The organism is Bradyrhizobium sp. WYCCWR 12699 (assembly GCF_032144035.1).
Classification (GTDB): Bacteria; Pseudomonadota; Alphaproteobacteria; order Rhizobiales; family Xanthobacteraceae; genus Bradyrhizobium.
Genome location: NZ_JAVTJN010000001.1, coordinates 224,305 through 339,647 on the forward strand (window position 1 = coordinate 224,305; position 115,343 = coordinate 339,647).

General features: G+C 65.0%; 101 protein-coding genes and 2 pseudogenes (1 of these 103 running past the window's edge). 68 read left to right on the top strand and 35 right to left on the bottom strand.

The window, feature by feature from the left end:
• Positions 1-271: 271 nt before the first annotated feature.
• From fliF to RPS27_RS01205, 19 genes are all read left to right on the top strand, one after another.
• A complete protein-coding gene (fliF, locus tag RPS27_RS01115) occupies positions 272-1,897 on the top strand; it encodes a flagellar basal-body MS-ring/collar protein FliF (protein WP_212067303.1) in 1,626 nt (541 codons plus the stop codon).
• Positions 1,894-2,586, top strand: a complete 693-nt coding sequence (locus RPS27_RS01120; RefSeq protein ID WP_212067302.1) for a hypothetical protein — start codon at positions 1,894-1,896, stop codon at positions 2,584-2,586. The genes fliF and RPS27_RS01120 overlap by 4 nt, the downstream gene beginning before the upstream one ends.
• A gap of 6 nt (positions 2,587-2,592) precedes the next feature.
• Positions 2,593-3,900, top strand: coding sequence for a MotB family protein (locus RPS27_RS01125; RefSeq protein WP_212067301.1), 1,308 nt, complete (start codon positions 2,593-2,595; stop codon positions 3,898-3,900).
• Entirely contained in the window at positions 3,897-5,075 is a 1,179-nt protein-coding gene (locus RPS27_RS01130) for a chemotaxis protein (protein WP_212067300.1), read from the top strand. Before RPS27_RS01125 ends, RPS27_RS01130 begins: the two co-directional genes overlap by 4 nt.
• Entirely contained in the window at positions 5,072-6,406 is a 1,335-nt protein-coding gene (locus RPS27_RS01135) for a flagellar hook-length control protein FliK (RefSeq protein ID WP_313753845.1), read from the top strand. Before RPS27_RS01130 ends, RPS27_RS01135 begins: the two co-directional genes overlap by 4 nt.
• On the top strand, positions 6,357-6,938 hold the full coding sequence (locus tag RPS27_RS01140) for a transglycosylase SLT domain-containing protein (RefSeq protein ID WP_212067298.1): 582 nt from the start codon (positions 6,357-6,359) through the stop codon (positions 6,936-6,938). Before RPS27_RS01135 ends, RPS27_RS01140 begins: the two co-directional genes overlap by 50 nt.
• Positions 6,939-7,058: 120 nt before the next feature.
• Positions 7,059-8,288: a flagellar hook protein FlgE gene (locus tag RPS27_RS01145; RefSeq protein WP_212067297.1), complete on the top strand. Its 1,230-nt coding sequence runs from the start codon at positions 7,059-7,061 to the stop codon at positions 8,286-8,288.
• A 34-nt stretch (positions 8,289-8,322) separates the two neighbouring features.
• On the top strand, positions 8,323-9,801 hold the full coding sequence (gene flgK / locus RPS27_RS01150; protein ID WP_212067296.1) for a flagellar hook-associated protein FlgK: 1,479 nt from the start codon (positions 8,323-8,325) through the stop codon (positions 9,799-9,801).
• A gap of 3 nt (positions 9,802-9,804) precedes the next feature.
• Complete coding sequence (locus tag RPS27_RS01155; protein WP_194404166.1) at positions 9,805-10,851, top strand: flagellar hook-associated family protein; 1,047 nt, start codon at positions 9,805-9,807, stop codon at positions 10,849-10,851.
• A gap of 54 nt (positions 10,852-10,905) precedes the next feature.
• A complete protein-coding gene (gene flaF, locus RPS27_RS01160) occupies positions 10,906-11,250 on the top strand; it encodes a flagellar biosynthesis regulator FlaF (protein WP_167767411.1) in 345 nt (114 codons plus the stop codon).
• On the top strand, positions 11,250-11,660 hold the full coding sequence (flbT, locus tag RPS27_RS01165) for a flagellar biosynthesis repressor FlbT (protein WP_194404164.1): 411 nt from the start codon (positions 11,250-11,252) through the stop codon (positions 11,658-11,660). The genes flaF and flbT overlap by 1 nt, the downstream gene beginning before the upstream one ends.
• Positions 11,661-11,674: 14 nt before the next feature.
• Positions 11,675-12,094: a flagellar hook assembly protein FlgD gene (gene flgD, locus RPS27_RS01170; protein WP_194404163.1), complete on the top strand. Its 420-nt coding sequence runs from the start codon at positions 11,675-11,677 to the stop codon at positions 12,092-12,094.
• On the top strand, positions 12,091-12,357 hold the full coding sequence (gene fliQ / locus RPS27_RS01175; protein WP_027572776.1) for a flagellar biosynthesis protein FliQ: 267 nt from the start codon (positions 12,091-12,093) through the stop codon (positions 12,355-12,357). The genes flgD and fliQ overlap by 4 nt, the downstream gene beginning before the upstream one ends.
• Before the next feature lie 77 nt (positions 12,358-12,434).
• Positions 12,435-14,516: a flagellar biosynthesis protein FlhA gene (flhA, locus tag RPS27_RS01180; protein ID WP_212067295.1), complete on the top strand. Its 2,082-nt coding sequence runs from the start codon at positions 12,435-12,437 to the stop codon at positions 14,514-14,516.
• Positions 14,513-15,265 carry a flagellar biosynthesis protein FliR gene (gene fliR, locus RPS27_RS01185; RefSeq protein WP_212067294.1) on the top strand — a complete coding sequence of 251 codons (753 nt, stop codon included), beginning with the start codon at positions 14,513-14,515 and terminating at the stop codon, positions 15,263-15,265. Before flhA ends, fliR begins: the two co-directional genes overlap by 4 nt.
• 6 nt (positions 15,266-15,271) lie before the next feature.
• Positions 15,272-15,691, top strand: a complete 420-nt coding sequence (locus tag RPS27_RS01190; RefSeq protein WP_211416103.1) for a hypothetical protein — start codon at positions 15,272-15,274, stop codon at positions 15,689-15,691.
• The gene (locus tag RPS27_RS01195; RefSeq protein WP_212067293.1) at positions 15,688-16,167 is read left to right on the top strand and encodes a rod-binding protein; all 480 of its coding nucleotides are present in this window, start codon (positions 15,688-15,690) and stop codon (positions 16,165-16,167) included. Before RPS27_RS01190 ends, RPS27_RS01195 begins: the two co-directional genes overlap by 4 nt.
• Before the next feature lie 41 nt (positions 16,168-16,208).
• Complete coding sequence (locus RPS27_RS01200; protein WP_212067292.1) at positions 16,209-16,721, top strand: flagellar biosynthesis protein FlgN; 513 nt, start codon at positions 16,209-16,211, stop codon at positions 16,719-16,721.
• Positions 16,718-17,176 carry a hypothetical protein gene (locus RPS27_RS01205; protein WP_211416106.1) on the top strand — a complete coding sequence of 153 codons (459 nt, stop codon included), beginning with the start codon at positions 16,718-16,720 and terminating at the stop codon, positions 17,174-17,176. The genes RPS27_RS01200 and RPS27_RS01205 overlap by 4 nt, the downstream gene beginning before the upstream one ends.
• A gap of 275 nt (positions 17,177-17,451) precedes the next feature.
• On the opposite strand, the gene RPS27_RS01210 is transcribed toward RPS27_RS01205, so the two are convergent.
• Entirely contained in the window at positions 17,452-18,225 is a 774-nt protein-coding gene (locus tag RPS27_RS01210; RefSeq protein WP_211416107.1) for a winged-helix domain-containing protein, read from the bottom strand.
• An 820-nt stretch (positions 18,226-19,045) separates the two neighbouring features.
• Between RPS27_RS01210 and RPS27_RS01215 the strand changes: the two genes are divergently transcribed.
• The gene (locus RPS27_RS01215; RefSeq protein ID WP_212067291.1) at positions 19,046-20,002 is read left to right on the top strand and encodes a hypothetical protein; all 957 of its coding nucleotides are present in this window, start codon (positions 19,046-19,048) and stop codon (positions 20,000-20,002) included.
• Positions 20,003-20,016: 14 nt separating this feature from the next.
• On the opposite strand, the gene RPS27_RS01220 is transcribed toward RPS27_RS01215, so the two are convergent.
• On the bottom strand, positions 20,017-20,595 hold the full coding sequence (locus RPS27_RS01220; RefSeq protein ID WP_194404154.1) for a MarR family winged helix-turn-helix transcriptional regulator: 579 nt from the start codon (positions 20,593-20,595) through the stop codon (positions 20,017-20,019).
• 695 nt (positions 20,596-21,290) lie between these two features.
• Here RPS27_RS01220 and RPS27_RS01225 point away from each other — a divergent pair.
• Complete coding sequence (locus tag RPS27_RS01225; RefSeq protein ID WP_313753846.1) at positions 21,291-22,178, top strand: dienelactone hydrolase family protein; 888 nt, start codon at positions 21,291-21,293, stop codon at positions 22,176-22,178.
• Between the two features lie 58 nt (positions 22,179-22,236).
• On the opposite strand, the pseudogene RPS27_RS01230 reads toward RPS27_RS01225, so the two are convergent.
• Positions 22,237-22,488: pseudogene (locus RPS27_RS01230) on the bottom strand (penicillin-binding protein); the annotation flags it as partial.
• A gap of 75 nt (positions 22,489-22,563) precedes the next feature.
• Positions 22,564-23,412, bottom strand: a complete 849-nt coding sequence (locus tag RPS27_RS01235) for an NAD-dependent epimerase/dehydratase family protein (protein WP_212067289.1) — start codon at positions 23,410-23,412, stop codon at positions 22,564-22,566.
• A gap of 142 nt (positions 23,413-23,554) precedes the next feature.
• Here RPS27_RS01235 and RPS27_RS01240 point away from each other — a divergent pair, with 142 nt between their 5' ends.
• Together RPS27_RS01240 and RPS27_RS01245 are read left to right on the top strand one after the other, a co-directional pair.
• Positions 23,555-24,355, top strand: coding sequence for an HAD family hydrolase (locus tag RPS27_RS01240; RefSeq protein WP_212067288.1), 801 nt, complete (start codon positions 23,555-23,557; stop codon positions 24,353-24,355).
• An 82-nt stretch (positions 24,356-24,437) separates the two neighbouring features.
• The gene (locus tag RPS27_RS01245) at positions 24,438-25,502 is read left to right on the top strand and encodes a transglycosylase (RefSeq protein WP_212067287.1); all 1,065 of its coding nucleotides are present in this window, start codon (positions 24,438-24,440) and stop codon (positions 25,500-25,502) included.
• A 136-nt stretch (positions 25,503-25,638) separates the two neighbouring features.
• Here the strand turns inward: RPS27_RS01245 and RPS27_RS01250 are convergent, their stop codons facing one another.
• From RPS27_RS01250 to RPS27_RS01260, 3 genes are all read right to left on the bottom strand, one after another.
• On the bottom strand, positions 25,639-27,573 hold the full coding sequence (locus tag RPS27_RS01250; protein WP_313753847.1) for an adenylate/guanylate cyclase domain-containing protein: 1,935 nt from the start codon (positions 27,571-27,573) through the stop codon (positions 25,639-25,641).
• Positions 27,574-27,671: 98 nt separating this feature from the next.
• Positions 27,672-28,079, bottom strand: a complete 408-nt coding sequence (locus tag RPS27_RS01255; RefSeq protein ID WP_212067286.1) for a nuclear transport factor 2 family protein — start codon at positions 28,077-28,079, stop codon at positions 27,672-27,674.
• A gap of 98 nt (positions 28,080-28,177) precedes the next feature.
• The gene (locus tag RPS27_RS01260; RefSeq protein WP_212067285.1) at positions 28,178-29,662 is read right to left on the bottom strand and encodes a mannitol dehydrogenase family protein; all 1,485 of its coding nucleotides are present in this window, start codon (positions 29,660-29,662) and stop codon (positions 28,178-28,180) included.
• A gap of 141 nt (positions 29,663-29,803) precedes the next feature.
• Between RPS27_RS01260 and RPS27_RS01265 the strand changes: the two genes are divergently transcribed.
• The 6 genes from RPS27_RS01265 to uxuA all read left to right on the top strand — a co-directional run bounded on the left by RPS27_RS01265 (position 29,804) and on the right by uxuA (position 36,013).
• Positions 29,804-30,616 carry a FadR/GntR family transcriptional regulator gene (locus RPS27_RS01265; RefSeq protein WP_212067284.1) on the top strand — a complete coding sequence of 271 codons (813 nt, stop codon included), beginning with the start codon at positions 29,804-29,806 and terminating at the stop codon, positions 30,614-30,616.
• A gap of 81 nt (positions 30,617-30,697) precedes the next feature.
• Positions 30,698-31,663 carry a sialic acid TRAP transporter substrate-binding protein SiaP gene (locus RPS27_RS01270; RefSeq protein ID WP_371746369.1) on the top strand — a complete coding sequence of 322 codons (966 nt, stop codon included), beginning with the start codon at positions 30,698-30,700 and terminating at the stop codon, positions 31,661-31,663.
• A gap of 111 nt (positions 31,664-31,774) precedes the next feature.
• The gene (locus RPS27_RS01275; RefSeq protein WP_212067283.1) at positions 31,775-32,353 is read left to right on the top strand and encodes a TRAP transporter small permease; all 579 of its coding nucleotides are present in this window, start codon (positions 31,775-31,777) and stop codon (positions 32,351-32,353) included.
• 4 nt (positions 32,354-32,357) lie between these two features.
• Positions 32,358-33,764 (top strand): TRAP transporter large permease, encoded by a 1,407-nt coding sequence (locus RPS27_RS01280; protein WP_212067282.1) that lies wholly within the window; start codon positions 32,358-32,360, stop codon positions 33,762-33,764.
• Positions 33,761-34,810: an L-idonate 5-dehydrogenase gene (locus tag RPS27_RS01285; RefSeq protein ID WP_285807751.1), complete on the top strand. Its 1,050-nt coding sequence runs from the start codon at positions 33,761-33,763 to the stop codon at positions 34,808-34,810. The genes RPS27_RS01280 and RPS27_RS01285 overlap by 4 nt, the downstream gene beginning before the upstream one ends.
• Positions 34,811-34,822: 12 nt before the next feature.
• Positions 34,823-36,013, top strand: a complete 1,191-nt coding sequence (uxuA, locus tag RPS27_RS01290; protein ID WP_212067426.1) for a mannonate dehydratase — start codon at positions 34,823-34,825, stop codon at positions 36,011-36,013.
• Positions 36,014-36,122: 109 nt separating this feature from the next.
• Here uxuA and RPS27_RS01295 read toward each other — a convergent pair whose 3' ends face one another.
• Positions 36,123-36,773, bottom strand: a complete 651-nt coding sequence (locus RPS27_RS01295) for a TetR/AcrR family transcriptional regulator (RefSeq protein ID WP_194404138.1) — start codon at positions 36,771-36,773, stop codon at positions 36,123-36,125.
• Positions 36,774-36,980: 207 nt separating this feature from the next.
• Here RPS27_RS01295 and RPS27_RS01300 point away from each other — a divergent pair, with 207 nt between their 5' ends.
• A complete protein-coding gene (locus tag RPS27_RS01300) occupies positions 36,981-38,321 on the top strand; it encodes an MFS transporter (RefSeq protein ID WP_212067280.1) in 1,341 nt (446 codons plus the stop codon).
• A 23-nt stretch (positions 38,322-38,344) separates the two neighbouring features.
• Complete coding sequence (locus RPS27_RS01305) at positions 38,345-39,841, top strand: carboxylesterase/lipase family protein (protein ID WP_212067279.1); 1,497 nt, start codon at positions 38,345-38,347, stop codon at positions 39,839-39,841.
• Here the strand turns inward: RPS27_RS01305 and RPS27_RS01310 are convergent.
• The gene (locus RPS27_RS01310; protein ID WP_212067278.1) at positions 39,838-40,533 is read right to left on the bottom strand and encodes an aspartate/glutamate racemase family protein; all 696 of its coding nucleotides are present in this window, start codon (positions 40,531-40,533) and stop codon (positions 39,838-39,840) included. The two genes, RPS27_RS01305 and RPS27_RS01310, sit on opposite strands and share 4 nt — an antisense overlap.
• Before the next feature lie 866 nt (positions 40,534-41,399).
• Between RPS27_RS01310 and RPS27_RS01315 the strand changes: the two genes are divergently transcribed.
• The 4 genes from RPS27_RS01315 to RPS27_RS01330 are packed head-to-tail and all read left to right on the top strand — an operon-like array spanning position 41,400 to position 45,903.
• Positions 41,400-43,061: a thiamine pyrophosphate-binding protein gene (locus tag RPS27_RS01315; protein ID WP_212067277.1), complete on the top strand. Its 1,662-nt coding sequence runs from the start codon at positions 41,400-41,402 to the stop codon at positions 43,059-43,061.
• A gap of 4 nt (positions 43,062-43,065) precedes the next feature.
• Entirely contained in the window at positions 43,066-44,331 is a 1,266-nt protein-coding gene (locus RPS27_RS01320) for an FAD-binding oxidoreductase (protein ID WP_212067276.1), read from the top strand.
• A 9-nt stretch (positions 44,332-44,340) separates the two neighbouring features.
• Entirely contained in the window at positions 44,341-45,084 is a 744-nt protein-coding gene (locus RPS27_RS01325) for an aspartate/glutamate racemase family protein (protein ID WP_194404132.1), read from the top strand.
• Positions 45,085-45,123: 39 nt separating this feature from the next.
• Complete coding sequence (locus RPS27_RS01330; protein ID WP_211416126.1) at positions 45,124-45,903, top strand: SDR family NAD(P)-dependent oxidoreductase; 780 nt, start codon at positions 45,124-45,126, stop codon at positions 45,901-45,903.
• Between the two features lie 6 nt (positions 45,904-45,909).
• On the opposite strand, the gene RPS27_RS01335 is transcribed toward RPS27_RS01330, so the two are convergent.
• The 3 genes from RPS27_RS01335 to RPS27_RS01345 are packed head-to-tail and all read right to left on the bottom strand — an operon-like array spanning position 45,910 to position 49,681.
• Positions 45,910-46,704, bottom strand: a complete 795-nt coding sequence (locus tag RPS27_RS01335; RefSeq protein ID WP_212067274.1) for an IclR family transcriptional regulator — start codon at positions 46,702-46,704, stop codon at positions 45,910-45,912.
• Between the two features lie 21 nt (positions 46,705-46,725).
• Positions 46,726-48,459, bottom strand: a complete 1,734-nt coding sequence (locus RPS27_RS01340; protein WP_212067273.1) for an FAD-dependent oxidoreductase — start codon at positions 48,457-48,459, stop codon at positions 46,726-46,728.
• 7 nt (positions 48,460-48,466) lie between these two features.
• Entirely contained in the window at positions 48,467-49,681 is a 1,215-nt protein-coding gene (locus RPS27_RS01345) for an ABC transporter substrate-binding protein (protein ID WP_211416129.1), read from the bottom strand.
• Positions 49,682-49,975: 294 nt separating this feature from the next.
• Here RPS27_RS01345 and RPS27_RS01350 point away from each other — a divergent pair, with 294 nt between their 5' ends.
• The 3 genes from RPS27_RS01350 to RPS27_RS01360 all read left to right on the top strand — a co-directional run bounded on the left by RPS27_RS01350 (position 49,976) and on the right by RPS27_RS01360 (position 52,147).
• Complete coding sequence (locus RPS27_RS01350; RefSeq protein ID WP_212067272.1) at positions 49,976-50,437, top strand: Hsp20 family protein; 462 nt, start codon at positions 49,976-49,978, stop codon at positions 50,435-50,437.
• A 110-nt stretch (positions 50,438-50,547) separates the two neighbouring features.
• Complete coding sequence (locus RPS27_RS01355) at positions 50,548-50,883, top strand: hypothetical protein (protein ID WP_212067271.1); 336 nt, start codon at positions 50,548-50,550, stop codon at positions 50,881-50,883.
• 157 nt (positions 50,884-51,040) lie between these two features.
• Entirely contained in the window at positions 51,041-52,147 is a 1,107-nt protein-coding gene (locus RPS27_RS01360) for a trypsin-like peptidase domain-containing protein (RefSeq protein ID WP_212067270.1), read from the top strand.
• Positions 52,148-52,264: 117 nt separating this feature from the next.
• Here the strand turns inward: RPS27_RS01360 and RPS27_RS01365 are convergent, their stop codons facing one another.
• Both RPS27_RS01365 and RPS27_RS01370 read right to left on the bottom strand, forming a co-directional pair.
• Positions 52,265-52,441 carry a hypothetical protein gene (locus RPS27_RS01365; protein WP_194404124.1) on the bottom strand — a complete coding sequence of 59 codons (177 nt, stop codon included), beginning with the start codon at positions 52,439-52,441 and terminating at the stop codon, positions 52,265-52,267.
• A complete protein-coding gene (locus tag RPS27_RS01370; protein WP_212067269.1) occupies positions 52,438-52,656 on the bottom strand; it encodes a hypothetical protein in 219 nt (72 codons plus the stop codon). Before RPS27_RS01370 ends, RPS27_RS01365 begins: the two co-directional genes overlap by 4 nt.
• 207 nt (positions 52,657-52,863) lie before the next feature.
• Between RPS27_RS01370 and RPS27_RS01375 the strand changes: the two genes are divergently transcribed.
• The gene (locus RPS27_RS01375) at positions 52,864-53,661 is read left to right on the top strand and encodes a fumarylacetoacetate hydrolase family protein (protein WP_194404123.1); all 798 of its coding nucleotides are present in this window, start codon (positions 52,864-52,866) and stop codon (positions 53,659-53,661) included.
• 238 nt (positions 53,662-53,899) lie between these two features.
• Positions 53,900-54,286, top strand: coding sequence for a hypothetical protein (locus tag RPS27_RS01380; RefSeq protein WP_212067268.1), 387 nt, complete (start codon positions 53,900-53,902; stop codon positions 54,284-54,286).
• Positions 54,287-54,296: 10 nt separating this feature from the next.
• Here the strand turns inward: RPS27_RS01380 and RPS27_RS01385 are convergent, their stop codons facing one another.
• From RPS27_RS01385 to RPS27_RS01400, 4 genes and pseudogenes are all read right to left on the bottom strand, one after another.
• The gene (locus RPS27_RS01385) at positions 54,297-55,037 is read right to left on the bottom strand and encodes an IclR family transcriptional regulator (RefSeq protein WP_211416134.1); all 741 of its coding nucleotides are present in this window, start codon (positions 55,035-55,037) and stop codon (positions 54,297-54,299) included.
• 65 nt (positions 55,038-55,102) lie between these two features.
• The gene (locus tag RPS27_RS01390; protein WP_212067267.1) at positions 55,103-55,954 is read right to left on the bottom strand and encodes an HpcH/HpaI aldolase/citrate lyase family protein; all 852 of its coding nucleotides are present in this window, start codon (positions 55,952-55,954) and stop codon (positions 55,103-55,105) included.
• Positions 55,954-56,421: pseudogene (locus RPS27_RS01395) on the bottom strand (MaoC family dehydratase); the annotation flags it as partial. The gene RPS27_RS01390 and the pseudogene RPS27_RS01395, both read right to left, overlap by 1 nt.
• A 36-nt stretch (positions 56,422-56,457) precedes the next feature.
• Entirely contained in the window at positions 56,458-57,660 is a 1,203-nt protein-coding gene (locus RPS27_RS01400; protein ID WP_313753849.1) for a CoA transferase, read from the bottom strand.
• A gap of 223 nt (positions 57,661-57,883) precedes the next feature.
• On the opposite strand from RPS27_RS01400, the gene dctP reads away from it, so the two are divergent.
• Genes dctP through RPS27_RS01430 form a run of 6 tightly spaced genes read left to right on the top strand, consistent with a single transcriptional unit; the run spans position 57,884 to position 64,838 of the window.
• Positions 57,884-58,912 carry a TRAP transporter substrate-binding protein DctP gene (gene dctP, locus RPS27_RS01405; protein WP_212067265.1) on the top strand — a complete coding sequence of 343 codons (1,029 nt, stop codon included), beginning with the start codon at positions 57,884-57,886 and terminating at the stop codon, positions 58,910-58,912.
• Positions 58,913-58,946: 34 nt separating this feature from the next.
• The gene (locus tag RPS27_RS01410) at positions 58,947-59,501 is read left to right on the top strand and encodes a TRAP transporter small permease subunit (RefSeq protein WP_212067264.1); all 555 of its coding nucleotides are present in this window, start codon (positions 58,947-58,949) and stop codon (positions 59,499-59,501) included.
• An 11-nt stretch (positions 59,502-59,512) separates the two neighbouring features.
• Entirely contained in the window at positions 59,513-60,802 is a 1,290-nt protein-coding gene (locus tag RPS27_RS01415) for a TRAP transporter large permease (RefSeq protein ID WP_211416140.1), read from the top strand.
• A 39-nt stretch (positions 60,803-60,841) separates the two neighbouring features.
• Positions 60,842-62,008: an acyl-CoA dehydrogenase family protein gene (locus RPS27_RS01420; RefSeq protein ID WP_080134126.1), complete on the top strand. Its 1,167-nt coding sequence runs from the start codon at positions 60,842-60,844 to the stop codon at positions 62,006-62,008.
• 24 nt (positions 62,009-62,032) lie between these two features.
• Entirely contained in the window at positions 62,033-63,580 is a 1,548-nt protein-coding gene (locus tag RPS27_RS01425; RefSeq protein ID WP_212067263.1) for an AMP-binding protein, read from the top strand.
• A gap of 1 nt (position 63,581) precedes the next feature.
• Positions 63,582-64,838 carry an acetyl-CoA hydrolase/transferase family protein gene (locus tag RPS27_RS01430; RefSeq protein WP_212067262.1) on the top strand — a complete coding sequence of 419 codons (1,257 nt, stop codon included), beginning with the start codon at positions 63,582-63,584 and terminating at the stop codon, positions 64,836-64,838.
• A 1-nt stretch (position 64,839) separates the two neighbouring features.
• Here RPS27_RS01430 and RPS27_RS01435 read toward each other — a convergent pair whose 3' ends face one another.
• Genes RPS27_RS01435 through RPS27_RS01445 form a run of 3 tightly spaced genes read right to left on the bottom strand, consistent with a single transcriptional unit; the run spans position 64,840 to position 69,183 of the window.
• Positions 64,840-65,376: a hypothetical protein gene (locus tag RPS27_RS01435; RefSeq protein WP_313753850.1), complete on the bottom strand. Its 537-nt coding sequence runs from the start codon at positions 65,374-65,376 to the stop codon at positions 64,840-64,842.
• 12 nt (positions 65,377-65,388) lie between these two features.
• Positions 65,389-66,708, bottom strand: coding sequence for a hypothetical protein (locus RPS27_RS01440; protein WP_212067261.1), 1,320 nt, complete (start codon positions 66,706-66,708; stop codon positions 65,389-65,391).
• A gap of 60 nt (positions 66,709-66,768) precedes the next feature.
• Positions 66,769-69,183, bottom strand: coding sequence for a hypothetical protein (locus tag RPS27_RS01445; protein WP_313753851.1), 2,415 nt, complete (start codon positions 69,181-69,183; stop codon positions 66,769-66,771).
• 512 nt (positions 69,184-69,695) lie between these two features.
• On the opposite strand from RPS27_RS01445, the gene RPS27_RS01450 reads away from it, so the two are divergent.
• From RPS27_RS01450 to RPS27_RS01500, 11 genes are all read left to right on the top strand, one after another.
• Positions 69,696-70,394, top strand: coding sequence for an RNA polymerase sigma factor (locus RPS27_RS01450; protein ID WP_212067259.1), 699 nt, complete (start codon positions 69,696-69,698; stop codon positions 70,392-70,394).
• A gap of 144 nt (positions 70,395-70,538) precedes the next feature.
• Entirely contained in the window at positions 70,539-71,363 is an 825-nt protein-coding gene (locus tag RPS27_RS01455) for a flagellin (protein WP_194404108.1), read from the top strand.
• Positions 71,364-71,424: 61 nt separating this feature from the next.
• Positions 71,425-73,107 carry a flagellar filament capping protein FliD gene (fliD, locus tag RPS27_RS01460; protein ID WP_212067258.1) on the top strand — a complete coding sequence of 561 codons (1,683 nt, stop codon included), beginning with the start codon at positions 71,425-71,427 and terminating at the stop codon, positions 73,105-73,107.
• A gap of 21 nt (positions 73,108-73,128) precedes the next feature.
• Positions 73,129-73,557, top strand: coding sequence for a flagellar export chaperone FliS (gene fliS / locus RPS27_RS01465; protein WP_212067257.1), 429 nt, complete (start codon positions 73,129-73,131; stop codon positions 73,555-73,557).
• A 166-nt stretch (positions 73,558-73,723) separates the two neighbouring features.
• Complete coding sequence (locus tag RPS27_RS01470) at positions 73,724-73,996, top strand: hypothetical protein (RefSeq protein WP_212067256.1); 273 nt, start codon at positions 73,724-73,726, stop codon at positions 73,994-73,996.
• 367 nt (positions 73,997-74,363) lie between these two features.
• Entirely contained in the window at positions 74,364-75,029 is a 666-nt protein-coding gene (locus RPS27_RS01475; protein ID WP_212067255.1) for a flagellar hook assembly protein FlgD, read from the top strand.
• 46 nt (positions 75,030-75,075) lie between these two features.
• Positions 75,076-76,341, top strand: coding sequence for a flagellar hook protein FlgE (gene flgE, locus RPS27_RS01480; RefSeq protein ID WP_194404102.1), 1,266 nt, complete (start codon positions 75,076-75,078; stop codon positions 76,339-76,341).
• Between the two features lie 3 nt (positions 76,342-76,344).
• Positions 76,345-76,605 carry a hypothetical protein gene (locus RPS27_RS01485; protein ID WP_194404101.1) on the top strand — a complete coding sequence of 87 codons (261 nt, stop codon included), beginning with the start codon at positions 76,345-76,347 and terminating at the stop codon, positions 76,603-76,605.
• Positions 76,606-76,677: 72 nt separating this feature from the next.
• On the top strand, positions 76,678-77,097 hold the full coding sequence (locus RPS27_RS01490; RefSeq protein WP_212067425.1) for a flagellar protein FlgN: 420 nt from the start codon (positions 76,678-76,680) through the stop codon (positions 77,095-77,097).
• A gap of 18 nt (positions 77,098-77,115) precedes the next feature.
• Positions 77,116-78,888 carry a flagellar hook-associated protein FlgK gene (gene flgK / locus RPS27_RS01495; RefSeq protein ID WP_313753852.1) on the top strand — a complete coding sequence of 591 codons (1,773 nt, stop codon included), beginning with the start codon at positions 77,116-77,118 and terminating at the stop codon, positions 78,886-78,888.
• A gap of 17 nt (positions 78,889-78,905) precedes the next feature.
• Positions 78,906-79,817, top strand: coding sequence for a flagellin (locus RPS27_RS01500; protein ID WP_212067253.1), 912 nt, complete (start codon positions 78,906-78,908; stop codon positions 79,815-79,817).
• A 5-nt stretch (positions 79,818-79,822) separates the two neighbouring features.
• Here RPS27_RS01500 and RPS27_RS01505 read toward each other — a convergent pair whose 3' ends face one another.
• The 3 genes from RPS27_RS01505 to RPS27_RS01515 form a co-directional block, all read right to left on the bottom strand.
• A complete protein-coding gene (locus RPS27_RS01505; RefSeq protein ID WP_212067252.1) occupies positions 79,823-81,391 on the bottom strand; it encodes an AMP-binding protein in 1,569 nt (522 codons plus the stop codon).
• A gap of 33 nt (positions 81,392-81,424) precedes the next feature.
• Positions 81,425-82,060, bottom strand: coding sequence for a uracil phosphoribosyltransferase (gene upp, locus RPS27_RS01510; RefSeq protein ID WP_106948511.1), 636 nt, complete (start codon positions 82,058-82,060; stop codon positions 81,425-81,427).
• A 69-nt stretch (positions 82,061-82,129) separates the two neighbouring features.
• Entirely contained in the window at positions 82,130-82,870 is a 741-nt protein-coding gene (locus RPS27_RS01515; RefSeq protein ID WP_313753853.1) for a crotonase/enoyl-CoA hydratase family protein, read from the bottom strand.
• 85 nt (positions 82,871-82,955) lie between these two features.
• On the opposite strand from RPS27_RS01515, the gene RPS27_RS01520 reads away from it, so the two are divergent.
• On the top strand, positions 82,956-83,537 hold the full coding sequence (locus RPS27_RS01520; RefSeq protein ID WP_211416157.1) for a TetR/AcrR family transcriptional regulator: 582 nt from the start codon (positions 82,956-82,958) through the stop codon (positions 83,535-83,537).
• Here the strand turns inward: RPS27_RS01520 and RPS27_RS01525 are convergent.
• Genes RPS27_RS01525 through RPS27_RS01535 form a run of 3 tightly spaced genes read right to left on the bottom strand, consistent with a single transcriptional unit; the run spans position 83,534 to position 84,361 of the window.
• Positions 83,534-83,662 (bottom strand): hypothetical protein, encoded by a 129-nt coding sequence (locus tag RPS27_RS01525; protein ID WP_256438865.1) that lies wholly within the window; start codon positions 83,660-83,662, stop codon positions 83,534-83,536. The two genes, RPS27_RS01520 and RPS27_RS01525, sit on opposite strands and share 4 nt — an antisense overlap.
• Positions 83,663-83,677: 15 nt before the next feature.
• The gene (locus RPS27_RS01530; RefSeq protein ID WP_211416158.1) at positions 83,678-83,869 is read right to left on the bottom strand and encodes a hypothetical protein; all 192 of its coding nucleotides are present in this window, start codon (positions 83,867-83,869) and stop codon (positions 83,678-83,680) included.
• Positions 83,870-83,893: 24 nt separating this feature from the next.
• Positions 83,894-84,361, bottom strand: a complete 468-nt coding sequence (locus RPS27_RS01535; RefSeq protein WP_211416159.1) for a hypothetical protein — start codon at positions 84,359-84,361, stop codon at positions 83,894-83,896.
• A 653-nt stretch (positions 84,362-85,014) separates the two neighbouring features.
• Between RPS27_RS01535 and RPS27_RS01540 the strand changes: the two genes are divergently transcribed.
• The 6 genes from RPS27_RS01540 to RPS27_RS01565 all read left to right on the top strand — a co-directional run bounded on the left by RPS27_RS01540 (position 85,015) and on the right by RPS27_RS01565 (position 93,122).
• The gene (locus RPS27_RS01540; RefSeq protein WP_018641117.1) at positions 85,015-85,104 is read left to right on the top strand and encodes a K(+)-transporting ATPase subunit F; all 90 of its coding nucleotides are present in this window, start codon (positions 85,015-85,017) and stop codon (positions 85,102-85,104) included.
• Between the two features lie 112 nt (positions 85,105-85,216).
• Positions 85,217-86,920: a potassium-transporting ATPase subunit KdpA gene (gene kdpA / locus RPS27_RS01545; protein ID WP_211416160.1), complete on the top strand. Its 1,704-nt coding sequence runs from the start codon at positions 85,217-85,219 to the stop codon at positions 86,918-86,920.
• Positions 86,921-86,942: 22 nt separating this feature from the next.
• Positions 86,943-89,060 carry a potassium-transporting ATPase subunit KdpB gene (gene kdpB, locus RPS27_RS01550; RefSeq protein WP_212067251.1) on the top strand — a complete coding sequence of 706 codons (2,118 nt, stop codon included), beginning with the start codon at positions 86,943-86,945 and terminating at the stop codon, positions 89,058-89,060.
• A gap of 12 nt (positions 89,061-89,072) precedes the next feature.
• Entirely contained in the window at positions 89,073-89,678 is a 606-nt protein-coding gene (locus RPS27_RS01555) for a K(+)-transporting ATPase subunit C (protein ID WP_212067250.1), read from the top strand.
• Positions 89,679-89,718: 40 nt separating this feature from the next.
• The gene (locus tag RPS27_RS01560; protein WP_212067249.1) at positions 89,719-92,436 is read left to right on the top strand and encodes a sensor histidine kinase; all 2,718 of its coding nucleotides are present in this window, start codon (positions 89,719-89,721) and stop codon (positions 92,434-92,436) included.
• A complete protein-coding gene (locus tag RPS27_RS01565) occupies positions 92,433-93,122 on the top strand; it encodes a response regulator (RefSeq protein ID WP_211416164.1) in 690 nt (229 codons plus the stop codon). Before RPS27_RS01560 ends, RPS27_RS01565 begins: the two co-directional genes overlap by 4 nt.
• A 115-nt stretch (positions 93,123-93,237) precedes the next feature.
• Here the strand turns inward: RPS27_RS01565 and RPS27_RS01570 are convergent, their stop codons facing one another.
• Complete coding sequence (locus RPS27_RS01570; RefSeq protein WP_212067248.1) at positions 93,238-94,122, bottom strand: Ku protein; 885 nt, start codon at positions 94,120-94,122, stop codon at positions 93,238-93,240.
• Positions 94,123-94,241: 119 nt separating this feature from the next.
• On the opposite strand from RPS27_RS01570, the gene ligD reads away from it, so the two are divergent.
• The gene (gene ligD, locus RPS27_RS01575; protein ID WP_212067247.1) at positions 94,242-96,941 is read left to right on the top strand and encodes a DNA ligase D; all 2,700 of its coding nucleotides are present in this window, start codon (positions 94,242-94,244) and stop codon (positions 96,939-96,941) included.
• A 127-nt stretch (positions 96,942-97,068) separates the two neighbouring features.
• On the opposite strand, the gene RPS27_RS01580 is transcribed toward ligD, so the two are convergent.
• Complete coding sequence (locus RPS27_RS01580) at positions 97,069-97,233, bottom strand: DUF3309 family protein (RefSeq protein WP_007595743.1); 165 nt, start codon at positions 97,231-97,233, stop codon at positions 97,069-97,071.
• Positions 97,234-97,414: 181 nt separating this feature from the next.
• On the opposite strand from RPS27_RS01580, the gene RPS27_RS01585 reads away from it, so the two are divergent.
• Positions 97,415-97,732 carry a polyhydroxyalkanoic acid system family protein gene (locus RPS27_RS01585; RefSeq protein ID WP_194404086.1) on the top strand — a complete coding sequence of 106 codons (318 nt, stop codon included), beginning with the start codon at positions 97,415-97,417 and terminating at the stop codon, positions 97,730-97,732.
• 1 nt (position 97,733) lies between these two features.
• On the opposite strand, the gene treY is transcribed toward RPS27_RS01585, so the two are convergent.
• Genes treY through RPS27_RS01615 form a run of 6 tightly spaced genes read right to left on the bottom strand, consistent with a single transcriptional unit; the run spans position 97,734 to position 111,734 of the window.
• Positions 97,734-100,520, bottom strand: coding sequence for a malto-oligosyltrehalose synthase (treY, locus tag RPS27_RS01590; RefSeq protein WP_313753854.1), 2,787 nt, complete (start codon positions 100,518-100,520; stop codon positions 97,734-97,736).
• A 1-nt stretch (position 100,521) separates the two neighbouring features.
• Positions 100,522-102,276: a malto-oligosyltrehalose trehalohydrolase gene (gene treZ, locus RPS27_RS01595; RefSeq protein WP_212067245.1), complete on the bottom strand. Its 1,755-nt coding sequence runs from the start codon at positions 102,274-102,276 to the stop codon at positions 100,522-100,524.
• Complete coding sequence (gene glgX / locus RPS27_RS01600) at positions 102,273-104,351, bottom strand: glycogen debranching protein GlgX (RefSeq protein WP_212067244.1); 2,079 nt, start codon at positions 104,349-104,351, stop codon at positions 102,273-102,275. Before glgX ends, treZ begins: the two co-directional genes overlap by 4 nt.
• Before the next feature lie 3 nt (positions 104,352-104,354).
• Positions 104,355-106,493, bottom strand: a complete 2,139-nt coding sequence (gene glgB / locus RPS27_RS01605) for a 1,4-alpha-glucan branching protein GlgB (RefSeq protein ID WP_212067243.1) — start codon at positions 106,491-106,493, stop codon at positions 104,355-104,357.
• Positions 106,486-109,776: a maltose alpha-D-glucosyltransferase gene (treS, locus tag RPS27_RS01610; RefSeq protein WP_212067242.1), complete on the bottom strand. Its 3,291-nt coding sequence runs from the start codon at positions 109,774-109,776 to the stop codon at positions 106,486-106,488. Before treS ends, glgB begins: the two co-directional genes overlap by 8 nt.
• An 11-nt stretch (positions 109,777-109,787) precedes the next feature.
• The gene (locus RPS27_RS01615) at positions 109,788-111,734 is read right to left on the bottom strand and encodes a maltotransferase domain-containing protein (RefSeq protein WP_313753855.1); all 1,947 of its coding nucleotides are present in this window, start codon (positions 111,732-111,734) and stop codon (positions 109,788-109,790) included.
• A 204-nt stretch (positions 111,735-111,938) separates the two neighbouring features.
• Here RPS27_RS01615 and malQ point away from each other — a divergent pair, with 204 nt between their 5' ends.
• A complete protein-coding gene (malQ, locus tag RPS27_RS01620) occupies positions 111,939-113,900 on the top strand; it encodes a 4-alpha-glucanotransferase (RefSeq protein WP_313753856.1) in 1,962 nt (653 codons plus the stop codon).
• Positions 113,901-113,931: 31 nt separating this feature from the next.
• Positions 113,932-115,343: the 5' portion of a glycoside hydrolase family 15 protein gene (locus tag RPS27_RS01625; RefSeq protein WP_212067240.1), read on the top strand. The gene runs 391 nt beyond the window's last position; 1,412 of the gene's 1,803 nt are visible here — the first part of the coding sequence; it begins with the start codon at positions 113,932-113,934; its stop codon lies beyond the right edge, outside the window.

Sequence of the window (115,343 nt, forward strand, 5' to 3'; positions counted from 1 at the left end):
AGGGGAGCACGGTCCCCGCCGTGACCGGCGGATGCGGCGGCACATGACGTGCCTGCAATCGACCCCGATGCCAGATCTCATACGGCCCGCCGCAACCGATCGCACGATGATGCGCCCGGAGCGTTCGCGCGCTTCCGGAAAGCCGGCGTCTCCAGGTTTCTTGTAAAATTGCAACGCCGTGCCTGCGAACTGACACAATGCTGTCCTCGCGCAACCTTCAGACAAGGTTGGCAGCGGAGTGTCCTCACCGTTCGCATTGGTACGAGGTCATATGCTCAGTCGTGCGCAGATACAGCAACTGCTCAATAATCTGCTGGAGCTTGGGCCGCGACGCCTGATGGCCTTGGGATTGATCGGCTTTGCCGTTCTCGTCACCGTCGTCGGCGGCGCGTATTATCTCAGCCGTCCCGAGTTCGAAACGCTCTATACCGGCCTCACCCGCGAGGACGTGACGCGCATGGGCGCGGCGCTGCGCGAGCAGAACATCACGTTCGACGTCAATACGGCCGGCGACGCGCTCTCGGTGCGCCCGAGCCAGACCATGCAGGCGCGGATGCTGCTGGCCGAGAAGGGGCTGCCGACCAGCGCCAATTCCGGCTACGAGCTGTTCGACAAGATCGGCTCGCTCGGCCTCACCTCGTTCATGCAGGAGGTCACCAAGCTCCGGGCGCTGGAAGGCGAGATCGCGCGCACGGTGCAGCTGATGAAGGGCGTCAAGGCGGCGCGGGTGCATATCGTGATGCCGGTCCGCGGTTCGTTCCGCGCGACGCAGCAGCCGCCTTCGGCCTCGGTCGTGCTGCGCACCGACGGCGCGATCGAGGCGCGCACGGCGCAGTCGATCCGTCATCTCGTCGCCGCCGCGATTCCCGGCATGAGCCGCGACAAGGTGACGGTGCTGGATGCCGACGGCTCGATGCTGCTCGCCGAGGAGGACGAGGCGAGCGCCGCCCCGACCAAAATGGCGAGCCTGCAGAAGACGGTCGGCGGCATGGTGCAGGAGAACATCCGCAAGGCGCTGACGCCGTATCTCGGCCTCGACAATTTCGAGGTCAGCGTCGCCCCGCAGCTCTCCACCGACAAGAAGCAGATCAACGAGACCGTCTACGATCCCGAGAGTCGCGCCGAGCGTTCGGTGCGCAACGTGCGCGAGAAGGAATCGTCGCAGAACGCCGACCGTTCGACCCCGACGACGGTGCAGCAGAACCTTCCCGATCAGCAGGTGAACGCCGGCGGCGGCAAGAACTCCAGCGAGGACAAGACCCGCCGCGAGGACGTCACCAATTTCGAAGTCTCGTCCAAGACCACGACGACGGTGAGCGACGGCTACGCCGTGAAGAAGCTGTTCATCGCCGTCCTTGTCAACCGCGCGCGGCTGGTCGCCGATCTCGGCGACAAGACCAACCAGGCCATCGTCGACAGCAAGCTCGCCGAGATCAGCCAGCTCGCGGCGACGGCTGGCGGACTGGACAAGACGCGCGGCGACCAGATCCAGGTGACGGCCGTCGACTTCATCGAGGGCTCGCGCGAACTGGCGCCGGTGCCTCCGATCAGCTTCGTCGAGATGATCAACAAGCAGCTTGGCAGCGTCATCAACGCGGTGACGATCCTGGCCGTTGCGTCGATGCTGGTCTGGTTCGGATTGCGGCCGGCGGTCAACGGCATCCTGACCCATCGCGCCGAGCAGGAGCAGGTGGAGGCGGCCGAGGCCGCCGAGCTCGAAGCGTCTGCCGCCCTCGCGCTGGCCGAAAGTCAGGACTCCGAGCTCAACCTTGTCGAGGACCTCGAAGGCAAGATGCAGCGTACGCCGCAGAAGCGGCTGGAGCAGATCGTTCGGCTCGATCAGGCGCAGGCGGCAGCGATCCTTAAAGACTGGATGCGACGCGAGGAGGCGGCATGAACGCGGCAATCGGAAAGTTCCTGACGCAGTTCGACGCGAACGGCCGGGCCAAGTCACCACCGGCTCCGCCGCCCAGGGTCCAGGACCTGCTGACCCGGCCGAAGGAGGTGGTGCGCGAACCTCAGCCGCAACTTCAGGCTCAGCCGCAGCCGTTGCCACACTCGCCGCCTCCGGCGCCGAAGGCCGAGGCTCCCCCTACCAATCTGCTGGACGACGCCTACCGCCGCGGTCTTGCGGCCGGGGTTGCGGAAGGCGACGCCAAGCTCGCCGAAGAGCGCGTCCGCAGCGCGATCCGGCTCGGCGAGGAGCGCGCCAAATGGTCCGACCAGCAGGCGGTCGCCATCGTCGGCGGCTTCGAGGCGGCCTGCCGGGAGATCGAGACCAACATCGCGAGCTCCGTCGCGCGGATCTTGCTGCCGTTCCTCGCCGACGCGGTCCGCGACAAGGCGATCGGATCGTTGGTCGAGCAGATTGCGGCGCTGACCGGCAACTCGTCGGCGCCGGCGTTCAAGGTCACCGGTCCGAGCGAACTGCTCGACCTCGTGAAGACGCAGCTCGAAACGTCCAGGCGGATCGGTATCGAGTACGAGACGGCGGAGGCGCTCGAGGTTCGTGTCGTTGCGGACCAGACCGTGATCGAGACGCAGATCTCGGCCTGGAGCGAACGCCTTAAGGAAGCGCGCCGGTAATCCGCCATGGAAGAGGTCAAGCATGAGCTCGTGATCGTCCGCCGGCGCAGCGCCTTCGCCGAGGAGGCGCATCATGGCGGCGTCTGGAAGATCGCCTACGCGGACTTCATGACCGCGATGATGGCCTTCTTCCTGGTCATGTGGCTGCTCAACGCGCTCAACCAGGACCAGAAGCAGGTGGTCGCGAGCTATTTCAACCCGATCCAGCTCGCGGAAAATGCCCCCGCGCCGAAGGGCCTGAAGAATCTCTCCAAGAAGGAGCCGACGTCGTTCGAAGGCCAGGACGGCAAGCGTCAGCCGGCCGGCTCGAACGAAGAACGTCGCGGTGACTCGCCGACGATCGAGAAGCCGGCCTCCTTTGAAGAGAAGGTCCTGTTCCGTGATCCCTATGCGACGCTCGCGGAGATCGCGAACAGCGCGAACCAGTCCTCGGGACAGCGGCGCGTCGGTGCGCTGACGTCCGCCGAAGAGGAAGGCCTCAAGGGCGGCGACGCCTACCGTGACCCTTTTGACCCCGGTTATTGGAAGCTGGCGCCGCAAGCGTCCAAGGACGCCGATCGCATGATAGAGAGCGAGCCCAGGCCGAATGCGGCGCGCGACGCCGTGCCCGCGACCAATCAGGGCGAGCAGGCACGTCGTGCCAAGACCGACGATGCCGGCGGAAGCGTTGCACCGAGCGCGGATGCGCCGTCCGCAAACCTGTCGCCCCTGCTGCCGCCGGGGCCCGCGCCGGCGCAATCGCCCCGCGAAGGCAGCGCCCAAACCACCGTTCAACCCAACGCCACTGCACAGGCGCGCCAGAGCGATGCGGCGAAGGAGAGCGAACCGCGCGATGCGGCCCAGACTCAGCAGCCGACCATCAAGCAGTTGCAGTCCGCGATCGCGGACGCGCTGTCGGACGTCAAGGCGGGCGCAGGACCGGCGGCCGAGGTGCGTCAGGTCGAGGAGGGTCTCCTGATCAGCCTGACCGACGATGCAAGCTTCGGCATGTTCGCGGTCGGCTCGGCCGAGCCGCGGCCCGAGCTGATCCGCGTGATCGACAAGATCGGGCCGCTGCTGACGAAACGCCAGGGCGTGATCATCGTCCGCGGCCATACCGACAATCGGCCGTATCGTTCGGACACTTACGACAATTGGCGGCTGTCGACTGCGCGCGCCCAGATGGCCTATTACATGCTGGTTCGCTCCGGCGTCGACGCGCAGCGGATCGAGCATGTCGAAGGCTACGCCGATCGGCGGCCGAAGCTTCCGAACGATCCGGCGGCCGCGCAGAACCGCCGGATCGAGATCCTGCTCCGAGAGAAGCGCCCTTGATCAGGCCGTTGCTCTGCGCCGCTCTGCTGCTCCTGCCGTTCACGGCGGCGAACGTGCTGGCCCAGTCCGCGCGCCAGCCGGGCGAGCCCTATGAACTCGTCCGCGCATTGCAGGCGGTGCAGGACGGCATCGCCAACGGCGACACAGCCGCGCATGGCAGCCACATCGCGCTGATCCGGCAGGTCGGTGAGAAATTTCTCGCCGCCGATCCTGCCGTGTGGAGCAATCCGCAGAACAGCCAGGCTGTCGTCATCTACCTGCTCAGCGGCGGCGCGCCGCAAATCGTCCGCAAGCTGCCGCGCGACAAGATGAGCGTGGACGAGCGGCTGTTCAACGGCGCGCTCGCCTATGTCGAGGGGCGTCAGGAGGAAGCGCGGGAGCTGCTCAAGGACGTCAAGCCGCGGACGCTGTCCTCGGGCCTCGGCGGACAGGTCGCGCTGGTGCAGGGCGCGTTGTTCGCGCGTTCCGAAGCATCGCTCGCGATCGAGCGGCTGGATGACGCGCGCCTGCTGCTGCCCGGAACGCTGGTGGAGGAGGCGGCGCTGCGGCGCGAGATCCTGCTGGTCGGGCAGGCGGAGGACTTCGACAAGTTCGAGTTCCTGACGCTGGCCTATCTGCGCCACTACCGCAACTCGATCTATGCCGGCGATTTCTGGCAGCGCTTCTCCAGTGGCCTGACGCAATCGAGCCTGGCGCTCGACGAGCGCCGCTTCGCGCGGATCGCCGCCATGCTGGAGCAGATCGATCGCGCGAGCCGCCTCAAGCTCTATCTCGTGATAGCGCGCGCCGCGATGGTGCGCGGGCAGCTCGGCGTGACGCGGCTTGCCGGCGAGCGGGCGCTGGCGCTCAGCGCCGACGCGTCCGCGGAGCGCGAGCGGGCGCATTTCTTCCGCGGCGCCGCGCGGGCGCTCACCGACGAATATGACGGCGGTCTCGCTGAGCTGAAGGCACTCGACCGGTCGAAGCTGCCCGAGCGCGACGTTCCGCTTCTGAACGCCACGCTGCAGCTCGCGCTCGACATGCGCAAGCCGTTCCCCAGCGGATCCGCCACTGCCGCCGACAAGCCTCCGGCAACGCCGGCGCGTCTCGATCTGGCGTCGTCGACCGTGATGCTTGCGCGCGCGAAGAAGCAGCTGGGCGAACTCGAACTCCTTACCAGGGACCGCCGTCCATGACCAAGCTCAATGGAACATCCGGACAGCTCTTTTCGAGCCTCGCCGAGAGCCTCAACATCCGTGGGTCGTCACGCGGGACGAAGAGCGCGGGGGCCAAGTCCCAGGCGGGCTCCTCGTTCAACGATCTGCTCCATACCGTCTCGAACCTTGCCAAGCAGGCCCTGAAAGACGACGGCAGCGATACGACCGCGAAGGCCGCAACGCTGCGCCCGCATCTGGCGCATCCGACCTCGAAGGAAAAGAAGGACGCCTCGGTGCACGAGCTCACGGTGGCGTCGGAGCGACCAGAGCCCACGGAGGATGCTTCCGACGAGAAGGTCGACAGGCTAACGGAGAAACACCGTCCGATCGATCATGCCGCCAAGGCGGATGTTCAGGACCCATCGGGCACTGCCGTGGTGGTCGGGCAGGAAATCGCAGCCGCGCCTGCCGTGAAGCCGCAGATGCAATCGCAGGCCGCGGAGAAGGACGCGCCGGCGCGCGAGGAGCGGTCCTCCACGACGAAGCGTGAGGTTCAGGGCGCGGGGAAGGCGGCGGCAGCCGATACCGCCCCATCCAATGTCACCCCGGCCGCCGCGCGCGCGCAGGCCGCGGCACCACAAGCGGCGGCCGCGCCGCAATCCTTGCCTGCACAGGACAGTGAGCCGTCAGGCGCGATGCCCGCGACGCCGGGCTTCGAGGCGGTCTCGGCCAATGTCGAGCGCGCCGCCAAGGCCGCGGGGCGTGATGCATTGCCCGAGACGACCAAGGTCACCGTGGTTCAGCAGGAGACCCATCTGCCACCCGCGCAGTTCAATGCCCCGCAGCAGGTCGCCAATGCGGTCGTCACTGAGCTGAAGGACTCCGCCGGCCCCGCAGCGCCCGATCTCGCGGCGTCCCAGACCAGTGCGCCGGATCAGCCGCTCAAGATCCTGACGATCAATCTCGAGCCGCCAGCGCTCGGCAACGTCACCATGCGCCTTCGCCTCGTCGGCACCGAAGTGTCCATCCATCTTGCGGCCGAGCGCAGGGACACCAGCCAGATGCTCGACCAGCAGCGCGACCAGATCCGCGATCTCATGCAGTCGGCGGGCTACGTCGCCGATGTCGCGCCGGTCCAGCACGGCTCGCTGGACGGATTCCAGAGCGGCTCCGGCCAGTCGCAGCCGCAGCTCCCAAGCCAGCAACAGCCCTCGTCGCAGTCGCAAGGCACGTTCGACAGTGGCGGCACGTCGTCGGGGCAGTCCGACGGCGGCGCGAGACAGGCCCGGCAGGAGCGCCAGTCCAATCAGGAGACGCGTCATGATCAGGAATTGGGCCAGCCGAATCGTCGCGGCCCTGTTTATCTGTAACGTCGGTGCTGCGGCGGCGGCGACCGACAACGCGCGCCCCTGCGAGCGCGAGATGGCGCGCGCGGCCCAGCAGCACGGGATTCCGCTCGGCATTCTCTATGCGGTCGGCCTCACCGAGACCGGACGGCGCGGCGCGCTCCATCCCTACGCGCTCGGCGCCGACGGCCAGACGGTGTTCGCCAAGGACATGAACGATGCGATGGCGAATTTCGAGGCGATGCGGGGCAAGGGGATCAAGTTGATCGACCTCGGCTGCATGCAGATCAACCACTATTATCACGGCGACAAGTTCGCTTCGGTGCGGGCGATGTTCGACCCCGCCAGAAACGTCGATTATGCCGCGCGTTTCCTCAAGGAGCTGAAGCAGCGCGAGGGCAGCTGGACCATGGCGGTCGCGCGCTACAATGCCGGCCCCAACAATCAGCTCGCGCAGAAGCGCTACGTCTGTCACATCGTCGCTCATCTCGTCTCGAGCGGCTTCGGCGCCTGGACCGACAAGGCGCGCACCTTCTGTCAGCCGAAAGCAACCTGACGTGAGGGCTTGAGGCAACAAGCGTCGGCACGACGACAAGTTGTGCATCGTTCCCAATCATCAGCCCCGCGCAAGCAAGAACCCGCATTGTAGCTGCAACCTACCAAAGGAGCCCCCTTCATGAGCCTGTATGGTGTTATGCGGACCGGCGTTTCCGGAATGAACGCGCAGTCCAACAAGCTGTCGACGGTCTCGGACAACATCGCCAACGTCAACACGACCGGCTACAAGCGGGCTTCCACCGAATTCTCCTCGCTGATCCTGAAGAGCGGATCCGGCAATTACGATTCGGGCGCGGTCGAGACCTCGGTCCGCTATGCCATCTCCGACGCCGGCAACTACCATTTCACGACCTCGACGACGGATCTCGCGGTCCAGGGCAACGGCTTCTTCGTCGTACAGGATGCGAACGGAAATAACTTCCTCACCCGCGCCGGCGCCTTCGTGCCCGACAACACCGGCAACCTCGTCGACACCGCCGGCTTCCAGCTGATGGGCTACAACATCGCGAACGGTGCCGTCCCTAACGTCGCTGCCAACGGCTTCGGCGGTCTCCAGGTCATCAACGTCAACCAGATGGCGCTGCAGGCCGCGCCGTCGACCAAGGCGACCGTGGCCGCCAATCTCGATCCGAGCGCAACCGCGATCGCAGCGCCGGCAGGGCCCGCCAACTACACGTCGAAGACGTCGATGGTGACCTACGACAACATCGGCAACGCCGTGACGCTCGACGTCTACGCCGCCAAGACCGGCGCCAACACCTGGGACATCCAGGTCTACAACGGCGCGACGGCACTGACGACAGCCGGCCCCGCGACCACCTTCACCTTCGACGTCACCGCCACCGGTAAAGGCAAGCTGGCCGCGGCGAGCCCAACGGCGCTCTCGGTCGCCATCCCCGGCGGTTCCGCGGCCTTCAATATCGACCTGTCGGCGATGACCCAGGTCGCCGCCGCCTTCGACTTCAAGGCGACGGTCGACGGCAACGCTCCGTCCTCGGTCGAGAAGGTCAACATCGACGACAAGGGCATCGTCACCGCCGTGCTCAAGAACGGCACCACGCTGCCGAGCTTCCAGATCGCGCTCGCTACCGTGCCGAGCCCGGACCATCTGACGCCCGAGGTCGGCAACGTCTATTCGCCGAACCTGGAGTCAGGAAACGTGCAGGTCGGCCTCGCCGGCCAGGGCGGTCTCGGCACCGTCAAGTCCGGTGCGCTGGAAGATTCAAACGTCGATCTCGCGGACGAGCTGACCTCGATGATCGAGGCCCAGCGCGGCTTCACCGCGAACTCGAAATCGTTCCAGACCGGCGCCGACCTGCTGGACGTCGTCGTCAACCTGAAGCGCTGAACTCTTCAGCGCTCGTTTCGGGCAAGGGCACGTCATGTCCATTACCGCCGCTCTCAACTCCGCCCGCTCCTCGCTCATGGCGTCGGGCATCCAGTCGGCGACGATCTCGCGCAACATCGCCGGGGCCAGCGCCCCCGGCTATTCGCGCAAGCTCACCATGCTGGACAATCTGCCCGGCACCGGTGTCTATGTCGCGGCGATCCAGCGCGCGGCGTCTTCGGGCCTCTATTCCAACGTCCTCACCGCGACGTCATCGTCCGCCAAGCAGAGCGTGATCTATGACGGCCTGCAGAAGATCGCGGCCGCGACGGTGGACGATCCCGAGCTCGAACAGTCGCCGACCGCCCAGCTCAACAAGCTGAAACAGGCGCTGCAGCAATACGCCAACTCGACCGACAATGCGACCCTGGCGCAATCCGCCGTGACCTCGGCCAAGGACATGGTGACCGCGCTCAACCAGGCCACCAAGACGGTGCAGTCGGTCCGCGAGGGAGCGGACGTCGACATGGCGACGTCGGTCGCCAACATCAATCAGCTGCTGACCCAGTTCCAGACGGTCAACACCACGATCGTGAAGGGCACGATCACCGGCGACGACGTCACCGACTATCTCGACCAGCGCGACAGCATCGTCTCGAAGCTGTCGCAGGAGGTCGGCGTCACCATGTCGCTCCGTCCCAATGGCGACGCGGCGCTCTACACCGACAGTGGCGTCGTGCTGTTCGACAAGTCGGCGCGCACCGTGAGCTTTGCGCCGACCAACGCCTACACAGCCGGCACCACCGGCAACGCCGTCTTCATCGACGGTGTGCCCGTGACCGGTGCCAATTCCGTCATGCCGCTCAAGTCCGGCAAGCTCGCCGGCTTGGCCCAGCTGCGCGACCAGGACACGGTCACGTACCAGAGCCAGCTCGACGAAATCGCGCGCGGCCTGATCGACACCTTCAAGGAAAGCGATCAATCGGCCGTTCCGACGCTGGCAGACAGGCCCGGCCTCTTCACCTATCCCGGCGCGCCCGCGATGCCCGCGAGCGCCACGATCTCGGTCGGCCTCGCCGGCTTGATCTCGGTCGCCGCGTCGGTCGACCCGGCCGCGGGCGGCAATCCCAACCTTCTGCGCGACGGCGCGATCAGCGGCAACCCTGCCTTCAACTACAACACGACCGGCAACGCCGGCTTCTCGACCCGCCTGCATCAGCTCATCGACAACATGAACGCGTCGCAGCCCTTCGACGTCACGGCCCAGGGCAAGCCGAGCGGCAGCGTGATCGAGTTCGCGTCGTCATCGGCGAGCTGGATCGAAAGCCATCGCAAGACCGCTGACGACAACGTCAAGTACCAGAACACGCTGCTCGACCGCAGCACCGCGGCGTTGTCCAACGTCGCCGGTGTCAACATGGACGACGAGATGTCGTTGATGCTCCAGGTCGAGCGCACCTATTCGGCGTCGTCGAAGATCATTTCGACCGTCGACGAGATGTTGCAGAGCCTGCTGGCCGCCGTGGGGAACTAAGTCATGATGAGCGCGAACTACATCTCGACCCTGATGCTGTCGTCGTCGTTGAGGTCGTCGATCACGAACAACCAGAGCGCGCTGACCAAGGCCTCGAAGGAGGCGACTACCGGCCGTTTCGCCGATGTCGGCCTCGAGCTCGGCACGGGAACGGGCCGCGACGTGGCGCTGCGGGCCGATTTCAACTTCGCCGATCAGCTGGTCGACACCAACGAGCTGGTGGCGGGGCGGCTCGATGTGACCCAGAACCGGATCACGCAGCTCGGCAAGACCGCGTCGGACTTCCTCAAGAATTTGATCGCGGCCCGCGACGCCGACAGCGGCGCGAAAATCATCCTGCCGAGCGCGTCCGCGAACCTTCAGGACCTCATTGGCGCGCTCAACGTCTCCTACAACGGGTCGTACCTGTTCGGCGGCATCAACACGCAGACCGTGCCGGTCACGAGCTACACGGCCGGCTCGGCCAGCAAGAACCAGGTCGACGCGGACTTCCTGGCGACGTTCGGCTTCTCGCAGTCCGCACCGGGCGTGAGCACGATCACGCCGGCGCAGATGCAGAATTTCCTCGACAACGTCCTCGATCCCGAGTTTGCAAGCCCGGCCTGGAACACCAATTGGTCGGCGGCCACGGACCAGACGCTGTCGAGCCGCATCTCCACGACCGAGGTCGTCGACAGCTCGGTCAGCGCCAACCAGCCCGGCTTCCGCAAGCTGGCCGAGGCCTACACCATGCTCACCGACCTCGGCAACACCAGCCTGAGCAAGGACACGTTCCAGGTCGTCGTCGACAAGGCCATCAGTCTCGTCAGCGGCGCGATCAATGATCTCGCCGTGCTCGGCGGCACCGTCGGCTCGATCCAGCAGCGGGTCACCGGTGCATCCGAGAAGCTGAAGATCCAGAAGGACATCCTCAACAACCAGATCGTCCAGATGGAGGCTGTCGATCCGACCGAGGCCTCGGTCCGGGTCAATACCCTGCAGACCCAGATCAAGACGGCGCTCGCGCTGACCTCGCAGCTCCAGCAGATCAGCCTCATCAACTATCTCTGAGTTGGGCTCGCGACCTTTGTCCTGTTTTTCGATCTCCTGCGCAGAGTGGTTCTGATGACGTTTGAAGCCTATGAAGCGGTCGTCGACGAGAGTGGCTTTGAAGCACGCGGCCGCGAACGGCAGGCGCTCAGCCTCGGCATCGACCGGCTCGAACGACTCCAGAAGGGGCGCTTCAGCCTCGAGGATCTGGTCGAGAGCCTGCTCTACGTCCGGCGCTTGTGGACGATCTTCATCGAGGACCTCTCGCACCCGGAAAACGGGCTGCCGGACAAGCTGCGCGCCGACATCATCTCGATCGGCCTCTGGGTGGTCAAGGAAGCCGATCGCCTTCGCGAGGAGCGATCGAACGACGTGATGCAGCTCATCGAAATCAACCGCCTGATCCGAGACGCCCTTTGATGAAAGTCTCCTTGCGGGCGGGCGAACGCATCTACATCAACGGCGCGGTGCTGCGCGTGGACCGCAAGGTCTCCGTCGAGCTCGTCAACGACGTGATGTTCCTGCTGGAAGGGCAGGTCATGCAGGCCTCCGACGCCACCACGGCGTTGCGGCAGCTCTATTTCATCGTCCAGCTCATGCTGATGAACCCGACCGACATCCGTGACGCCGCGGCGCTCTATGCGCAGCATCATGCGGCCCTACGTGCCGTGTGCGAGAGCCGCGAGATGCTGGAGGGGCTTGGTGCGGTCGACGAGCTGGTCGAGGCGACCCGTTACTTCGAAGCGCTCAAGCGGATCCGGGCCCTGTTCCCGGTCGAGCAGGCCATCCTGGCCGGCGCCGTACCCATTTCCCCCGTCGAAGCTGCCTGACAGCGGAGAGACACATGAACGTCACAGGCGTGACCGACACGACCGGCAAGTCCAATGCGACCGACCAGACCACGACGACGTCCAGCAACAGCGTCGACTACAATACGTTTCTTCAGCTCCTCATCGCCGAGATGAAGAACCAGGATCCGACCAATCCGATGGATACCTCGCAATATATGAGCCAGTTCGCCCAGCTCTCGACGGTCGAGCAGGCGATGCAGACCAATTCGAAGCTGGACGCGCTGCTGTCGTCGCAGTCGTTGTCGCAGGCCAACGGCCTGATCGGGAAGACCGTCAGCTTCACCGACTCGACCGGCGCCAGCTTCAGCGGCAAGGTCGTTTCGGTCGCCATCAACAGTGACGGCTCCATCGCGACCCTCCAGGACGGCACCAAGGTCGCGGTCGGGCCCGGCCTCACGATCAGCCAGTCATGAACGAACGCGACGCTCTCGACATCGTCCAGGCGGCGATCTGGACCATCATCGTCGCCTCCGGGCCAGCGGTCGGCGCCGCGATGCTGGTCGGCACCGTGATCGCGCTGATCCAGGCCCTGACCCAGATCCAGGAGGTGACGCTGACCTTCGTTCCGAAGATCATCGTCATCCTGCTGGTCGTCGCCGTCTCCGGCTCCTTCATCGGCGCGCATCTCTCGACCTTCACCGAGATGGTCTATTCGCGGATCGAGCACGGCTTCTGATCCGCGAGGCGTCTGCCACCACCCTCGCGTAAGCTTTGCACGGCAGATTGCGAACCGGACTCCTCTGCCGGTGACCCATGGCCGATACGTTAGCTGCTAGCCTGCCGACCCCACGAAGATTGGGGGCCGACGCCTTTTTTGCCGGCGGCATCGTGGCCATGCTCACGATTCTGTTCCTGCCGATCCCACCGATCCTGATCGACCTTGGCCTGGCGTTCTCGATCGCGCTGTCGGCACTGATCCTGATGGTCGCGCTGTGGATCCAGCGACCGCTCGATTTCTCCGCCTTTCCGACCGTGCTGCTGATCGCGACGATCCTGCGCCTCGCGCTGAACGTCGCGACCACCCGCCTGATCCTGTCGCGCGGCGGCGAGGGCGAGCAGGCCGCCGGCCACGTCGTCGCCGGCTTCTCCAAGTTCGTGATGGGCGGCGATTTCGTTATCGGCCTGATCATCTTCGCCATCCTGGTCACGGTGAACTTCGTCGTGATCACCAAGGGCGCGACGCGTATCGCCGAAGTCGGCGCGCGTTTCACCCTCGATGCCATCCCCGGCAAGCAGATGGCGATCGACGCCGATCTGTCGGCGGGCCTGATCGACGACAAGGAAGCCCAACGCCGGCGCCGCGAGCTCGAGGAGGAAAGCGCGTTCTTCGGCGCCATGGACGGCGCCTCGAAATTCGTCCGCGGCGACGCCATCGCCGGTCTGATCATCACGGCGATCAACATTTTCGGCGGCATCATCATCGGCGTCACCCATCACGGGCTGACCCTGTCGCGTGCCGCCGACGTCTATACCAAACTCTCCGTCGGCGACGGTCTGGTGTCGCAGATGCCGGCACTGATCGTGTCGCTGTCCGCGGGCCTGCTGGTCTCCAAGGGCGGCACCAGGGGGTCGGCGGAGCAGGCCGTGCTGCGGCAGCTCAGCGGCTACCCGCGCGCGGTATCGGCTGCCGCGCTGATGATGTTCGTGCTCGCGTTGATGCCGGGGCTGCCGTTGGCGCCTTTCGTTGCGCTGGGCGGCGTCATGGCCTTCGTCGGCTACTCGCTGCCGAGGCGGCAGGCGGCGCAGGAGCGCAAGGAGGCGGCCCTCAAGGCCGACGAGCGCGCCCAGGCCGAGGCCAAGGAATCCGTCAAGGAGCAGCTCAAGACCGCCGAAATCGAACTGGCGCTCGGCGGTCACCTTTCGGTTCATCTCCTGGGCTCGCGCACCGAGCTTGCGCATCGTGTGGCCAAGATACGCAAGAAGTTCGCCAAGCAGTACGGCTTCGTCATTCCCGAGATCAAGCTCACCGACAATCTCTCGATCGATCCCAAGAGCTACCAGATCCGGATCCACGACACGCGCGTCGCCCATGGCGAGCTCAGGCTCGGCGAAGTGCTCGTGCTGGTCGACAAGGACGGCAAGCCAGACGTGCCCGGCGAGGAGGTGATCGAGCCCGCTTTCGGCATGAAGGCGCTCTGGGTCACGGAGGCCTTCACCGACGAGGTCAAGCGGCAGGGCTGCAAGCCGGTCGACAACCTGTCGGTGCTGCTCACGCATTTGAGCGAAGTGCTCAGGGCGAACCTCGCCCAGCTCCTGTCCTACAAGGACATGCGTGCGCTGCTCGACCGGCTCGATCCCGAGTACAAGCGCCTGGTCGAGGATCTCTGCCCCTCGCAAATCTCCTATTCGGGCCTGCTGGCGATCCTGAAGATCCTGCTGGCCGAGCGGGTCTCCATTCGCAACCTCCACCTCATCCTGGAGGCGATCGCGGAGATCGCGCCCCATGTGCGGCGCTCCGAGCAGGTCGCCGAGCATGTGCGCACGCGGCTGGCCCAGCAGATCTGCGGCGACCTCTCCGACAACGGCGTGCTCAACGTCGTCCGTCTCGGCAACCGCTGGGATCTCGCGTTCCACCAGAGCCTGAAGCGCGACGCCAAGGGCGACGTCGTCGAGTTCGACGCCGATCCGCGCCTGATCGAGCAATTCGCGGCCGAAGCCAGCGCCGCGATCCGCAAGTTCACCGAGAACGGTACCAGCGTGGTGCTGGCAGTGACGCCCGAAGCGCGCCCCTATGTCCGGATGATCCTGGAACGGGTGTTCCCGACGCTGCCAATCCTGTCGCATGTCGAGGTCGCGCGCAGCGCGGAGATCAGGGCACTCGGAGCCATCTCGTGATCTCAGGCCTGGCCGACAACGTGCTGGTGACGTTCATCGTATTCTGCCGCATCGGCGCCTGCCTGATGCTGGTGCCCGGCTATTCCAGCGTCAACGTTCCGGCCCAGGTTCGCCTGTTCGTCGCGCTGGTCACGACCTTCGCGCTGGCGCCGATCCTGATCGCGGTCCTGAAGCCCCTCACGGACAACGCGGCGCCGCTGACGCTGGCGCTCCTGATCAGTTCGGAGCTCCTGGTCGGCAGCGTCATCGGGCTCGGCGGGCGGGTATTCTTCCTCGCGCTGCAGACCATGGCGACCGTGATGGCGAGCGCGATCGGCCTCAGCAACATCCCGGGCACGCCGGTTGCCGACAGCGATCCGGCGCCGGCGCTGGTGCCGCTGATCATGGTGTCCGTCACCACGCTGTTCTTCATGACCGACCAGCATTGGCAGGTCCTGCGCGGGCTGATGAATTCCTACGATGTCTGGCATCCCGGCGACCGGCTCGGCGGCGGCATGCCGCTCGACCAGCTGGTCGGGCGCTTGTCCGGAGCGTTCGTGCTGACGCTGCGGATCACCAGCCCCTTCATCGTCTATTCGGTGATCGTCAACCTGGCGGTCGGCCTGATCAACAAGCTGACGCCGGCCATTCCGGTCTATTTCATCTCCGTGCCCTTCGTGCTGTTCGGCGGCTTCCTGCTGCTCTACCTCACCAGCGACGAGCTGCTGACGCAATTCATGCTCGGCGTTTCGTCCTGGTTGGCGGAGTGAGCAGTGATGGCCTCGCGCGCGGACAAGCTCGGCCGGATGGTCTCGCTCGTGAAGCTGCAGCTCCGGCTGTCCGAATGGCAGCTTGCGCAGTTGCGACAGCAGGAGCGAGGCCTGCAGGACGAGCAGGAATGGCTGGTGGGCGCCTTGAACGACGGCAAGCCGCCGGCGGGCTCGTCGAGCGAATCGATCGCGCGGCGCCTGAACAGGACGAGCGTCGGTGCGCGCGCGGTTCAGGCGCAGGCCGCACAGCAGCTCGACCAGGTTCGCGCCGAGAACCGCCGCGTGAAGCAGCTCGAGGAAGTCGCGAAGGCGGCGCTGGCCGACAAGCTCCGAGACGCCGAGAAACGGGATCTCGAGGAGATGACGGGACTTAGCCCTGCCGTGCGCGCCTGGACGCCACGGCCAGCCAACCGGAACAAGACATGATCGTGACAGCGACACCCGACCTCGTCCTCGACGTCCTCGAGGCCGCCGATCCCGTGACGCAGCGCGCCGCGACCGCGAAGCTTGATGCGCTGAAATCTTCCAGTGCCGATTTCGCCACAACGATGGACGCGGAGGCCGGCAAGGCCGCGGCGGTAGCCGCCGATCAACCCGCGGCGAAGGTGGCCGCGGCGCAGTCGGACGCGGTGAACGGCGCGCCGGTTCGGGTGATCAAGGCGCCGGCATCCGGCGAGGTCTACCGGAAGTTCGAAGCCTTCATCCTCCAGACCTTCGTCGAGACGATGCTGCCGAAGGAATCGGAGGAGGTCTTCGGCAAGGGCACGGCCGGCGGCGTCTGGAAGTCGATGCTGGCGGAGCAGCTCGGCAACCAGCTGGCAAAGGGTAAGGGCATCGGCATCGCCGAGCGGCTCGCTGCCGCGCATCCGCCGGCACAGGACAATGCGGGCAAGGCGGGATGATGATCCGCGAATGGGGACAGAAGTTGAGGGGTGAAATTTCCATGCAGGTACAAGACAGCGCGGCGGCCATGGTGATCGAGCAGCCGGTCGCGGACATCGAGATGGTCACGACGGAAGGCGCAGCAGGCGATGCGCTGCTGCCCGTGCTGCTGCCGGTCGTGAGCAGCGAGCCCGCGGTCGACGGCGCCGATGTTGCGAGATCGGACGAGGTGCGCGGCCTCTTGGCTGCGATCCGCCGTCTCGAGAGCATCGTCGAGGAAGAGACGGTGGCGCTCACCACGGGGCAGAAGATCGATTTCGACGATTTCAGCGCGCGCAAGAGCCGCAGCATGCTCGAATTCGTCCGCCTGATGCGGGCGCGGATGCATCTCGGCGGCGAAGTCGAGGTCACCGAGGAGATTCAGCGGCTACGCGAAAAACTCGAGCGCAATCGGTCGGTCCTCGAAATGCACTATGACGCGGTGCGCGAGGTCGCTGGCATCATCGTCAAGGCGATCAAGGAGGCCGAGTCGGACGGCACCTATACCGGTCGCGCAGCGCAGGACGGAAAATGATCAGACTGGTGCTGGCCGGGCTCTGGGTATGCATCCTCACAGCGGGCACGAGCTATGCCGTGGCCTATTGGAAGGAAAACGGCAGCCTTCTGCCGGCCAAGGACGAATATCTCGACGGGCTGCAATACCAGAAGACGCGGGCCCTGAGCGTGCCCATGGTCGAGAACGGCAATGTGCAGGGCTATATCGTCGCGCGCTTCGTCTACACCATGGAGGCGCGGACCATGCACCAGCTCAACGTCCCGCCGGAGCCGTTCGTCGTCGACGAGGCCTTCCGCAGGATCTATGCCGATGACCGTCTCGACTTCAGGAAGCTCGCCCGTTACGACCTCTCCATTCTGACGACGGCCATCAAGCAGCGCGTCAACGAGCGGATGCAGGCTGACATCGTCCAGGACGTCCTTGTCGAGGACTTCAACTACGTCTCCAGGGAAGAATTCCAGCAGAAGCCGTAGCGCGCGCCGACTTGATGCCGGGTTGAGAGCATTTCCGTGCGGCCATCCTTCGAGACGCCCGCCGTTGGCGGGCCCTCAGGATGAGGGCCGGGTGCGTGGGGCGAGTTTCAACGAGCACTGCTGCTAGCCTCATCCTGGGGAGACCGCCAAGCGGTCGTCTCGAAGGACGAGGCGCGCTCGACTGCTTGCCGCCTCTACCCCCCCAAACGTGCAACGGCCTCCGCGAAGCTGCTTCGCGGAGGCCGTTGTCGGTTCTACAGCAGGCTTCTGCCGGATCAGTTGCCGGCCGGATACGCGGCCGGGACGGCATGCGCGCGGTTCAGGAGGATGCCGACCTCGTCGTCGAGCTCCTGCATCGGCTCGTCCAGGGTTTCGCCGGCGGGGATGTCGAGGCGGTATCCGACGTAGCGCCGGGCCACGATCGCGTCGAAGCCGAGACGGTCGCGGAGCTTCTTGCGCAGCTTGCTGACGTGACTCTCGATCACGCTCTCGTCGAACGTGGACTCGAAGATGCCGTAGACCGCGTTGAAGATCTGCGTCTTGGTGATCCACTTGCCGTGGTTGCTGACCATATATTCGAGAATGCGCAGCTCGCGGCGGGGCAGGGTGAGGGCGTGGCCCGCGATCTCGGGGTCACGGCCGTTGAAGAAGACCTGGATCCTGGTCTCGCAGGGCCTTGGCAGTTCGCCCACCCGGCGGCGCGCGATCGCGGCCGTTCGAGCGAGGATTTCGCGGAGATGCACCGGCACGTGCACGACATCGTCGACGCCCGATTCGAACAGCTCGAGCGTGTTCTTGAGCATCTTCTGGCCGCTCACGGCGATGATGGGAGCCGAGGAACGCTTGCGCATCGCCCGCGGCAGGCTTCCGCGGGCATCGCAATCCCCGAGGAGGAAGGCGTCGACCGCTGCCAGGTCCGATTCACTCGCGGATTGCAGCCAGTCCCAGAATTCCCCGGAGGAGAATCCGATCGACGATACGCCTTCGCGAACGAGCCCTCCGACGTAGCTGTTCGCGACGCTCTCGCGATCATCAACGATAATATACATCAGTCTTTCGCCCCTGTTTCGCACTTGTTGCGGCCGGCTGGTTGTTGTGATGCTCCGGCTCGGCAACGATGCTGTTTGACGACATTCCTTCCCGCGAACCGTTGTTATGGTTTCGATATTCGCGGGCAGCCCTACGCATTCAGTGCCTGCGTCTCGCAGGCCTGGTACTTCCACTCGATACTGAACGCTTACTGCGTGAGGCCCGGCGGGTGTCGTACGGATCACCTCGCGGGGCAGATTGAGAAACGACCTAGAACAGTTGCGCCAAGTTGCTCATCGCGTCCGAACACACCTGAAACTTGTGTCGATCTCCTCGCCACTGGCGAGAATCACTTGACTAGGACCGTAGCGATTGCCGATTTCCGATCAAGCGTGCGCCACAAAGTGTTTGCTACGTGTGCTTGATGCTGTTGGTTTGTTTCGGGTTGTTTCTTGGTGTGTTCAATCGCATCAGTTGCTTTGGAAACCAAACTAGTTCTGCACCACGGAGGGCCTATGGTTCCGCATCCCCGTACAACTACAGCTATTTTGAGTGATGCCGGCGCTCACGCATAGGAGGGGGTTTTCAACCCGCGATTGACGCGCTCGCGCGGTTTTCCACATGCGACAATTCGACTCACGCGCGGTGCCGCGACTCCAGCTTGGCGAAATCTTGGCGAGTGTGTGTCTTTCGAGTCGCACTCTCGCCACGCGAACGACGCGTTTAAGCCACGGCGCGTCGCCTCGCGCGTGTTGAGAATCTTTCGATGCGCACGTTTCGGACAAGCTTCGGCAAATAACGTCACCGTTCGACAGATCGAACCGCACGGAGCATTCTCACATGTTGTCCGATGGACAAGCTCGTCCCAACGCGACCGCTGATGTTTCCGCGACGGTAAAGCCGGCTCCCGCGCCGCGCGATATGAAGGATGATACGGCGCGAGCGACCAAGCCTGCTGCGGCTGCAAAGCGTGCGTCGGCCGCGGCGAGCGACGAAGCTCTCGCGAAGGAGGCGCTCGAAGGGCTCAAGCGTATTCGCGCCAAAGCGCGTCTCGACAAGATGGCGATCCCCAAGCCTGCGCCGACCGTGATCAAGCCGGCGGTGATCGTGGCCAAGCCGCCGCCGCCCCGTCCGACATGGGTTGCGCCGCTCGCGACATTGGCGGTCGCCGCCATACTCGTGGTCTGCGCCTGCACCGGCGTGATCGCCTATCTCACCACGCAGCCGGCGCAGAACAACGTTGCGGCCAATACGGAGATCAGGATCCTGCGCGAGACCGTCGCACAGCTGCGCAAGCAGGTGTCTGGCGTGTCGGAAAATCTCGACGGCCTGCGCACCGCGGTCGATCAATCGAGCAAGGCGACCAACGACCGGTTCGGCCGGTTCGCCGAGAATCTGGATCGCATCGAACGGGTGAGCTCGTCCTCGACGATCAAGCTCGACAGGCTGGCTCAGGCGCAGGTCCAGGCTCCGGCCCCCGCTCCGGCAACGGTGCAATCGCAGCCGCCGTCACAGCAAGGGCCGATGATGGCCGCGGTCGCAGCGCCGGAGTTCACGGGCTCGGTGTCGCCGCCCGAGCGCGCATCAGTGCCGCGGAAGGTGATTAAGGGCTGGTCGGTCCGCCAGGCCTATGAGGGCATCGCCATCCTGCAGAGTCCGAACGGCGTCATCGAAGCCGTGCTGGGCCAGCAGGTGCCCAGCCTCGGCCGCATCGAGGAGATCAGGAGCGAGAACGGGCGCCTCGTGGTGGAGACGAGCGGGGGCGTCGTCTATTCGTCACGCAAGGCGACGCCCTGATCGAACGCCGCCTTCTATTGGCGGTGATGCTCGAAGCTGGTGCATAGCAGGTCGACCTCCGCCTCCGCGATCGGCGAGCGAAACAGGCGGCAGCTGAATTCGGCCGGCGCCTTGCTGTCCGTGGTCATGCGCTCTTCCCGGAGGAAGATGCATCGCTTGCAAACGTCGGTGTGGTGCCGCTGCTCGGCCGCGTCCGACTGATCCAGCACGTGCCGGAACGTGTCGCGGAAGCGCATCTTGACCTCGTCGTCGAGCCCGGCAATCGCCTCGATGAGGACGTTGACGGGGTCGCGCACCAGGAACTTCTTGCCCTGCTGCGTCACGCTCAGCATCACCGAGCGCTTGTCGGTGGCCGAGCGCTTTCGCTCGATATAACCGAGCCGTTCGAGCTCTCCGATGATGAACGAGGCGGTGCCGCGCGTGGTGCCGACGTAACTCGCGAGTGCCGAAGGCGTCCGGGAGAAACGGTTGGCGCGGGAGAGGAATCGCAGCGCCATCCATTCGCGGTCGCGCAAGCCGTGCCGGGTGCCTTCGAACCACAGGATTCGTGCGGCCTGCTCCAGCAGTTCAATCGATTCGCGAGCCAAATTCATTTCAATTCCAGGTCGGATAAAGCTTTATTCAACTGAGCCTTGATTCAATTGAGCCTTGGGGTGCGCAATCTGAGCAGACGAGAATGAAGTGCCACCTGGGCCCTTCGTCCGTTGCCGGACGGCGGACCGTGCATGGGGAAGAACCGGTTGGAACTTCCGACGTGGAACTAGGGCGTCACAAAGAAAGTTCGAGTAAATCGCACCGCTCGAGTCCTCTGAAAATTTCAATCAAATGACGGCGTCTCGCACGTGCTCCGGCGGTCATGCGCGATGCGTGAGCAACATGATGTGTCATTGCAGCCGTTGCGGTGTCCTTTTGTTGCGGGTCGGCGCGTCGAATGCGCGAACATGCGCATCGCCTGCGGCGCCCGGCGGTGTGATCGGCCAGGAGAGAACCGACTTTTTCGGTTAATGGATGTTGCGACGCAGCGCAGCTAGACGGTTAAGTCCGGCATACGAGCGATCCAGGCCATGTCAGCGCGTCGCTGGAGGTCGGGCAAGCCGCGCGGGTCAGCATCACACGTCAGGCAACATGCGCGAGCACTGCGACCTCATCGCCTGCAGCGTCATCGCCATTCAGGGGTCGGCCTGAAAGGGCGCGTGCTCGCAGGCTGGTGACTTGCGTTTCGCCGGCAATTATTGGCGAATGCGTCGCCCCCCGGGGGCATCAGCATAGGCAGCAGAGGGATAGACCGATGAGCTTCGAAACCACCATGACATCCGACGTCGTCGGGCTGACGAAAGTCGCCCCGGTCTCGCGCCGCGGATTCATGAGCGCCACCGCGGCCGTGGCGGCCGGCTACACGCTAGCGGCCGGGCCCGTGCGCGCCGAGGTGGTCGCGACCGACACCAATGGCCTCCAGGCCGGCGATGCCAAGGTCAAGGTCGGCTCCGAAGAGATGCCAGTCTATTTCGCCCGCCCTGCCGGCAACACCAAGGCCACGGTGATCATCGTGGCGATGGAGATCTTCGGCCTGCACGAATACATCAAGGACGTGACGCGGCGCCTCGCCAAGCTCGGCGCGTTCGCCATCGCGCCGGATTACTACTTCCGCAAGGGCACCGACCTCACCAAGATCACCGACATCAAGGACCTCTTGCCGATCGTCAATGCCAAGCCCGACGCCGAGCTGCTGTCGGACCTCGATGCAGTGGTGGCATGGGCGGGCTCGCAGGGCGGTGATGCCGCCAAGCTCGGAATCATCGGCTTCTGCCGGGGCGGCCGCACGGTCTGGGAATATGCCGCCCACAGCAGCAGCCTCAAGGCCGGCGTTGCCTTCTACGGGAGTTTGGCCGACCCCGCCAATCCGCTGTGGCCGAAGAGCCCGATGCAGCTTGCACCCGAGATGAAGGCCCCTGTGCTCGGCCTCTACGGCGGTGCCGACACCGGCATTCCCGTCGCGCAAGTCGAGCAGATGAAGGCGGCGCTGGCCGAGAACAAGAAGACGGCCGAATTCAAGGTCTACCCCGAAGCGCCGCACGGCTTCCATGCCGACTACCGCGGCAGCTACCGCAAGGACGCCGCGGACGACGCCTGGAAGCAGGCGGAAGCCTGGTTCAAGAAGTACGGCGTCCTGAGCTGACGCCGGGTATAAAGGGGCGGCCGGTCGGCCGCCCTTTCTCTTTCGATACGCGCCGATTTCACTTCGTCATCGCGCCATAGACGAGGTCCTCGACCTGCTCGCGATAATATTTGCGCAGCTCGCCTAGTGCAGCCGTTCCGACCACGACGACGAGACGCTCCTTGGGATCGCAGAAGAACTGCGTGCCGTAGGCGCCGTTCCAGGTGAACTCGCCGGGATTGCCGGGGACCGATGACAACCCCTCGCTGGTGCGGACCGCGACGGACAGGCCAAAGCCAAAGCGATGCGGCTCGACATTGGCCACGTTGTTCTATCACGTCCGCATCAAGGCGAAGTCAACCGCGCGCCGGACATGACTGGGACGCGGCCGGGGGAGGCCGAGACCTTATCGTCCTTCGCCCGCGCGCCACAGCGCGTCGAGGCCGTGCCGATAGGTCGGGTGGACCAGCGTGACGCCCAGCTCGCGCTTCAATTTCGCGTTGGAGACGCGGGCACTGCTGGCATAAAAGCTGCGCGCCATCGGCGACATCGCGGCGGTCGCGAACGGCTCTTCCGGCGGCGGCGCAACGCCCATCAGCTCCGCCGCGTAGGCGATCACGTCCTGCGGCGGCGTCGGCTCGTCGTCGCAGACGTTCCAGGTGCCGCCGCTGCCGTGGCGAATGGCGGCGATGATCGCACTTGCGATGTCGTCGACATGGATGCGGTTGAAGACCTGGCCGGGCTTGATGATGCGCCGCGCCGTTCCCGCGCGCAGCGTCGCCAGCGCGCTGCGGCCGGGGCCGTAGATGCCGGCCAGCCGCAGGATCGCGGCATCGCCGTGCGCGATGTCCGTCCAGGCCTGCTCGGCGGCAACCCGCATGCGCGCGCGGTCGAGCGATGACTGCGGCGGCGTGCTCTCGTCGACCCAGCCGCCGTCGTGATCGCCGTAGACGCCGATGGTGGAGAGATAGACGATCTTGCCGCGGCGCGCCGCCAGCACGTCGCCGAACGCTGCGATGGCGGGATCGCCGGCGCTGCCGGGCGGGACCGATACCAGAAGCACATCGGCATCGCGGACTTGCTGGACCGTCTCGCGCGCGGGGGGCTCGCCGGAAAAGGCGTGGACTTCGATGCCGGCGAGGTCGTCTCGCTTTGCCGGATCGCGCACGGTGCCCGCGATGTGCGAGAAGCTGCCGCAGTGTTGGCGTACGAAGTGCCGGACGCTGTAGCCGAGGCCAAGGACGAAAAGCCGCATGCGTCTCCCTGAAAGCTCGAAGTTCCCGCGCGAGCTGCGCCTCCCTCGCTCATAAGAGATTTTTGGGTCCGACAAAAGATATTGCGATTTGTGTCGCCTCCTGCCTCAGGCGATGGTCGCCTGTCACAGGGAGGCACCGACCATGCAGGCAGAGGCGCTCGCTTTCGCACCGGCGCATGCCAGCGAGCTGATCCGGCGCGCGGCCGCGCTGATCTTCGACGTCGACGGCACCCTGGCCGAGACCGAGGAGCTGCATCGGCAGGCCTTCAACCATGCCTTCGCCCGCCACGGTCTCGACTGGCACTGGGACCGCGCCGTCTACAAGGACCTGCTGCGAGTGACCGGCGGCAAGGAGCGCATGCGCGCCTACCATGGCAGGCTGCCGACCGCCCGGCCTTTGCCGGACGAGGACATCGCCGCGCTTCACCGCATCAAGACCGCGTATTATGCCGAGCTGGTCGAGACCGGCTGCTGTCAGCTTCGGCCGGGCGTGATCGAGCTGCTCGCCGCGGCGAAGTCGAGGGGGCAGCGGCTTGCGATCGCGACCACGACCTCGCACGGCAACATCGATGCGCTGCTGTCGCGGGCGCTGGGGGCGAACTGGGCTGCGGAGTTCGACGCCATCGTCGCCGGCGACGACGTCAGGCACAAGAAGCCCGCGCCGGACGTCTATCTCGAAACGCTGGCCCGGCTGAAGCTGGGTGCGGCCGACTGCGTTGCCGTTGAGGATTCCGCCAACGGCCTGATTTCGGCCTCGCAGGCGAATATCCCTGTCATCATCACCCGCAGCATGTTCTTTGCGGATGATGATTTTGCCACGGCGCAGTGCGTGCTGGACGATTTGTCGGAACTCGTCGCCGGGCAAAGAACGGGGAACCCAAAGGGGGGTACATCGAGCTGCGAGGCAGAGAGCCCGCTCTCGTTCACCACATTTAAACCTTAAGATTCTACGAAGAGTACTCCGCCACAGGCCGCAGGAACATGCCGACAGCCTTCGTAGAGAAGCCATCCGTGGACTTCCGGCAATGAAGGTTTGGCAGACCAGCTGCATCGTGGCTGTGATCGCATCCGCGGGACTTTACCTGGCCGCCGGTAACAGACCGGCCGCGACGGCGCCGGATGTCATGCCGGAAGCGGCGGCGAGCATGGCCGCTCCTGCGAATATGGCGTCTCCTGCGAGCATGGCGTCGCCTGCGAACATGGTGACGCCTGCCTTGTACGCAGAGGCATCCGCCAGACTTGCGGCAGCCCTTTGGTCAGAAAGAGCAGCGCCTGGCTCGGAGACGTCAGCAGGTTCCGGCCCTTTGAGCGCCAAAGCCGAGATCGTCGATGAACCCGTCGCGCCAAAACTGGCGTCGTTGGGACAGGATGTCCTTCAACCGCTGCCGCCGGAACGCGATGCGTCCATTGAGGCTCCGAAGGCGGCGTCGACGCAGGATTTTCGTTACCTGGTCTACTATGTCTGGTCCGAGCTGCCGCCCGTCGAGAAACCGGCGGAGATCGTCTTGCGTGCGTTCAAGGACATTCCGGTCGGAACGCCGGCCGAAGAGATCAAGCGCGCCTCCGACGCGTTTGGTCTCGATTTCAATTTCATGATGGCGGTCGCCAAGATCGAGTCCGGCTTCAATCCCAATCAACGCACCGGGTCGTATATCGGGCTGTTTCAGCTCAGCCACTATGAGTTCGGCAAGTTCGGCTTCGGGCAGATTCGCAGTCCGCGGGATAACGCCGTTGCGGCCGCCTACAAGATCATCACCGAAGGCGTCCAGTTCGGATGGATCACGCACCGGACGCCGGACATGAGCGATCTCTACCTGATCCATCAGCAGGGCTGGGAAGGCGCCGCCGAGCACATCAGCAAGCCCGCTCGCCTCGCCTGGAAATCCATGTGCGCCAGCAGCGAAGGCAAGGAGAAGGGCGAGCGGTGGTGTAAACGCGCAATTTGGGGCAATGCACTTCCGGCCTTCAAGCGCAGCTGGAAATCGGTCGAGAACGTGACGTCAGAGGCGTTCGTCGGCATGTGGCGCGGCCGGGTCGCCGAATTCTACGGGAAGTACGTGGCGACTGCTGCCGCGGCGGCAAGCCAATAATTCCGTTGTCGGCGGGGTTAGCTGAAAAGCATAAGCCGATCTGGACGCCTGCCGTTGGCAGTAGACCGGACGCGGTGCCGCGCCGGCCCGGACCGCAGCTTTTGACCCGAAGCCGACATCGAGCTGTGGAGAACCACTATCCCCCTTTCGGCACGCCAGCTAGGCGCAGACCCTCATAGATTCGCTCCCGTTGGGCCAAAAATGTTGGGTTCTGGCTGCGTCGCTCGTTGCGGAATCGGGCCACAGTGAAGTTCGGATCGAGTTGGAGGCCGGCTTCCCGCGCAGCGCTCGCCTCGTCGGTAAGCCCGCTCAGACTGGATGCGGCGGCCAAGAAGAAATGCACCATGGCCACGTTCGGGTTCATTTCGACCGACTTACGCAATCGGTCTAACGCCTGTTCTAGTCGCCCCAAAAACAGGTCCGCAATCCCGAGCAGGGCGTGCCAACGATCCAGACCGGGATCACGCGGGCTAAGCCGGATCGCGTTCATGAGATCGGCTTCCGCTTCCTCCGCACGCCCCAGCAATACCTTCGCGAAGCCTGCATTGGCGTGGGCCCAAGCCAGGTTACGATCGAGCATGATAGCAAATTCGAATTCGCGCAGTGATCGCTCCGTTGCTCCAGAGACGTGAAGAACATTGCCGTAGACAAAATGGGCGGAGGCGTTTCGTGGAGCGAAATGCAAGGCCTTGGTGATTGCCGTCTCGGCGATACGTAGCTGTTCATCCCGATTGGTCGAAGCAAACGTACGAAGCTCATCAGAATGATAAGTGGCAAGGCCGATCAACGCCTCGACATTGCGATCGTCCCGCCGGAGAGCGTCTTCAAAAAGATCGCATGCCGCACGATGGCCGCGCAACGATAGGGGCTGGTTCAGAATTGCCCACCCCCTCATGGCGAGATCGACGGCGTCCATGCTCTCTGGCCGCTCGCGCTCCGCGCGTCGGCTTTCAGCAGCGACCAGCTCGACACCGACGATGCGGGCAAGCCGCGTGGTGATCTCATCCTGCATGTCGAATATGTCAGCGCGCAGCTTGTCGAAACGCTCGGCCCAGAGGTGCGCGCCGGTTGTCGCATCGATGAGCTGAGCGTTCACGCGGATGCGGTCGCCGCTGCTCTGTACGCTGCCTTCCATCACATACCGCACGCCAAGCTCGCGGCCGACTACACGAGCGTCCGCCGGCTTATTCTTGAAAGTGAACGCGGTATTGCGTGCGATAACGAAGGAGCCGGGGATGCGTGACAGATCGGTGGTCAGGCCTTCGGTGATACCGTCGACAAAATAGTCCTGCTCGGGATTGCCACCGAAGTTAGCAAAAGGAAGCACGACGATGGACAGGCGCGGGGCGGTGGGAAGAGACGTTGAGCCGTGCCCGATCAAGTCGGGCGCTTTGCGTTTGACGGAATAGGCGCGTACCGGCCGTGCAATGTTCTTGAGGCTATGTTCGCCCAGATCCAAAAATTCGACATCTATCTTCCCGCTGACCTGATCATGGGCTGACGCGGAAATGCAAATACCGCCTGGATCGGCAATCCCCTCAAGCCGGGCAGCGATATTGACGCCGTCGCCGAAAATGTCGTTCGCTTCGACGATGACGTCGCCGATATTGATACCAACGCGGAAGATAATGCGCTTTTCTGCCGGCACTTCGATTGCGAGGTCTCTAACGCAATTCTGAAAGTGCTCAGCTGCTCTAACCGCTTCGACCGCGCTCGGGAACTCCGCGAGGAAGCCGTCGCCGGTGTACTTGACAATCCGGCCTCCGTGTTCCGCAACGGCCGGCTCGATAACATCTGTCAGAAGCGCGATCAGGCGAGCATGCGTAGCCTCTTCGTCGTTGTGCATGAGCCGCGAATAGCCGGCCACGTCGGCAACCAAGATCGCCGCCAATCTGCGTCCTCGGCCCGGCCCTTCTTGCGCCATGATCGCTCCGCGTGTCGGCCAAGTGTAGAAGGGATCGGACGGCAATTCCAGCGGTCGCCAAAAAAGGATAGCTGTGAGCTCACGGCCAAGGGCCGTGATGACAAACTCTGTCGGGTTTGATGTCCGGTATTGGCCCATCGCGGTCATCGGTCTGCGACGCGTCGAGGTCCACCTTCAAAGGTGAAACGGACTCGTGCTGGACTTGTGAGCACGCGACTTGGAGCGCGCCCGCCCGCTTGCCTCGTTCAGTGGACGCGGTGGCTTGTTCTATCGTCCTCGGCCTGCTCGACAATCTGCGCGATCGGGCTCGACTGGTGATGCACCAGGCGCCAGTCGTCGCCGACGCGGCGGAAATGGTTCGCAGCCGCGAGAGCGGTGCCGTCGACGATCTCGATGCAGAGCACGCGGGCACTGTCGCCGTCGACGATCGCCTGCGGCTCGGCGCAGCTGATCTGCGGTCTTTCAGGATTTTGCAGGATGTCGCGCCAGCTTCCGATCACCGTGGCGCGTCCGACGATCGCCGGCCAGCCGGGATGGATGCAGGAAATGCCGTCGTCATCCGCCCACATCTGTTCCATGCCGGCGAAGTCGCCCGCTGAAAAAGCGGCGTAGAAGGCCGCGTTGGCGGCGATGATCTTGCTGTCTTTTGCCATTGCTCTCGGGTGGGGCAAGGACCGGCAAAAATCAAGCGCGACTTCCGTTCGACGTCGCGTTCGATTTGGACTGCAGTGCAGCATTGCCTGTTTTAAGGTCAGGCCGACACAAGCCTATCGACGGCCCGTCGCGCCCCATCCGTGTAGAGACGGCCGAGGGCCGCGGTCACGGCCTCGCGCAGCCGCGGCTCGGCGCCCAGCGGCCCGAACACTTGTCCAACGCCGAGCAGAGCGGGCGCGAGCCGCTCGGCAACAGGTCCCGCCTCGCGCGCCAGCGCGGCGAATTCGCCGGCAAGGGGATCGCGCACGTCGATGGCGCGGCCCTGCTCGTCTGTTGCGCTGACGTAACGCATCCAGCCGGCGACCGCGAGCGCATGCGTCGAGATCGGCAGGTTCCGTGCGAGGCGATCCTGCATCGCACCGAGCAGGCGCTGCGGCAGCTTTTGCGAGCCGTCCATCGCGATCTGCCAGGTGCGGTGATGCAGCGCCGGATTGGAAAAGCGCTTGAGCAGCGAGGCGCGATAGGCGGCGAGGTCCGTGCCCGCGGGCATGGTCAGCGTCACCGCGGCCTCTTCCATCACCTTTGCCGCGAGGCGCGCGAAATGCGGATCCTGCATGGTGTCGGCGATGGTCTCGAAGCCTGCGAGATAGCCGAGATAGGCCAGCGCCGAATGGCTGGCGTTGAGCAGCCGCAGCTTCATCAGCTCGAACGGCTTGACGTCGCTGACGAGCTCGACGCCGGCTGCGGCGAGATCGGGCCGGCGCGCCGTGAAGCGGTCTTCGACCACCCATTGCGTGAACGGCTCGGTCATCACGGGCCAGGCGTCGCGCATGCCGAGGGCGTTCGAGACCGCGTCGCGGTCGGCATCGGTCGTTTCAGGAACGATGCGATCGACCATGGTGCAGGGGAAAGCGACCGCATCGGCGATCCACTTGGCGAGATCCTTTGAGCGCAGCGCGGCGAACTGCGTCACGATGCGCTGCACGGTGTGGCCGTTGGCGGCGAGATTGTCGCAGCACAGCACGGTGAAGGGCGGAAGACCCCGTGCGCGCCGCCGCGCCAGCGCGGCCACGATGAAGCCGGGCGCCGAGCGCGGCGCGTCGAAATTGTTGAGGTCGTGCACGACATCCGGATGCCGCTCGTCGAGATCGCCGGTCTGCGGCGTGTGGCAATAGCCTTTTTCAGTGACGGTGAGCGAGACGATGCGGATGGCGGGATCGGCCATCCGCTCGACCAGCGCTGCCGGCTTCTCGCGCGCGACCACACTGTCGAGCAGCGCGCCGATGACGCGGTGTTCGGTGCCTTCGGCCGAGCGCACGGCGACGGTGTAGAGATGATCCTGCGGGGCGAGGGCATCGCGCGTATCCGGGCTGCGCAGGCTCGCGCCGATGATGCCCCAGGCGGCACCGCCGGCGGCAATGCAGTCGTCGATGACAACCGCTTGATGCGCGCGATGAAACGCGCCGAGACCAAGATGCACGATGCCGGGTGTGACTTGCGAACGGTGGTAGGCCGGCCGGCGGATGCCCGGCGACAGCCCGTCGAGATTGGCGCGGCCAAGACGCGCTGAACCTGGGCGCATGGACGTCTCCCCTTTGCTTTGCCGCTGCTTGACATGGCGCCCGTATCAGGTCAATGCTTCGGTCAATTGGTAAGACCAATTTTCCAAAATTGGCAGGCCGCGGGCGGGGAACTCCCGCGTGACCCTTTCGGGAGGACCAGCGTGCCGCTGGAAGCTGTGGAGGCGAGACGGCTTTATCGCCAGGTCGCCGATCAATTGCGAAGCCTGATCGACAGCGGCGAGTACGCGGTCGGCAGTCGCTTGCCGACCGAGCGCGAGCTCGCCGAGCAGCTCAAGGTGTCGCGCCCGACCGTGCGCGAAGCCCTGATCGCGCTCGAGGTCGAAGGGCGCCTGCGCATCCGCGTCGGGTCCGGCATCTATGTGATCGAGCCCGCCGCAAGCGCCGCCCCCGCAGCCGCCTACGTCATCGAGGGACCGTTCGAGCTGCTGCGCGCCCGCGAATTCCTCGAAAGCGCGATCGCCGAACAGGCCGCGCGCGTCGCGACCAGGGACGACATCGCCCGCATCGACGCCTCGCTGCTGGCGATGGAGCAGGTCGAGCATCCCGGCGAAGCCTCGATGGTCCACGACCGCGCGTTTCACGTCGCGATCGCCGGCAGTCTCGGCAATGCCGTTCTGGTGCGCGTGGTTGGCGAGCTGTTCGACCAGCGCCTCAATCCCTATTTCGCGCAGCTTGCGCATTATTTCGAAAGTCCGGGCACCTGGCGCACCGCGCTCGACGAGCATCGCGCCGTGCGCGAGGCGATCGCGGCGCATGATCCGGACGCCGCGCGCGAGGCGATGCGCGCCCATCTGGCGCGCTCGCAGGAGCGCTTCGCGCAGAATTTCGGCGCCGAGAACGCCGCAGGATCCTCTTCGGGGCGGAGCCGGGCCGCACGAGCCCCGGCGAAGCCGGCGACACCAAAGCGGCCAGCAAAGAAGCAGGCCGGGAGCGGTCGCGCGCGGCGGCGATGAGATTGTACGGCCCGCATCCATCCCGGGGCGGGCGAACAAGAAGCAGACTTGAATGATGGAGGAAAGTCGATGTTGAAGAAAATGACGATTGCAGCCGTGATCTCCGCCGCCACGCTGCTGGCTGCGACCAGCGCCAGCACGGCGCAGACCAAGCTGAAATGGGCCCATGTCTACGAGACCTCGGAGCCGTTCCACACCGCTTCGGTCTGGGCCGCACAGGAGATCGGCAAGCGCACCAACGGGCGCTATGCGATCGACGTCTATCCGGCCTCGCAGCTCGGCAAGGAAGCCGACATCAACCAGGGCCTGTCGCTCGGCTCGGTCGACATCATCATCTCCGGCTCCAGCTTCGCCGCCAAGAGCTTCCCGCCGATCGGCGTGACCTATTATCCCTATACGTTCCGCGATGCCGATCATCTGCTCGCCTACACCAAGAGCGACATCTTCAAGGAGCTCGCCAAGGGCTATGAGGACAAGAGCGGCCACCACATCGTCGCGGTGACCTATTACGGCGTGCGCCAGACCTCGTCGAACAAGCCGATCAAGACCTGCGCCGACATGAAGGGCCTGAAGATGCGCGTGCCCGACGTGCCGGCCTACCTCGCCATGCCGCGCGCCTGCGGCGCCAACACCGCGCCGATCGCCTTCGCCGAGGTCTATCTCGCGCTCCAGAACGGCACCGTCGAGGCGCAGGAGAACCCGCTGACCACGATCGAGGCCAAGAAGTTCTACGAGGTGCAGAAGCACATCGTGCTGACCGGCCATATCGTCGATCACCTCAACACCGTGATCGCCGGCGCGCTGTGGAAGAAGCTTTCTGACGAGGACAAGAAGATCTTCACCGACGTGGCCCAGGAAGCCGCCGCCAAGGCCACCGGCGAGATCAAGCAGAACGAGGCCAAGCTGGTCGCCTTCTTCAAGGAGAAGGGCCTCACCGTGACCGAGGTCGACAAGAACGAGTTCCGCGACACCGTGCTGAAGAACGTCGCGTTCGAGACCTTCGGCTATCGCAAGGCCGATTGGGAAAAGATCCAGGCGGTGAAGTGACGACGTAGTCGTCATCCCGGGGCGGTTCGCAGGACCGAGCCCGGATCTCGAGGTTCCGGGTCTGGTGCTAGCGCACCGTCCCGGAACGACGATTTGGAGAGGAGCAACCCCATGTCCACCGCCGAAATCCACCGGCAGATCACCGCGGAAGAGATCGCCCATACCTTCGAGGAGGAGGCGACACCGAAGGTCGATCTCGGCATCTACGCGTTCGAGGACTGGGTGGCGCTGGCGATCTTCTGGGTGATGGCGCTCGCCGTCTTCCTGCAGTTCTTCACCCGTTACGTGCTCAACGACAGCTACGCCTGGACCGAGGAGATCGCGACTTATTGCCTGATCGGCGTGGTCTTCATTGGCGCCTCGATGTGCGTGCGGCTGTCGCGGCACATCCAGGTCGACCTGCTCTACCGCTATCTCCCGCAGCCCGCGGGGCGCGCGCTGTCGACGGTGATCGACCTGATCCGGATCGCTTTCTTCGGCTACGCCACGAAACTGGTCTGGGTCTACATCCAGATCATCGGCGACGAGCAGATGACCACGATCAACTTCCCCAAGAATTACGTCTATTACGCCGTGCTGCTCGGCTTCGTGCTGATGTTCCTGCGCTCGTTGCAGGCGGCGGTGCAGCACTGGCGGCAGGGTTACTCGGTCCTCGAACGTCCGGGTGCCTACGACGGATCGGAGATATAACGTCATGCTGTTGTTGCTCGGAGGCTTTCTCGTCCTGATGCTGCTCGGCGTTCCCGTGGCGATCGCCATGGCCGCATCTTCGCTGCTCTACATCCTGGTTAGCGGCGTGACGCCCGACGTCACGCTGGCACAGCGCATGATCGCCGGCGTCGAGAGCTTTCCTTTGCTTGCCGTGCCGTTCTTCATCCTGGCCGGCAACCTCATGAACATCGCCGGCGTCACCGGGCGCATCTACAAATTCGCCGTCGCCCTCGTGGGCTGGATGCGCGGCGGCCTCGGCCACGTCAATATCATCGGCTCGGTGATCTTCTCCGGCATGTCAGGCACCGCGATCGCGGACGCCGCCGGTCTCGGCACCATCGAGATCAAGGCGATGAAGGACCACGGCTACTCCACCGAGTTCTCGGTCGGCGTCACCGCGGCCTCGGCGACGCTCGGGCCCATCATCCCGCCGTCGCTGCCTTTCGTGATCTACGGCATGATGGCGAACGTCTCGATCGGCGCGCTGTTTCTCGGCGGCGTCATTCCGGGCGTCGTCCTGACGCTGTTCATGATGATCACCGTCACCTATTTCGCGCACAAGAACAAATGGGGCAGCGACACGCCGTTCTCCTGGCCGCAGCTCGGCTCGGCCGGCCTCGAGATCGCCATCGTGCTCTCGTTCCCGCTCGCGATCTGGCTGATGGTGATGGCCGGCCTCTCGGTCAACGTCGCGGTGGTCATCGGTCTCGGTACGCTGCTGGTGATCGACTGGTACTTCGACTTCTCGGCGGTGATGGCGCTGATGGCGCCGGTGATCCTGATCGGCGGCATGACGCTCGGCTGGTTCACGCCGACCGAAGCTGCGGTCGCCGCCGTGATCTGGTCGCTGTTCCTCGGCCTCGTCCGCTACCGCACCATGACGCTGCAAACGGTCGCGAAGGCGACGTTCGACACGATCGAGACCACGGCCTCGGTGCTGTTCATCGTCACGGCAGCTTCGATCTTCGCCTGGCTGCTGACGGTGTCGCAGGCGGCGCAGACGCTGTCGGACTGGATGCTCAGCGTCACCCACAACAAATGGGTGTTCCTGGCACTCGCCAACGTGCTGATCCTGTTCGTCGGCTGCTTCATCGACACCACGGCGGCGATCACCATTCTGGTGCCGATCCTGCTGCCGATCGTGCTCAAGCTCGGCATCGATCCCATTCATTTCGGCCTGATCATGACGCTGAACCTGATGATCGGCCTCTTGCATCCCCCGCTCGGCATGGTGCTGTTCGTGCTCGCGCGCGTCGCAAAACTCTCGGTCGAGCGCACGACGGTGGCGATCCTGCCCTGGCTGGTGCCGCTGATGCTCGCGCTGATCGCGATCACCTACATCCCCGAACTGACCCTCTGGCTGCCAAAATACATGGGACTCTCCAAATGACCTCGACCGCTCTCGCCGCAACCCTGTTCGGTCCCGAAGATCTCCGCATGATCGAGCATCCGCTCGACAGGCTCGCCGACGGCATGGTGCGCATCCGCTTCGGCGCCGGCGGCATCTGCGGCTCGGACATGCACTATTTCCGCCATGCCCGGACCGGCGATTTCGTGGTGAAGTCGCCGCTGGTGCTCGGCCACGAGATCTCGGGCGAGGTCGTGGAGATCTCCGGCTCCGCAGCGAACCTGAAAGTCGGCGACCGTGTCGCCGTCAACCCGTCGCGCTGGTGCGGCCATTGCGTCGCCTGTCGCGAGGGCCGGCCGAACCTGTGCGAGAACATCTACTTCATGGGCTCGGCGTCGAAGACGCCGCACATGCAGGGCGGCTTTGCCAATTATTTCGACGCGATCCCCGCGCAATGCGTCAAGATTCCCGACCACGTGTCGTATCAGGCCGCGGCCCTGGCCGAGCCGCTCTCCGTCTGCCTGCACGCGGTCGCGCGTGCCGGCAATATCGAGGGCAAGCGCGGCATCATCTTCGGTGCCGGCCCGATCGGGCTTCTGACCATGCTCGCCGCGCACCGCGCCGGCATGGCCGACGTCACGGTGGCCGATATCGCGCCGGCGCCGCTCGCCTTTGCGACCAGGCTCGGCGCTTCGCATGTCGAGAACGTTTCCGCCGGCGAGGAAGGCCTGAAGGCCCAGGCTGCGGCGCGTCCCTATGACGTCGCCTTCGAGGTCTCGGGCACGGCCGCAGGCCTTGCCAGCGCGATCGGCATCGTCAGGCGCGGCGGCGTTGTGGTGCAGATCGGCAATCTGCCGGGCGGCCAGATCCCGACGCCTGCGAATGCGGTGATGGCCAAGGAGATCGACCTGCGCGGCTCGTTCCGCTTCGGCTTCGAGTTCATGACCGCGGTGGAGCTGATCTCCAATGGCAGCGTCGACGTGTTGTCGCTGGTCACCGCCGAGCGTCCGCTGTCGACCGCGCCGGATGCGCTGCGGCTGGCGCTCGACCGCTCGCAGAGCGTCAAGGTCGTGCTGACCGCGAACTGATCGGAGGGATTCATCATGTTGGAGGGATGGCGCTGGTACGGGCCCGATGATCCGGTCTCGCTCGACGACGTCAGGCAGGCCGGGGCGAGCGACATCGTCTCGGCGCTGCATCAGGTGCCGATCGGGGAGGCCTGGACGCGCAAGGCAGTCGAGGAGCGCAAGAACTTCATCGAGAACGGCCAGCCGGGCCGCTCGCAGCTGACCTGGTCGGTGGTGGAATCGATTCCGATCCCCGACGACGTCAAGCGTCTCGGCGGCAAAGCCACGAAGTCGATTGAGGCCTGGATCGCGAGCCTGGAGGCGGTCGCGAGCGCCGGCATCAGGATTATCTGCTACAACTTCATGCCGGTCGTGGACTGGTGCCGCACCGATCTCGAATGGGAGCTGCCGAACGGCGCCCGCGCCATGCGCTTCGACCAGGACCGCTTTGCCGCCTTCGAGCTGCATATCCTGAAGCGTCCGGCCGCGGTTCAGGAGTATTCGCCGGAGCAGCAGGCCCGCGCAAAAGCGCTGTTCGAGAAGATGAGCCAGGCCGATATCGACTATCTCGTCATGGTAATCGCCAGCGCGCTGCCGGGCTCGACCACCGAGCCGATGACCATCCCGCAATTCCGGGACCGGCTGGAAACCTATCGCGACATCACACCAAAGATACTGCGGCAGCACCTCGCCGAATTCCTGGCGCGCGTGACGCCGGTCGCTGAGCAGCTCGGGGTGTCGCTGACCTTGCATCCGGATGATCCGCCGCGCCCGCTGTTCGGCCTGCCGCGCATCGCCTCGTCAGCCGACGACTATCAGGCGCTGTTCGACGCCGTGCCGTCCAAGGCCAACGGCATCTGCCTGTGCACGGGCTCGCTCGGCGTGCGCGCGGAGAACAATCTGCCTGAAATGGCCGAACGGTTCGGCCCGCGCATCGCCTTTGCGCATCTGCGCGCGACCAAGCGCGAGGCGGACGGGCTGTCGTTCCACGAGTCCGATCATCTCGACGGCGATGTCGACATGGTCGCGGTGCTGAAGGCGCTGCTGAAGGAGAACGCGAAGCGCGCGCCGGACAAGAGGATCGTGTTCCGTCCCGACCACGGCCACCGCATGCTTGACGATCTCGCCGCCACCAAGCGCACCAACCCCGGCTACACCGCCATCGGCCGCCTGCGCGGCCTCGCCGAGCTGCGCGGTGCGATCCGCGCGATCGAGCATCGGTAGGGGGGCTCTGAAGGCCGTGTGCCCCGGACGCAGCGCAGCGCTCCTTCAGCGGTGCCCTGCAGATCCGGGACACGAGACAATGTGACGCGATCGCCGCCCGCTTGCTGCTTCAGCCCTTCGCCCCCAGCCAGGCCAAAATCATCTCGACGATCTGCGTCCGGCTCTTCGCCAAGACCTTCGGCTCGCTCAGGTCCCGATCGAACAGCGCGCCGAACGTGTGGCGGTTGGCGACGCGGAAGAAGCAATAGGAGGAGATGGCGAGATGCAGATCGATGGCATCGACGTCGTCGCGGAAGACGCCTTCCGCGCGGCCGCGCTTCAAAATGCCGTCGAGGGTTGCGATCACGCTGGCATTGAGCTGGCGCAGCTGCAAATTCTGCTTCAGGTGCTTGCCGTGGTGGATGTTCTCGATTGAGACGAGGCGGATGAAGTTCGGGTTGCGCTCGTCGTGGTCGAAGGTCGCTTCGATCAGCCGGCGCAGTCCCTCGCGTGCGTCGCAGCTCGCAATGTCGAGCTGGTCCTCCAGCGCGCGGATGCTGCGATAAGCCTCTTCGAGCACCGCGAGGTAGAGCTGCTCCTTGCCGCCGAAATAATAGTAGATCATGCGCTTGGAGGTGCGCGTCCGCGCCGCGATCGCATCGACGCGCGCGCCGGAATAGCCTTCCGAGGCGAATTCGGCCATCGCCACTTCGAGGATGTCGCGCTTGGTGCGCTCGGGGTCGTTGGTGCGCTTCGATGGGGGCGGCATGCGCTCGAGCATTGCTGTTACTCCCGCCAGTTTCCACGGATCACCTTGAAGGTGAAGGCAAATTTGGCGCCTTCCGGCGATGATCCAACGCGTATTGCATAAACGTACTAGTTCGTACATTATGACGTCAAACCAAGGCTGCGGCAACCAGAACAGAAAACGCGCGTAAGGCGGCCCGCCTGACGCGAACCGCACCGGCCACATGGGGAGGAGATTCGAATGACGTTGACGTCAACCGCGCCGCTGCGCGCGTCACCCGGCGCGGAAGCCGCGCAAGACAAGCTGCCCAAGCGCGCCGCGCTGGTCAGCTTCGTCGGCAGCATGCTCGAATACTACGACTTCTTCATCTACGGCACCGCCGCAGCGCTGATCTTTCCAAAAGTGTTCTTCGCCAATGTCGATCCCTCGACGGCGACGCTGCTCGCGCTGCTGTCCTTCGGCATCGGCTACATCGCCCGGCCGGTCGGCGCCGTCATCCTCGGCCATTTCGGCGATCGCATCGGCCGCAAGACGGTGCTGCTGTTCACGCTGGTGCTGATGGGCGGCTCGACGCTCGCGATCGGCCTGCTGCCGGATGCCAAGGCGATCGGCAATGCCGGGCCTGTCATCCTGACGCTTCTGCGCCTGCTGCAAGGCCTGTCGGCCGCCGGCGAGCAGAGCGGGGCGAACTCGCTGACGCTGGAGCATTCCGCCAATTCCAACCGCGCCTTCTTCACGAGCTGGACCTTGAGCGGCACCCAGGCCGGCGCGATCCTGGCAACGCTGGTGTTCATCCCGGTGTCGAGCCTGCCGGAAGACCAGCTCCTGAGCTGGGGCTGGCGCATTCCCTTCCTGCTCTCCGCGCTGGTGCTGCTGGTTGCCTATCTGGTGCGGCGGACCATGCCCGAAACGCCCGTGTTCGAGGACATCAAGGACAAGGCGCAAGTGGCGCGCTTCCCCGTCGTTACGCTGCTGCGCGACTACTGGCCCGATGTGCTGCGCGTGATCGTCTGCGCGCTGATCGCCACCGTCAGCACCATGACCGCCGTGTTCGCGCTCGGCTATGTCACCTCCAAGTTCGGCGTGGCGCGTCCAACCATGCTGTGGGCCGGCGTGCTCGGCAACGTCACCGCGCTGATCACCCAGCCGCTGTGGGCCTTGCTGGCGGACAAGATCGGCCGCAAGCCGGTGTTCATCGGCGGCGTGCTCGGCTGCGCGGTGCTCGTGTTCCCCTATTTCATGCTGGTGACCTCAGGCAATACGCTGACGATCTTCGCCGCGGCGATGATCCTCTCGGGCATCGTCTATGCCGCACCCAACGCGATCTGGCCGTCCTTCTATGCCGAGATGTTCGAGGCGCGCGTGCGCTATTCCGGCACCGCGATCGGCACCCAGCTCGGCTTCCTCGCCGCCGGCTTCACGCCGCTGGTGAGCGCGAGCCTGGTCGGCGAGGGACCGAATGGCTGGATTCCGGTCGCGATCTTCGTTGCCTGTTGCTGCGTGATCTCGGCGGCGGCCGCGGCGACCGCGCGCGAAACCCACACCGTCGACATCGCCGATCTCGGCAAGCGGCGTGCTTGAGCGACGGGCAGGGCGACAATCGCATGTTGACCAATGCAGTTTCGACCACGAGCGGGCCCGTCACGGGCCTCGTGCAGAACGGCATGCGCGTCTTCAAGGGCGTGCCTTATGCGACGGCGCGCCGCTTCGCGAAGGCGGGGCCGCCGGCTGGCAGGACGGCGCCGCTGCACTGCACGGATTTCGGTCCGTACGCGCCGCAACCCGGTCATCTCGATCATGCCATTGAGGAGGCCTGTCTCAGCCTGAACGTCTGGACGCCGGCAGGGGCCGATCGTCCGCTGCCGGTGCTGTTCTTTGTCCATGGCGGCGCCTTCGTCACCGGCGGCGGTGCGGACTATGATGGCGCCTTCCTCGCCGCGAACGGCCCGGCGGTGATCGTCACCATCAACTACCGGCTTGGCCCGCTCGGATTCCTGCAGCTGCATCGTCACGGCCTTCACGAGGCCAACAACCTCGCGCTCCAGGATACGCTCGCCGCGCTTCATTGGGTGCGCGCCAATATCGCGAATTTCGGCGGCGATCCTGACGCAATCACATTGTCCGGCCAGTCGGCTGGCGCCTCCATGGTGATCGCGCTCGCGACCTTGCCGCAGGCGAGGGGAAAATTCATCCGCGCGCTCGCGCTCAGCGCGCCCGGGCGAACCATCATGCGCGCCGATCACGCCGACGACGTCGCGCGCCGCGTGCTCGACGAGCTCGAACTGGCGCGCGACCCGGGCGCGATCGGGTCGGTGCCACTGCCAAGACTGTTCGCTGCGGTGGAGCGGGTCGGCCGCAGGCTGGCGGACGAGACCGAGCAAGGCACGTTGTTCGGGCCGGTGCTCGACGGCGTCGTGATCCCGCGCGAGCCGCGCGATGTCTTCGCCAGTGGGGCCTTGCGGGACATTCCGCTCTGGCTCGGCTCCTGCCGCGACGAGATGGTGATGTTCCTGAAAAGCACGCCGCCGGCCGCGATGATCCGCACCACCGAGCGGCAGCTGCGGGCTTCATTCGGCGATACCGGCTGGGAGCGCCTGTTGTCCTCATATCGTGCCACCGCGCGCGCCGATGAGGATCCGTACGAGGCGCTGTTGTCGGATGCGTTCTGGCATCGCCCGATGGCCGATCTCGCGCGGCTGCAGGCCGGGGCGGGCGGCGCAGTCTGGCTCAGCCGGTTCGATCACCGACCGGCGCTGGAGCCGTTCCTGTCGCAAGGCCCGACCCACGGTGCCGACAACGCCTGTCTCTGGGCGCATCTGCCTGATTTCGTCGATCGCCCGATCCTGAAACGCAAGGGCGGCCCGATGACACTTGACGACGTCGAGGTCGCGGCGCGGTTTCAGGCCGATGTGCTGCGCTTCGTCACGACCGGCGTGCCCGACGCCGCGGAGGCCTGGCCGCGGTTCACGTCAGCCAACGAGCCGCTCGCGATTTTCGGACAGCCGTTCCATGTCGTCTCCCTCAAAGACGAGGCGCGGTCGCGGCTATGGACGGAGCTGCTGGCGCAATCCGGCGGGCCCAAGGCGCGAGGCGTCGCTTAAGATCCCCCGATGGCGAAATCCGCCGCCGTCTCCGCGTGAATGGCCGTGGTGTCGAACGTCTCGACCGAGGTATCATCGGGCCCGACCAGCATCGTGATCTCGGTGCAGCCGAGGATGATGCAGTCCGCACCGGCGGCGACGAGCGCTGCCATCACGTCCCGATAGCGGCGACGCGAGGGGTCAGTGACGATTCCAAGGCACAGCTCGTCATAGATGATGCGGTTGACGTCGGCGCGCGCCTCGGTGGGAGGAACCAGCACGTCGAGATCATGCGCGCGCAACCGGTCGACGTAAAAGTCCTCCTCCATCGTGAACTTGGTGCCGAGCAGCCCGACCCGCCGGTAGCCTTTCGCCCGGATCCGCTGCGCCGTCGCATCGCCGATGTGAATGAACGGAATGCTGACGCCAGAGACGATCTCGGGCGCCAGCTTGTGCATCGTGTTCGTGCACAGCACGATCGCCCGCGCGCCTGCGCTTTCAAGACGCCGCGCGACCTCGGCAAGGCTGGCCGCCGCCTCCCCCCAGCGGCCCGCATATTGCATCTGCTTGATCTCCTCGAAATCGTAGGAGTACAGCAGCAGCGGGGCCGAATGCAGCTTGCCTATGCGTTCGCGGACGCGCTCGTTGATCAGCTTGTAATAGAGCGCCGTGCTCTCCCAGCTCATGCCGCCGATCAGGCCGATGGTCTGCATTCCGGTGTCCTCGTTTGAGTTTGGCCCGACCGTAGACGAAAACGTCGCGGCTCGGTAGCCGCCGCAAGTGCATGCGGTCTGGGGCAGCGCACGCGTGCCTGTGTCGGCCTCTGTCAAGCGCAACGTCTAAAAATATTCCACTTTACCGAAATTCGGTTTCGGCGTATGTGTCGTCCATCCTGATCCGGCGAAAGGGGCGGTCGTACGTCGTTTCGAACCGCGGATCGGGGAGCGGTGGACGCAGGCGGCGTCGTGCACGACAGGCGGGAGCAGGGCGGGATCAACCCCGTGAGGTCCTGGCCGCGTGCGGACGAGCGGCGCTGAAGCGTACGGCCAAATCGCGTGGTCCTGGCTGTCGTTGCTACAGTCAAGCCTTGCGGAGGTGCGCCGAGCCCAACCGGGCAAAGCGCGCCGTCAATCCGCGAGACGAGGGAGGCCAAAGGAAAGGTCGGCTCCCGGGAGAGCGCGCCATACGCCGTCAAACATCGCGCAGGGAAGGCCGGACGTTTCCGGCTTCACCTGTCATCCGTTGTGCATTGCGTGTGCATTTTCATCGCACGACGGACAAGCGGGTGCCAGCCGGCGCCCGGCCTTCCCTGCGCCCTTTCATTGAGGGCGTGACGAGAAGCGCAAGACTCGGGCGCAAGGCGCTGCGAGAAGGCGAAGGCGCGTCTGCAAGCGAGATGGAGAAGAGCGATGCTGTTGCGTCATACTCCGTCATTGCGAGCAGGCTGTCGTGCAGGGGGCACGGACCGGCATGACGCCTGCGCAGGCTATGATCGCCTTTGGCGCTTGCGCGCTCTGTCGGCGTGTCTTACCCAGTTCGGCGAATAATGGCGTATCGCCAGAGCCTTGAGGGAGCCGACATGACCATCCGCAACACCCGCACCGGCGGCCAGATCCTGATCGATCAGCTCGTCGCGCAAGGCGTCGACCGCGTCACCTGCGTGCCCGGTGAGAGCTACCTGGCGGCCCTCGATGCGCTGCATGACAGCCCGATTGACGTCGTGATCTGCCGCGCCGAAGGCGGCGCTGCCATGATGGCGGAAGCCTATGGCAAGCTCACCGGGCGGCCCGGAATCTGCTTCGTCACCCGCGGCCCCGGCGCCACCAATGCCAGCCACGGCGTCCATATCGCCATGCAGGATTCGACGCCGATGATCCTGTTCGTCGGCCAGGTCGACACCGGCATGCGTGAGCGTGAGGCGTTCCAGGAACTCGACTACAAGGCCGTGTTCGGCTCCATGGCGAAATGGGCGGTCGAGATCGACCGTCCCGACCGCATTCCGGAGCTCGTGGCGCGCGCCTTCCGCGTCGCCATGCAGGGCCGCCCCGGTCCCGTGGTGATCGCGCTGCCGGAGAACATGCTGACCGAGACTGCCGCCGTTGCCGATGCCATGCGCATCGAGCCGGCGGTGAGCTGGCCCGCCCCGGCCGATCTCGAAAAGCTCGGCGCCATGCTCGCGGGCGCCAAGGCGCCGCTGGTCATCCTCGGCGGCTCGCGCTGGACCGACGAGGCGACCAAGAGCATCGCGCGCTTTGCCGAGCGCTTCGACCTGCCGGTCGCGACCTCGTTCCGCCGGGCCTCGCTGATCGATGCCGATCATTCGCATTATGCCGGCGATCTCGGCATCGGACCGAGCCCGGGTCTGAAGGCGCGCATCGACAACGCCGACGTCGTCCTGCTGATCGGCGGCCGCATGTCGGAGATGCCGTCCTCGTCCTACACACTGTTCGACATTCCCAATCCGAAGCAGAAGCTGGTTCACGTACATCCCGGCTCCGAAGAACTCGGCCGCGTCTATCAGCCCGATCTGGCGATCCAGGCAACGCCCGCCGCGTTCGCTGCCGCCGTCGAGACGCTGAAGCCCGCGGGCGCGATTGCCTGGAAGGGCGAGGCCGCCAAGGCGCATGCCGATTACCTCGCCTGGACCGACAAGGCGCGCGAGCTGCCCGGCACGTTCCAGTACGGCCAGGTCATGACCTGGCTGCGCGACCGGCTGCCGAAGGACGCCATCGTCTGCAATGGCGCCGGCAATTATGCCGGATGGATCCATCGCCATCACCGCTTCCACAGCTTTGCGGCGCAGCTCGCGCCGACCTCGGGCTCGATGGGCTATGGCGTGCCGGCGGCGGTGCTTGCGAAACGGCAATATCCGGATCGGATCGTCGTCGCCTTCGCCGGCGACGGCTGCTTCCTGATGAACGGCCAGGAGTTCGCCACCGCCGTGCAGTACGATGCGCCGCTGATCGTCATCGTCGTCGACAATGCGCAATACGGCACCATCCGCATGCACCAGGAGCGCGATTATCCCGGCCGCGTCGTCGGCACCCAGCTCAAGAATCCCGACTTTGCGATGTATGCGAAGGCGTTCGGCGGACATGGCGAGCGCGTCGAGCGCACGGAAGAGTTCGCGCCGGCGTTCGAGCGCGCGCTGGCCTCGGGCAAGCCGTCGATCCTCCACTGCATCATCGATCCCAGGGCTATCTCCGTCGGCAAGGACTTTACGCCGGCGGTGAAGGCTTAAAGCGATGGCGGCCAGTCGCCATGTCGCCATCATCGGTGCTGGCGCGGTCGGTGTGATCAGCGCCATCGAGGCGCTGCGCGAGGGCCACCGCGTCACGCTGATCGATCCGGGCGAGCCCGGCGGCGAGCAGGCGGCAAGCTATGGCAATGCCGGCTGGCTGTCGTCGCATTCGGTGATCCCGCCGGCCGAGCCGGGCATCTGGAAGAAGGTGCCGGGCTATTTGATGGACCCGCTGGGGCCGCTCGCGATCCGCTGGTCGTATCTGCCGAAGGCGCTGCCCTGGCTGATCAAATATCTGCTCTCGGGGTGGACCCCGGCGCGGGTCGAGACCACGGCGTTCGCGCTACGCGATCTCCTCAAGGACGCGCCGCTGCTGCACCGGAAGCTCGCCGAAGAAGCTGGTGTCCCCGAGCTGATCGAGCGCAATGGCGTCATGCATGTGTTTCCCTCGCGCAGCAATTTCGACAATGATCTCGGCTGGCGCCTGCGCCGGAAGGTCGGCGTCGAATGGCTGGAGCTTTCCGCCGACGAGATTCGCCAGCGCGAGCCTGACCTGCATTCGCGCTACACCTTTGGCGTGGTGGTGGAAGAGGCCGGCCGCTGCCGCGATCCCGGCGCTTATGTCGCAGCCCTCGCCAATCATGCGATCGCTGGCGGAGCCAAGCATGTACGGGCCAAGGCGACCGGCTTGAGGCTGGACGGCGACAAGCTCGTCGCCGTTGTCACCGAGACCGGCGAGATACCTTGCGATGCCGCGGTGGTTGCCGCCGGTGCGCGATCGAAGCAGCTCACCGCCTCCGTCGGCGATGTCCTGCCGCTGGAGACCGAGCGCGGCTATCACGTCATGATCGAGAATCCGGAAACAGGTCCGCGCAGCTCGATGATGGCGTCTGACGCCAAGATGGTGGTGAACTGGACCAACAAGGGCCTGCGCGCCGCCGGCACCGTCGAGATCGCGGGCCTCGAGGCCGCACCGAACTGGAAACGGGCCGAGATCCTGCGCGATCATCTTCTCGGCATGTTCCCGAAACTGCCGAAGGACATTCCGGCTTCACGCATCAAGATGTGGTTCGGCCATCGGCCGAGCATGCCGGACGGGCGCCCCTGTATCGGCCATGCGCGCGCCTCGCGTGATATCGTCTATGCTTTCGGCCATGGCCATGTCGGCCTGGTCGGCTCGGCCCGTACCGGCCGCCTTGTCGCGCAGCTCCTCAGCGGCAAGCCGCCTGAAATTCCGCTGCTGCCCTTCGCGCCCGAACGTTTCCTCTGAGGTCGCAACATGACTTATCCTGCCAACTCGTCATCCCGGATCGCCCGTGGCGGCAAGGCCATCTATGGCGCGCCGCTCGGCATCTTGATGCTGGAAGCGCGCTTTCCCCGCATTCCCGGCGACATGGGCAACGGCACGACCTGGCCGTTCCCCGTGCTCTATCGCGTGGTGAGCGGCGCTTCGCCCGAGAAGGTGGTGCTGAAGGGTGCGGCCGGCCTGCTGCCTGACTTCATCGACGCGGCGAAGGATCTGGTGCGGCTGGGCGCCGAAGCCATCACCACCAATTGCGGCTTCCTCTCGCTGTTCCAGAAGGAGATCGCGGCCGCGGTCGGCGTGCCCGTTGCGACCTCGTCGCTGATGCAGGTGCCGTGGGTGCAGGCGACCCTGCCGCCGGGCAAGCGCGTCGGCCTCGTCACGGTCTCGGGCTCGACCCTGACGCCGGCCCATCTCGAAGGCGCGGGCGTGCCGCTCGACACGCCGCTGGTCGGCACCGAGAACGGCAAGGAGTTCTTTCGCGTCCTGATCAAGGCCGAGAAGGACGACATGGACATCGCACAGGCCGAGCGCGACGTGGTCGAGGCCGGCAAGCAGCTCGTCGCCAAGAATCCTGACGTCGGCGCCATCGTGCTCGAATGCACCAACATGCCGCCTTACGCGGCCGCGCTTCAGGCCGAGGTCGGGTTGCCCGTCTACGACATCTATTCCATGATCACCTGGTTTCATGCTGGACTGCGACCGCGCGTCTTTGCGTGAGCGCGTCCGCGACATCGTCACAAGTCCTGGAGTGAGCCCATGAAACTATCCGGCAAGGTTGCTGCCATCACCGGCGCGGCGCGCGGCATCGGCAAGGCCTGTGCGAAGAGATTTTTGGACGACGGCGTCAAGGTCGTCATCTCCGACGTCGATGCCCAGGGTCTTGCCGCGACGGCCGCCGAGTTGGGCCGCCCGGACGCCCTGCGCACCGTTGTCGGCAACGTGGCCAAGCGTGCCGATGTCGATCAGCTCGTTGCCACCGCCGTGAAGGAATTCGGCCGGCTCGACATCATGGTCAACAATGCCGGCGTCGCCCGCAACCGCGACATCCTGGAGATATCCGAAGAGGAGTTCGACGAGATCATCGGCATCAACTTGAAGGGTGCGTTCTTCGGTGTGCAGGCCGCGGCCAAGCAGATGATCGCGCAAGGTGGCGGCGGCGTCATCATCAACATGTCCTCGGTGAACGCGCTGCTGGCGATCCCGGCGCTGGCGACCTATGCGATGTCCAAGGGCGGCATGAAGCAGCTGACGTCGGTCGCCGCCGTCGCGCTCGCGCCGCACAACATCCGGGTCGTGGCGGTCGGGCCGGGCACGATTTTGACCGACATGGTGGCGTCGTCGATCTATACCTCCGAGGATGCCCGCAAGACCGTGATGTCCCGCACGCCTGCGGGCCGTGGCGGCGAGCCGAGCGAGGTGGCCTCCGTCGTCGCGTTCCTCGCGAGTGACGATGCCTCCTACATCACGGGACAGACGATCTATCCGGACGGTGGGCGGTTGATCCTGAACTACACCGTGCCGGTGAAGGAGAAGTAGAGGCACTCACTCCGCGGCAGCGGTGATCCCGTAACCCAGCCGCTTCGAGATGCCGCCGGCGCAATCGCGCAGGGCATGGGCGATCGGGCTGTCCCAGCGCGCATCGAAGGTGCCTTCCGGCCCCATCGCGGTGATGACCAGTGCGACGTGACCGGAATGGTCGAACACGGGGGCCGAGAACGCGTTGACGCCGGGCAGGGGATCGCCGAGCGCGCGGGCGAGGCCGTGCTTGCGCACCTCGGTCAGCATCTCCGCGACCTTGGCGCCCTTCACCGCGCGCTTGGGATTGTAACCGACGCCGTGACGGTCGAGGCCGCTCTCGAGCGCGGCGTTGATTGTCTTCTCCGGCAGGAAGGCCGCAAACGCCCGGCCGGTCGCGGTCTCCAGCAGTGCCATCACCGAGCCGGCGCGCATGACGATGTGGACCGGCTGGGCCGGCTCTTCGAGCTGGACCACGGTCGGGCCGTGCGTGCCCCATACGGCGAGGGACACCGCATGTCCGATCTGGCTCGCGAGCGCGGCGATCTTCGGCCTTGCGATGTGCACGCCGGAGAGCCGACGCAGGCTGATCAGGCCGAGCTCCAGCGCCAGCGCGCCGATCTCGTAGCGGCCGGTGGTCTCGTCCTGCTCGATCAGGCCGATGCGCGAGAAGCTGGCAAGATAAGGGTGCGCCTTGGCGGGCGTCATGCCGGCCTCGCGCGCGAGATCGCGCAGCATCATCGGCTCGCCGCTGCGGGCGAGCGCGCGGAGCAGTTCTCCGCCGACCTCGATGGACTGGATGCCGCGGCTTTCTCTCTTCATGCGCCTCCGATGCGCTTGGCTTCAAGCCGCGTCGCGCTTGGCGGCGCTGTCGGCGAGATGGCGGCCGGCAATGTAGCCGAAGGTCAGCGCCGGCCCAAGCGTGATGCCGGCGCCGGGATAATTGCCGCCCATGATGCTCGCCATGTCGTTGCCGGCGGCATAGAGCCCGGGAATCACCCGTCCCTCGGCATCGAGCGCCCGCGCATTCGCGTCGGTGACGATGCCGGCATAGGTGCCGAGGTCGCCGACCACCATCTTGATGGCATAGAACGGCCCGTTCTCGATTGGCGCGACGCAGGGATTGGGCCCGTGCATGGCATCGCCCTGGTAGCGATTATAGGCCTTCGAACCCTTGCCGAAGGCGGCGTCATGGCCTTGCGGGGCGGTCGCATTGAACTGCCTGACCGTCTCGGCGAATGCCCTGGCATCGATGCCGGTCTTCGCCGCCAGCGCCTCCAGCGTATCGCCGCGCATGAGATAGCCGGTCTCGAGGTGATGACCCAGCGGCATCGGGAAGGGCGGCACGCAGCCGAGGCCATATTTGCGCAGCGTCTTGTGATCGCAGACGAGATAGGCCGCGATCTCCTCGCCGGGCTTGGCCGCCTTGATCATGGCCTGGACGAAGTCGTGATAGGAGTTGCCCTCATTGGCAAAGCGCTTGCCGTCGCGCATCACCGCGATGACGCCGGGCTTGGCGCGGTCGATGAAATGCGGCATCACGCCCTTCGAGCCGTCCTTGCGCGTCGTCAGCGACACCGGCACCCAGGCTGCCGCGTTGGGCAGGCGGTCCTCGACATGCCCGCCGGCGCGCTCCGCAAGACGCAGGCCGTCACCGGTGTTGCCGGTGGGCCCCGGCGAATAATGCTCGTTCCCGGTCGGCGCGTGCGGAAACATCTTTTTGCGGCGCTCGACGTCGTGCGGAAAACCGCCGCAGGCGAGTACGACGCCGTGTCGCGCGCGAACGCGGACTTCACGTCCCTCGCGCGACACGATGGCGCCGGTGACCGCGCCGTTCTCGACCGTCAGCTCGCGCACGGGCGAGGACAGCCACATCGGAATCTTCAGGTCGAGCGCGGATTTGGCAAGGCGCCCCGCGAGCGCATTGCCGTTGGTCAGCGTCATGCCGCGGCCATAGCGCAGCAGGTCCATCAGGTGTCGCGACAGGCGTTTGGCGACGTAGGCCGCGGAGGTCAGCGACTTCGTCACGCGCATGAAGTGGATGATCTCTTTGCCGCTTCCCAGCATCATGCCGAACACGGTGAGCTCGGGCAGCGGCATGCCCAGCGACTTGATGAGGTCGCCGAGCTCGCGGCCGTCGAACGGACGCGTCACCATGGAGCGGCCGCCCTGTGCGCCGCCCGGCGCCTCGGCGTGATAGTCGGGAAACACCAGCGGCATGTCGAAGCGCAGCGCCGTCTTGGCGGTGAAGAAATCGACCGCCTCGGGGCCGGCCGTGAGAAATGCATCGACGCGTTCCGCATCGAAATTGTTGCCGGCTTCGTGCCGCAAATAAGTGCGGGCCTGCTCCTGCGTTTCCGCGATGCCATAGGCCTTCGCCAGCGAGGTGCCGGGAATCCAGAGCCAGCCTCCGGAGCGGGCGGTGGTGCCGCCGAAGCGCGGCTCCTTCTCGACGATCAAGACGTCGAGGCCGCGGGAGCGGGCGGTGATCGCGGCCGACATGCCGGAGCAGCCCGATCCGGCCACGAGCACATCGCACTCGTAGGTTTCGCTTGCGCCATGCTCGTTGCCGGTCATCTGGACCTCACTTCTTCAGCAGCGGACATTTGGACTCGGAGACCGGGCGGAAGGCGTCCTCGCCCTTCACGGTCTTGACGATGTCCAGATAGTCCCACGGCTCCTTCGATTGCTCGGGCGATTTCACCTTGGCGAGATACATGTCGCGGATGACGCGGCCGTCCTCGCGCAACTTGCCGCCGTGGACGAAGATATCCTCGATCGGCAGCTCGCGCATCTTGGCCATCACCTTGGCGGGATCGTCGGTGCCAGCGGCCTTGATGCCTTTCAGGTAATGCAGGACCGAGCCATAGACGCCGGTATGGATCATGGTCGGCATCACCTTGGTGCGCTCATAGAACTTCTTGGACCAGGCGCGCGTCGCCTCGTCCATATTCCAGTACGACGCCGTCGTCATATAGGTGCCTTGCGCGGCTTTGAGGCCGACCGCGTGCACGTCGGTGTCGAACATCAGGAGGCCAACCAGCTTCTGGCCGCCCTGCACGAGGCCGAATTCGCCGGACTGCTTGATCGCGTTGTCGGTGTCCTGGCCGGCATTGGCGAAGGCGACGACGTCGGCTTTCGAGCTTTGCGCCTGCAGCGCAAAGGACGAGAAGTCCGCCGTGTTGGTCGGATGCTTGACGCCGCCGAGCACCTTGCCGCCCATCTCATTGATGAAGCGCGTCGCGTCCTTCTCGAGCTGCTGGCCGAAGGCGTAGTCGGCGGTGATGAAATACCAGGACTTGCCGCCTTCCTTGATCACGGCGGAGGCCGTCACCTTGGACAGCGCATAGGTGTCGTAGGTGAAATGCACAGTGTTGGGGCTGCACAGCTCGTCGGTCAGCGAGCTTGCGCCGGGGCCGGAGAGCAGCGCGATCTTGTTACGCTCGCGCACCATGTTGTGCACGGCGATCGCGATGCCGGAATTGGGGATGTCGACGACGGCATCGACCTTGCCGTTGTCGAACCAGCCGCGCACGATCTGCACGCCGACATCGGTCTTCATCTGGTGGTCGGCGCTGATGATCTCGATCGGCTTGCCGAGCACGGTCGGCCCGAATTCCTCCACCGCCATCTTTGCCGCCTCGACCGAGCCCGGCCCCGAATTGTCACGGCCCCAGCTCGACAGATCCGTCAGCACGCCGATCCGCACCGCGTCGTCGGAGACTTGCGCGGTCGCGGCTGTGGTTACGGCAGCCGATGTCATGGCCGCGAGCAAGGCGCAGGCCAGAAGCCCTCTCATGGTTGTCTCCTCTCTCTTATTGGCCGCATGGCGCGGCGGGCTGGTCCTAGAAAAGTTAGATATAAGCGAATTAGTTTGTCAATGGCGAATATCTCTGGGGCTCTGTCGGGCTCTAAAAATTTTTGAACCGCCCCTTGAAAGCTATTTCTGATTTTCTAAGTCGTTTTTCGCCGCGAGAGCGGTGTGCCGGACGCCAGATCGGGTCCGGTGCGGGCGCCGGGCCGGCTTCGGACCTCGTCTGGGATTCTGTCCTGCGCTCCTTCGTATCCATCTTGCTCTCAGGAGGACTTGGTTATGAGGACCAGTTTCGACTTCGCGCCCCTGTGGCGTTCCACCATCGGCTTCGATCACCTGGCCGACCTCGTCGACAGCACGCTGCGCCAGGCGACCGAGGACAATTATCCCCCTTACAACATCGAACGCTCCGGCGAGGACCATTACCGGATCAGTCTCGCGGTGGCGGGCTTCGGCACCAGCGACGTCACGGTGACGGCCGAACAGAACGCGCTGACGATCGAGGGCAGGAAACCCGAGACCGCCGCGCGGGAATATCTGTACCAGGGCATCGCTGCGCGGCCCTTCCGGCGCGTGTTCAACCTTGCCGACTATGTCCAGGTGAAGCAGGCCTCGTTCCAGGACGGGCTGCTGATCATCGACCTCGTCCGCGAGGTTCCGGAAGCCATGAAGCCCCGCCGGATTCCGATCACGGGTGCCGCGCCTGCGGCCTCGCAGATCGAGCAGAAGAAAGCGGCTTAAGCTCTCGCTGTTGCGACCAACAGCATCAAGCGGGACGGCGGCGATTGTCGCCGCCGTCTCGTCGTCAACAAGCACGTCCCTTGGAAAGGAGCATGAGGGGAGGTTCAGAAATGACCAACGTGAATAGCAATGCCGGGACTCTCAATCCGCTGTTTCACCCCGCAGCCCATTACGATTCGCCTGACGATGTCCTGAATGCTGAGGAGCTCTCTCCGCCGGAGAAGCGGATCATCCTGTCGTCCTGGGCATCCGACATGTACGCGGTCGAATCCTGTCCCGGCTTACGCGAGATCCCCGGGATGAGCCACACGGTCCGGCTCGCCGATATCCTGGCTTGCTTGCGCAAGCTCGACGGCGACAACGACAATGACGATCCGCCGCGCGGCGGCGGCGTGCCGATGCGGCTGCGGCGGCCCTGGGCCGCCGCTGAGGGGCATCATCCATGATGCTCACGCAGACTGTTCTGGGATTGGTGTTGCTCGGCCAGGTTTCGGCGACCTTCGCCGCTCCGTTCCTCGCCATGCAAGGCTGGATCGCCGCGTCACGCGACGGCGAGTGAGCCACCCCGTTCTCCGATATCCATACAAGGCGGCAGGAAAAAAGATGAACGCTGTGCGTCCGCTCTTGCTGGCGATGCTGATGCTGACGCTCATGGCGTCACAGCCTGCTGCCGGCCAAATCCCCGACATGAAGACCGGCGGCTCGGTGCCGACCCTGGCGCCCCTGGTGCGCCGGGTGACACCCGCCGTGGTCAACATTTCCGTGCACGGCCGCGTGCGCGAGGACAACCCGCTCTATCGCGATCCCTTGTTTCGCGAGTTCTTCGACGTTCCCCGGCAGATTGAAAAGGAGGTGAGCGCGACCGGTTCCGGGGTGATCGTCGATGCCGAGCGCGGTTATGTGCTGACCAACAATCACGTGGTCGAAGGCACGTCTGCAGTTCAGATCACGACCAAGGATGGTCGGCAGTTCTCCGCCAAGGTGGTCGGACGCGATCCGCCGACCGACGTTGCCGTGCTCCAGATCCAGAACCCTACGGGCCTCAAGGCGCTACCCTTCGGCGACAGCGATGCGCTCGACGTCGGCGATTTCGTGCTCGCGATCGGCAATCCCTTCGGGCTCGGGCAGACCGTGACATCGGGCCTCGTCAGCGCGCTCGGCCGCACCGGCCTCGGCAAGCAGGGCTATGAGGATTTCATCCAGACCGATGCTGCGATCAATCCAGGCAATTCCGGCGGGGCGCTGGTCAGCCTGCGCGGCGAACTGGTCGGCATCAACTCGGCGATCATCTCGCCCGCCGGCGGCAATGTCGGCATCGGCTTTGCCATTCCGGTCAACATGGCGCGCAAGGTGATGGAGCAGATCGTCGCGAGTGGCCGCGTCGAGCGCGGCCGCATCGGCGTCTCTCTGAAAGACCTGCATCCGTCGATCAACAAGGGACTGACCCAGGGCGCCGAGATCGCCGAGATCGCTGCAGACTCGCCCGCCGAGAGGGCAGGCCTGCGCAAGGGTGACGTCGTGACCGCTGCCGACGAGCGTCCGATCCGCACCGCCGCACAACTCCGCAATACGATTGGCCTGGCACGTGTCGGCGAGGAGGTGAGGCTCAATCTGCTGCGCAATGGCACACCGCTCACCGCGACCGTGCGGGTGGCACCGGCGAACCAATCAAGCAGTGCGCTCGCAGGCCCCAATCGCCTCGTTCGCTAGAGCATGACGGGGTGAGGCTCAATTGCCGCGATGACGGAGGTGCGCTCCCTCCCGCTCGCCAGGGAGGGTTGGGGAGGGGGCCTCCGCCTCCCCCGCAAGCGGCAGAGGCGGAGCAAGTTAGGCGGCGCGGTAATCCGGCTCGTCCTGCAGGTCGCGGATCAGCCGACGTTCGCGCTCGATGCGCTGCTGATAAAGCTCGCGCTCATGCTCGGTCTTGGCGCTCGCGAGCAGAAGCTCGTAATGGCCGATCACCTTTTCGCTGCCCCGAATGAGCAGCGCCCGCTGACTGTTCATTGCGCCACCCCCATCACCTCGGCCGGCACCCCGGGTGCGCGGAAGCCAACAGGGAAGGTCGCCGCGGTCAGCGCATCGAGCGCCGACTTCTCTTCCGCGAGGCGCCGCTCTATGAAATTGCGCTCCAGCCGCGACAGCCTTGTTTTCAGCAGCCGCCGATAGCGGTGAATATTGTTGCGGTGCGCGCGTATAAGGGCCAAATTCTCATCGAGCATCGTCGTCTCTCCAGACGGTCGCTTTGGATCCTTTGATTTTCGAGGGTGAGAAAGTACTTTCTCGACGAAAAAATATTCAGCGCGAAGCAGCTGTCAAGATGTTTGAAGCCCGCACCGCGGCGTTCCTGTTGCTGGTACGCTGAAGATCGACTATCAGCCGGAGCGGCGCGCCTGACGCGGCCCAACGACAAGGAAGGGAGCCCCGAGATGAAACGGACCTCACCGACGCGACGCGATCTGCTTGCAACCGCCGCCGTCGCGACCGCGGCAACCATGGCCGACGTCGTTCCGGCCGCAGCGCAGGCAGGGCCCAAGCCGATCTTTCCGGTACCGATGGTGACCATCCCGATCGTCGGCGAGAAAGAGGTGTTCCAGGTCCGGCGCATCTACTGCATCGGGCGCAATTATGCGGCACACGCGATCGAGCGCGGCTCGGATCCGAACCGCGAGCCACCGTTCTTCTTCCAGAAGCCGACCGACGCGATCCAGAACGTCGCGGTCGGCGAGGTCGCCGATCATCCCTATCCGTCGTTGACCAAGAACTATCATCATGAGGTCGAGCTGGTCGCCGCGCTGAAATCCGGCGGCACCAATATCCCGGTCGATAAGGCGCTCGACCACGTCTATGGCTACGCGCTCGGCCTCGACATGACCCGGCGCGACCTTCAGAACGGCATGGCCGCGGAGAAGAAGCCCTGGGAGATCGGCAAGAGCTTTGACCACGCCGCGGTGCTCGGCCCGATTCACCCCGCCAGCAAGACCGGCCATTTCGAGAAGGGCGCGATCTCGCTGGCGGTCAACGGCACGGTCAAGCAGAACTCGGATCTCAGCAAGATGATCTGGAGCGTGGCCGAGCAGATCGCAAAGCTGTCGGAAGCGTTCGAGTTGAAAGCCGGCGACATCATCTATTCCGGCACGCCGGAAAATGTCGGTCCCGTTGTGAAGGGCGACGTGCTGCTGTGCAAGCTCGAAGGCTTGCCGGATATGTCGATCAAGATCGTGTAGCTGCTTTCGCCCTCCCTGTGCGGCCGGACGATCGCGTTTGAGCGATTTGCGGCAACCTGGCCTCCACATCGTCATGGCCGGGCTCGTCCCGGCCATCCACGCCGTGCGCACTGGCGGAAGGAGTGCCACCGTCGCCCGACGCCCGGTTCCACCCGGCAATTGCCATTTGTTGGCCGGCAAGCGAACCTCGTGCGGCCATATTTGAGCAGGAGTGGTTTCCCGTGAGGGAGACGCTCAGATGACCAAAGCTCTGATCACTGCTGTCGCATTGCTGGCCTTTGTGCCCGTGAGCGCGGTTGCGCAGGAGCGCGCGGGGGACGCGGCGCTCGGCGCGGTGTCGGGCGCGGTCGTGCTGGGACCGGTCGGTGCGGTCGCGGGCGCCTTGATCGGCTACACCGCGGGACCTTCGATCGCGCGATCGTGGGGCGTGAGAGGTTCGCGCTCGGCAGGACATCGGCCGCCGCCGCGTCGCGCGGCCGCGGCCAGGAACCAACCGCGCATGCGCCAAGCCATGGAAGCCAATGGCCAGATGAGAGCTGCCGCCAATCCGGCCCCGCCGCCGGTTCAAGCCGCGCCAGCCGTACCGGCGCAGAGTTCGACGCCGCCCGTTCAAGGTTTCGACTGAGACCGCAGCTTCAAGCCGGCGCCTTCGGCCGCAGCCGATCGACCGTGCGCGCGATCAGCGCGGCGACCTCGCCGACCCTGGGGCCAATGCGGAATTCCGGGCCGGCGACGACGACCGAGAGACGGCGGTCGCCGACCGGCAACGGGATCGCAGCACCGGCGAGATCGCGGCTGTAATCGCCAAAGCTCTGGCAGTAACCGCGCGCGATCGAGTTTCGCAGCTCGGTCTCGACCGCCTCGATGCTGATCGGCGTCGACGGGCCGTATTGCTTGAACTCGATCTTGCGATAGACGGAGTCGCGCTCTTCCTGCGAATATTGCAGCAGCAACGAGCGGCCGCTGGCCGTTGCATGGATAGGCACGCGATGGCCGATGGTCGCGAAATAACGGATCGCGGCCTGGGATTCGACGACGTCGATGAACACGGCCATCACGCCGGCCGGCGCCACAATCGAGGCGGTCTCGCCGGTCTCGGCGGAGAGATCGGCGATCAGCTGATGCGTCCATTGCGGCAGCGGCTCGACCTCCGAGATCATCCGCGCCATCGCCAGCCAGCGCGGCGTCGGATAGAAGCCGGCGCGCGGCCGCGGCTCGTAGAGATAGCCCTTCTCCGACAGCGTCGTGAGCAGGTTGAAGGTCGACGAGCGCGGCCAGCCGAAATGATCGGCGATCTCCGCAAGCGTCGCCGGCTTCCTCGCCTGCGCGAAGAATTCCATGATCTCCAGGACGTTTGCGGCTTGGCGAACGATCATGGCGGGCTTTGCGTCCTGATCTAGAGCGTTTTCAAGCTCAGTTCCGATTCCATCGGAGCTGGGCTCTAGGGCTGGCCGAGGATCTTCTTCGCGGCGCGAAGATGCGGCTTGTCGATCATCTGGCCGTCGAGCCGCAGCGTGCCGGAATTCGGATTGCTCGCGAACGCCGCGATCACCTTCTCCGCCCAGGTCCTTTCGGCCTCGGTGGGCGCGAACGCCGCGTTGACGACATCGACATGCTTGGGATGGATCAGCGCCTTGGCGGAAAAACCGTCGCGCCGCGCGGCGCGCGTTTCGGCTTCCAGGCCGGCGAGGTTGTCGATGTCGGTATAGACCGTGTCGATCGGCGCGACCTCGGCCGCAGCGGCTGCCATCAGGCAGAGATCGCGCGCCAGACGATAGGGGCTGTGGAACACGCCACCGGAGGCTTTCTCGGTGGCGCCGAGCGAAGCCGAGAGGTCTTCCGCGCCCCACATCAGGCCGGCGAGGCGGGGGGAGCAGCCCTTGTAGCTGCCGAGGCCGAAGATCGAGCTGGCCGTCTCGGTCGCGACGCAGATGATACGCGTCGTGCCGGCCGCGATGCCGGATGCCGCTTCCAGCGCTTCGAGCCAGGTTGCGACCCGCCGCACATCGTCGCCGCCTTGCGATTTCGGCAGCACGATGCCGTCGGGCTTGCCGGGCAGCACCGCGGCGAGATCGGCCAGCGTCATGCCGGTGTCGAGCGCGTTGACGCGGACATAGAGCTGGTGCGGGCCGGGGCGGCTCTTCAGCATGGAAAGCGTCAGGGTGCGCGCCTCCGGCTTCTTCTCGGCGACGACGGAATCCTCGAGGTCGATGATCAGCGCGTCGGCCTTGCCCTCGCTCGCCTTCTCGAATTTGCGCGGGGAATCGCCCGGCACGAACAGCATCGAACGCATCAGACCGGCCTCTTGTGCATCATCGCCATGCGGCGGCATTTTCCGACGATCTCGTCGTTCTGGTTCAAGGCATGGTGCTCGAACTCGACGATGCCCGCTCTCGGGCGCGATTTGGATTCCCTCAACGAAAGCACCTTCGTCGTCGCCCGCAAGGTGTCGCCATGGAAGACCGGTTTTGGAAACGTGACGTCGGTCATGCCGAGATTGGCAACGGTGGTGCCCATGGTCGTATCATAGACCGTCATGCCGATCATGATGCCGAGGGTGTAAAGGCTGTTGAAAATGCGCTGCCCAAACTCGGTCTTTTCGGCGAAATGCGCGTCGATATGCAGCGGCTGCGGGTTGAGCGTCAGTAGGCTGAACATGGTGTTGTCCATCTCCGTGACGGTCCGGGTCAGCGGATGCCTGAACTCCTGGCCTACGGAAAAGTCTTCGAAATAAAGTCCGGCCATCGCGGTTTCCTCCCTGTGTCTCGATTTTTGCCGGCGCCCCCCCCCCGCTTCTTACGGCGGCGGCGCCAGGTGAACTGCCTTCTGCTCTGCGAGTTGGTCGATCTCTTCAGTCGAGAAGCCGGCTTCATGCAGGATGTCGCGGCCGTGCTGGCCGAGCGTCGGCGCGGGGCCGGCTGGCTCCGGCTGGGTTGCGCTCCAGGTGGAGGGCACGCGCATCTGGCGGATGCGCCCCTCAACGGGGTGGTCCACCGTCTTGAAAAAGTCGACCGCATTGAGATGTGGATCGTCCAGGATGCTCTCCAGCGTGTGCATCGGCATCACCGGAATGTCGGCGCGCTCCAGCAGCTCTCGCCACTCCGCGGTGGTGCGCGTGGTGAAGATCTGGCCGATCTCCTCATAGATCTCGTCGATATGCTTCGTGCGCGCGGCGTGGTTGGCAAAGCGCGGCTGATCGAGGAAATGCGGCTGCCCGATCGCCTCGAAGAAGCTGCGCCAGTGCTTGTCGTTGTAGATGAGGACGCAGAGATAGCCGTCGCTGGTCTTGTAGGGCCGGCGGTAGCGCGACAGCAGGCGGGGATAGCCGCCATGGTCGAGCGGCGGGTCATAGGTGAGGCCACCGAGATGATCGACCAGCACGAACTCCGCCATCGATTCGAACATCGGCACGTCGATGCGCTGGCCCACACCCGTGCGCTGCTGGTGCATTAGCCCGCCCATGATCGCATTGACCATCATCAGCCCGACGATGCGGTCGGCGATGGTGACGGGGACGTAGCGCGGCGTACCGTCGCCGGCGGCTGCCAGCAGTGTCGGGATGGTCGCCGCGCCCTGGATCAGATCGTCATAAGCGGGCTTTGCAGCGTAGGGACCGGACTGGCCGTAGCCGAACGCACCGACATAGACGAGCGCGGGGTTGACCGCGCGGAGGCTCTCGTAGTCGAGGCCGAGCCGCGCCATGGCTTGCGGGCGCACATTGTAGACCAGCGCATTGGCGCGCTTCGCCAGTCTTAGCAGCGCGTCGCGGCCTTCCTTCTTCTTGAGATCGAGCACGATGCTGCGCTTGCCGCGATTGGCATTGAGGAACATCCCGCCCATGCCGGGCGTGCGGCCGGGACCGATCTGGCGGACGATGTCGCCCTCGGGGCTTTCGACCTTGACGATGTCGGCCCCCATGTCGGCCAGCACCTGTGTGCCGTAAGGGCCCATCAACACCGAGGTCAGGTCGAGAATGGTGAAGCCGGCGAGCGGTCCCATGAGGCCTCGCGTGAGAGTTCATATACGTGGAGTTAGTGTTCAGAAAACGGGCATGTCAATTCGTGGGCTTCGCCAACAGCCGCATAGGCCCATGCTTAGTTCATATACTTGACATATAAATTCACATATATGTACAAACTTCTCAAGCAAGAAGTGAGGCCGAAGCGACCGGCAGCAAAATGGCTGCCGCCGTCGGCGTGAGGGCGCGTCAGGGAGAAAGCGAATGAAGAGGAATTGGGTCTGGGCGGCCGCCGCGTTGGCATTTTCACTGCCGGTCTCGACATTGCCGGCGCAGGCGCTGGAGCTGAAGGTCGCCGACAGCTTCCCCGCCGACCACTATCTCGTTCGTTTGATGCTCAAGCCCTGGATGGACGATGTCGCCAAGCGCACCAACGGCGCGGTGACGTTCACGCATTATCCGAACCAGCAGATGGGCAAGGCCACCGACATGCTGCGGCTGACGCAGTCCGGCGTGGTCGACATCGGCTACATCGGGCCGTCCTACGTCTCCGACAAGATGCCGCTGTCCGAGGTCGCGCAATTGCCGGGCGCCTTCCAGACCAGTTGCCAGGGCACGCTGGCCTATTGGAAAACGGCGCGGGAAGGCATCCTCGCCAAGCAGGAATATGCGCCCAACAAGATCAAGCTGCTGATGGCTGTGGTGCTGCCGCCCTATCAGGTGTGGACCGCCAAGGCGAAGGTCGAGACCATCAAGGACATGCAGGGGCTGAAGCTGCGCACCACCGGCGGTGCGCAGGATCTGACGGTCCGTACGCTCGGCGCGGTGCCGGTGCGCATGGCCGCGCCCGATGCCTATGAATCGCTGTCGCGCGGCACGATGGACGGGCTGCTGTTCCCGATGGACAGCGTCGTCGCCTATGGCCTCGACAAGCTCGTCAAATACGCGACCGACGGCGTCAGCTTCGGCAGCTTCATCGTTGCCTACTCGATCAATCAATCGGTCTGGGACAAGCTGCCCGACGATGTGAAGAAGGCGATGGACGCCGCGTCGGAAGCAATCACGCCGAACGCCTGCGCCGACGTCGACAAGGAGCAGGACGCGACACGGCAGAAGATGAAGGACGGGGGGATCGGCTTCACCGCGCTCCCGGATGCCACGCGCGCGGAGATGAAAGAGAAGCTCAAGGGCGTCGCGCAGGAATGGGCAGCCGGGCTCGACAGCCGCGGCAAGCAGGCTTCCGCCGCGCTGAAGGAGTTCGAAGGTTTGCTCGCGGCGAGTGGCGCGAAGTAGCGCCGCCTACAGGATCGAGCGGAAAGGGAGAGCGATGATCAAGCGGGCGACGGACGTGCTCGGCGTATTGGAGCGCGCGCTGACGGTGATCGCCGCGGTCGCTCTGTTTGCGATCATGGCCTTGGTGGTGGCCGACGTGTTCATGCGCTACGTCATGAATAGCCCGTTCTCCTTCACCTACGACCTGATCGGGCTCTACCTTCTGGCCGCCGTGTTCTTCCTGACGTTGTCCGATACCTTGCGCGTGCATGCGCATGTCGGCGTGGACATCCTGCTCTCGCGCTTTCCCACCGGGGGCCGGAGGCTGTCGGAGATCGTCACCGCACTCACCGGCCTGTTCGTCTTCGCTCTGATCTGCAAGGTCGGGTTCGAGCGCGCGCTGGAGAATTACGAGCAGCACGACGTGCTGGCCGGCGCCATTGCCTGGCCGACCTGGATTTCGGCCGCGCTGGTGCCGTTCGGCTGCGGCGTGCTGGTGCTGCGGCTGGCGCTGCAGCTCGTCGGCAATGTCCTCAGCCTCGTCTCGGGTCGTGATCTGTTTCCCCTGCCGCCTGTCAACGAGACCGGCGAAGCCCATTCCTTCGAATAACGGCGGCCGCGATGACAGTCATCCTCGTGCTTGGATTGCTTTTTGTCCTGCTGGCGATCGGCACGCCGGTCGGTTTCGCCATGGGATTCGCCGGCTCGGTCGGTCTGCTGATGGTCGGCGGCACCGGCACGCTGTTCGGCATTCTGCAGACGGCGCCGCTCTCGACGGTGTCGTCCTATGAATTGATCACCATCCCGATGTTCCTGCTGATGGCGGACCTCGTGCTGCTGTCCGGCGTGGCCGACGACATGTTCAAGACCGCCTCCGCGTGGGTTGGCCGGATCCCCGGCGGGCTCGGCATGGCGACCGCTCTAGCCGGGGCCGGCTTTGGGGCGATCTGCGGCACCTCGACGGCATCGGCCGCGACGCTGTCGTCGACCAGTCTTCCGGCGATGATCCGCCAGGGCTATGAGCCGAAGATGGCGGCCGGCGTCGTCGCGATCTCGGGCACGCTGGCGATGTTGATCCCGCCCAGCGTGGCGCTGGTGATCTTCGGCCTGCTCGCGGAGGTCAATATCGGGCAGCTCCTGATCGGCGGCATCATTCCGGCGGCGCTCGTCACCGCCACCATCATGGCGACGATCTACTTCCTGGTCTGGCAGGATCCGTCGCGGGCGCCGCGCATCGAGCCCGTGTCCTGGCGCGAGCGTTTTTCGCTGCTGTGGCAGGTCGGGCCGATGGCGCTGCTGTTCTCCCTCGTCACCGGAACCATCTATCTCGGCGTGGCGACGCCGACGGAAGCCTCCGCACTTGGTGCTGCGGGTGCGCTGCTGCTGGCCATCGCCAAGGGGAGGGTGACGCCGGGATCGCTGTACAAGGCGCTGCTCAGCGCCTGCCACGGCACCTGCATGATCGTGACGATCCTCGTGGGTGCCTCGATCTTCGGCTATTTCTTCACGCTCACCCATGTGACGCAGGATCTCGTCGCCTGGATCGGTTCGTTGCAGACCTCGCGCTGGGTGATCATCACGCTGATCCTGTTCGGCTACATCGTGCTCGGCTCGTTCATGGACCAGATCGCGATCCTGGTGCTGACCGTGCCGATCGTGCTGCCGCTGATCAAGACGCTCGGCTTCGATCCGATCTGGTTCGGCGTCATCAAGATCGTCACCGCCGAGGTCGGCATGATCACGCCGCCCGTGGGCCTCAACTGCTTCATCGTCGCCCGCTACGCCAAGCGGCCGGTGGCGGAAGTGTTCCACGGCACCTTCCCGCATTTCATCGCGCATCTGATCGCGATCGCGATTTTGGTGGCGTTTCCGTCTATCATCCTCTGGCTGCCCTCGCAGATGGGGCGCTAGGAACGGAGCTCGCGGCTCCCAAGAAGGAGATCGAAGAACATGGATTTCGCGCTCACCGATCAGCAGGAAGCCATTCGCGATGCCATCGCAAAAATCTGCGAAGGCTTTCCGGATGCCTATTGGCTGAAGAAGGACCACGACGGCGGCTTCCCGCACGATTTCCACAAGGCGCTGGCGGACGCCGGCTGGCTGGGTATCTGCGTGCCCGAGGAGTATGGCGGCTCGGGGCTCGGCATCACCGAAGCTGCGATCATGATGCGCACCATCGCGGAATCCGGGGCCGGCATGTCCGGCGCCTCCGCGGTGCACATCAACGTGTTCGGTCTCAATCCCGTCGTCGTGTTCGGCACCGAGGAGCAGCGCAAGCGCATGCTGCCGCCGATGGTCGAGGGCCGCGAGAAGGCGTGCTTTGCCGTCACCGAGCCCAACACAGGCCTCAACACCACGCAGCTCAAGACGCGGGCGGTCGCCAAGAACGACCGTTACATCGTCAACGGCCAGAAGGTGTGGATATCGACCGCGCAGGTCGCGCACAAGATCCTGCTGCTGGCGCGCACCACGCCGCTGGAGGAGGTGCGCTCGCCGACCCACGGCCTCAGCCTGTTTTACACCGATTTCGACCGCAATAGGATCAAGGTCCACGAGATCGAGAAGATGGGCCGCAAGATCGTCGATTCCAACGAGCTGTTCTTCGAGGATTTTGAAATTCCGATGGAGGATCGGATCGGCGAAGAAGGCAAGGGTTTTCAGTACATCCTTGAAGGCATGAACCCCGAGCGCATCCTGATCGCGGCGGAAGCGGTCGGCCTCGGCAAGCTGGCGCTGTCGCGCGCGACCGAATACGCCAAGACGCGGGTCGTGTTCAACCGTCCGATCGGCAAGAACCAGGGCATCCAGCATCCGCTTGCCGTGAATTGGGTCGAGCTGGAGGCGGCCTGGCTGATGGTGATGCAGGCGGCCTGGCAATACGACAAGGGCCTGCCCTGCGGCGCCGGCGCCAACGCTGCGAAGTATTTCGCCGGTGAAGCCGGCTACCACGCTTGCGAGCAGGCCGTAATGACCCATGGCGGTTTCGGCTATGCCAAGGAGTTCCACGTCGAGCGTTATCTGCGCGAAGTGCTGATCCCGCGCATCGCGCCGGTCAGCCCGCAGCTCGCGCTGAGCTTCATTGCGGAAAAGGTGCTGGGGCTCGCCAAGTCGTACTAGACTGAGCCTTCAGGGGGGATCGCCGTGAACCTCGCTCATCATCTGCTGCGTGCCGCCAAAGCGGACGCCTCCGCGCCGGCCCTGCTCAAGGGTCTGACGCCGGTCGCCGATTACGGCCGGCTCGCCGCGACGGTGGCATCGCTCGCGGGCGCGCTGCGGCAACGCCTCGGCCTCGCCAAGGGCGATCGCGTGGCGCTGCTGATGAAGAACGTGCCGGACTATGTCGCCTGCCTCTACGCTTGCTGGCATGCGGGCCTGGTCGCCGTTCCCATCAACGCAAAACTGCATCCGCGCGAGGTTGCGTTCATTCTCGACAATTCCGGCGCGGCACTCGTGTTCGTGACCGAGGACATGGCGAGCATTGCATCGGAGGCGCTGGCGCTCGCGACGGTCAAGCCGCTCATCGTCGAGATCGGCTCGGGCGAGCACCGCGCGCTGGAAAAGGCCGATGGCATCGCCATCGCCGATGTCGCCATCACCGATCCCGCCTGGATATTCTACACCAGCGGCACCACCGGCCGCCCCAAGGGCGCCGTGCTCAGCCATCGCAATCTGTTGGCGATGTCGCTGAACTACCTCGCCGAGATCAATCCGATCGTCCCGGGCGAGGCGCTGCTGCACGCCGCGCCGATGTCGCATGGCTCAGGTCTTTATATGGTGCCGCATGTGCTCGGCATGGGCGCGCAGATCATTCCGGAGAGCGGCCGCTTCGAGCCGGACGAAATTCTGGACCTCGCGGCGAAGCGCGAGAACATCTCCTTCTTTGCCGCGCCGACCATGGTGCGGCGCCTGACGGTCGCGGCGGAAGCGGCGGGTGCAAGGGGATTGAAGACCATCATCTATGGCGGCGGCCCCATGTATGTCGCCGATTGCAAGGCGGCGCTCGGCGTGTTCGGCCCGAAGCTAGCGCAGATCTATGGCCAGGGCGAGACGCCGATGACCATCACCCACTTGCCGAAGCGCATGCATGCGGCCGCCGGTCACCCGCGCTATGAGGAGCGCCTCGCCTCGGTCGGCATTGCCCAAGGCGTCGTGCACGTGCGCACCGTGGACGAGACCGGACGCGATGTTGCCGCGGGCGCGATCGGCGAGATCATCGTGCGCGGCGATACCGTGATGTCCGGCTACTGGCAGAATCCGGAGGCGACCGCGAATACGCTGCGCGACGGCTGGCTCTACACCGGCGACATGGGTGCCTTCGATGCCGACGGCTTCCTCACGCTGAAGGACCGCTCCAAGGATGTCATCATCTCCGGCGGCACCAACATCTATCCGCGCGAGGTCGAGGAAGTGCTGCTGCGGCACGAGGCCGTCGCCGAAGTCTCCGTGATCGGCCGGCCGCATCCGGAATGGGGCGAGGAGGTCGTGGCGGTCGTCGTGCCCGTCGCGGGCAAGGCAGTCACGCGAGACGAGCTCGATCAGGTCTGCAATGCGTGGATCGCACGCTTCAAGCGGCCGAAGCATTATTACTTCACCGCTGAGCTTCCCAAGAACAGCTACGGCAAGATCGTGAAGACCGAGCTGCGCACGCTGCTGGCTGAGTCCTCCAAGCGCCTCACGCCGATGAGCTGAGATGGCGATCCCCGAACCTTCGGCGCCGATCGATCTCTCCGGCCTGATCCGCGAGGGCGATCTCGTCGTCTGCGGGCAGGCGACGGCGGAGCCCGTCACCCTGACGCAGGCGCTGATGCAGCAGGCCGCGCGACTTCCGGCCTTCCGCATGATGGTTGGGCCGATCTTTTCCGACACGTTCCCCGTGGCTTGTGCCCCCAACGTGGCGTTCCAGAGCTACGGCGTGATCGGCAATGCGCGGCGGCTCGCCAGGGCGGGGCGGCTCGATGTGATCCCGAGCAACTACAGCGCCTTCTGCGCCGACTTCGCCGCGCGACGCCACAGGGCTGATGTCGTTCTGGTGCAGCTTGCTGAAGCCGGTGACGGCCGCTTGAGCGCCAGCCTGTCGAACGACTATGTCATCGACGCCGCGCGCGGCGCGCGTCTCGTCATCGCCGAGATCAACCCGGATGCGCCATTCACGTTTGGAGCGGAATGGCCCGCCGAGGTGCCGATCCATCTGCGCGTGACCGCGCGCCGGCCTCCCGTTGAACTGGTCTCACCGCCGCTCGATGACGTCTCGCGTCGGATTGCCGCCCATGCCGCAAGCGTGATCGCCGACGGCAGCACGCTGCAGTTCGGTGTCGGCCGAATTCCGGACGCGATCCTGTCCTCGCTATCCCATGTGCGCAATCTCGGCATCCATTCCGGCCTGATCAACGATGCCGTCGTCGATCTGATCGAACGCGGCGCGGTGACGAATGCAGAGAAGGGGATCGATGCCGGAACTACGGTCACCAATCAGGTGATCGGTACGCGGCGGCTCTACCGCTTCGTGCACGAGAACGAGGCGGTATCGGTGCGACCGACGTCCTACACGCACGGCCAGGACGTGCTGGCGCGGATCAATCGCCTGGTCGCGATCAACTCGGCGCTGCAGGTCGGGCTCGACGGCAGCGTCAACTCCGAGACGCTGAATGGCGTTGCGATCGGCGCGATCGGCGGCCAGCTCGACTTCGTGCGCGGCGCCAACGCGTCGCCCGGCGGACGAGCGATCATCGCGCTGCCCGCCACGGCGCCCGACGGGACCAGCCGGATCGTCGCCGATGTCGAGACGGTGACGACGCCGCGCGCGGATGTCGACGCCATCGTCACCGAATGGGGCATCACGGAATTGCGCGGCTCCGGCCTTGCCGAGCGGGCACGCCGCATGATCGCGATCGCCGCGCCCGAGCACCGCGACGCTCTGTCGGGGCAGCTTCGCGCCTCCGTGCGCTAGCTCAGTTCATCATCGCGAGCGTCGGACGCTGGCTGCCGCCGGATCCGATGATCCCGGGGAGGTCCGTCGCCTCGCCGGCGATCATGTGCGACATGCCCCAGAACAGATGGGCGAGGCGGGAGAACACCAGCCGCTCGCGCTCGGCAGGAGCGGTGCCATCTGGGATCGTGACCGTTTCCAGGCCGACCACCTTCTTGAAATTCGGCCAGATCGTCATCGACTGCGCGATCACGGAGTAGCAGTGCGGATCGTCCTCGCTCTCGTCGGGCGCCGGCGGCAGGCCCGGATATTGTGTCGGCGTGGCGTAGAATTTGTAGGCACCATAGCCGAGCCTGAGCAGGAATTTTTCCTGCATCGCGACGTCGGCGGCAAACGACACCAGCCGTGCCTCACTCAGCACGTCAGGGTCGATGGCACTGAGGTCCGATGCGCGCAGCGCCGAGCAGAAGACGAGGTCGCGATTATGCTCGCGGAGCAGATTGGCCAGCGGCTGCTGCTGTTGCACGGTGTCGGTGAGCAGGATGATCGTCTTGAGCATCGTGATGGTCCCTTAGGGGAAAAGCTGGCGTGCGGTCATGACCGCGTCGTCGGACGCGTGGCTTGCGAAAAAGTCGTTGGCGATGCGCTGTCCCGGCGCGATCTCCAGGATGCGGTGACGTGCGAGGCTTGCGGCTTCCCGCGCGGCACCGACGTCGTCCTGCCAGGCGCAGAGCGACAGCTCGAGCCGGCCGTATCCGCCGCAATCGGCGGCGTAGGCGCCTGTCACGGCCTCGACGGTCGTGGCGACCGCACCCGCGTCGCTGGCCGAGACGTCGCGCAGGATCACGGCGATGCCGCCTCTGGTCTCGGCCTTCGAGGTCATCACCATGAAGGCGTCGCGGGCGCCGGTGCGGCCGGCGCGGCGGGCGGTGCGCACGATGCTCGCGAAGCCGGGATCGGGACCGAGCTCCAGCGTCGTCGTCTGCTGGTCATGCAGGATCGTCGCGCGCGAGGCGCCGAGATCGCCCTTCAGCGCGTGATAGGAGCGCGGCAGCCACACGGTATCGAGCGGCACCTGCGACGACGTCAGACTCCAGGCCTGGTCCAGCAGATAGCCCTCCCAGATCGCGGGATAGGCGGCGGCGAGCTGCTGCCAAGCGCGAAGCAGCCGTTCCGCATGCGCGGAGCGACCGAGATAGAGCGTGCGCGCCGACATCTCCCAGCGATTCCACTTGTGCAAGGCGACGTCGCAGCCGAGGAAGGAGGGCAGCAGCGGCGCCTCGCGCAAGGTCGCAGCGGCATCGACGAACAGCAGTGGTTCGCGATATTTGTTCCACATCCGCATCATGAACTCCGCCTTCTCGAAGCAGAGCAGGCGGTCGTCGAGTTGGGTGTCGATCGGCTCGATATGACAATCGAGCTGCAGGCGTTCGAGCAAATGACGGAGGCGGAGGGACGCGGCCGCGTCGACACCGCGCGGATGGCAGGAGACGATTCGCGGCCGGGGCGTGGAGGCGTCGGCGGCGGCGAGGAATCTCGACCAGCCGATGCCGCCCCACCACATCTCGTGCGGGCCGTCGGCGCCGCAGGGGCCGACGGTGCCGAATTCGGTCAGCTTGGACTTGAGGAAGTCGAAGCCGGGATTCTCGCTTCTGGGAATGACGACCGCGCAGGCGGGACTGAGCGAACGGTAGAACAGCTCGGCCGCCGCGCCGCTCAGTGGCTCCCTCAGAATAGCGACGCCGTTGTGCCGCCCGTCCGCGACGCCATCGAGCGCCGGCGCACCGTATTGGCCGATCAGCCAGCCCAGGCGGTCGAGCTGGGTCCGGCCGAGCTTGATGCCGCCGGATTGCAGTACCTGCCCAAGATTCGCCTGCGTCGCGTTCCGCAATTTCCGTGCCCCCTCGTAAGCCCCAGGACTTCAACGGCCGGGGCGGCGCGATCAGGCGCACTATTTGGGGGCGGCTCCGAGCGGGGTGATCGCGACGGAATAGATCGCGATCTCCTGTGTCATCGGGGCGACCGGGATCAGCAGGCAACCATCTTCGGTCTCGGCGCGATAATGGCCGCCATTCCACTGCACGCCGCCGTAGATCAACCGTTCGGTCGCGATCGCGACAACATCCTGGCTCACGGCGGCGTCACGAACGTCGCCGCCCTGCTGCAGGGTCACGCCGTGAAGCAGGCCTTCGGGCGCGAATTTCGCCAGCGGCAGTGCGATCGTGGAGATCGACATGCGACGCGACAGGGGAATGCGCAGACGCAGCTCGCCGAGCCCGGTGCGATGGACGGTCGCCGCCTCCAGCGCTGCACCGCCGTCGGCGCGGAACAGTCCGACCTGAACCAGGCCGGAGGCCCGTTCCTCAAAGACGTCGGCAGGCAGGCGGTTGGCGCCGAACAGCACGTACAGATAATTGTAGGATGGTGACAGGCCGGCGAAACTGCCGGCAAGCCACATGGGCGGCGCGGCCGCCGTGCAGGCTGCCGAGAGGCCGCGGGCGGTGATCTGGTTGCGCACGAACGGCGCGTCGAGCAGCGGCGCGAGCGCGTCGGTCCCGAGATTGACGTCGTGCTTCAACGGGCCGAGCAGCGCCAATTCGTCATTATCAGGCAGCAGCAGGAGCCGTGCCAGTGTCGCCGCGCACCAGCGCGCCGCGACATCGGGGGTGGCATAGGGATCGAGATCGTAATCGCGCGCGACACCGTCCGCGCTGCCAGCGAAAGCCAGCGCGCCGGCCTGGATCTCCGTGGCAAGCGCCAACTGCTCCGGGGGACGCGGATTGATCTCGCGCAGCACCGCGCCGCGATCGTAGTCGCGCACCGAACCGTCCGCGGAGCAGCAAATCTGCTCCAGCAGCGCTACGTTGCGGATCAGCATGCGCTTGACGTGAGGCGTGACGACGAGGTCGGAGATGAAGCCCGCCGCGCTGTCCTGTTCGGCAAGGTCGTCGAAGGCGTCGTCGAGCGACATCAGATATGCGCCGTGCAGGCGGATCTCGATGCCTTCGAGGTCGAAGATGCGGCGCAGCGCCTTCTGCACGCTGCCGGAATAGCCGAGATCGGCCAGTACGAGATCGGTGCAGTCGTCGAAGCCGGGGATGGTCCGGCGCAGATAGGCGAGCAGCCGGACGCGCAAGCCCGTGGCGAGCGCGACGATCTCGGCGGGATCGATCAGTCCGGGAAGCGCCTCGGCGAGCTCTTCGCCGGAGGCAATCCCGTCCGGAAAGCCGCCAAAGAAAGCGGCAACTTTCGCCGGCATGATCTTCACCATGTCGCGGAAGGTCGGCGCGTCGATCTTGAGCACCTTGCCGAGCAGATCGACGAGCGGCTGCATCGTGTCGGCTGAGGCGATCAGGCTGACGCGACGGTTGATCTCGATATAGGCCGATGGGGCGCCATGCAGCTCCTGCCGGATCCGGTGCGACAGAAAACCGTCGCGGCCGAGAAACCCGAGCACGACCTTGCGGCCTGGACCCGCCATCTCCTCGCAGCGCCGCGTCACGAAGACGTCGAACGCGGTCATGACAGGGCCGAGCACGGTCAGCCCGAGCTGGAAGGCCTGGGACCTCCCGGCGCTGCGCGCGGCGACCATGCGCCGCAGCGTCCGCGCGCCGTGATCTAGCCGCGCCGGCGCGCCGCCGCACAGCAGCTCGAACAGTGCCGTCTCGCGCTGAAAGTTCGAGGCGAGCTGCGCTGATGCCTGCGGATAATAGCGGGGGTGAATGCCGTGACGCTTCGCCCCCTTGATGTCCGCCTTCTCGTTGTCGCCGACGTGAAAGGAGGCGCCGGCATCGATGCCCTGCTCGGAGAGGTAGGTGGCGAACAAGCCGTCGCTCTTGCCGCTGCCGTGGTCGCAGGACGCATAGAGGAAGTCCCAGGCGAGGCCGGGATGGCAAGCCCGCAGCAGCCGCGCCAGCCGGCCGGAATCCCAATAGGTGTCCGAGATGAATCCGACGCGGTGGCCGGCGCGTTTCATGTCCAGATATTGCCCGAGCATGTCCTGGTTGACGCGGCAAAGCTCGACCTCGGCGCCGAACTCGGCCTCGACCAGATCGTTCAGGCTGGCTTGCGAAAGGCCGAACAGCTTGAATGGAAAACAGGAATAGATCTGCTCGATGCGCACTTCGCCCGCGCCGCATTTCTCCTTCGCGATTCGACGCGCGCGCGATTCGGCCTGGATGCGATGCTGAACGAAACTCGCGGAAACATTCGGACAAGATCGTGAAATGCCGGATAGCTCGTAAGTCCTTTCAAACACGCCATCCGGCGTCGTGCATGCACGCAGCAGAAACGTATCGAAAACATCGAACGACCAAGCAGAAACAATTTGCGCGCGACGCTCGGCGCCGACTGTTGCGATCTTCATGCTGCAATTCCCCGCCCATCAGGACGCTGAACGTGCGTCCGCGTCGAGTCAGGCGCCGCAAATGCAAAAAAGTTCTCGTGCGATTCAAAATCGCGTTCGTCGCGACTGACAGATTCAAAAAAATCGGTAGGTTCGAAAAAGGTGATTCGGAAAAAATTGCCGAGTGCGGATGCTGTCTCGCGTTCATTCACACTCGGAAACAATCGCTTCTTGATGCGCCACGCGCGCGTTGCACGCGATCACCTAGTGCCGCGTAATGTCTGCGTTTTCTTACTGCTACATCTGTTCAGGATGGATGATCTGTCATGGCGCGAGACGATGTGATGATTGCAGGATTGAAGCGCGAGAGCATCGCGCTATCGGCAATTATTGCCCGACGCCCGGCAAAAGATGCCAGGTAACATCTTGAAAAATAACAAAAATTCTTCGCCTGGATTGTTTTGGTCCTGCGTTCAACGCCTGGAAGCCGTGTGGCATGTGCGCCCCCGGCATTGTGGGTTGGAGGTTGCGGGATGAGTTACGCTGCTGATGTCATGACGCCCGCCGAGTCCGCGATTGCGACGACGGTGCCAGCCGAAGCGATGGTGCCGATGATGGCCTCGGTGCCGCTCGCGCCGGACAGCGCACCTGTCGCCGACGATGTCGTCTATGATGAAGACAGCGAACTGCTCGACAAACTCGCGACCGGCGACGAGGCCGCCTTCCGCATGCTGGTCGAGCGTCACATCGATCGCGCCTACGCAATCGCGCTACGCATCGTCGGCAACGCGGCGGACGCCGAGGACGTGGTGCAGGACACCATGCTCAAGGTCTGGAGCCACCGGGGACGGTGGCAGCATGGCCGCGCCAAGTTCTCGACCTGGCTCTACCGTGTCATCTCCAATCGCTGCATCGATCTGCGCCGCAAGCCGCGCAACGAGAACGTCGAGACCGTGCCTGAGGTCGCCGACGGCCAGCCCGGCGCGGTCGAGATCATCGCTCGTAACGAGCTGAACGACATGCTGGAACTGGCGATGCAGCGCATGCCCGAGCAGCAGCGCATCGCTGTGATCTTCTCGTATCATGAGAACATGAGCAACGGCGAGATCGCCCAGGTGATGGACACGACGGTGGCTGCCGTCGAGTCGCTTCTCAAGCGCGGACGCCAGCAGCTTCGCCAGCTCCTGCGCAAGCACGAGCGCGACATCCGCACCGCGTTTACCGACTGCTAACCATAAAAATCGCCTCGCGAAAACTTTCGCGCCTGATCTCCTTGCGCTCCGTCGTTTGAGCGAACGGACGGGGCTGCGGTCCGCGTCGTCGTAAGCCGATTTCAACGATGCGGCACGCCATGCCCATCAGCACAGGAGCTCTCAATGCCCGCAATCAACACCAATACCGCCGCCAACGCCGCGGTTCGTTACCTCAACATCAATTCGTCGCAAGAGACCTCTTCGCTCTCGAAGCTTTCGAGCGGCTCCCGCATCACGTCGGCATCCGACGACGCCGCCGGTCTTGCGATCTCGACCCGCATCTCCTCGGATGTCACCACGCTGCAGCAGGCCGCGACCAACGCCTCGCAGGCCAACGCGATCCTGCAGACCGCCGACGGCGGCGCCTCGAACATCTCCGACATCCTCGCCCGCATGAAGTCGCTGGCCTCCGAATCCGCGTCGGGCACCACGACCGACTCCAGCCGCGCCTACATCAACTCGGAATTCACGCAGTTGACGAGCGAAATCGATTCGATCGCGTCCGGCACCCGCTACTCCAGCCAGAGCCTGCTCGACGGCTCCAGCGTGTTCGCTTCCGGCGTCTCGGTGCTGGTCGGCTCGTCGGGCTCGGATACCATCACCATCACGCTCACGAGCCTGACGGCCTCTTCGCTCGGCGTGTCCTCGCTCGACGTCAGCACGCTGTCGAACGCGACCTCGGCGCTGACCGCACTGGACACGGCGATCGACACGGTCTCCGCTGCCCGCGCCAGCATCGGCGCCCAGGAATCCCGCTTCAATTTCAGCGCGGACTCGATCTCGACCCAAACCCAGAACCTGCAATCGGCGAATTCGGCGATCAAGGACGTCGACATCGCGGCCGAGCAGTCCAAGCTCTCCTCCGCGGAAGTGAAGACCCAGGCCGCCGTGTCGGCACTCGCCGCGGCGAACCAGATGCCCCAGTACCTGCTCAAGCTGCTGGGCTGATGACGAGACGAGCGGGCCGGCGTGATGCCGGCCCGCTTCCTGCCAGGGACAGATACGCACAGTGGCTTCCGTCAGTTCGACCAGCAGCAGCACAAGTTCGGGTGTCTCCGTCACCACGAGCGGGACCACCAATTCGAGCAGCATCGACTGGTCGGCGCTGATCCAGGCTGCCGTCGACGCGAAGACCGCGCAGGCGGACACGATATCGACCACGATCACGAACAACGAGGCCAAGATCTCGGCCTATCAGACGCTGCAGAGCGATCTGAAGACGCTGTACTCGGGATTGGCCTCGCTTTCGACCGCGGTGGTCAACTCGTTGTCCACCAGCGCGTTTGCCACGCGCGCCGCCAGCATCAGCTCGACCGGGGATGTCAGCGCTTCCTCGGCGCTCTCCATGACGATCAAGAGCGGGGCGGCGACCGGCGACCACACGCTGACGATCAGCCAGCTCGCCACAGCCCACAAGGTGTCCGGCACGGCGCAATCGAGCCAGACCGACGAGCTCGGCTATTCCGGCACGTTTTCGATCGGCCTGGAGGGCGGTGCCACGTCCGACATCTCCGTCACCAGCACGATGTCGCTTCAGGACATCGTTGATGCCATCAACGCCCAGACCTCGACGACCAATGTCCAGGCCTCGATCGTGCAGGTGTCCAGCACCTCGTACCAGATGGTGCTGACCGGCACGGAGGATGCGGCTGATATCAGCTATTCCAGCACGTCCGGCGACGACATCATGAACGAGCTGGGCGTCACGGACAGCTCGGGGAGCTTCACCAACGTCATCCAGGAGGCGCAGTCGGCCGAATTCACGCTCGACGGCATCTCGATGACCCGCGACACCAACGACATCTCCGACGTCCTGAGCGGGGTCACTTTCAACCTGCTCCAGGCGACGCCGGACGGAACGTCGCTGAACATCAGCATCGAGACCGACACCAGCCAGATCCAGTCGGCGCTGGAGACGTTCGTCACCAACTACAACGCCTTTCGCGACGAGGTCATCGCCCAGCAGGCGACGGCCACCGACGGCACGGCGGATTCGAGCGCGGTCCTGTTCGGCGACGGAACGATGCGCAACATCATGGATGCGCTCCAGAATGCGTTGAACAGCACGATCGGCGGCATGACCATGGCCGATCTCGGTCTGTCGTTCAACGAGAGCAACGAGCTGGAGCTCGACACCTCGACACTGTCGGACATCCTGAGCGCTGATCTGAGCGGCGTGACCAAGCTGTTGTCGGCGCAGACCACGACGTCGTCCAGCCAGCTCAGCGTCGTCAATACCGGGACGTCGCCGCAATCCTTCACGCTGGATGTGGCAGTCGATTCCGACGGCAACCTCACCTCGGCGTCGGTCGGCGGCGATTCGACGCTGTTCACGGTCAGCGGCACCACGATCATCGGTGCCGCCGGCTCGATCTATGCAGGCATGGCCTTCACCTACAGCGGGTCGACCTCCCAATCGATCACGGTGACGTCGACCTCGGGCATTGCGACGCAGCTCTATCAGATCGCCAAGAACTACGCGTCCTCGACCGGCGTGCTGCAGACGCTGATCACCAATCTGACCACGCGCGATGACGATCTTCAGCAAAAGGTCGACGACATCAACAGTGCGGCCGCAACGCTGCAGTCGCAGCTCCAGACCCAATACGCAAAGTACCAGGCGGCGATCGAGAGCGCCAACAGCACGCTGACTTATCTCAAGGCATTGCTGAACAGCTCCTCGAGCGATTGATCGTGTGAGACAGAGTGATCGATGATGCATAACCAGATGGCGTACATGGCCAACCAGGCCTATCGGGGCGCGGCAATGAGCGTGCCGCCGCTCAAGGCGATTTCGATGCTGCTGGGGGGAGCCATCACCTTTCTCCAGAAATCGCTGGCCGCACAGGAAGCGCGCCGCTTCGAGGAGGGGCACGAGCACCTGATGAGGGCGACCGCAATCCTGCGCGGACTGAGCCACAATCTCGACTTCGCCAAGGGCGGCGCGGTGGCGGAACAGGTGTTCCAGACCTATAACGCGATGATCCTGGCAAGCCTCAAGGCGTTCGGCCGTCCGCACGCGCGCGCGAGTTTCGCACGCATCATCGCGGGGCTCTCCGAGCTTCGGGAGGCCTGGGAATTCGTCGATGCCGCCTCGCGCAGCGGAGGCGGCGCGCCGGCCGACATGGCCCGCAGTGGCTGAACGGCTCCGGCCGAACCCGGTGCGTTTCGGCGATCATCCGGGCCGCCATTTGCGCCGTCGTCCGTAGTGCTGCGGGCGCTTTTGGCGCCGCAGTTCGCCGAAATCCGGTTTTCGCCGCGCTTGCAATGCTTTATGACAGGCCTGACCGAAGCAGGATCGGCAGGCGATGGACGTCACCAAGTTTGAGGAACTGATCGACCGGCTGGGCGAGGATCTTTCCCGCTGGCCCGAGGATCGGCGCGTGCCTGCGCAAGAGCTGTTGGCGCGATCGCCCGCGGCGCAGGCCCTGCTCGAAGAGGCGATCACCTTGCGCCGCGCGCTTGCGGCGCCGACCGTCCGCGCGCCCGCAGGCCTCGCCGACCGCATCGTCGCCGCTGCTGCCAAGATGAAGGACGATGCCGCCGAGCCCCGCACGGAAGGTGAGACGGCGGGGAGCTGACACGTCTTGCTGATACCGAACACCACGCGAGGTCGTCATGCCCGGGCTTGTCCCGGGCATCCCCGTTCTTCGTGCTGCGCGGCGACGCGTGGATGGCCCGGGACAAGCCCGGCCATGACGTCGCGGAGGCGTTAATGCTCGTGCTCGCGAGCAAGCAAGTTGTGGTGTGGCCTCGTCGCAGCAACGGACTAATTTGATCATCGCATTCTAGCGCGCATACACGGCAGATTTTGCCGTGTCGAAAGCGGTTTTCGCGCAGGTAAATCCGCGCCTGAATCCGCCCGCCCACCCGTTTCATCAGCACACAGATTTCAAGCGCGCCGGCCGGCATCTGGTCGCCGGCAGCGCGGGAAAGCCGGAGTTTCTGATGACCGTTTCCGCCGTGAGTTCCGCAACGACTGCGACCACCACGACATCGTCGTCGAGCGCGTCGTCCTCGTCGTCGCTGACGTCCAGCGACTTCCTCAGCCTGCTGGTCAGCGAGCTTCAGAACCAGGATCCGCTGAACGCGACCTCGACCACCGACTTCATCAATCAACTCACCTCCTACGCCAATTTCACCCAGCAGCAGTCGATCAACTCCAACATGTCGTCGCTGGCGAGTTCGTTCTCGAGCCTCGTGACGCTGAACTCGGTGAACTATATCGGCCACACCGTGGAGGCGAAGACCGATACCTCGACACTCAGCAACGGCTCGGCGAGCTTCGGCTACTCGCTGTCCTCGGCTGCATCTGATGTTTCGATCAGCATCTCGGACTCCTCGGGTAACGTCGTCTACACCGGCACGGGAACGGGCAATTCCGGCTCCAACAGCTTCACCTGGGACGGCAAGGATTCCGGCGGCAACCAGCTCTCCGACGGCGGCCAGTACACCATCTCGGTGACCGCGACCGACTCCGCAGGCAACTCGGTGCTCAACTACACGACCGTCACCGGCACGGTGACCGGCATCGACACCTCGACCTCGACGCCCTCGCTCACGGTGAACGGTGTTGCCGTCAGCGCCGCGAACATCCTCGGCGTCACGTCTTGATCCCAAGTTCCTGTCTTAACGTTCCCGATTTCCTCGGAGTTTCATCATGAGTCTCACCGGCGCATTGTCCTCGGCGATCTCGGCGCTCAGCGCCCAGAGCCAATCCCTGTCGATGATCAGCGACAACATCGCCAATTCCGACACGACCGGCTACAAGACGACGTCGGCCATGTTCGACGCGCTGGTGACGGCCTCCAGCAACACGACCTCCTACGCCTCGGGCGGCGTCACCGTTTCGGGGCGCGCCAACATCACCCAGCAAGGCCTGCTCGCGGCGACCTCCAACGCCACCGACGTCGCGATCCAGGGCTCGGGCTTCTTCGTGGTGACCGACGCCACGTCCGGCGGCACAGTCGCCTATACCCGCAACGGCGCCTTCTCGATCAACAATGCCGGCTATCTCGAGAGCAACGGCTATTACCTCGAGGGCTGGCGTACCGACGCGGACGGCAACGTCGTCGGCAGTGAATCGGCGAGCAATCTCGGGGCGATCAACACCCAGGTCGCATCGACCAGCGGCAGCGCCACCACCAAGACCACGATCGCGGCGAACCTGCCTTCGGATGCCGCAACCGGCGATACCTACACCAGCTCGATGACGGTCTACGATTCGCTCGGCGCCGCAAACACGATGCAGATCACCTGGAGCAAGACCGGCACCAACACCTGGAGTGCCAGCTTTGCCAATCCGACGTCGGCCTCGGACACGACGACTGCGACGGGCACGGCCTCGGGCACCATCGACATCACCTTCAACAGCGACGGATCGCTCGCCAGCACGAGCCCGGATCCCGCGACAATTGCCGTGACGGGCTGGACCGATGGCGCCGCCGACAGCACGATCACGCTCGATCTCGGCACCGTCGGAGGCACCGACGGCCTGACCCAATACGCTTCCGGCGAGACCACGCCTGACGTCAACGTCACCAGCATCGATTCCGACGGTCTGTCCTATGGCAAGCTGTCCAGCATCTCGATCGGCAAGAACGGCGTCGTCGACGCCACCTATTCCAACGGCGAGACTATCGCGATCTACAAGATCGCGGTCGCGACCTTCGCCGATCCCAACGGACTGGCCGCTTCCAGCAACGGCATTTATTCGGCGACCGTGACGTCGGGCAACGCCGCGTTACAGGCCTCAGGCGAGAACGGCGCGGGCACGGTCTACGGCAGCGAGCTGGAGTCGTCGACCACCGACACCTCCAGCCAATTCTCGAGCATGATTTCGGCGCAGCAGGCCTATTCCGCAGCGTCGCAAGTGATCTCCACCGTCAACAAGATGTACGACACGCTGATCTCGGCGATGAGGTGAGCGATGCAGGGCGAAAGCGCGAGTGCTGCCGGAGAAGCGCTGCTGCGCCGGCTGCGGCGGTTGGTGGCGCGGGCCGCGACGGTCGGGAGCGGTGACCGCAAGCAGTTGCTCGCGCTCCTCGACGATTTCGAGATGGTTCGCCGCGGCCTCCTGCGCGAATGCGCTGAGATCGAAGGGCAGATGAAACAGGCAACCGCCAGGACGACCGCGATCGGCGCCTATTTGCGCAGTTCACAAGCCGGCCGCGGCAAGCCGCACAATTAGAAGGCGATGACGATGACCCTAGTCCAAACCGAAAGCAAAGCCAAAAATCAGGCCTACAGCCAGTCCGCGGGGATGAGCGATGCCCGGATCAAGTCGCTGATCACGCTGATCGATACGCTGACCGCGCTGGTTGCGACGGAGAATGCAGAGCTCGCCAAGGGCCTGCCCGCCTCGCGCCTGAAGCAGGTCGACGAGAAGAACCGGCTGGCAGAGATGTTCGAGCGCACGGTGGCGGAATGCGCGGCGGGCAACACCAACCTGAACGTCAGGGACCGCATCCTGCGCGAGCAGCTCCTGGAGCGGATCCTGAACCTGCGTGCGGCGATGGACGAGAACCTGCTGCGCCTGCGGGCGGCGATCGAGGCCAGCAACCGCCGGATCGAGGCGGTCATGCAGGCGATCCGCGAGCAGATCGCGGCGGTGTCGCCCTATGGCGCCTCCGGCCGGCTCGCCGCTCGCGCGGTTTCCAGCGGCACCAGCCGCAGCGCCTGACCAGCCGAGGAGGCCGCCGTGTCACTCGATATCGCGCGATCCATCGCCTTCAGCGGGCTCTCGGCCACGTCCGTGCAGATCAGCGTGACGTCGTCGAACATCTCGAACGCCGACACGACCGGCTATACCGCGAAGACCGCGAACCAGTCGAGCAGCGTGACCAATGGCGTCGGCACCGGCGTCACGGTGACGGGCATCACCTCGACCGTCGACAAGCTGCTGCTGAAATCGCTGATCGCCGCGACCTCCGAGCTCGGATCGGCGGACACCACGAATACCTACCTGACGTCGCTCGGAAAGCTCTACGGATCGACCAGCAGCACCGACTCATCGTCAACAGGGACCTCGCTCGCCAACAGCATCGCCTCGCTGGAATCGGCGCTGTCGTCGCTGGCGAGTTCGCCGGGCAGCGCCTCTCTGCAATCCAACGTGGTCAGCGCACTCGATGATGTCGCCAGTCAGTTGCGGGAGACCTCGAGCAGCATCCAGAAGCTCCGCGCCGGCGCCGACCAGGACATCGCGTCCGCGATCGACGACGTCAATACCGACCTGCAGCAGATCGCGGATCTGAACGCAGAGATCAAGCAGACGGCGGCGGCGGGCCAGTCGACCGCGGACCTCGAGGACCAGCGCAACACCGCGCTGCAGGACCTCGCCTCGAAGATGAACGTCAACTATTTCACCGCGTCGAACGGCGATATCCAGATCTACACCAAGTCCGGCCAGGCGCTGGTCGACAGCTCTACGCATGAGATCGGCTATACGGCCGCTTCCAACGTGACGGCGTCGACGACGTACACCGCCGGTTCCTCGTCGAGCGGCTTCAGTGCGATCACGGTGAACGGTGTCGACATCACCTCGCAGATATCGGGTGGAGACATTGGGGCGCTCATCACGCTGCGCGACAAGACGCTGCCGGACGCGCAGTCCCAGCTCGACCAGCTTGCCCAGCAGCTCGCTTCAGTGATGAACAGCGTCTCGAACAGCGCGTCCGCAGTGCCGGCGCCGACCAGCCTCACCGGTACGGCCAGCGTCACCAGCGGCACGGCGCTGTCCGCCTCGGGCACGGTGCGTCTTGCCGTTACCGACCAGGGCGGCAATCTGGTCTCGTACGGCGATCTCGAGCTGTCGTCCTATTCCACGGTCGGTGACCTCGTCACCGCCATCAACGGCATTTCCGGATTGTCGGCCTCGATCGATGCAGACGGCCATCTCTCGATCGCGGCGACCGGCTCGGGCAACGGTGTCGCCGTCAACCAGATGACGAGCTCGGTCGGCAGCGCGGGGGAGGGGTTTTCGGAGTATTTCGGCCTCAACGACCTCATGACGGGAACGAGCGCGGCGGATATCGCGGTCAACAGCAAGATCCTGTCCGGGGTGAACGAGATTCAGCTCGCGACGCTGGATTCCTCGTCGAGCCTGACCGTCGGCAGCAGCGTGCTGTCGTCCGGTTCGACCAGCGTGGTCAACGCCTTCTACGACGCGCTGACGGAATCCCGGACCTTCGCATCCACCGGCGGCCTTGCGGCCACCACCGGCTCCTTGGCCGATTATGCCTCGGCCATCGTGGCCGACGTCGCCAGCAAGGCGTCGCGGGCGTCTGACACTTACACGGCAAAGGAAACCGCGCAGTCGACCTATGCCAACTCGTTGTCCTCGCAATCCGGCGTCAACCTGGACGAGGAATCCGCCAAGCTCAGCACGCTTCAGAACAAATACACCGCGGCGTCCGCGCTGATCCAGGCCGTCAACACCATGTATTCGGCGCTGCTGTCCGCCGTTCAATCGTAACAGCCGGGGGCACGCTCATGGTCGCGATGCGGGTCGCCACCTTCGCGCAGTCGAACAGGATGATCGCGGACGCGATGCGCGTCGAGTCGGTGATGGCCAACAAGCAGATCCAGGAATCGACGGGGGTGATCTCGACCGATTTCGGCGGTTACGGCTCGGACGCGCAGCATGTCGTCAACCTCCAGGTCTCGGTCACGCGTGCACAGTCTTATGTCGACGCTGCGACGCTCGCCGACAGCAGGATCCAGGTGATGTATTCCGCCATCGGCTCCATGACCGACATCCTTACCCAGCTCCGTTCCCAGCTCAGCGCCGCTTCGACCGGCAGCTCGACCGAGACCAATTCGGTGATCACCACCGCCCAGCAGATGCTGCAGGAGATGGGCTCGCTGATGAACACGCAATACGACGGCCAGTATGTGTTCGCCGGCGGCAAGACCGATACGGCGCCGGTCGATCTCACGAGCTTCTCGTCCGGGACCGGTTCGACGACGACGGCCGACACCAGCTACTACGAGGGCGACGACGAGATCGCTTCGGTTCGGGTTGCCTCGGATGAGACGGTGTCGTACGGCGTCACCGCCGACAATTCGGCGTTCGAGGAGGTCATGCGGGTCCTCAAATTCGTCGCGAACAGCACCACGCTGTCGTCCTCGGACATTTCCAGCGCGCTCGATCTTACCGGCATGGCGCTCGACGACACCGCCGCGGTGCAGGCCCGGCTCTCGAATGCGGCGTCCTCGATCGAGACGGCGAGTGCCCGCCAGGCCGACTACAAGAGCTATGCCGAAACGTTGTCGAATGACCTCACCGGTGTCGACGTCGCCGCCATCACGGCGCAGCTGTCGACCTACCAGGCACAGCTCACCGCGTCCTATTCGGCGCTGGCCAAGATCCTGAGCATCAATCTCGCGAGCTACCTGAAATAGCGCGGCTATTCGGCGGCGATCCGCTCCATCGCCATGGCGCGCAGCCTGGCGCGTTGGATCTTCACGCCGTTCGCGCTGTCGGTGACGGGAAAGGAATCCACGAGATAGATTCGCGCCGGCACCTTGTAGCCGGCGAGCCGCTGGCGCAGATGCGTGATCAACGTCTCCTGCATGGGCGGCTCCCTTGCAGGAATCACGAACGCGACGCAGCGCGCCTGGCCCTTCAGATCGACTGCAACCACCTGCGCATCCGTCACGCCGGCACAGGATTTGAGTTCGTCCTCGATCTCGCCGGGCGCGACGAGGAAGCCGCCGAGCCGCATGGCATCGCCCGCGCGGGTCTCGTAGACGAAGGAGCCGTCGCCACGCAGCCGGCCGATATCGCCGGTGCGGAAGAACCCGTCCGCGGTGATCGCCTCGCGCGTCGCCTCCGGATTGTTGAAATAGCCGAGGAAGCGCGACGGCGCGCTGATCTCGATCTCGCCGGAGACGCCGCTGGCCGCAAGCGCGCCGGTCTCGGTGTCGCGCACACGCACGTGCGCGTCGGACGACATCGGCCAGCCGCCGCCCTCGATGCGGTCGGCGAAGGCATCGCCAGGCCGCGCGATCGAGAACAACGCCTGGACCTCGCTCGAGCCGTAGAGGCCGAACAGCGGCAGGCCGCGCGCCTCGGCCTCCGCGGCAAGCTCGCGCCAACCGGGCTGGAAGGCGGCGAAGCCGCACGTTTCCAGATGCGGGAATGGACGCGGCGCATTGGTGAGGGCGAGAAGGCGCCGGAACATCTCGTCGGAGCCGAAGGCGTGCGTGATCCCTTGCGTGCTGAGAATCTTCAGCGCCGGTGCCGCCTCGAAGGCATCGAGCACATGAATGGTTGCACCGGCTGCGACGAAGCCGAGCAGGCTGGTCATGCCAAAGGTGCCGCAGAACGGCAGCATGGCCAGCAGCGCATGACGCTGCGGTGAGAGCTTCAGGGCCTTGGCAACGGTGACGGCATGGCCCGCCAGTGTCCGCTGCGAATGCGCCACGAGCTTCGGTCCCTTGGTGGTGCCCGATGTCGTGTAAAGGAGCACCGGCAGGTCGATGTCGTCTTGGGGAGGGGGCGGATAGGATCCGTCGAAGGCATCGAAGCGCACACAGGGCCAATGCGCGGGGATCGCGTCCGCGCCGACCATTGCGAGCTTCTGCAGAGCGGGCACCTCATCCCTGGCGATGCCGGCAAGGATTGCGGCAAAATCGATCGAGCGGAATGCGGCCTCGACCACCATCAGCCTGGCGCCGGACAGCCGAAGCAGATGCGCGACTTCCGCACTGCGGTAACGCGTATTGACCGCGGCGACGATCGCACCACAGCGGGCGGCGGCGAACAGCAGCGCGAGCCACTCGATCCGGTTGACCAGCCAGACCGCGACCACGTCCCCCTTGCCGATGCCTTGCGCAGCGAGCCAGGCGGCGGTCTGCTCAACCTTCTCCGAGAACTGCGCGCGCGAGACCGGCGTGCCGTCGAAGACGAAGGCGGGGTCAGCGGCGGCCTCTGTCCGGATCAGCGATTGCAGCGAAAACGCATTGGTACTCATGGCAAGCGGAGTAACCCGATCGCGCAAATCTGTCTACTTGGTACCGAACATCCGGTCGCCGGCATCGCCCAGGCCCGGCACGATGTAGCCGTGATCGTTGAGCCGCTCGTCGATCGCGGCGGTCCAGATCGGCACATCAGGATGCTCGCTCTGGAATTGCGCGATGCCCTCGGGCGCCGCCAGAAGGCAGACGAAGCGGATGTCGCGGGCGCCGCGGGCCTTGAGCAGGGAGGCGCCGGCGCAGGCCGAATTGCCCGTCGCCAGCATCGGGTCCATCAGGATCACGGTGCGGTCGGAAAGGTCCTGCGGCGCCTTGAAGTAATATTCCACGGCCTGCAATGTCTCGGGATCGCGGTAGAGCCCGATATGGGCGATGCGCGCGGAGGGCATCAGCGCCAGCATGCCATCGAGGAAGCCGACGCCGGCGCGCAGGATCGGCGCCAGCGTGAGCTTCTTGCCGGCGATCTTGGGCGCCCGCATCGGCGCGATCGGTGTCTCGATCTCGACCAGCTCCAGCGGCAAATCGCGCGTCACCTCGTAGGCGAGCAGCATCCCGATCTCGTTCAGGATCTCGCGAAAGCTCTTGGTCGAGCGATCCTTCTCCCGCATCAGGGAGAGCTTGTGCTGGACCAGGGGGTGGGCGACGACGTTGACATTGCCTGTGCTCATGAAACCGATCTACACGTTTCCCCCAAGTTGCGCCAGATCGCCGGGTCTTTTCCGAGGGGGCAGGTGGCTTCAACCGGGCACCGCCACGGCGCTGCGGGCGCGATTGCTCGCCGCGTAGGCAGCCCTGGTCAACTCGCGGTCGATCGCCGCGCGCATCGCATCCATCGCGGGCTCGCGCAGGCGCTTCTTCGCGATCGCGTGCGACGGCCTGTGGATGGCGCGTAGCGCTGCGATGGTCTCCGCAAGGGCGTCGTCGATGGCTTCCGGCGGAACCACACGATCGAGGAAGCCTGCGGTCAGCGCATCCTCGGGCTCGTACATTTCACCCAGCGTGACGGTGCGGCTGAGCCAGGCCGGATGCAGGCGGCTGCGCGCCAGCTCGATGGCAAAGCTCGGCGGCGCGATGCCGATCGCGACCTCGTTCAGCCCCATGCGGTGCGGCCCGCGCGCACCCAGCCTGACGTCGCAGGCGAGCAGCAGGAACGTTCCCATCGGGAAGGCATGGCCCTCCATCACGCCGATCACCGGGTGCGGATGAGACATCAGCCGCAGCGCCAGCTCGGCGCCGGCGCGGACCATCTCGAGACTCTTTGCGGCATCGCCCGAGGCGAACACCTTGAGATCGAAGCCGGCGGAGAAGATGCCGGGCCGTGCCGAGCGCAGCACCACGATCTCGGCTTCCTTTTCGGCCCGGTCGAAGGCGGCGCCGATCGCGGCCAGCATGCTGGTCGACATCACATTGACCTTGCCGTCGTCGAGCCCGATCCGCGCGACGCCATCGTTCACCTCGAAGCTCACTCCGACTGCCATTTGCCTCTCCCGTCATGGACCAGTCTTGACTGTCGGAGGCTGATGTAGACCAATCAATATAATTTCGTACGAGGGGGAAAGCGCCATGCCGGCCGTGCCGAAACACCGCCAGCCCATCATCAATGCCGCGGTGACGCTGTTCCGCCGCCAGGGCTTTGCCCGGACGGGCCTCAACGACATCGTCGAAGCCAGCGGAGCGCCCAAGGGATCGCTCTACCATTACTTTCCGGACGGAAAGTCCTCGATTGCGGTGGCGGCGGTGGAGGAGGCGGGCCGCCGCGTCGCGGCGACGGTCGCCCAGCTTGCGGAGCAGTGCGGCTCGACCGCCGAGCTCTTGCGTGCCCACGCGAGACTGTTGGCAGGCTGGATGCAGGTCTCCGGTTTCCGCAACGGCTGCCCGATCACGACCGTGCTGCTCGAGCTTGCGCCGCGCGAACGGGCCGTCTCCGAGGCCGGTCGCAAGGCCTATGCGGCGCGGATATCGCTCCTGCGCGACAAGCTCGTCGCCGACGGGTTTGCCAGGTCGCGGGCGGAGACGCTTGCCGTGCTCTGCACGTCGGCCCTCCAGGGCGCGCTGATCCAGGCCCGCGTCGAGCGCAGCGGCCGGCCGATCGAGGTCACCGCGGCGGAATTGGCGCGGCTGATCGAAGCGGAACGGCGAAGCTAGACGCCGAGGCCGCGCGCCACCAGCGTGATCACGAGCGTCAGGATCGCCCCCCAGATCAGGCTCAGCGTCATGGTCAGGATGGTCACGGTGACCATCTGCTCCAGATTTCCCTTGAGGAACGGCATGGTGGTCGGTCCCCGTCAGGCGTGGAGCTGCCAAAGATGGATGGCGGCCCTCAGCGCGATCAGGGCGGTGAGCACGCTGCCCATCGAGAGCACGGCCAGCACAGGCCGCGCGAGATGCCTGAGCTGGGCGCTGCGCACTTTCGATTGTGCGGGCCGACGTTCAGCCCAGTGCGGCGGTTGTTCAGCGTGTTGTGGCAGCACCGGCATGTCCAGGGTCCTTCTGTCATAGCTTCAGCCGAAATTGTCGCAGGCGAGCGGCTCATAAAGCCGATCCCGCAGTGGGCGAACGGAAGGAACGCTCGGCCGCGTCACCTCTGCGGCCAATGCCCGGACCTCGACCAAGGCCGACAGCAGAGCCAGCGGCAGGTCGGAATGGCGCGCCTCGACCGCGGCGTCCAGCCAATCCGGCAACTCGCGTTCGCGCGATAGTGCACAATGCCACTCGCCCTCATCATAGGCGATGCGACGGACCTGCCATAGCGGCAGCTCGAGCTCCAGCAGAGCCAGCGCCCCGTCAGCCCAGGCCCCGGCATCGATCAGGCGCATGAGGCGTGTGGTGCGTTCGCTTTGGCCGAGCGAGCGGACGCGCGGGCAGGCCTTGTCGATGATTTCGAGCATCAACGGGCGTGTCATCCCTGCGGCCGCGCGAAGGTGCTGGCTGAGCGAAGGTGGGTCGAGGCGTCGGAGAATGGCGATCATGTCTGACCTCCTGGAACTGGCGTCGGTCAGTCGGCCGGCACCGCCAAGATGGCCGGGGAGGGCATTTGAAAGCGAGATGGGGATCGGGGGCGAGATATAGGAATTTCATAAGTGAGCGGGTGGGACGTGAGGGGCGTCATCAACCGCTGTCGTCTCGTGAAGCCATGGCATGAGATGTGGGCTAAGGGGCACTGAGAGGCACCACGTCGTCATGGCCGGGCTTGCCCCGGCCATCCACGGCAGCGCGAAGAACGTGGATGCCCGGGACAAGCCTGGGCATGACGACCTTGGCCGAATGTTTATGCGATTGCCACGGCTTCGCGGGGAGCCAGCGGGACATTTGGCGAGATCGTGGCTCAATCGAGCCACCGCCCGGCCTTTATGAGATTCCTATAACGTCGCCATAGCCCTCATCTCGAAAACCTATGCCCGCGCTGGCACTTCAGCACGGTCGAAAGTCCCGGCAGCCACCGCGCAAATATCTTCCATCTTCTGCGCGCGGCCGTCGGGCCCCCGAGAAAGGTTGCGTCCGCTTGGGGCGCAACGAGGAGCAATCCCATGATGGACATTCTGATGCTGGCGCTGGGCTTCGGCTTCTTTGCCCTTGCGATCGGCTACACCTACGCCTGCGAACGGCTGTGAGGGAGCGGACCATGATCTTCGATTATGCGCTCGCTGGTGCCGTCTCGTTCGGTCTGCTGGTCTATCTCACCTACGCGCTGCTGCGGCCCGAGCGGTTCTGACCCGTGCTGCTGATTGTCGAACTATTGCTGGCGGACGCCGTGCTCGTCGCCGGCCTGCTGGCGCTGCTGCTGCCGCTGCTGCGGCGGACACCAAGCTTGAAGGGTTGATTCCATGACCATGATCGGTTGGCTCCAGATCATTCTGTTCTGTGTCGTCATTGTCGCACTCACAAAGCCGCTCGGCTGGTACATGACGCGCGTGTTCGGCGGCGAGCGGACGTTCCTGTCGCCGGTGCTGCGGCCGATCGAGGCTGGCATCTATTGGATCTCCGGCGTGGACGAGAAGCGCGAACAGCACTGGCTGACCTACACGGTCGCCATGCTGCTGTTTCATGTCGGCGGCTTCCTCGTCATTTACGGCGTGATGCGGCTCCAGGCCGTGTTGCCGTTCAATCCCGCTGGACAAGGCGCGGTTGCCGAAGATCTTTCCTTCAACACTGCGGTCTCCTTCATCACCAACACCAACTGGCAAAACTACGGCGGCGAAAGCACGCTGTCCTATCTGACCCAGATGGTCGGCCTGACGCATCAGAACTTCCTGTCGGCGGCGACCGGCATCGCGTTGGCGGTGGCGCTGATCCGCGGCTTCTCGCGCGCCTCGATGCGCACCGTCGGCAACTTCTGGGTCGACGTCACCCGCTGCACGCTCTATGTGCTGCTGCCGATCTGTATCGTCTACGCGCTGTTCCTGGTCTGGCAGGGCATGCCGCAGACGCTCGGAGACTACGTCGAGGCGACCACGCTCGAAGGCGCCAAGCAGACCATCGCGGTCGGCCCGGTCGCCTCGCAGGTCGCGATCAAGATGCTCGGCACCAACGGCGGCGGATTCTTCAACGCCAACGCCGCGCATCCGTTCGAGAACCCGACGGCGCTGTCGAACTTCGTGCAGATGCTCTCGATCTTCGTGCTCGGTGCTGCCCTGACCAACGTGTTCGGCCGCATGGTCGGCAACCAGCGTCAGGGCTGGGCGATCCTCGCGGTCATGGGCGTGCTGTTCCTGGCCGGCGTCGCCGTCACCTATTGGGCGGAAGCGAGCGGCACCTCGACGCTGCAGGCGCTGGGCCTGACCGGCGGCAACATGGAGGGCAAGGAGGTCCGCTTCGGCATCGTCGCGTCCTCCCTCTTCGCCGTGATCACCACGGCCGCCTCCTGCGGCGCCGTCAACGCCATGCATGACAGTTTTACGGCGCTCGGCGGCATGATTCCGCTGATCAACATCGAGCTCGGCGAAATCATCGTCGGCGGCGTCGGCGCCGGCATGTACGGCATGCTGCTGTTCGTCATCCTCGCGATCTTCGTCGCAGGCCTGATGGTCGGCCGCACCCCGGAATATGTCGGCAAGAAGATCGAGGCGCGTGAGGTCAAGATGGCGATGCTCGCGATCCTGATCCTGCCGCTGATGATCCTGGGCTGGTCGGCCGTGGCCGTGGTGCTGCCCACGGGCGTGGCCTCCATGGCCAACGCCGGCCCGCATGGCTTCTCGGAAGTGCTCTATGCCTATTCGTCGCAGACGGGCAACAACGGCTCGGCCTTCGCGGGTCTCACCGGCAACACCCCGTTCTACAACTTGACGGGTGCCTGCGCGATGTTCGTCGGCCGCTTCCTGATGATCGTGCCGGCCATGGCCATAGCCGGCTCGCTCGCGGAGAAGAAATCGATCCCGCCGTCGACGGGCACCTTTCCGACCACCGGCGGACTGTTCGTCGGCCTCGTCGTCGGCGTCATCCTCATCATGGGCGGCCTGACCTTCTTCCCGGCGCTCGCCCTCGGTCCGATCGTCGAGCATCTCGCGATGAACGCCGGTAACGTTTTCTGATCCAGCTTTCGGAGTGACCTCCATGGAACCAGTCCACAAACCCAACAAGCGCATGCCAGTCTCGGCGATGCTGGATCCCAAGATCGTGGTGCCGGCGATCGGTGCTGCCTTCACCAAGCTCGATCCGCGATCCATGATCAAGAACCCTGTGATGTTCGTGGTCGAGATCGTGGCCGCGCTGACCACTGTGATCTTCGTCCGCGACCTCGTCACCGGCGGGGAAAATCTCGCCTTCACCTTCCAGATCATTCTCTGGCTGTGGTTCACCGTGCTGTTCGCCAACCTCGCTGAAGCGGTGGCCGAAGGCCGCGGCAAGGCGCAGGCCGAGACGCTGCGCAAGACCCGCACCGAGAGCCAGGCCAAGCTTTTGAGCGGCGCGGGCCGTGATTTCAGGCTGGTGCCCGGCACGAGCCTGAAGGTCGGCGATCTCGTCCTGGTCGAGGCGGGCGATACCATTCCCTCGGACGGTGAGGTGATCGAGGGCGTCGCCTCCGTCAACGAAGCCGCCATCACCGGTGAATCGGCGCCCGTCATCCGCGAATCCGGCGGCGACCGTTCGGCTGTGACCGGCGGCACGCAGGTGCTGTCCGACTGGATCCGCGTCCGCATCACGGCGGCCCAGGGCTCGACCTTCATCGACCGCATGATCAAGCTGGTCGAGGGCGCCGAGCGGGCCAAGACGCCGAACGAGATCGCGCTCAACATCCTGCTCGCCGGCCTCACCATCATCTTCGTGTTCGCCACCGTCACCATTCCGAGCTATGCGGCCTATGCCGGCGGCTCGATCTCGGTGATCGTGCTGGTCGCGCTGTTCGTGACGCTGATCCCGACCACGATCGGCGCGCTGTTGTCCGCGATCGGCATCGCCGGCATGGACCGCCTGGTGCGCTTCAACGTGCTGGCGATGTCGGGCCGCGCGGTGGAAGCGGCCGGCGACGTCGATACGTTGCTGCTCGACAAGACCGGCACCATCACCCTCGGCAACCGGCAGGCGACCGCCTTCCGTCCGGTGCGCGGAGTGACCGAGCAGGAGCTGGCGGACGCCGCCCAGCTTGCCTCGCTCGCCGACGAAACTCCGGAAGGCCGCTCCATCGTCGTGCTGGCCAAGGAGAAGTATGGCATCCGCGGCCGCGACATGGGCGAGCTCGGGGCCACCTTCATCCCGTTCACGGCGCAGACCCGCATGAGCGGCGTCGATGCCGGCGGCTCATCGGTGCGCAAGGGTGCGGTCGATGCCATGCTGAACTATATCGGCGGCGGCGCTGTGACCGTGGTCGCATCCGGCAATACGGCGCGGGCGATGCAGCCTGCCGCGCTCTCCGAGCTCGGCCGCGAGATCCAGGGCATTGCCGACGACGTGTCGAAGTCCGGCGGTACGCCGCTGGCGGTCGCCAAGGACGGCAAGCTGCTCGGAATCGTCCAGCTCAAGGACATCGTCAAGGGCGGCATTCGCGAGCGCTTCGCCGAGCTCCGCCGCATGGGCATCCGCACCATCATGATCACCGGCGACAATCCGATGACGGCGGCCGCGATCGCGGCGGAAGCCGGTGTCGACGACTTCCTGGCGCAGGCCACCCCCGAGGACAAGCTCAAGCTGATCCGCGACGAGCAGGCCAAGGGCAAGCTGGTCGCCATGTGCGGCGACGGCACCAACGACGCGCCGGCACTTGCCCAGGCCGATGTCGGCGTCGCCATGAACACCGGCACGCAGGCCGCGCGCGAGGCCGGCAACATGGTCGATCTCGACTCCAACCCGACCAAGCTGATCGAGGTGGTCGAGATCGGCAAGCAACTGCTGATGACGCGCGGCGCGCTGACGACGTTCTCGATTGCCAACGATGTCGCCAAGTACTTTGCGATCATCCCGGCGATGTTCCTGGCGTTCTACCCTCAGCTCAACGTGCTCAACGTCATGAACTTGTCGAGCCCGCAGAGCGCCATCCTGTCGGCGATCATCTTCAACGCGCTGATCATCATCGCGCTGATCCCGCTCGCGCTGAAGGGAGTTGCTTATCGCGCGGTCGGCGCCGGTGCCCTTCTGCGCCGCAACCTTCTGGTCTACGGCTTGGGCGGCATCGTCATTCCGTTCATCGGCATCAAGGCAATCGACCTCGTGGTCACTGCCCTGCACTTGGCCTAAAGGAGGCCTGTCATGTTGAGAGAAATCCGTCCCGCCATCGTCTTGTTGCTGGCGCTCACCGCCATCACGGGACTGGCCTACCCGCTGGCAATGACCGGCATTGCCGGTGTGCTATTTCCGAAACAAGCGCAAGGCAGCCTGATCGAGAAGGACGGCAAGGTGATCGGCTCCGCCCTGATCGGACAGGAGTTCAAGGACGACAAATATTTCCACGGCCGTCCCTCGGCGACGCTGGCCCCGGACCCGAATGATTCGGCCAAGACGGTGTCGGCACCCTACAATGCCGCCAACTCCGGCGGCTCCAATCTCGGTCCGACCAGCAAGGCGCTGGCCGACCGGCTGAAGGAGGACGTGGACAAGCTCAAGGCCGAGAACCCGAGCGGGCCGGTCCCGGTCGACCTGGTGACGACCTCGGCCAGCGGCCTCGATCCCGACATCTCGCCGGAAGCGGCGCAATTCCAGGTGCCGCGCGTGGCGAAGTCGCGGAATATGCAGGAAGACGCCGTGAGGCAGCTTGTGGCTTCCAACGTTCAGGGCCGCATGCTCGGCCTGCTCGGCGAACCCCGGGTTAACGTTCTGGCGCTGAATCTCGCGCTGGATCGTGCGTCGGCGAAGTAGCGGCCTAGGCTGGGAATGCCCGGATGATTATATTGGCCTGATGGTTCAACAGCGCCGCGATCCCGAACAACGTCCGTCCCCCGAAGCACTGCTGGAAGCGGCGCGCCGGGAGGAGAGCGGCAAGCTGAAGATCTTCGTCGGCGCCGCGCCCGGCGTCGGCAAGACCTACGAGATGCTGCAAAGCGCCCACGCCAAGCGCAAGGCCGGCATCGACGTCGTGGTCGGCTTCGTCGAGACCCATGGCCGCGCCGAGACCGAGGCGCTGGTGCGCGGGCTCGAAATGGTCCCGCGCAAGCGGCTGGAGTACCGCGGCCAGATCGTCGAGGAGATGGATCTCGATGCGGTGATCGCGCGCCGGCCGCAGATTGCGCTGGTCGACGAGCTCGCCCACACCAACGCGGCAGGTAGTCGCCATCCCAAGCGTTATCTCGACGTCGAGGAGCTGCTGTCCCACGGCATCGACGTCTACACCGCCGTCAACATCCAGCACATCGAAAGCCTCAACGACGTCGTCGCCCAGATCACTCATGTCCGGGTGCGCGAGACGGTGCCCGATTCCGTGTTCGACCGCGCCGATGCCATCGAGCTGATCGACCTCACGCCCGACGATCTCATCCAGCGGCTGAAAGAAGGCAAGGTCTACGTGCCCCGGCAAGCCGAGCGGGCGCTGGAGCACTATTTCTCGCCGGGCAATCTGACTGCCTTGCGTGAGCTCGCGCTGCGGCGGACCGCCGAGCGGGTCGACGAGCAGCTGCTCACTCATATGCAGGCGAATGCGATTTCCGGGCCCTGGGCCGCGGGCGAGCGGATCCTGGTCTGCGTCAGCGAGGATCCTCGCGCCGCGGGCCTCGTCCGCTACACCAAGCGGCTGGCCGACCGGCTGCATGCGCCGTTCACCGCACTTTCGATCGAGACGCGGCGCTCGCTGCAATTGTCCGACGAGGAGCGCGACCGGCTGGCCGACACGCTGCGACTGGCGGAATCGCTCGGCGGCGAGGCGCTGACCATTCCCGCGGTCGGGCGCCGCATCGCCGATGACGTCGTCAATTTCGCGCAAGGCAACAACGTCACCCAGATCGTGATCGGCAAGTCGACGCGCTCGCGCTGGTTCGAATTGACGCGCGGCTCGGTGGTGCACGATCTGGTCCGCCGTGCGGGCAATATCAGCGTTCACGTCATTCCCGGCGACGAACTTCCGGCCGAGGATGCATCCAAGACGGCGGTGCAGACCGCGGCGCGATCCGAGCCTTTCGATGCCCGACCTTATCTCTACGCGCTCGGGATCGTGCTGATCGGCCTTGGCGCCGCCAAGTTGATCCAGCCCTATTTCGGCATCGAGAACGTCGATCTCGTGCTGCTGACCTCGATCGTGGCGGTTGCCGTGCGCTATGGCCTGTGGCCGTCTTTGCTGGCGACGGTCGCGGCGTCGCTATGCTACAATTTCTTCTTCATCCCGCCGATCTACACCTTCACCATCACCGACCCGACCAACGTCGCCGCGTTTTTCCTGTTCATGGTGGTGGCCATGCTGGTCTCCAACGTCGCCGCGCGCGTGCGCATCCAGGCCGATACCGCCATTGGCCGGATCAGGATGACCGAGCAGCTTCACGCCTTCAGCCGCAAGCTTGCGGGCACCGCGACGCTCGACGACGTGCTGTGGGCAACAGCCTACCAGATCGCGTTGATGCTGAAGGTCCGCGTCGTGCTGCTGCTGCCGGAAGACGGCTTGCTGACGGTGAAGTCCGGCTATCCTCCGGAAGACGATCTCGACCAGGCCGATCTCGCCGCCGCCAACTGGGCCTGGAGCAACGACCGCCCCGCCGGCCGTGGCTCGGATACGCTGCCGGGCGCAAAACGGCTGTTCCTGCCGATGCGCACCGGGCGCGGCCCGATCGGCGTCATCGGCATCGACAATGACCGCACCGGGCCGCTGCTGACGCCCGACCAGCGCCGGCTGCTGGACGCGCTGGTCGACCAGGGCGCGCTGGCGATCGAGCGCGTGCTGCTGGTCGAGGATATGGATCGCGTCAAGCGCACCGTCGAATCCGAACGCTTGCGCTCCGCACTGTTGACTTCGATCTCGCACGATCTGAAGACGCCGCTCGCTTCGGTGCTGGGAGCGGCCTCGACCATGCGCGATCTCGCCGGGGCCTTGTCCGACACGGAGAAGCGCGACCTGCTGGCCACCGTCATCGACGAATCCGAACGGCTCAACCGCTTCATCGCCAATCTGCTCGACATGACCAAGCTCGAATCCGGCGCCATCGTGCCCAACACGGCGCTGCATGACCTCGGCGAGATCGTGGGCAGCGCCTTGCGGCGCGCAGCCAAGATCCTTGGCGGCCACAAGGTCGAGCTAATTCTGGCGGCCGATCTGCCGATGCTCCAGCTCGATGCCGTGCTGTTCGAGCAGGTGCTGTTCAACCTGCTCGACAACGCCGCCAAATATTCGCCTCCCAACACGACGGTCTCGATCCGCAGTCGGCGCGATCGCGATCATGTCGTGCTCGAGATCGTGGACGAGGGGGCCGGCATTCCGCCCGACGAGCTCGAGAGCGTGTTCGACAAGTTCTATCGTGTGCAGAAGGGCGACCATGTCCGCCCGGGCACCGGGCTCGGCCTTGCCATCTCCCGCGGCTTCGTCGAGGCGATGCGCGGCACGATCTCGGCCGCCAACCGCAGCGAGCGGAGCGGCGCCGTCCTCACCATCCGTCTTCCCGTTCCGGCAGAGAGCCGCGCATTGGATACCGCCGCATGAGCGCCGCCCCGATCAAGGTCCTGATCATCGACGACGAGCCGCCGATCCGCAAATTGCTGCGGATGGGGTTGACGACGCAGGGCTACGACATCCTGGAGGCGTCGAACGGCAAGATCGCGCTGGAGAAGCTCGAGGAAGCGCCGGCGTTGATCATTCTCGATCTCGGACTGCCCGACGTTCAGGGACATGAACTGCTGCGCACCATCCGCGCCCGCAACGAGGCCGTGCCGATCGTGGTGCTGTCGAGCCGCGGCGACGAGGCAGGCAAGGTGCAGGCGCTCGATCTCGGCGCCGACGATTATCTGACCAAGCCGTTCGGGATGGACGAGCTGTTGGCCCGCCTGCGCGCCGCGCTGCGCCACCAGCTCCAGGTCCAAGGCGAACGCCCGGTGTTCCGCACCGGCGATCTCTCCGTCGATCTCGTCCGCCGCATCGTCAAGGTCGGCGAGCGCGAGGTCAAGCTGTCGCCCAAGGAATACGATCTTTTGCGCGTGCTGGTGCAGCACGCCGGCAAGGTGCTGACCCATCGTTTCCTGCTCAAGGAGCTCTGGGACGAATTGACTGACGCGCAATACTTACGCGTCTACGTCCGCCAGCTTCGCCAAAAGATCGAAGCCGATCCGGAGCGGCCGCAATACGTGCTGACTGAGACGGGGATCGGATATCGGTTGAGGGCGGGGGATTAGTCCCGCTGTCATTCCGGGGCGCGCCCTTGACGCGAGCCCGGAATCCATTCTCTGTTCGTCGCATTCGGCATGATGGATTCCGGGTTCGATGCTTCGCATCGCCCGGAATGACGAGCTATCCCGCCTTTCTCTGCCGCGCGGTCGACCGGTGCGTCTTTCGCGCGGCGCGTTGCCGCCCGGTCGTCCGCCGCGCGTGAGACTTCGCCGTCGTCTTCTTCCCGCCGCGCCCCTTCAGGCTCTGCTTCAGGGCGTCCATCAGGCTGACGACGTTGCTCGGCCGCTCCTCGGGCTCGGGCAGCTCGATCTTCTTGCCGCTGGCCTTGCGTTTGACCAGCGCCTTCAGCGCGGTCTCATAGTCGTCCTTGAATTTGCCGGGGTCGAAATGCGCGGCCTTGGTGTGGAGGATATGGCCGGCGAGCTCGACCATGTCTTTGCTGATCTTCGGGCTCTTGATGTCGTCGAAGAACTGGTCCTCGTCGCGCAGCTCGTAAGGGAAGCGCAGCGTGGTGCCGAGCAGGCCCTTGCCGAGCGGTTCGATCGCGATCATGTGCTCGCGGTTGGTGAGCACGATCTTGGCGAGCGCCACGCGATCCTGGTCCTTCATGGCGTCGCGGATCACCGCGAAGGCGTCGACCGCGGCCTTGCCGTCGGGCGCGATGTAGTAGGGATGGTTGAGGTAGCGCTGGTCGATCTCCTCGCTCGGCACGAAGCTCTCGATGTCGATGGTGTGATTGCTCTCGATCTGAACCGCCTCGAGCTCCTCTGGCTCGATCTCGACATATTTGCCCTTGCGCAGTTCATAGCCGCGGCCCTTCTGGTCGCTCTCGACGACGTCGCCGGTCTCGGAATCGATCATCTGCTGCTTGAGCCGATTGCCGGTTTCGCGATTGATCAGGTGAAACCGCGTCTTCTCGGCCGCCGTGGTCGCCGGGTAAAGCACGACTGGACAGCTGACCAGCGACAGCTTCAACGTTCCCTTCCAATAGGCGCGCGGGGCCATTCCATTCTCCAGCGTTTTCAAAGGCATTTTGGAACCCCAACCCTCCCACAGGGTTTTGGTTCCGGATGGGACTCAGGCCGTGTTAGGCTTGAATCCTCGGAAGAAAAGCGGGACTGCTCGTGCTGCAAAAACTCTCCACTTACCGACAGAAGCGAGACTTCGAGAAGACACCCGAGCCGTCGGGTAAATCCGCAGTGGCGCCGTCGAAGCAGCGGCGCTTCGTCATCCAGAAGCACGATGCGTCACGGCTGCACTACGACCTCCGGCTTGAATTCGACGGCGTGTTCAAGTCTTGGGCCGTGACGAAGGGGCCCTCGCTCGATCCCCATGACAAGCGCCTGGCGGTCGAGGTGGAGGACCACCCGCTCGACTATGGCGATTTCGAAGGTACAATTCCGGAAGGGCAATATGGCGGCGGCACGGTGATGCTGTGGGACCGGGGCACCTGGGAAGCGGACGATCCGGAAGCCGGCTTCAGGAAGGGCGATCTGAAGTTCACCCTGCATGGCGACAAGCTGCAGGGCAGCTGGGTCTTGGTGCGCATGCGCAACCGCGGTGGCGAGAAGCGCACCAACTGGCTGCTGATCAAGCATCGCGACGAACATGCCCGCGAGGGCAAGGACAACGACATTCTCGACGAGGACAAGTCGGTCGCCTCCGGCCGCGCGATGGAGCAGATCGCCGAAGGCAAGGGACGCGCGCCAAAGCCGTTCATGCTGGCGAAGGGCGCCAAAACCAAGGCTGACGCGGTCTGGCAGTCCAACCGTGCCGAAGAGGCGAAGGGGCGAACGGTCAAGCCGGCACCGCGCGCGGCGTTGAAGGCCGGCAAGAGCGCCAAGACCAAGTTGCCTAAGAGCAGGGCGGCAAAGAAAAGGGCCACCACAGCGACGAATGCGACGAAGGTCGCGAAGATGCCGGACTTCGTGGCGCCGCAACTCTGCACTCTGGTCGAGCGGCCGCCGGCCGGAGACGGCTGGTGCCATGAGATCAAGTTCGACGGCTATCGCGTGCAGCTGCGGGTCGAGGATGGCGAAGCGACGTTGAAGACGCGCAAGGGTCTCGACTGGACCGGCAAGTTCGGCGCCATCGCCCAGGAGGCAGCCACGCTGCCGGACGTGATGATCGACGGCGAGATCGTTGCGCTCGACCACAATGGCGCACCGAATTTCTCCTCGCTTCAGGCTGCGCTGTCCGATGGCAAGACCGAGGAGCTGATCTTCTTTGCCTTCGACCTGCTGTTCGCGGAAGGTGAAGATTACCGGCGGCTGCCGCTCGGCGAACGCAAGGCGCAGCTGAAGGAATTGCTGGAGGCGCGGAAGCGGAAATCGAGCCAGATCCGCTATGTCGAGCATTTCGAGAGCGGCGGCGATGCCGTGCTGCAATCGGCCTGCAAGCTCGAGCTCGAAGGCGTGGTGTCGAAGAAGCTGGATGCGCCCTATCGTTCGGGACGCATCGAGAGCTGGGTCAAGTCGAAATGTCGCGCCGGCCATGAAGTGGTGATCGGCGGCTACAAGACCACGAATGGCAAATTCCGCTCGCTGATGGCCGGCGTGCAGCGTGGCGATCATCTCGCTTTCGTCGGCATGGTCGGCACCGGCTTCGGCGCCGACAAGGTCAAGCGCATCATGCCGTCGTTGAAGGCGATGGCAGCCAAGGAAAGCCCCTTCGGCGGCAAGAATGCCCCGAAGAAGAGCCGGGAGGTGCACTGGCTGAAGCCCGAGCTCGTCGCCGAGATCGAGTTCGCCGGCTTCACCGCCGACGGCAATATCCGCCAGGCCGCGTTCAAGGGGCTGCGGCAGGACAAGCCGGCCGAGGAGGTGGAGGCGGAGAAGCCCGTCGACACCGAGCTCGCCGCGCCCACAGCCGGCAGGCGCGTGGCGAAGACGGCCAAGCGGTCGAAAGATGCCGGCACCGCCGAGGTGATGGGCGTCGTCATCTCCAAGCCGGACAAGGAACTGTGGCCGGACGGTGCTGACGGCGAAGGCGTGACGAAGCTTGATCTCGCCCGCTATTTCGAGGCCGTCGGCCCCTGGATGATCGAACATCTGAAGGGGCGCCCGTGCTCGATCGTGCGTGCGCCCGACGGCATCAACGGCGAAACATTCTTTCAGCGTCATGCCATGCAGGGCAGCTCGAACCTGCTCGAACTGGCCAAGGTGTCTGGCGATCGTAAACCGTATTTGCAGATCGACCGCGTCGAAGGGCTTGCCGCCGTCGCGCAGATCGGCGGCGTCGAGTTGCATCCCTGGAATTGCGCGCCAAACGCCTATGATACGCCGGGCCGGCTGGTGTTCGACCTCGATCCGGCGCCGGATGTCGCCTTCGCCGATGTCGTGGAGGCGGCCAAGGACATGCGCCAGCGGCTGGCCGACGTCGGCATGGAGAGCTTCTGCAAGACCACGGGCGGCAAGGGCCTGCACGTGGTGGTGCCGCTGCTTCACGGCGCGCGCGACAAGGTGAGCTGGAAGGAAGCCAAGGCGTTCGCGCAGGGCGTCTGCCAGTGGATGGCTGACGACGATCCCGAGCGCTATCTGCTCAACATGTCCAAGAAACTTCGCAAGGGGAAGATCTTCCTCGACTATCTCCGCAACGACCGGATGTCGACGGCGGTGGCGCCGTTGTCGCCGCGGGCCCGCGCTGGAGCGACGGTCTCGATGCCTGTCACCTGGGCTCAGGTGAAGAGCGATCTCGACCCGAAGCGCTATACGGTGCGTAGCGTGCCGGGCCTGCTCGGGCGATCGAAAGCGTGGGAGGATTATGATGATGCGGCGACGTCGATCAAGGCCGCGATCAAGAAGCTTGCGGCGAAAGCGAAATAGGGTGGGTCAGCCCGGCGACGACGCGAAGCACCGTCGCTGAGCGTAACCCACCACTTCCGCCTCCGTGGAAACCAAAGAGGTGGGTTATGCCTTGCGGCCAACCCACCCTACGACATCGTGGATGCCGCTAGATCCGTCCGAGCAGCAGCAGGATCAGCAGGATGACGATGACGAGCCCGAGGCCGCCGCCGCCGTAATAGCCAGTGCCGTAGAACGGGCCGCCGCCGATGCCGCTGAAGCCGCCGAGCAAGGCGATGACGAGAATGATCAGAATGATCGTACCGATAGACATGCAAAAATCCTCCAGCCCATTGTAGAAAGGGCGTTGCACCCTGTCCCTTTGTGCGGGGGCAACTTGCCGCAGGTTTTAAAGTTCCCGCGATGAAACACGGCGGGAGGATCAACTTGCATGGAACCTTTGTGGCCGTACTTGGCATGACTATGTTGAGATCAATCGTCATTTGGGCAGGGCCATGTCAGCACCGCTTGTCGTTTCAATCCCGCATCGCCTCGGCCGCGAGGAGGCCGTGCGCCGGCTCAAGACCGGCCTCGGCCGCGCGGCCGCCAGCATTCCCGTGATGCAGGTGGAGGAGGAGCGCTGGAGCGGCGACAGCATGGCCTTTCGCATTCGCGCGATGGGGCAGGTCGCAACGGGGAAGGTCGATGTCGGCGACGATCAGGTTCGGGTCGAGGTGGTGCTGCCCTGGCTGCTGCAGCGCTTCGCCGAGATGGCGCAGGCCACGATCAAGAAGCGCGGGCAGTTGCTGCTGACCAAGGACGGCGGAAAGTAATTCAGGCGCGTGCGCGCGGTCGCGCCGGCCTGACGGCGTTTGCCGTGCGGGCTTCGATGACGAACGCGGGAAAATCGCGGAAGGCCTGCGCGAGCGGCAGTTCGTTACCTGCAAAGCCCGCCGCCGCATAGCCCGTAATATCGATGGTTGCGTCGAATCCGTCGGGCGCGGGCCATTCCCGGCCCGCTTGCGTGAATGGCGCGAAGTGACGCCCGACCACGACGATCGCCGCGCTGCGGCCGTGGCGGCGGGCGAAGGCAATGACGTGGTCGGCATGTGTGCCGTGCACCGCCAGCGGCTGGTAGTGGCCCTGCGCGAAGACGTCGGCGAGCTCATTGCGCAGCCGTAGGAGACGCCGTGTCCAGGCCAGCTTGATCAGGCCGTCCGGCCAGCTCTTCTTAAGACCGCCCCAGTCCGGATCGTCCAGCGACCCCAGCGCCGCATGCCGCGCGCCAAAATCGACCGGGCGGCGGTTGTCGGGATCGACCAATGAGAGGTCCCAGAACTCGGTGCCCTGATAGAAGTCGGGCACGCCGGGCAGCGTCGCCTTGAGGGTGAGCTGGCTCAACGCGTTGAACGCGCCCAGCAGCGCCACGCGCCGGGCCAGCGTCTGCAGCGCCTCCAGGAATTCGCCTGACAGCGTGGGATCGAGGATCTTGTCGATGAAGCTCTTGATGCCGTTCTCATAGGCTTCATGCGGGTTGAGCCAGCTCGTCTCCTCCTTGCCTTCGCGCGCGGCCTTCAGCGCGTAGGCCTGGATGCGCTCGACGAAACCGGAATCGATCGGCCCCTGCAGCGGCCAGGCCCCGAGCAGCGTCTGGTAGAGCATGTATTCGAACGTCGCCGACGGCGCGCGGAAATTGCCCTGGAGCGTGAGATGCGGCGCGTTCAACACCTTCCAGCGCGAAACCGCGCTGGTCCATTCGCCGGGAATTTCGCTTAAGCCCGCGATACGCGCGCGGGCATCCTCGCCGCGTTTGGTGTCATGCGTCGCGGTCGCCGTCATTCCCAGCGGCCATTCCCTGGCGCGGGCCTGCATAGCCTCGTGGAAAGCTGGAATGGTGAGGCCGCTGCTGGCGGGATCGCCGCCGACCTCGTTCAGGGCGAGCAGCCGGTGGAATTGATAGAACGCGGTGTCCTCCAGCGACTTCGCCATCATTGGCCCGGTGAATTGCTGCACCTTCAGCGCGAAGCGGCGCACGCGCGGGGCGCTGTGTGGCGGGCGGCCGGGCTTGAGCAGATCCATGGTCAGGGCGTCGCGCAGAAAATCGAAGATACCTTCGTCCGCGGCGAACCATTCGGAGCGGGCGCGCGCGATGGTGTCGTCGATCAACTTGCGGTCGGGGGCCGTCGGGCCGCTGTTGGTCAAATAGGTGCGATACACCGGGAAATGCAGCACATAGAGTTCGAGTGCCTGCCGCAGGCTGTCCGCGGAGAAATCCCGTGTCGAATAATGCCCGTTGGCGATGCGCGCGAGCAGGCGCGTCAGCACGGTGAATTCGCTGGTGAGCAGCGTCTCCAGCACGCGCCGCTTGGCCTCCTTGACGTAAGGCGCAAGCTGTGGCGAACGGTTGCTGACCTGCCGCCAGGTCTCATCCAGCGCCGCCAGGCCCTTGCTGTCGACCAGGACCTGGGTGATGACGTTCATCCATTCATAGCCGGTGGTGCCCTGAACGCCGGCGAAGTGCGGCAGGCGTTCGTGCTCGCACAGGATCTTTTCGATCACCGTGTAGAACGGCTTGGTGTTTCCTTGCGCATCGCGCACCAGGCGGCGCAGCCGCTGGCAATATTGCGCGGGATCGCGCAGGCCGTCGATGTGATCGAGCCGGATGCCCTGCAGCTTGCCGCCAGCGATGAGCTGCTTCACCAGCCGGTGCGTGGCGGCGAAAGTGGTCGCGTCCTCGACACGCAGGCCCGCAAGTCCGTTGACGTCGAAGAAGCGGCGGTAGTTGATATCGCTGGAGGCGAGCCGCCAGTGCCCGAGCTTGTAGTTCTGGCGTTCCAGCAGATGATGCAGCGCCAGGGTCTGCGCGGGACGATCCTTGGCGGCACGATAAGCAGCAAGGCCGCGTGCGATGATATCGGCGCCACCTGCGATCTCCCTGAGCTCGGTCTTGAAAGCGGGGGCTTCCTTGCGGTTGGGGCGGCGCAGTCCGGTGTAGTGCGCCGCGAGCGAGAGCAGGCGTTTGCCGGCCTCCGTTTCGGCGGCTTCCGCTTCCTTCACGGTCATGCGCAGGATCTCGCCATAGCGCTCCGGCGCGATCGGCAAGCGATGCTCGAAATACCAGGCGGAGAAGCTGCCCTGGTCCGGATCGTAGCGCAGCTCGATCTCGCCGCTCTCCAGTGCGTCGCCGTAGGACTTGCCGAGGATCGGCAGCAGCACGCCGCCGCGCGCGCGGTAAGGCAACAGGTCCCAGTCGATGTCGAAGGAGACCGCGTGCGGCGAGGCCTGGCCCCATTCGAGCACGTCGAGCCACCAGGGATTGTCCGCGAAATGCACGCCGACATGGTTCGGCACGAAGTCGATGACGAGGCCGATGTCGTTCGCCTCGAGTGCGTCGCTCAGCCGTGTGAAGCCGGCTTCGCCGCCGAGCTCCGGATTGAACTGGCTGTGATCGACGGTATCGTAGCCATGGGTCGAGCCCTTGCGCGCCTTCATCACCGGCGAGGCGTAGAGATGCGTGATTCCCAGCGCCTTGAGGTAAGGCACGACGGCGGCGGCCTTGTCGAAGTCGAAATCCGCGGTGAACTGCAGCCGGTAGGTCGCGAGCGGAATGGCAGGAGGCATGTTAACCTCCGAGATGCCAGATCACCGACCATGGCGCGAGCCGCTCGCCGCTCGCGTCGCCCCAGATGGGAGCGCCCGTCGCGCCGTCGGGACGCGCGATGTCCTTGTCCGAGAGATTGGCAGTCAGGCGCAGCGCCGTGCCGTCATCCATCCGCCAATGTGCGGTGAGCAGGCCGTTGTCTGCCGCCTCGGCCTCGCCGAAACTTGCGCCCCTCAGCCGTGGCACGATCTCCTTGCGACGCAGCGCAAGCAGCTGTCGGACCAACGCGAGCCGGGCGTCCTGCAGCGGCGTGCGGCCGGTCCAGTCGAGCACGGCCGATTGCAGCGTTGCGGGATCGAGCGGATCGGGCACCTCGTCGCCGTATTTCTCGTAGGCCCACGCATATTCCTGCTTGCGCCCCTTGCGGACGGCATCGGCGAGCCCGCCCTGGAAATCGCAGAAGAACGGGAAGGGCACCGTCGAGCCCCATTCCTCGCCCTGAAACAGCATCGGCACCATCGGCGCGAGCAGGGTCACCGCGAGCGCGGCCTCGATCTGCTGCGGCGATGCCAGGCTTTCGAGCCGGTCGCCGAGCGGACGGTTGCCGATCTGGTCGTGGTTTTGCAGGAAATTGACGAAGGTCGCCGGCGGCAGTTGGCCGCTCGGCTCGCCGCGCGGCTTCTTGCCCCAGAACTCCGAAACCTCGCCCTGATAGACGAAGCCTGAGGCAAGTGCGCGTGCGAGGTCCATGCGCGGCGTCTGGTAGTCACCGTAATAGCCGGCATGCTCCCCGGTCAGCATCACATGCCAGGCATGGTGATAATCGTCGTTCCACTGCGCGCGATATCTGCCGTTCGGCGGCTCCTGCGCCGCGTCGAGCAAGCTAGCCCGGTTGTCGCCATTCTCTAGCACGAGATGGATGTGCCGACCCGTCGCCTTCGAGAGCTCGCCGACAGCGACGCTGAGATCATGCAGCATCGATATCTCGCCGGGGATCGCCATGATGTGATTGGCGGCATCCAGCCGCAATCCGTCGAAACGGTAATCGGTCAGCCAAGACAGTGCATTCTCGACCGCGAACGCGCGCACCTGCGGCACTCGATAGTCGATCGCGCTGCCCCAGGGCGTATGCGCATCGGTGAAGAAGGCCGGCGCGTAGCGGCCGAGATAATTCCCCTCGGGGCCGAAATGATTGTAGACGACGTCGAGGAACACCATCAGCCCGCGCAGATGCGCCTCGTCGATCAGCGTCTTCAGGTCTTCCGGGCGGCCATAGGCGCTGTCTGGCGCATACCACAGCACGCCGTCATAGCCCCAGCCGCGGCGTCCCGCGAAATCGGCCAGCGGCATCAGCTCCAGCGCGGTGATGCCGGTTGCGGCGAGATGATCCAGCTTGTCGATCATGGCGTGGTAAGTGCCTTTCGACGTGAAGGTGCCGACATGGGTCTCGATCAGCACCGTCTCTTCCCAGGGCCGGCCGCGCCAATCGCGCGCGCGCCACGGAAAGGCGTCGTGATCGATCACCTCGCTCGGGCCGAACACGTCTTCGGGCTGGAAAGCCGAGGCCGGATCGGGCACGTCGATGTCGTCGTCGATCCTGAACTTATAGGAGCTGCCGGCGGTGAGACCGGCAATCTCGGCCACGTACCAGCCATCCTGCCGGCGCTGCATCGCATGTCGTCGGTCGAGCAGAAGGTCGACACGGCGCGCGGCGGGCGCCCACAGGCGGAACGACACGCCGTCCTTCGTCGGCCTCGCCCCGAAGGACGGCCTCATAGCGCCCCCGCGAAGGCGAGCACGGAGCGCGGCGGCGCCTTGCTGTCGCTTCCGGGCGGGAAGTCGATCGTATTCAGCTTGGCATCCGTCGTGTTCAGGATCTGCTGCCAGCTCTTGTATTCGGTCATTTTGGGCAATTTGAATGCGATGTCTTCGGGGGCGGCGTTCAGTACGATAAAGATCGCGGCGCCACCCGGTTCCATCGGCCCCATCACATAGGAGAGGAATCGTCCCTCCGGGAATTTCCAGTCGTTCTCCGTCATCTCGTCGCCGGCGGGCGTCAGCCACAATGCGCCGTAGGACACACCGTCCGCAGGGCGACCGTCGAGCCAGCGGTGACTGCGAAGCTGCGAGAACCGGCGGCGGATGTCGGCGAGATGGGCGACGAAATCGATCATGTCGTCGCTCTCCTTGCCGAGATTATCCCAGCCGACCCAACCGATCTCGTTGTCCTGGCAGTAGGCGTTGTTGTTGCCCGATTGCGAGTTGCCGACCTCGTCACCGGCGAGGATCAGCGGAACGCCCTGCGCCAGCATCAGGCAGGCCAGCACATTCTTGCGAAGCTGGCGGCGCAGGCCGAGGATCTGAGGATCGTCGGTCGGCCCCTCGACACCGCAATTGTTGCTGTGGTTGTCGTTGGACCCGTCGCGGTTCTCCTCGCCATTGGCCTCGTTGTGCTTCTCGTTGTAGCTGAAGAGGTCGGCAAGCGTGAAGCCGTCATGGACGGTGATGTGGTTGATGCTGGCGCGTGGCCGCCGTCCGTCATGGTTGAACAAATCGGACGACGCCGTCATGCGGCTGGAGATGTCGCCGATCAGGCTGCCTTCGCCGCTCCAGTAGCGGCGCATGGCGCTGCGATAGCGATCATTCCATTCCGACCATTGCGAGGGGAAGGCGCCGACCTGGTAACCGCCGAGGCCGAGGTCCCAGGGCTCGGCGACAAGCTTGACGGTCGCCAGCACCGGATCCTGCCGGATCGCGGTCAGGAAAGAGATGCCGCGGTCAAAGCCGTTCGGTCCGCGCGCCAGCGTGGTGGCGAGATCGAAGCGGAAGCCATCGACATGGCAGACTTCGACCCAGTAGCGAAGTGAATCCATCACCATCTGCAGCACGCGGGGATGGGTGAGGTTGACCGATGAGCCGCAGCCGGTGAAGTCGTCGTAATAGCGTGGATTCTCGCGGTTCAGCCAGTAATAGGAAGCGTTGTCGATGCCGCGGTAGCACAGCGTCGGGCCGAGATGATTGCCCTCGGCGGTGTGGTTGTAGACGACATCTAACATCACCTCGATGCCGGCATCGTGCAGCCGTGCCACCGTGGTGCGGAAGGAATCCAGCGCGTTGTCCTGGGCATAGCGCGGCTCGGGCGCGAAGAAGGACAGCGTGTTGTAGCCCCAGTAATTGGCGAGCTTCTTCTCGACCAGGATGCGGTCGTCGACGAAGCTGTGCACCGGCAGCAGCTCGACCGTGGTGACACCGAGCTTCTTCAGATGCTCGATCATCGCCGGCGAGGACAGGCCGCCATAGGTGCCGCGCAAATTCGGCGGCACGTCGTCGCGCTTCTGCGTCAGACCCTTGACGTGAGCCTCGTAGATGATCGTGTCTTCCCAGGGGATGTTGGGGCGGATCTCGCGGCGGCCCCAGTTGAAGGTTTCGTCGACCACGACGGCCTTGGGCATGCCACGCGCGTTGTCGCGCCGGTCGAAGGACAGGTCCTCGCGGGGCGAGCCGGTGCGGTAGGCAAAATGCGCATCGCTCCAGACCAGGCGTCCGGAGAGCCGCTTGGCATAGGGATCGAGCAGCAGCTTGTTGGCATTGAAGCGATGGCCGTGCTCGGGCTCGTAGGGACCGTGCACGCGATAGCCGTAGAGCTGGCCCGGCGAGACGTCATTGAGATAGCCGTGCCAGACATCCTCGGTTTTCTCGGGCAGCTCGATGCGCTCGAGCTCGCGGCGGCCTTGCGTGTCGAACAGGCAGAGCTCGACCTTCTGTGCGTTGGCGGAGAACAGCGCGAAATTGGTGCCGCGTCCGTCCCAGCTTGCGCCGAGGCGTGCGGGCGATCCAGCAGTCAGGCGCATGTGTCAGCTTTCCGGAACGAGGAAGATCGCGGCGAGCGGCGGAATGGTGAGGCGAAGCTCGCCGCCCTCGGCATGGACCTCGCCGATATTGCCGACATTGCTGCCGCCATAATGGGCGGAATCCGAGTTGAGCACTTCCTTCCATTTGCCGCCGAAGGGCACGCGAACGCGGTAGTTCTGATAGACGTTTGGCGAGAAGTTGACGATGACGAGGCACCGCGCGTGCTCGTCGAATCCCTTGCGCAGCCAGGCGAACACGTTGCGGCCGGCGTCGTCCGTGATCAGCCATTCGAAGCCGGCGGGGTCGCAGTCCATCTGGTGCAGCGCCGGCACCGCGCGGTAGAGCCGGTTGAGATCCCGGATCAGTGCCTGAGTGCCGGAATGGTATTTGTATTCGAGCAGGTGCCAGTCGAGCGACTGGTCGTGATTCCATTCGCGGCTCTGCGCGATTTCCGCGCCCATGAACAGCAGCTTCTTGCCGGGATGGCCGAACATGAAGCTGTAATAGGCGCGCAGATTCGCAAAACGCTGCCACTCGTCGCCGGGCATGCGGCCGAGGATCGAGCGCTTGCCGTGCACGACCTCGTCATGAGACAGCGGCAGGATGAAGTTTTCCGAGAACGCGTAGTGCAGGCCGAACAGGATCTCGTCGTGATGGTATTTGCGGTGGATCGGATCCTTGCTGATGTAGTTCAGCGTGTCGTGCATCCAGCCCATGTTCCACTTGTAGCCGAAGCCGAGCCCGCCGAATTCCACCGGCCGCGACACCTGCGGCCAGGCGGTGGATTCTTCGGCAGCCGTGGTCGCCTGCGGAAAGCGGGCGAAGACCTCGGTGTTGAAGCGGCGCAGGAAGTTGATCGCCTCGATGTTTTCGCGGCCGCCATACTGGTTCGGGATCCACGCGCCGGGTGGCCGGCTATAGTCGAGATAGAGCATGGACGCGACGGCATCGACGCGCAGGCCGTCGATGGCATAGCGCTCCATCCAGAACAGCGCGTTCGACACCAGGAAGTTCGTCACTTCGGTGCGGCCGTAATTGTAGATCAGCGTGCCCCAGTCCAGGTGGCGGCCCTGCAGCGGGTTGGCGTGCTCGTACAGCGCGGTGCCGTCGAAACTGCCGAGCCCGTGCGGATCGTCGGGGAAGTGACCCGGCACCCAGTCGAGCAGCACGCCGACGCCCTCGCGGTGGCAGGCATCGACGAGGGCGGCGAAATCCTCAGGGCTTCCGAAGCGGCTGGTCGGCGCGTAGAGGCCGGTCGGCTGATAACCCCACGAGCCGTCGAACGGATGCTCGCTGACGGGCAGGAATTCCAGATGGGTAAAGCCCATGTCGCGGGCGTAGGCCGGCAGCTGCTCGGCCAGCTCGCGATAGGTCAGCCATTCATCGCCGTTCTTGCGGCGCCATGAGCCGAGATGAACCTCGTAGATCGACATCGGCGCCGACAGCGCGTTGATGCCGTCAGGTGACGGGCGCGGCCGCGGCAGATGCGCCTCGTCGAACACGATCGAAGCCGTCTTCGGACGGACTTCGCTCGCAAACGCCATCGGATCGGACTTCAGCGGCAACAGATGGCCATGCGGTCCGATGATCTCGAACTTGTAGTGATCGCCGGCCTTGGCGTGCGGGATGAACAATTCCCAATAGCCGGCGCCGCGCACCCGCATGGGATGGCGCCGTCCGTCCCAGAAATTGAAATCGCCGACCACGGATACGCGCCGTGCATTCGGCGCCAGCACCACGAAGCCGATGCCGTCGACGCCTTCATGACGCATCGGATGGGCGCCGAGCTTGTCGTAAAGGCGCTGGTGGGTGCCCTCGCCGAGCAGATAGAGGTCGAAATCGGTCAGGATCGGCGGAAAGCGATAGGCGTCCTCGAACTCGACGACGTTGCCGCCGAATTTCGCGCGCAGCTGATAGTGCTTCGAGCCGTTGGGCAGCGCACCGATGAACAGTCCGGCATCGTGCACGCGGTCGAGCGAGGCGACCTCGCCATGTTCGCCGACCGCCTCGACGTTGGAGGCCTCGGGCAGAAACGCGCGCACCACGCTTCTGCTGCCCTCAGGGTGCAGCCCGAGATAGTGGAAGGGGTCGGAGTGGCGGCCCTCGATGATCGCATAGGCCTCGGCAGGCAGTTTAGGCATGGGCTTCGCTCTCATTGGACAGAATGCGAAGCAGTCCGGTCAGCGGCGCATGGAGCCCCTCAGGCCGGTGGGACAGCTCGTACTCTACTTCATTGAAGGCCTGATCAAGCAGGAAAAATCTTATCAGGCCTTCCGCGGACTGCCGGTCCTCCGGCCACAGCCGGCGATCGGTCATGGCTTCGCGATAGGCGGACAGGAAGGTCGAACCGGCTCGCTCGCGCCATTCGTCGAGCGCGGCCGCAAGCCGGCCCTGCTCGTCGGAAACCCCCGTCAGCGCGCGGCCCAGCGCCGCGTTGACCGAAGCATCGATCGAGCGGATCAGGCCGGCGACGTCGCGCGCGGCAGGCAGCTTGCGCCGCTTGTCGGCCAGCGGCTGGCGCGGATCGCCGTCGAAGTCGATGATGAAGATATCGTCCTTCACGATCAGAGTTTGCCCGAGGCGGAAGTCGCCATGATGACGGATGTTCAACCCGCCGATCCCCGAAGGCAATAGCGCATTCAGGGCGTCGGATAGGCTCGCCCGCATCGCGGTGAGGCGGTCGATCAGGGGGCGGTCCGCCTCCCGCAGGCCATCGCGGCTATCGGCCAGCCGATCGAGAACCCGCTGGGCCCGCGCTTTGAGGTCGGACACCCAGGCCTTGACCTGGGCAGTCTCGATCGGCACCGGGGCGAGATCGTCGGACTTGGCCGCGGCGAGAGCGAGGTGCAGCTCGGCGAGCCTGCGGCCGATCTGCGCGATGAAATGCAGATAGGGCGCCTGCTCCTGGGTCTCGCGCGGCATTTCATCGGCTGACAACACGCGCTGCTCGTCGATATAGCGATCGAGATAACCCGTGGTCACGGTCCAGCCGTCGCCCTGGTTCTCGACATAGGCATGCAGCACGCCGAGCGCGCTGCGCCGGCCGCCCTCGACCAGCTCGACGCTGCCGAGCAGCGCCGGCGTGTTGGCGAAGCGCGCGACCTCGGTGAGATAATGGCCGATCTCGATCTCGGGGCTGACGCCGCTTTCGAGCCGGCGGTAAATTTTGGCGACGTATTGGTTGTCGACCAGCGCGGTGCTGTTCGATTGCTCGATGGCGCGGATACGTTCCGGCTCCTTGACGGTATAGTCGGAGAACTTGCTGGTCGCCTTGAATTCCAGCCGCAGATTGTTCTCGTCCACGACCAGGTGTTGCGACAGACCTCGCAAGAACAGGCCGATGAATATCGGATCGGTGGCAACGTCAAGCAGAGTGCCCTCGCGCGCGCCCTGGCGGACGGCAGCGAGCGCCTTTGGGTTGAAGCGTTCGCGGTCGAAGCGCACCCACTCGATCTGCATGGGCAGCACGTATCGCGTAGTAACGTCGTCCCGCGCCGTCTCGAAGAACGCAATCCACGGCCTGTTGTCACCGATGTCGCTGAAAGGCACCGCCGACGTCAGCGTGGTCTTGATCTGCTTGGGATTGTGCTCGGGATACCAGCGGGTCCGCGACAGGAATCCCGGCAGCACGTCGCGCTCGAAGACGCCGCGCTCGCGGGCCAGTGACACCCAGTTGGAATTCACCGGCACCACCAGCGTCTCGAATTCCGGCACCGCGCGCGGCGTCACCGGCTCGGACTTGTCGCGCTCCTGAAGCTGGAACCAGTAGAAGCCGTAGGGCCCCAGCGTGATCATGTACGGCAGTTCGCCGATCGCGGGGAAGCGCGTGCGGCCGAGCATCTCCTGCGGGATGCGGTCCTTCCACGGCGACAAATCGAGCTCGGTGGCCTGCGCGGCGCGCGACAGATTGGCGACGCACAGGATCACCTCGTCGCGATACTGCCGGACATAGGCCAGCACGGCGCGGTTGGCCGGGCGGATGAAGGTCATGGTGCCGCGGCCGAAGGCGAGCGTCGACTTGCGCACCGAGATCAGGCGCTTGGTGGCGCTGAGCAGCGACGACAGGCTGCGCGACTGCGCCTCCACGTTGACCGATTCGTAGCCGTAGACCGGATCCATGATCAGCGGCGCGTAGAGGCGGGCGGGGTCGCAGCGCGAGAAGCCGCCGTTGCGGTCCGGGCTCCACTGCATCGGCGTGCGCACGCCGTTGCGGTCGCCGAGATAGATGTTGTCGCCCATCCCGATCTCGTCGCCGTAATAGATGATCGGCGTTCCGGGGAAGGACAGCAGCAGCGAGTTCATCAGCTCGATCTTGCGCCGGTCATTGTCCATGAGCGGCGCGAGGCGCCGGCGGATGCCGACATTGATGCGGGCGCGGGGATCGTTGGCGTAGGTGGTCCAGAGATAATCGCGCTCGACGTCGGTGACCATCTCGAGCGTCAGCTCGTCATGATTGCGCAGGAACAGCGCCCATTGGCAGCTCGCCGGAATGTCCGGCGTCTGTCGCAGGATGTCGGTGATCGGAAAACGGTCCTCCTGCGCGATCGCCATGTAGATGCGCGGCATCAGCGGGAAGTGATAGGCCATGTGGCACTCGTCGCCACGGCCGAAATATTCCTGCACGTCTTCCGGCCATTGATTGGCCTCGGCCAGCAGCAGCTTGCCCTTGGAATAGGAATCGAGCTCCTGGCGCAGGCGCTTGATGATTGCATGCGTCTCGGGAAGGTTCTCGTTGTTGGTGCCGTCGCGCTCGCAGAGATAGGGGATGGCGTCCAACCGGAAGCCGTCGACGCCGGCATCCAGCCAGCGCTTCATCACCTGGATCAGCGCGCTGACCACGCGCGGATTGTCGAAATTGAGGTCCGGCTGGTGCGAGAAGAAGCGGTGCCAGTAGAACGCGCCGGCCTCGTGATCCCAGGTCCAGTTCGACTTTTCCGTGTCGGTGAAGATGATGCGCGTGCCCTGGTACTTCTGGTCGGTGTCGCTCCAGACATACCAGTTGCGGGCGCTCGAACCGGGATGGCTGCGGCGCGCGCGCTTGAACCATTTGTGCTGGTCCGAGGTGTGATTGACGACGAGCTCGGTGATGACGCGCAAGCCCCGCTTCTGCGCTTCCTGGATGAAGCGCTTGAAGTCCTTCATCGTCCCGAAATCGGGATTGACCGAGCCGTAATCGGCGATGTCGTAGCCGTCGTCCCGACCGGGCGAGGGATAGAACGGCAACAGCCACAGCGCGGTGACGCCGAGCTCCTGCAGATAGGGTAGCTTCTCGGTCAGTCCGGCAAAGTCGCCAATGCCGTCATTGTTGCTGTCGGCGAAGGCCTTGACGTGGAGCTGATAGATGATGGCGTCCTTGTACCACAGCTCGTCCACGATCTCGGCAGCCTCAGCCTTCTTGGTGTCGACGGAAGATAGAACGTTCATGGCGTGCCCCTTTACGCCAGGCAGCGGAACAGATGCGCCGGATCGCGGTCGGGATCGATACGCAACCTGATCCCGCCCCATTCGATGCGGGACTGTTCGCCGGTGAGGAGGTTTTCGAGTGTCGTCACATGGTGACGCTGCCCGCCGGCGTCAACGGCGACGTCGCCGAGCGGCAGCCAGCATTCGCGCACGTGGCCGGAAAGTGCGATCACGATGACGACAATGTTGGCGGGTTCAGCCGCCTCCTTGACAAAGGCGATGGTCTCGCCGTCTTCGACGTCCAGAAAACGCAAATTCGCCGTTTGCTGGAGCGCGGCGTTGTCGTTGCGGATGCGGTTGAGTGCTGCAATATAGGCCTTGATGTTGCCGGGCTGGTCCCAGTCGCGCTGCTTGATCTGATACTTCTCGGAATCCTGATATTCCTCGCGGCCGGGGATCGCCTCGTGCTCCAGCAGTTCGAACCCGCTGTAAATGCCGTAGCTGCCCGACAACGTCGCCGCCAGTGCGAGGCGCGATTTGAACGCCCAGGCGTCCCCGCCCTGGAGATGATAGGGCAGCAGATCGGGCGTGTTGACGAACAGGTTCGGACGATAGAAGTCGCGCTCGGGATAGCGCGTCAGCTCGCCGAGATATTGCTCCAGCTCCCAGCGCGAGGTGCGCCAGGGGAAATAGGTGAAGGACTGCGCAAAGCCGAGCTTGGCAAGGCCTTTCATCAGCTTCGGCCGCGCAAACGTCTTGGAGAACAGGATCACCTCGGGATGTCGGCGGCGGATGTCGCGGATCAGCCAGTCCCAGAATGCCAGCGGCGCGGTGTCGTGATTGTCGATGGCGAAGATGGTGACACCATGGTCGATCCAGAACAGCATGGCGTCGCGAAAGGCGTTCCACAGGCCGATGCGGTCGACCGAGGCGAAATCGGGGATCACGATGTCGGAATAGGGGCCGTCCGCGGTCCGCACCGAACGGTCGGGCCGCCATTTGAACCATTCCGGATGCTCCGTCAGCCAGGGATGGTCCGGTGAGCATTGCACGGCGAAGTCCAGTGCAAGCTCGAGACCATATTCGAGGCACGTCGCGACCAGCGCGCGAAAATCCTCGATGGTGCCGAGCTCCGGATGCAGTGCATCGTGGCCGCCCTCGGCGGCGCCGATCGCGTAGGGCGAGCCGGGTCCGCCGTCGCTCGCCACCGGCGCGTTGTTGCGGCCCTTGCGGCGGCTGTGGCCGATCGGGTGGATCGGCGTGAAATAGAGCACGTCAAAACCCATCGCCGCGATATCAGGGACGCGCGCGATGCAGTCGCGCAGCGTGCCGTGCTGGCCTGGGATCCGGCTTTGGCTGCGTGGCATCATCTGATACCAGGCGCCAAATCGCGCTCTGTCGCGGTCAATGGTCAGTGGGAAGGACTGTGAGCGGGTCAAATCAGGCCGGGACTGGCTCTCGGCCATGGCATCGCCGAGCTCGCTCGCCAGCAGCGAGGTGACATCGCCGGTCTGCAGATAATCCTCGCATTGTCTGACGATGACGGCCGCGGCGGCCTGCGGCGCGCCATGCGTCTTGGTCAGGAGGCCGGCACCTTCGAGCGCATCGAGGCTGACATCGGCCCCGGTTCGCTGCTTGCGCGCGACGGCGTGGGACCAGGTGGCGAACTCGTCGGTCCAGGCCTCGATCGCATAGGCATATTGGCCGGGCTCCGTCGGCGTGAAAGCGCCGGACCAGCGGTCATTGCTGTGATGGATCATCGGCTCGCGCCGCCAATCCCGGTCCTGCTCGGGGCGCCAGAGCAGCGCGGCCCCGACCACGGCCTCGCCATCGCGATAGACATCAGCCCATACCTCGACCCGCTCGCCCGCGATCCGCTTCACGGCGAAGCGGCCGCCATCGATCGCGGGATAGACGTCTTCGATGAGGAAAGCGCTGCCGGCTGCGGCACTTTCGACAGTTTGAATTGTCTTGTTCACGGTGATGCCATTGACAAGAAAGCAGGGGCCCGTTTCCCTTGTCGGGAACCTACGCTTGGTACCTATATAGAAAGCCGCTTGTGTGTCATTAGTTCCGCCTGGGAACGGCAGGCATGGTTTTGAGTTGAGCCAGACTAACGTCTTCCGCTGCCTCGTTAAAATCGATGCCCCCGGCCCAAGGGTGGCCTGCAAGCTGCGTGCCGAATGGATCTTTTAGCTCAAGCCCGCATCAAGGGCGTTCAATCCGAATTCGTTGACGCCCTCGGAAAGCTGCGGGTCACTGACCCCGTGGCCCTGAAGTCCATCCTCGACGCCCTGCCGGAGAAGCGAGTTTACCGCTTCGTGAGCGGGCCGGTCGTGATTCGCGCGCTCGGACATCCGCGCACGGAATTGGCGGCGATCGGCGCGCCGCCGCTGCAATGGACGTTGACCGCAAACGGCAAATCGATCGCCCAGGGGAAGACCCGCGAGCCCGTGATCGCCTGGCCGGCCGACCTGCCGCTCGGTTATCACCGCCTGACGCTGACCGATGCCCAAGGCGTGACGGAAGAGGTGCCGATGATCGTGGCGCCGGAGCGGGCCTTCGGCGGCGATTTCGACCGCGGCTGGCTGCTCGCCGTGCAGCTCTACAGCGTCCGTTCCAACCGCAACTGGGGCATCGGCGATTTCACTGACCTCGCCGATCTGGTCAGGCTCGCCAAGCAGCTCGGGGCCGACGGCGTCGGGCTCAATCCGCTGCACGTTCTGTTCGACGACCACCCCTCGGATTGCAGCCCCTATTCGCCGAACAGCCGGCTGTTCCTCAATCCGCTCTATATCGACGTCGAGGCCATTCCCGAATTCTCGGCGGATCTCGTGCCCGACGCAGCCGCGACCGCCGCCCGTCTGCGCGAAGGCGATCGCGTTCCTTATGCCGACATGGCGGCGCTGAAATGGCTGGCCTTGCGCGCCGCCTTCAACAGCTTCGTGACAAGCGCGAGCCAAGCGCGCCGCAAGGAATTTGACGCCTTCCGCGCCGAGCGCGCGCCATTGCTGTCGCGCTTTGCCTGTTTCGAGGTGCTGCGGCATCGTTTCAATGTGCCGTGGTGGGAATGGCCGGCGGAATGGCAGCAGCCGGACGAGGCGAAATGCGCCGGGCTGCGCAACGGACCCGACAAGCGCGAGGTCGAATTCGTCGAGTTCGTGCAATGGACGGCGGACAGCCAGCTGCATGCCGCCAAGCAGCTCGCCAGCCAGCTCGGCATGCGGGTCGGGCTCTATCTCGATGTCGCCGTCGGGGTGCAGTCCAACGGCTTCGATGCGTGGAACGAGCAGATGGCGATCTCGCGCCATCTCGCCGTCGGCGCGCCGCCCGACGTGCTCAACACCGTCGGCCAGGATTGGGGCCTTGCCGGCTTCAACGCGGGCGGCCTGGAAGCGCAATCTTTCGTGCCGTTCGCCGACATGCTGGCGGCCTCGATGCGCCATGCCGGCGCCATCCGCCTCGACCACGTGCTCGGGCTGAAGCGCCTTTATCTCGTGCCGCGCGGCTTCAAGCCCGATAACGGCGCCTATGTGCAGATGCCGTTCGAGGCGTTGCTTGGCGCCGTGGCGCGCGAGAGCGCGGTCCACAAATGCATCGTGATCGGCGAGGACCTCGGCACCGTGCCCGAAGGTTTTCGCGAGATGATGCAGGATTTCGGCATCTGGTCCTATCTCGTCATGATGTTCGAGCGCGACGATGCCGGTCATTTCCGCCCCGTCGACCACTACAGGCCCAATGCGCTGGTCACGCTGAACACGCATGACCTGTCGACCTATGCCGGCTGGCGCTCCTTTGGCGATCTCAAGATGAAGCGTTCGCTCGGGCTCGATCCCGGGGAGAACGACCAGGCGCGCTGGGATGCGCTCGGCGCGCTCGACGAGATCCTGCGCCAGAACGGCATCAAGGCCAACGACCTCTATTCGGTGCTCGCCTTCCTGTCGCGCACGCCGTCGCGGCTGCTCGCGGTGTCGATGGAGGATTTGCTCGGCGTGATCGACCAGCCCAATATTCCCGGCACGATCGACGAGCACCCGAACTGGCGCCAGCGTCTTCCCGTCGCGCTCGACAAGATCGCCTCCAAGGTCGACCTCACGGCCTTGCGAGCGGCAACCCGGGAACGTTCATTGAACGGCGGAAGTTGATCGGAAGGGGGCCTCTCAGGCTCGCACGACATTGTCACAGAAGATCGAAGACTATGCGCTGATCGGCGATTGCGAGACCGCCGCGCTGGTCGGGCGCAACGGCTCGATCGATTGGCTGTGCTGGCCGGCCTTCGATTCCGACGCCTGCTTTGCCGCCATCCTCGGCACCCACAAGAACGGCCGCTGGCTGATCGCGCCGAACGAGGACGTCATCAGGACATCGCGACGTTATCTCGGCGATACCCTCATCCTCGAAACGCGTTTTGAGACCAAGAGCGGCGCCATCGCGCTGATCGACTTCATGCCGCCGCGCGGCAAGGCGTCGGACATCGTCCGGCTGGTGCGCGGCATCGAGGGCTCAGTGAAGATGCGGATGGAGCTCGTCATCCGCTTCGGCTTCGGCATCGACATTCCCTGGGTACGGCGGATCGACCATTCGCTGATGGCCATTGCCGGCCAGGACATGACGGTGTTGCGCACGCCGGTCGGGACCCGCGGCGAGGATCTAACCACGGTCTCAGATTTCGAGGTGAGGGCAGGCGAGACCGTGCCGTTCGTCCTGACCTACGGCCCCTCGCATCTCGAGCCGCCGGCGCCGATCGATCCCGAGACCGCGCTCCGGGACACGGAGGAATTCTGGAAGGACTGGTGCGGCCATTGCACCCGCGACGGCGACTATCGCGATCTCATCATGCGCTCGCTGATCACGCTGAAGGCGCTGACCTTCGGTCCGACGGGCGGCATCGTCGCAGCACCGACCACGTCATTGCCGGAAAAGCTCGGCGGCAGCAGGAACTGGGACTACCGCTTCTGCTGGCTGCGCGATGCTACCTTCACGCTGCTGGCGCTGATGAACTCGGGCTACACCGAGGAAGCCCTGGCCTGGCACAATTGGCTGCTGCGCGCCGCAGCAGGCTCGCCGGCGAACATGCAGATCATGTACGGCATCTGGGGCCAGCGGCGGCTCCTGGAATGGGAGGCCGGTTGGCTCGACGGCTATGAGGGCGCAAAGCCGGTGCGCGTCGGCAATGCCGCGCATGCGCAGCTTCAGCTCGACGTCTACGGCGAATTGATCGACGCATTCCACCAGTCGCGCATGGCCAAGCTCAAGCTCGACGATGAAACGACATGGGCGCTGGAATGCGCCGTGCTCAATCATCTCGCCGAGGTCTGGGACCGGCCCGATCACGGCATCTGGGAGCGCCGGGGCGAGCCCAGGCACTACGTCTTCTCCAAGGTCATGACCTGGGTCGCCTTCGACCGTGGCATCAAGAGCGCCGAGACCTTCGGCTTCAAGGCGCCGCTGCTGCACTGGCGCACCTTGCGCGAGGCCATTCATCGCGACGTCTGCAACAGGGGATTTGACGCCGAGGAAAACGCCTTCGTCGAATCCTACGGCGCGAGGCTGCTCGATGCATCCGTGCTGCTGCTGCCGGCCGTCGG

Coding starts and splice junctions, on each gene's coding strand:
- fliF (WP_212067303.1), top strand. CDS start 272: ATGCTCAGTCGTGCGCAGATACAGCAACTGCTCAATAATCTGCTGGAG.
- RPS27_RS01120 (WP_212067302.1), top strand. CDS start 1,894: ATGAACGCGGCAATCGGAAAGTTCCTGACGCAGTTCGACGCGAACGGC.
- RPS27_RS01125 (WP_212067301.1), top strand. CDS start 2,593: ATGGAAGAGGTCAAGCATGAGCTCGTGATCGTCCGCCGGCGCAGCGCC.
- RPS27_RS01135 (WP_313753845.1), top strand. CDS start 5,072: ATGACCAAGCTCAATGGAACATCCGGACAGCTCTTTTCGAGCCTCGCC.
- RPS27_RS01140 (WP_212067298.1), top strand. CDS start 6,357: ATGATCAGGAATTGGGCCAGCCGAATCGTCGCGGCCCTGTTTATCTGT.
- RPS27_RS01145 (WP_212067297.1), top strand. CDS start 7,059: ATGAGCCTGTATGGTGTTATGCGGACCGGCGTTTCCGGAATGAACGCG.
- flgK (WP_212067296.1), top strand. CDS start 8,323: ATGTCCATTACCGCCGCTCTCAACTCCGCCCGCTCCTCGCTCATGGCG.
- RPS27_RS01155 (WP_194404166.1), top strand. CDS start 9,805: ATGATGAGCGCGAACTACATCTCGACCCTGATGCTGTCGTCGTCGTTG.
- flaF (WP_167767411.1), top strand. CDS start 10,906: ATGACGTTTGAAGCCTATGAAGCGGTCGTCGACGAGAGTGGCTTTGAA.
- flbT (WP_194404164.1), top strand. CDS start 11,250: ATGAAAGTCTCCTTGCGGGCGGGCGAACGCATCTACATCAACGGCGCG.
- flgD (WP_194404163.1), top strand. CDS start 11,675: ATGAACGTCACAGGCGTGACCGACACGACCGGCAAGTCCAATGCGACC.
- fliQ (WP_027572776.1), top strand. CDS start 12,091: ATGAACGAACGCGACGCTCTCGACATCGTCCAGGCGGCGATCTGGACC.
- flhA (WP_212067295.1), top strand. CDS start 12,435: ATGGCCGATACGTTAGCTGCTAGCCTGCCGACCCCACGAAGATTGGGG.
- RPS27_RS01190 (WP_211416103.1), top strand. CDS start 15,272: ATGGCCTCGCGCGCGGACAAGCTCGGCCGGATGGTCTCGCTCGTGAAG.
- RPS27_RS01195 (WP_212067293.1), top strand. CDS start 15,688: ATGATCGTGACAGCGACACCCGACCTCGTCCTCGACGTCCTCGAGGCC.
- RPS27_RS01200 (WP_212067292.1), top strand. CDS start 16,209: ATGCAGGTACAAGACAGCGCGGCGGCCATGGTGATCGAGCAGCCGGTC.
- RPS27_RS01205 (WP_211416106.1), top strand. CDS start 16,718: ATGATCAGACTGGTGCTGGCCGGGCTCTGGGTATGCATCCTCACAGCG.
- RPS27_RS01210 (WP_211416107.1), bottom strand. CDS start 18,225: ATGTATATTATCGTTGATGATCGCGAGAGCGTCGCGAACAGCTACGTC.
- RPS27_RS01215 (WP_212067291.1), top strand. CDS start 19,046: ATGTTGTCCGATGGACAAGCTCGTCCCAACGCGACCGCTGATGTTTCC.
- RPS27_RS01220 (WP_194404154.1), bottom strand. CDS start 20,595: ATGAATTTGGCTCGCGAATCGATTGAACTGCTGGAGCAGGCCGCACGA.
- RPS27_RS01225 (WP_313753846.1), top strand. CDS start 21,291: ATGAGCTTCGAAACCACCATGACATCCGACGTCGTCGGGCTGACGAAA.
- RPS27_RS01235 (WP_212067289.1), bottom strand. CDS start 23,412: ATGCGGCTTTTCGTCCTTGGCCTCGGCTACAGCGTCCGGCACTTCGTA.
- RPS27_RS01240 (WP_212067288.1), top strand. CDS start 23,555: ATGCAGGCAGAGGCGCTCGCTTTCGCACCGGCGCATGCCAGCGAGCTG.
- RPS27_RS01245 (WP_212067287.1), top strand. CDS start 24,438: ATGAAGGTTTGGCAGACCAGCTGCATCGTGGCTGTGATCGCATCCGCG.
- RPS27_RS01250 (WP_313753847.1), bottom strand. CDS start 27,573: ATGACCGCGATGGGCCAATACCGGACATCAAACCCGACAGAGTTTGTC.
- RPS27_RS01255 (WP_212067286.1), bottom strand. CDS start 28,079: ATGGCAAAAGACAGCAAGATCATCGCCGCCAACGCGGCCTTCTACGCC.
- RPS27_RS01260 (WP_212067285.1), bottom strand. CDS start 29,662: ATGCGCCCAGGTTCAGCGCGTCTTGGCCGCGCCAATCTCGACGGGCTG.
- RPS27_RS01270 (WP_371746369.1), top strand. CDS start 30,698: ATGACGATTGCAGCCGTGATCTCCGCCGCCACGCTGCTGGCTGCGACC.
- RPS27_RS01275 (WP_212067283.1), top strand. CDS start 31,775: ATGTCCACCGCCGAAATCCACCGGCAGATCACCGCGGAAGAGATCGCC.
- RPS27_RS01280 (WP_212067282.1), top strand. CDS start 32,358: ATGCTGTTGTTGCTCGGAGGCTTTCTCGTCCTGATGCTGCTCGGCGTT.
- RPS27_RS01285 (WP_285807751.1), top strand. CDS start 33,761: ATGACCTCGACCGCTCTCGCCGCAACCCTGTTCGGTCCCGAAGATCTC.
- RPS27_RS01295 (WP_194404138.1), bottom strand. CDS start 36,773: ATGCTCGAGCGCATGCCGCCCCCATCGAAGCGCACCAACGACCCCGAG.
- RPS27_RS01300 (WP_212067280.1), top strand. CDS start 36,981: ATGACGTTGACGTCAACCGCGCCGCTGCGCGCGTCACCCGGCGCGGAA.
- RPS27_RS01305 (WP_212067279.1), top strand. CDS start 38,345: ATGTTGACCAATGCAGTTTCGACCACGAGCGGGCCCGTCACGGGCCTC.
- RPS27_RS01310 (WP_212067278.1), bottom strand. CDS start 40,533: ATGCAGACCATCGGCCTGATCGGCGGCATGAGCTGGGAGAGCACGGCG.
- RPS27_RS01315 (WP_212067277.1), top strand. CDS start 41,400: ATGACCATCCGCAACACCCGCACCGGCGGCCAGATCCTGATCGATCAG.
- RPS27_RS01320 (WP_212067276.1), top strand. CDS start 43,066: ATGGCGGCCAGTCGCCATGTCGCCATCATCGGTGCTGGCGCGGTCGGT.
- RPS27_RS01325 (WP_194404132.1), top strand. CDS start 44,341: ATGACTTATCCTGCCAACTCGTCATCCCGGATCGCCCGTGGCGGCAAG.
- RPS27_RS01330 (WP_211416126.1), top strand. CDS start 45,124: ATGAAACTATCCGGCAAGGTTGCTGCCATCACCGGCGCGGCGCGCGGC.
- RPS27_RS01335 (WP_212067274.1), bottom strand. CDS start 46,704: ATGAAGAGAGAAAGCCGCGGCATCCAGTCCATCGAGGTCGGCGGAGAA.
- RPS27_RS01340 (WP_212067273.1), bottom strand. CDS start 48,459: ATGACCGGCAACGAGCATGGCGCAAGCGAAACCTACGAGTGCGATGTG.
- RPS27_RS01345 (WP_211416129.1), bottom strand. CDS start 49,681: ATGAGAGGGCTTCTGGCCTGCGCCTTGCTCGCGGCCATGACATCGGCT.
- RPS27_RS01350 (WP_212067272.1), top strand. CDS start 49,976: ATGAGGACCAGTTTCGACTTCGCGCCCCTGTGGCGTTCCACCATCGGC.
- RPS27_RS01355 (WP_212067271.1), top strand. CDS start 50,548: ATGACCAACGTGAATAGCAATGCCGGGACTCTCAATCCGCTGTTTCAC.
- RPS27_RS01360 (WP_212067270.1), top strand. CDS start 51,041: ATGAACGCTGTGCGTCCGCTCTTGCTGGCGATGCTGATGCTGACGCTC.
- RPS27_RS01365 (WP_194404124.1), bottom strand. CDS start 52,441: ATGAACAGTCAGCGGGCGCTGCTCATTCGGGGCAGCGAAAAGGTGATC.
- RPS27_RS01370 (WP_212067269.1), bottom strand. CDS start 52,656: ATGCTCGATGAGAATTTGGCCCTTATACGCGCGCACCGCAACAATATT.
- RPS27_RS01375 (WP_194404123.1), top strand. CDS start 52,864: ATGAAACGGACCTCACCGACGCGACGCGATCTGCTTGCAACCGCCGCC.
- RPS27_RS01380 (WP_212067268.1), top strand. CDS start 53,900: ATGACCAAAGCTCTGATCACTGCTGTCGCATTGCTGGCCTTTGTGCCC.
- RPS27_RS01385 (WP_211416134.1), bottom strand. CDS start 55,037: ATGATCGTTCGCCAAGCCGCAAACGTCCTGGAGATCATGGAATTCTTC.
- RPS27_RS01390 (WP_212067267.1), bottom strand. CDS start 55,954: ATGCGTTCGATGCTGTTCGTGCCGGGCGATTCCCCGCGCAAATTCGAG.
- RPS27_RS01400 (WP_313753849.1), bottom strand. CDS start 57,660: ATGGGACCGCTCGCCGGCTTCACCATTCTCGACCTGACCTCGGTGTTG.
- dctP (WP_212067265.1), top strand. CDS start 57,884: ATGAAGAGGAATTGGGTCTGGGCGGCCGCCGCGTTGGCATTTTCACTG.
- RPS27_RS01410 (WP_212067264.1), top strand. CDS start 58,947: ATGATCAAGCGGGCGACGGACGTGCTCGGCGTATTGGAGCGCGCGCTG.
- RPS27_RS01415 (WP_211416140.1), top strand. CDS start 59,513: ATGACAGTCATCCTCGTGCTTGGATTGCTTTTTGTCCTGCTGGCGATC.
- RPS27_RS01420 (WP_080134126.1), top strand. CDS start 60,842: ATGGATTTCGCGCTCACCGATCAGCAGGAAGCCATTCGCGATGCCATC.
- RPS27_RS01430 (WP_212067262.1), top strand. CDS start 63,582: ATGGCGATCCCCGAACCTTCGGCGCCGATCGATCTCTCCGGCCTGATC.
- RPS27_RS01435 (WP_313753850.1), bottom strand. CDS start 65,376: ATGCTCAAGACGATCATCCTGCTCACCGACACCGTGCAACAGCAGCAG.
- RPS27_RS01445 (WP_313753851.1), bottom strand. CDS start 69,183: ATGAAGATCGCAACAGTCGGCGCCGAGCGTCGCGCGCAAATTGTTTCT.
- RPS27_RS01450 (WP_212067259.1), top strand. CDS start 69,696: ATGAGTTACGCTGCTGATGTCATGACGCCCGCCGAGTCCGCGATTGCG.
- RPS27_RS01455 (WP_194404108.1), top strand. CDS start 70,539: ATGCCCGCAATCAACACCAATACCGCCGCCAACGCCGCGGTTCGTTAC.
- fliS (WP_212067257.1), top strand. CDS start 73,129: ATGATGCATAACCAGATGGCGTACATGGCCAACCAGGCCTATCGGGGC.
- RPS27_RS01470 (WP_212067256.1), top strand. CDS start 73,724: ATGGACGTCACCAAGTTTGAGGAACTGATCGACCGGCTGGGCGAGGAT.
- RPS27_RS01475 (WP_212067255.1), top strand. CDS start 74,364: ATGACCGTTTCCGCCGTGAGTTCCGCAACGACTGCGACCACCACGACA.
- flgE (WP_194404102.1), top strand. CDS start 75,076: ATGAGTCTCACCGGCGCATTGTCCTCGGCGATCTCGGCGCTCAGCGCC.
- RPS27_RS01485 (WP_194404101.1), top strand. CDS start 76,345: ATGCAGGGCGAAAGCGCGAGTGCTGCCGGAGAAGCGCTGCTGCGCCGG.
- RPS27_RS01490 (WP_212067425.1), top strand. CDS start 76,678: ATGAGCGATGCCCGGATCAAGTCGCTGATCACGCTGATCGATACGCTG.
- RPS27_RS01500 (WP_212067253.1), top strand. CDS start 78,906: ATGGTCGCGATGCGGGTCGCCACCTTCGCGCAGTCGAACAGGATGATC.
- RPS27_RS01505 (WP_212067252.1), bottom strand. CDS start 81,391: ATGAGTACCAATGCGTTTTCGCTGCAATCGCTGATCCGGACAGAGGCC.
- upp (WP_106948511.1), bottom strand. CDS start 82,060: ATGAGCACAGGCAATGTCAACGTCGTCGCCCACCCCCTGGTCCAGCAC.
- RPS27_RS01515 (WP_313753853.1), bottom strand. CDS start 82,870: ATGGCAGTCGGAGTGAGCTTCGAGGTGAACGATGGCGTCGCGCGGATC.
- RPS27_RS01520 (WP_211416157.1), top strand. CDS start 82,956: ATGCCGGCCGTGCCGAAACACCGCCAGCCCATCATCAATGCCGCGGTG.
- RPS27_RS01525 (WP_256438865.1), bottom strand. CDS start 83,662: ATGCCGTTCCTCAAGGGAAATCTGGAGCAGATGGTCACCGTGACCATC.
- RPS27_RS01530 (WP_211416158.1), bottom strand. CDS start 83,869: ATGCCGGTGCTGCCACAACACGCTGAACAACCGCCGCACTGGGCTGAA.
- RPS27_RS01535 (WP_211416159.1), bottom strand. CDS start 84,361: ATGATCGCCATTCTCCGACGCCTCGACCCACCTTCGCTCAGCCAGCAC.
- RPS27_RS01540 (WP_018641117.1), top strand. CDS start 85,015: ATGATCTTCGATTATGCGCTCGCTGGTGCCGTCTCGTTCGGTCTGCTG.
- kdpA (WP_211416160.1), top strand. CDS start 85,217: ATGACCATGATCGGTTGGCTCCAGATCATTCTGTTCTGTGTCGTCATT.
- kdpB (WP_212067251.1), top strand. CDS start 86,943: ATGGAACCAGTCCACAAACCCAACAAGCGCATGCCAGTCTCGGCGATG.
- RPS27_RS01555 (WP_212067250.1), top strand. CDS start 89,073: ATGTTGAGAGAAATCCGTCCCGCCATCGTCTTGTTGCTGGCGCTCACC.
- RPS27_RS01560 (WP_212067249.1), top strand. CDS start 89,719: ATGGTTCAACAGCGCCGCGATCCCGAACAACGTCCGTCCCCCGAAGCA.
- RPS27_RS01565 (WP_211416164.1), top strand. CDS start 92,433: ATGAGCGCCGCCCCGATCAAGGTCCTGATCATCGACGACGAGCCGCCG.
- RPS27_RS01570 (WP_212067248.1), bottom strand. CDS start 94,122: ATGGCCCCGCGCGCCTATTGGAAGGGAACGTTGAAGCTGTCGCTGGTC.
- RPS27_RS01580 (WP_007595743.1), bottom strand. CDS start 97,233: ATGTCTATCGGTACGATCATTCTGATCATTCTCGTCATCGCCTTGCTC.
- RPS27_RS01585 (WP_194404086.1), top strand. CDS start 97,415: ATGTCAGCACCGCTTGTCGTTTCAATCCCGCATCGCCTCGGCCGCGAG.
- treY (WP_313753854.1), bottom strand. CDS start 100,520: ATGCCTCCTGCCATTCCGCTCGCGACCTACCGGCTGCAGTTCACCGCG.
- treZ (WP_212067245.1), bottom strand. CDS start 102,276: ATGAGGCCGTCCTTCGGGGCGAGGCCGACGAAGGACGGCGTGTCGTTC.
- glgX (WP_212067244.1), bottom strand. CDS start 104,351: ATGCGCCTGACTGCTGGATCGCCCGCACGCCTCGGCGCAAGCTGGGAC.
- glgB (WP_212067243.1), bottom strand. CDS start 106,493: ATGCCTAAACTGCCTGCCGAGGCCTATGCGATCATCGAGGGCCGCCAC.
- treS (WP_212067242.1), bottom strand. CDS start 109,776: ATGAACGTTCTATCTTCCGTCGACACCAAGAAGGCTGAGGCTGCCGAG.
- malQ (WP_313753856.1), top strand. CDS start 111,939: ATGGATCTTTTAGCTCAAGCCCGCATCAAGGGCGTTCAATCCGAATTC.